At 66.8% G+C, this 111,097-nt stretch carries 116 protein-coding genes, 3 tRNA genes and 8 pseudogenes (2 of these 127 cut by a window edge); 88 read left to right on the top strand and 39 right to left on the bottom strand.

Annotation, left to right across the window (positions count from 1 at the left end):
• From AX767_RS03955 to AX767_RS03940, 4 genes are all read left to right on the top strand, one after another.
• Nucleotides 1-1,034: the 3' portion of an ABC transporter ATP-binding protein gene (locus tag AX767_RS03955; protein WP_068633333.1), read on the top strand. Its footprint begins 58 nt before the window's first position; 1,034 of the gene's 1,092 nt are visible here — the last part of the coding sequence; the start codon falls outside the window, past its left edge; the stop codon is at nt 1,032-1,034.
• Between the two features lie 41 nt (nt 1,035-1,075).
• Nucleotides 1,076-2,137, top strand: a complete 1,062-nt coding sequence (locus AX767_RS03950) for an aldo/keto reductase (RefSeq protein ID WP_068628817.1) — start codon at nt 1,076-1,078, stop codon at nt 2,135-2,137.
• A gap of 91 nt (nt 2,138-2,228) precedes the next feature.
• Nucleotides 2,229-2,864, top strand: coding sequence for a glycerol-3-phosphate 1-O-acyltransferase PlsY (plsY, locus tag AX767_RS03945; RefSeq protein WP_068628815.1), 636 nt, complete (start codon nt 2,229-2,231; stop codon nt 2,862-2,864).
• A gap of 5 nt (nt 2,865-2,869) precedes the next feature.
• Entirely contained in the window at nt 2,870-3,223 is a 354-nt protein-coding gene (locus AX767_RS03940; protein ID WP_068633331.1) for a RidA family protein, read from the top strand.
• A gap of 22 nt (nt 3,224-3,245) precedes the next feature.
• Here the strand turns inward: AX767_RS03940 and AX767_RS03935 are convergent, their stop codons facing one another.
• Nucleotides 3,246-3,890 (bottom strand): retropepsin-like aspartic protease family protein, encoded by a 645-nt coding sequence (locus AX767_RS03935; RefSeq protein WP_068628813.1) that lies wholly within the window; start codon nt 3,888-3,890, stop codon nt 3,246-3,248.
• Between the two features lie 5 nt (nt 3,891-3,895).
• Entirely contained in the window at nt 3,896-4,381 is a 486-nt protein-coding gene (locus AX767_RS03930) for a YajQ family cyclic di-GMP-binding protein (protein WP_068628811.1), read from the bottom strand.
• A gap of 43 nt (nt 4,382-4,424) precedes the next feature.
• On the opposite strand from AX767_RS03930, the pseudogene murB reads away from it, so the two are divergent.
• Together murB and AX767_RS03920 are read left to right on the top strand one after the other, a co-directional pair.
• Nucleotides 4,425-5,476, top strand: a pseudogene (gene murB, locus AX767_RS03925) (UDP-N-acetylmuramate dehydrogenase).
• Entirely contained in the window at nt 5,476-6,273 is a 798-nt protein-coding gene (locus AX767_RS03920; RefSeq protein WP_068628809.1) for a glycine-rich domain-containing protein, read from the top strand. Before murB ends, AX767_RS03920 begins: the two are co-directional and overlap by 1 nt.
• A 20-nt stretch (nt 6,274-6,293) precedes the next feature.
• Here AX767_RS03920 and ppnP read toward each other — a convergent pair whose 3' ends face one another.
• The 3 genes and pseudogenes from ppnP to AX767_RS21810 form a co-directional block, all read right to left on the bottom strand.
• Nucleotides 6,294-6,614: a pyrimidine/purine nucleoside phosphorylase gene (gene ppnP / locus AX767_RS03915; RefSeq protein WP_068628807.1), complete on the bottom strand. Its 321-nt coding sequence runs from the start codon at nt 6,612-6,614 to the stop codon at nt 6,294-6,296.
• A 75-nt stretch (nt 6,615-6,689) separates the two neighbouring features.
• Nucleotides 6,690-7,145 carry a hypothetical protein gene (locus AX767_RS03910; RefSeq protein WP_156480951.1) on the bottom strand — a complete coding sequence of 152 codons (456 nt, stop codon included), beginning with the start codon at nt 7,143-7,145 and terminating at the stop codon, nt 6,690-6,692.
• A gap of 149 nt (nt 7,146-7,294) precedes the next feature.
• Nucleotides 7,295-7,618, bottom strand: a pseudogene (locus AX767_RS21810) (ArsC family reductase); the annotation flags it as partial.
• A 47-nt stretch (nt 7,619-7,665) separates the two neighbouring features.
• Between AX767_RS21810 and folC the strand changes: the two are divergent.
• From folC to AX767_RS03815, 18 genes and pseudogenes are all read left to right on the top strand, one after another.
• Nucleotides 7,666-8,961 carry a bifunctional tetrahydrofolate synthase/dihydrofolate synthase gene (folC, locus tag AX767_RS03900; protein WP_237288545.1) on the top strand — a complete coding sequence of 432 codons (1,296 nt, stop codon included), beginning with the start codon at nt 7,666-7,668 and terminating at the stop codon, nt 8,959-8,961.
• Between the two features lie 63 nt (nt 8,962-9,024).
• A complete protein-coding gene (locus tag AX767_RS03895) occupies nt 9,025-9,888 on the top strand; it encodes an SPOR domain-containing protein (protein ID WP_068628804.1) in 864 nt (287 codons plus the stop codon).
• A gap of 15 nt (nt 9,889-9,903) precedes the next feature.
• Entirely contained in the window at nt 9,904-10,389 is a 486-nt protein-coding gene (locus AX767_RS03890) for a CvpA family protein (RefSeq protein WP_068628802.1), read from the top strand.
• Nucleotides 10,390-10,402: 13 nt separating this feature from the next.
• Nucleotides 10,403-11,911 carry an amidophosphoribosyltransferase gene (gene purF, locus AX767_RS03885; protein ID WP_068628800.1) on the top strand — a complete coding sequence of 503 codons (1,509 nt, stop codon included), beginning with the start codon at nt 10,403-10,405 and terminating at the stop codon, nt 11,909-11,911.
• Between the two features lies 1 nt (nt 11,912).
• A complete protein-coding gene (locus AX767_RS03880; protein ID WP_068628798.1) occupies nt 11,913-13,142 on the top strand; it encodes an O-succinylhomoserine sulfhydrylase in 1,230 nt (409 codons plus the stop codon).
• Nucleotides 13,143-13,154: 12 nt separating this feature from the next.
• Complete coding sequence (gltX, locus tag AX767_RS03875; RefSeq protein WP_068628796.1) at nt 13,155-14,543, top strand: glutamate--tRNA ligase; 1,389 nt, start codon at nt 13,155-13,157, stop codon at nt 14,541-14,543.
• A gap of 34 nt (nt 14,544-14,577) precedes the next feature.
• A tRNA-Ala gene (locus AX767_RS03870) sits at nt 14,578-14,653 on the top strand.
• A 51-nt stretch (nt 14,654-14,704) separates the two neighbouring features.
• Nucleotides 14,705-14,780 (top strand) — tRNA-Glu (locus AX767_RS03865).
• Nucleotides 14,781-14,850: 70 nt separating this feature from the next.
• Nucleotides 14,851-14,927, top strand: a tRNA-Asp gene (locus AX767_RS03860).
• A 1,012-nt stretch (nt 14,928-15,939) separates the two neighbouring features.
• A pseudogene (locus AX767_RS03855) lies at nt 15,940-17,323 on the top strand (NAD-dependent succinate-semialdehyde dehydrogenase).
• Between the two features lie 19 nt (nt 17,324-17,342).
• The gene (locus AX767_RS03850; protein ID WP_068628794.1) at nt 17,343-18,554 is read left to right on the top strand and encodes an NAD(P) transhydrogenase subunit alpha; all 1,212 of its coding nucleotides are present in this window, start codon (nt 17,343-17,345) and stop codon (nt 18,552-18,554) included.
• Between the two features lie 22 nt (nt 18,555-18,576).
• Nucleotides 18,577-18,939 carry an NAD(P) transhydrogenase subunit alpha gene (locus AX767_RS03845; protein WP_068628792.1) on the top strand — a complete coding sequence of 121 codons (363 nt, stop codon included), beginning with the start codon at nt 18,577-18,579 and terminating at the stop codon, nt 18,937-18,939.
• Nucleotide 18,940: 1 nt separating this feature from the next.
• Entirely contained in the window at nt 18,941-20,404 is a 1,464-nt protein-coding gene (locus AX767_RS03840) for an NAD(P)(+) transhydrogenase (Re/Si-specific) subunit beta (RefSeq protein WP_068628790.1), read from the top strand.
• Between the two features lie 25 nt (nt 20,405-20,429).
• Nucleotides 20,430-21,464 carry a zinc-dependent alcohol dehydrogenase gene (locus AX767_RS03835; protein ID WP_068628789.1) on the top strand — a complete coding sequence of 345 codons (1,035 nt, stop codon included), beginning with the start codon at nt 20,430-20,432 and terminating at the stop codon, nt 21,462-21,464.
• Between the two features lie 59 nt (nt 21,465-21,523).
• Nucleotides 21,524-21,757, top strand: coding sequence for an SHOCT domain-containing protein (locus AX767_RS03830; RefSeq protein WP_068628786.1), 234 nt, complete (start codon nt 21,524-21,526; stop codon nt 21,755-21,757).
• Nucleotides 21,758-21,767: 10 nt separating this feature from the next.
• A complete protein-coding gene (locus AX767_RS03825; RefSeq protein ID WP_068628784.1) occupies nt 21,768-22,661 on the top strand; it encodes an oxidoreductase in 894 nt (297 codons plus the stop codon).
• Nucleotides 22,662-22,681: 20 nt separating this feature from the next.
• Nucleotides 22,682-24,175, top strand: coding sequence for a bifunctional ADP-dependent NAD(P)H-hydrate dehydratase/NAD(P)H-hydrate epimerase (locus tag AX767_RS03820; protein WP_068628782.1), 1,494 nt, complete (start codon nt 22,682-22,684; stop codon nt 24,173-24,175).
• Nucleotides 24,176-24,212: 37 nt separating this feature from the next.
• Nucleotides 24,213-25,196 carry a zinc-dependent alcohol dehydrogenase family protein gene (locus AX767_RS03815; protein WP_068628780.1) on the top strand — a complete coding sequence of 328 codons (984 nt, stop codon included), beginning with the start codon at nt 24,213-24,215 and terminating at the stop codon, nt 25,194-25,196.
• Nucleotides 25,197-25,217: 21 nt separating this feature from the next.
• On the opposite strand, the gene AX767_RS03810 is transcribed toward AX767_RS03815, so the two are convergent.
• From AX767_RS03810 to AX767_RS03800, 3 genes are read right to left on the bottom strand one after another with little or no spacing between them, the layout of a single operon-like run.
• A complete protein-coding gene (locus tag AX767_RS03810) occupies nt 25,218-25,598 on the bottom strand; it encodes a hypothetical protein (RefSeq protein WP_068628778.1) in 381 nt (126 codons plus the stop codon).
• A complete protein-coding gene (locus tag AX767_RS03805; protein WP_068633327.1) occupies nt 25,595-25,984 on the bottom strand; it encodes a TraR/DksA family transcriptional regulator in 390 nt (129 codons plus the stop codon). The genes AX767_RS03810 and AX767_RS03805 overlap by 4 nt, the downstream gene beginning before the upstream one ends.
• Nucleotides 25,981-28,365 (bottom strand): phosphoketolase family protein, encoded by a 2,385-nt coding sequence (locus tag AX767_RS03800; protein ID WP_068628776.1) that lies wholly within the window; start codon nt 28,363-28,365, stop codon nt 25,981-25,983. The genes AX767_RS03805 and AX767_RS03800 overlap by 4 nt, the downstream gene beginning before the upstream one ends.
• A 123-nt stretch (nt 28,366-28,488) precedes the next feature.
• Here AX767_RS03800 and AX767_RS22235 point away from each other — a divergent pair.
• The 10 genes and pseudogenes from AX767_RS22235 to AX767_RS22135 form a co-directional block, all read left to right on the top strand.
• Nucleotides 28,489-29,214, top strand: a pseudogene (locus AX767_RS22235) (hypothetical protein); the annotation flags it as partial.
• Between the two features lie 91 nt (nt 29,215-29,305).
• On the top strand, nt 29,306-32,392 hold the full coding sequence (locus AX767_RS03795; RefSeq protein ID WP_068628773.1) for a GH36-type glycosyl hydrolase domain-containing protein: 3,087 nt from the start codon (nt 29,306-29,308) through the stop codon (nt 32,390-32,392).
• Nucleotides 32,377-33,417 carry a phosphogluconate dehydrogenase (NAD(+)-dependent, decarboxylating) gene (gene gnd, locus AX767_RS03790; protein ID WP_068628771.1) on the top strand — a complete coding sequence of 347 codons (1,041 nt, stop codon included), beginning with the start codon at nt 32,377-32,379 and terminating at the stop codon, nt 33,415-33,417. Before AX767_RS03795 ends, gnd begins: the two co-directional genes overlap by 16 nt.
• Nucleotides 33,414-34,832 (top strand): glucose-6-phosphate dehydrogenase, encoded by a 1,419-nt coding sequence (gene zwf / locus AX767_RS03785; protein WP_068628770.1) that lies wholly within the window; start codon nt 33,414-33,416, stop codon nt 34,830-34,832. The genes gnd and zwf overlap by 4 nt, the downstream gene beginning before the upstream one ends.
• 4 nt (nt 34,833-34,836) lie before the next feature.
• Nucleotides 34,837-36,660 (top strand): glycoside hydrolase family 15 protein, encoded by a 1,824-nt coding sequence (locus AX767_RS03780; protein WP_068628767.1) that lies wholly within the window; start codon nt 34,837-34,839, stop codon nt 36,658-36,660.
• Nucleotides 36,657-37,379, top strand: coding sequence for an ROK family protein (locus AX767_RS03775; protein WP_068628765.1), 723 nt, complete (start codon nt 36,657-36,659; stop codon nt 37,377-37,379). The genes AX767_RS03780 and AX767_RS03775 overlap by 4 nt, the downstream gene beginning before the upstream one ends.
• An 8-nt stretch (nt 37,380-37,387) precedes the next feature.
• Nucleotides 37,388-38,467, top strand: coding sequence for a transaldolase (tal, locus tag AX767_RS03770; protein ID WP_237288544.1), 1,080 nt, complete (start codon nt 37,388-37,390; stop codon nt 38,465-38,467).
• Nucleotides 38,434-40,095: a glucose-6-phosphate isomerase gene (gene pgi, locus AX767_RS03765; RefSeq protein ID WP_237288543.1), complete on the top strand. Its 1,662-nt coding sequence runs from the start codon at nt 38,434-38,436 to the stop codon at nt 40,093-40,095. Before tal ends, pgi begins: the two co-directional genes overlap by 34 nt.
• 13 nt (nt 40,096-40,108) lie before the next feature.
• On the top strand, nt 40,109-40,834 hold the full coding sequence (locus AX767_RS22140) for a hypothetical protein (RefSeq protein ID WP_068628762.1): 726 nt from the start codon (nt 40,109-40,111) through the stop codon (nt 40,832-40,834).
• Nucleotides 40,798-41,283 carry a hypothetical protein gene (locus AX767_RS22135; RefSeq protein WP_068628759.1) on the top strand — a complete coding sequence of 162 codons (486 nt, stop codon included), beginning with the start codon at nt 40,798-40,800 and terminating at the stop codon, nt 41,281-41,283. Before AX767_RS22140 ends, AX767_RS22135 begins: the two co-directional genes overlap by 37 nt.
• Here AX767_RS22135 and AX767_RS03750 read toward each other — a convergent pair.
• Entirely contained in the window at nt 41,276-42,418 is a 1,143-nt protein-coding gene (locus tag AX767_RS03750; protein ID WP_068628757.1) for an acetate/propionate family kinase, read from the bottom strand. The two genes, AX767_RS22135 and AX767_RS03750, sit on opposite strands and share 8 nt — an antisense overlap.
• Before the next feature lie 221 nt (nt 42,419-42,639).
• Here AX767_RS03750 and atpD point away from each other — a divergent pair, with 221 nt between their 5' ends.
• From atpD to AX767_RS03700, 10 genes are all read left to right on the top strand, one after another.
• Complete coding sequence (atpD, locus tag AX767_RS03745) at nt 42,640-44,079, top strand: F0F1 ATP synthase subunit beta (protein WP_443082766.1); 1,440 nt, start codon at nt 42,640-42,642, stop codon at nt 44,077-44,079.
• Nucleotides 44,069-44,458, top strand: a complete 390-nt coding sequence (locus AX767_RS03740; protein WP_068628754.1) for a F0F1 ATP synthase subunit epsilon — start codon at nt 44,069-44,071, stop codon at nt 44,456-44,458. Before atpD ends, AX767_RS03740 begins: the two co-directional genes overlap by 11 nt.
• The gene (locus AX767_RS03735) at nt 44,451-44,795 is read left to right on the top strand and encodes an AtpZ/AtpI family protein (RefSeq protein WP_068628752.1); all 345 of its coding nucleotides are present in this window, start codon (nt 44,451-44,453) and stop codon (nt 44,793-44,795) included. Before AX767_RS03740 ends, AX767_RS03735 begins: the two co-directional genes overlap by 8 nt.
• A complete protein-coding gene (locus AX767_RS03730; protein WP_068628750.1) occupies nt 44,782-45,129 on the top strand; it encodes an ATP synthase subunit I in 348 nt (115 codons plus the stop codon). Before AX767_RS03735 ends, AX767_RS03730 begins: the two co-directional genes overlap by 14 nt.
• On the top strand, nt 45,119-45,814 hold the full coding sequence (locus AX767_RS03725; RefSeq protein ID WP_068628749.1) for a F0F1 ATP synthase subunit A: 696 nt from the start codon (nt 45,119-45,121) through the stop codon (nt 45,812-45,814). Before AX767_RS03730 ends, AX767_RS03725 begins: the two co-directional genes overlap by 11 nt.
• Nucleotides 45,815-45,823: 9 nt before the next feature.
• Complete coding sequence (locus AX767_RS03720; protein ID WP_068628747.1) at nt 45,824-46,114, top strand: F0F1 ATP synthase subunit C; 291 nt, start codon at nt 45,824-45,826, stop codon at nt 46,112-46,114.
• 3 nt (nt 46,115-46,117) lie between these two features.
• Nucleotides 46,118-46,906: a F0F1 ATP synthase subunit delta gene (locus AX767_RS03715; protein ID WP_068628745.1), complete on the top strand. Its 789-nt coding sequence runs from the start codon at nt 46,118-46,120 to the stop codon at nt 46,904-46,906.
• Nucleotides 46,903-48,432: an alternate F1F0 ATPase, F1 subunit alpha gene (locus AX767_RS03710; protein ID WP_068628743.1), complete on the top strand. Its 1,530-nt coding sequence runs from the start codon at nt 46,903-46,905 to the stop codon at nt 48,430-48,432. Before AX767_RS03715 ends, AX767_RS03710 begins: the two co-directional genes overlap by 4 nt.
• Nucleotides 48,433-48,441: 9 nt before the next feature.
• Nucleotides 48,442-49,350, top strand: coding sequence for a F0F1 ATP synthase subunit gamma (locus tag AX767_RS03705; RefSeq protein ID WP_068628740.1), 909 nt, complete (start codon nt 48,442-48,444; stop codon nt 49,348-49,350).
• A 141-nt stretch (nt 49,351-49,491) separates the two neighbouring features.
• Nucleotides 49,492-50,307: a PRC-barrel domain-containing protein gene (locus AX767_RS03700; RefSeq protein WP_068628738.1), complete on the top strand. Its 816-nt coding sequence runs from the start codon at nt 49,492-49,494 to the stop codon at nt 50,305-50,307.
• Between the two features lie 8 nt (nt 50,308-50,315).
• Here AX767_RS03700 and AX767_RS03695 read toward each other — a convergent pair whose 3' ends face one another.
• Nucleotides 50,316-51,350, bottom strand: coding sequence for an NADP-dependent oxidoreductase (locus tag AX767_RS03695; protein ID WP_068628736.1), 1,035 nt, complete (start codon nt 51,348-51,350; stop codon nt 50,316-50,318).
• Nucleotides 51,351-51,405: 55 nt separating this feature from the next.
• A complete protein-coding gene (locus AX767_RS03690) occupies nt 51,406-51,666 on the bottom strand; it encodes a hypothetical protein (RefSeq protein ID WP_068628734.1) in 261 nt (86 codons plus the stop codon).
• Between the two features lie 262 nt (nt 51,667-51,928).
• Here AX767_RS03690 and AX767_RS03685 point away from each other — a divergent pair, with 262 nt between their 5' ends.
• On the top strand, nt 51,929-52,588 hold the full coding sequence (locus tag AX767_RS03685) for a hypothetical protein (protein ID WP_068628732.1): 660 nt from the start codon (nt 51,929-51,931) through the stop codon (nt 52,586-52,588).
• A gap of 24 nt (nt 52,589-52,612) precedes the next feature.
• Here AX767_RS03685 and AX767_RS03680 read toward each other — a convergent pair whose 3' ends face one another.
• From AX767_RS03680 to tpiA, 4 genes are read right to left on the bottom strand one after another with little or no spacing between them, the layout of a single operon-like run.
• On the bottom strand, nt 52,613-53,215 hold the full coding sequence (locus tag AX767_RS03680) for a histidine phosphatase family protein (RefSeq protein ID WP_068628730.1): 603 nt from the start codon (nt 53,213-53,215) through the stop codon (nt 52,613-52,615).
• Nucleotides 53,212-54,252, bottom strand: coding sequence for a class I fructose-bisphosphate aldolase (locus AX767_RS03675; protein ID WP_068628728.1), 1,041 nt, complete (start codon nt 54,250-54,252; stop codon nt 53,212-53,214). The genes AX767_RS03680 and AX767_RS03675 overlap by 4 nt, the downstream gene beginning before the upstream one ends.
• Nucleotides 54,249-54,713, bottom strand: a complete 465-nt coding sequence (locus AX767_RS03670) for an RpiB/LacA/LacB family sugar-phosphate isomerase (RefSeq protein WP_210392556.1) — start codon at nt 54,711-54,713, stop codon at nt 54,249-54,251. Before AX767_RS03670 ends, AX767_RS03675 begins: the two co-directional genes overlap by 4 nt.
• Nucleotides 54,710-55,456 (bottom strand): triose-phosphate isomerase, encoded by a 747-nt coding sequence (gene tpiA / locus AX767_RS03665; RefSeq protein WP_210392554.1) that lies wholly within the window; start codon nt 55,454-55,456, stop codon nt 54,710-54,712. Before tpiA ends, AX767_RS03670 begins: the two co-directional genes overlap by 4 nt.
• A 377-nt stretch (nt 55,457-55,833) precedes the next feature.
• Here tpiA and AX767_RS03660 point away from each other — a divergent pair, with 377 nt between their 5' ends.
• Nucleotides 55,834-57,126, top strand: coding sequence for a glucoamylase family protein (locus AX767_RS03660; protein WP_237288542.1), 1,293 nt, complete (start codon nt 55,834-55,836; stop codon nt 57,124-57,126).
• A 21-nt stretch (nt 57,127-57,147) separates the two neighbouring features.
• Nucleotides 57,148-58,653, top strand: a complete 1,506-nt coding sequence (locus AX767_RS03655; RefSeq protein WP_068628726.1) for a mercuric reductase — start codon at nt 57,148-57,150, stop codon at nt 58,651-58,653.
• A 150-nt stretch (nt 58,654-58,803) separates the two neighbouring features.
• On the opposite strand, the gene AX767_RS03650 is transcribed toward AX767_RS03655, so the two are convergent.
• Complete coding sequence (locus AX767_RS03650) at nt 58,804-59,343, bottom strand: 3'-5' exoribonuclease (protein WP_082755116.1); 540 nt, start codon at nt 59,341-59,343, stop codon at nt 58,804-58,806.
• Between the two features lie 254 nt (nt 59,344-59,597).
• On the opposite strand from AX767_RS03650, the gene dnaK reads away from it, so the two are divergent.
• Nucleotides 59,598-61,544, top strand: a complete 1,947-nt coding sequence (gene dnaK / locus AX767_RS03645; protein WP_068628722.1) for a molecular chaperone DnaK — start codon at nt 59,598-59,600, stop codon at nt 61,542-61,544.
• Between the two features lie 45 nt (nt 61,545-61,589).
• Here the strand turns inward: dnaK and AX767_RS03640 are convergent, their stop codons facing one another.
• Nucleotides 61,590-63,161, bottom strand: a complete 1,572-nt coding sequence (locus AX767_RS03640) for an oleate hydratase (RefSeq protein ID WP_068628720.1) — start codon at nt 63,159-63,161, stop codon at nt 61,590-61,592.
• A 190-nt stretch (nt 63,162-63,351) separates the two neighbouring features.
• On the opposite strand from AX767_RS03640, the gene AX767_RS03635 reads away from it, so the two are divergent.
• From AX767_RS03635 to AX767_RS03625, 3 genes are all read left to right on the top strand, one after another.
• The gene (locus AX767_RS03635) at nt 63,352-63,900 is read left to right on the top strand and encodes a Dps family protein (protein WP_068628718.1); all 549 of its coding nucleotides are present in this window, start codon (nt 63,352-63,354) and stop codon (nt 63,898-63,900) included.
• Nucleotides 63,901-64,154: 254 nt separating this feature from the next.
• On the top strand, nt 64,155-64,598 hold the full coding sequence (locus AX767_RS03630; RefSeq protein ID WP_068628716.1) for a hypothetical protein: 444 nt from the start codon (nt 64,155-64,157) through the stop codon (nt 64,596-64,598).
• Nucleotides 64,595-65,911 (top strand): PQQ-dependent sugar dehydrogenase, encoded by a 1,317-nt coding sequence (locus AX767_RS03625; protein ID WP_068628714.1) that lies wholly within the window; start codon nt 64,595-64,597, stop codon nt 65,909-65,911. Before AX767_RS03630 ends, AX767_RS03625 begins: the two co-directional genes overlap by 4 nt.
• A 7-nt stretch (nt 65,912-65,918) precedes the next feature.
• Here the strand turns inward: AX767_RS03625 and AX767_RS03620 are convergent, their stop codons facing one another.
• The 8 genes and pseudogenes from AX767_RS03620 to AX767_RS03585 form a co-directional block, all read right to left on the bottom strand.
• Nucleotides 65,919-67,040, bottom strand: coding sequence for an alkene reductase (locus AX767_RS03620; protein WP_068628712.1), 1,122 nt, complete (start codon nt 67,038-67,040; stop codon nt 65,919-65,921).
• An 84-nt stretch (nt 67,041-67,124) separates the two neighbouring features.
• The gene (locus AX767_RS22020; protein ID WP_068628710.1) at nt 67,125-67,334 is read right to left on the bottom strand and encodes a hypothetical protein; all 210 of its coding nucleotides are present in this window, start codon (nt 67,332-67,334) and stop codon (nt 67,125-67,127) included.
• On the bottom strand, nt 67,325-67,810 hold the full coding sequence (locus AX767_RS22015; RefSeq protein ID WP_068628709.1) for an ABC-type transport auxiliary lipoprotein family protein: 486 nt from the start codon (nt 67,808-67,810) through the stop codon (nt 67,325-67,327). Before AX767_RS22015 ends, AX767_RS22020 begins: the two co-directional genes overlap by 10 nt.
• Nucleotides 67,807-68,730: an MlaD family protein gene (locus AX767_RS03605; RefSeq protein WP_082754789.1), complete on the bottom strand. Its 924-nt coding sequence runs from the start codon at nt 68,728-68,730 to the stop codon at nt 67,807-67,809. Before AX767_RS03605 ends, AX767_RS22015 begins: the two co-directional genes overlap by 4 nt.
• Nucleotides 68,727-69,569: an ABC transporter ATP-binding protein gene (locus tag AX767_RS03600; protein WP_068628706.1), complete on the bottom strand. Its 843-nt coding sequence runs from the start codon at nt 69,567-69,569 to the stop codon at nt 68,727-68,729. The genes AX767_RS03605 and AX767_RS03600 overlap by 4 nt, the downstream gene beginning before the upstream one ends.
• Nucleotide 69,570: 1 nt before the next feature.
• Nucleotides 69,571-70,746: an ABC transporter permease gene (locus AX767_RS03595; RefSeq protein ID WP_237288541.1), complete on the bottom strand. Its 1,176-nt coding sequence runs from the start codon at nt 70,744-70,746 to the stop codon at nt 69,571-69,573.
• 1 nt (nt 70,747) lies between these two features.
• Nucleotides 70,748-71,035, bottom strand: coding sequence for a hypothetical protein (locus AX767_RS21800; protein WP_068628704.1), 288 nt, complete (start codon nt 71,033-71,035; stop codon nt 70,748-70,750).
• Nucleotides 71,036-71,157: 122 nt separating this feature from the next.
• Nucleotides 71,158-71,772 (bottom strand): annotated as a pseudogene (locus tag AX767_RS03585) (Clp protease N-terminal domain-containing protein); the annotation flags it as partial.
• Between the two features lie 219 nt (nt 71,773-71,991).
• On the opposite strand from AX767_RS03585, the gene AX767_RS03580 reads away from it, so the two are divergent.
• From AX767_RS03580 to AX767_RS21235, 4 genes are read left to right on the top strand one after another with little or no spacing between them, the layout of a single operon-like run.
• Complete coding sequence (locus AX767_RS03580; protein ID WP_068628701.1) at nt 71,992-72,369, top strand: hypothetical protein; 378 nt, start codon at nt 71,992-71,994, stop codon at nt 72,367-72,369.
• Entirely contained in the window at nt 72,366-73,019 is a 654-nt protein-coding gene (locus AX767_RS03575; protein WP_068628699.1) for a PRC-barrel domain-containing protein, read from the top strand. The genes AX767_RS03580 and AX767_RS03575 overlap by 4 nt, the downstream gene beginning before the upstream one ends.
• 46 nt (nt 73,020-73,065) lie before the next feature.
• The gene (locus AX767_RS03570; protein ID WP_068628697.1) at nt 73,066-73,434 is read left to right on the top strand and encodes a hypothetical protein; all 369 of its coding nucleotides are present in this window, start codon (nt 73,066-73,068) and stop codon (nt 73,432-73,434) included.
• 7 nt (nt 73,435-73,441) lie between these two features.
• Entirely contained in the window at nt 73,442-73,627 is a 186-nt protein-coding gene (locus AX767_RS21235) for a hypothetical protein (protein ID WP_156480948.1), read from the top strand.
• Nucleotides 73,628-73,966: 339 nt separating this feature from the next.
• Here AX767_RS21235 and AX767_RS22230 read toward each other — a convergent pair.
• Nucleotides 73,967-74,359 (bottom strand): annotated as a pseudogene (locus tag AX767_RS22230) (PRC-barrel domain-containing protein); the annotation flags it as partial.
• Between the two features lie 345 nt (nt 74,360-74,704).
• On the opposite strand from AX767_RS22230, the gene AX767_RS03560 reads away from it, so the two are divergent.
• Nucleotides 74,705-75,421, top strand: a complete 717-nt coding sequence (locus AX767_RS03560; protein WP_068628692.1) for a Crp/Fnr family transcriptional regulator — start codon at nt 74,705-74,707, stop codon at nt 75,419-75,421.
• 15 nt (nt 75,422-75,436) lie between these two features.
• Here AX767_RS03560 and AX767_RS03555 read toward each other — a convergent pair whose 3' ends face one another.
• The 5 genes from AX767_RS03555 to AX767_RS03535 form a co-directional block, all read right to left on the bottom strand.
• On the bottom strand, nt 75,437-76,072 hold the full coding sequence (locus AX767_RS03555; RefSeq protein ID WP_068628690.1) for a LuxR C-terminal-related transcriptional regulator: 636 nt from the start codon (nt 76,070-76,072) through the stop codon (nt 75,437-75,439).
• 115 nt (nt 76,073-76,187) lie between these two features.
• Nucleotides 76,188-76,895 (bottom strand): Crp/Fnr family transcriptional regulator, encoded by a 708-nt coding sequence (locus AX767_RS03550; protein WP_068628689.1) that lies wholly within the window; start codon nt 76,893-76,895, stop codon nt 76,188-76,190.
• A 1-nt stretch (nt 76,896) separates the two neighbouring features.
• Complete coding sequence (locus AX767_RS03545) at nt 76,897-77,739, bottom strand: response regulator (protein ID WP_068628687.1); 843 nt, start codon at nt 77,737-77,739, stop codon at nt 76,897-76,899.
• The gene (locus AX767_RS22225; protein WP_068628685.1) at nt 77,733-78,191 is read right to left on the bottom strand and encodes a response regulator; all 459 of its coding nucleotides are present in this window, start codon (nt 78,189-78,191) and stop codon (nt 77,733-77,735) included. Before AX767_RS22225 ends, AX767_RS03545 begins: the two co-directional genes overlap by 7 nt.
• The gene (locus AX767_RS03535; RefSeq protein WP_068628683.1) at nt 78,101-79,783 is read right to left on the bottom strand and encodes a PAS domain-containing sensor histidine kinase; all 1,683 of its coding nucleotides are present in this window, start codon (nt 79,781-79,783) and stop codon (nt 78,101-78,103) included. Before AX767_RS03535 ends, AX767_RS22225 begins: the two co-directional genes overlap by 91 nt.
• Before the next feature lie 181 nt (nt 79,784-79,964).
• Between AX767_RS03535 and AX767_RS21795 the strand changes: the two genes are divergently transcribed.
• The 12 genes and pseudogenes from AX767_RS21795 (at nt 79,965) to AX767_RS03490 (ending at nt 88,257) form a co-directional block, all read left to right on the top strand.
• The gene (locus tag AX767_RS21795) at nt 79,965-80,258 is read left to right on the top strand and encodes a hypothetical protein (RefSeq protein ID WP_237288540.1); all 294 of its coding nucleotides are present in this window, start codon (nt 79,965-79,967) and stop codon (nt 80,256-80,258) included.
• Nucleotides 80,225-80,770: a L,D-transpeptidase gene (locus AX767_RS03530; RefSeq protein ID WP_237288539.1), complete on the top strand. Its 546-nt coding sequence runs from the start codon at nt 80,225-80,227 to the stop codon at nt 80,768-80,770. Before AX767_RS21795 ends, AX767_RS03530 begins: the two co-directional genes overlap by 34 nt.
• A gap of 124 nt (nt 80,771-80,894) precedes the next feature.
• Nucleotides 80,895-81,536 (top strand): Crp/Fnr family transcriptional regulator, encoded by a 642-nt coding sequence (locus AX767_RS03525; RefSeq protein WP_335338837.1) that lies wholly within the window; start codon nt 80,895-80,897, stop codon nt 81,534-81,536.
• A 6-nt stretch (nt 81,537-81,542) separates the two neighbouring features.
• A complete protein-coding gene (locus AX767_RS03520; RefSeq protein WP_068628681.1) occupies nt 81,543-82,118 on the top strand; it encodes a cytochrome b in 576 nt (191 codons plus the stop codon).
• Nucleotides 82,115-82,822 carry a VIT1/CCC1 transporter family protein gene (locus tag AX767_RS03515; protein ID WP_068628679.1) on the top strand — a complete coding sequence of 236 codons (708 nt, stop codon included), beginning with the start codon at nt 82,115-82,117 and terminating at the stop codon, nt 82,820-82,822. The genes AX767_RS03520 and AX767_RS03515 overlap by 4 nt, the downstream gene beginning before the upstream one ends.
• 220 nt (nt 82,823-83,042) lie before the next feature.
• On the top strand, nt 83,043-84,263 hold the full coding sequence (locus AX767_RS03510) for an SAM-dependent methyltransferase (protein WP_237288538.1): 1,221 nt from the start codon (nt 83,043-83,045) through the stop codon (nt 84,261-84,263).
• 48 nt (nt 84,264-84,311) lie between these two features.
• Complete coding sequence (locus AX767_RS21790; protein WP_237288537.1) at nt 84,312-84,455, top strand: hypothetical protein; 144 nt, start codon at nt 84,312-84,314, stop codon at nt 84,453-84,455.
• Entirely contained in the window at nt 84,452-85,279 is an 828-nt protein-coding gene (locus AX767_RS03505; protein WP_068628677.1) for a universal stress protein, read from the top strand. Before AX767_RS21790 ends, AX767_RS03505 begins: the two co-directional genes overlap by 4 nt.
• Nucleotides 85,210-85,799 (top strand): annotated as a pseudogene (locus tag AX767_RS22220) (cation:proton antiporter domain-containing protein). Before AX767_RS03505 ends, AX767_RS22220 begins: the two are co-directional and overlap by 70 nt.
• The gene (locus AX767_RS03500; protein WP_335338844.1) at nt 85,772-86,929 is read left to right on the top strand and encodes a cation:proton antiporter; all 1,158 of its coding nucleotides are present in this window, start codon (nt 85,772-85,774) and stop codon (nt 86,927-86,929) included. Before AX767_RS22220 ends, AX767_RS03500 begins: the two are co-directional and overlap by 28 nt.
• Nucleotides 86,930-87,014: 85 nt before the next feature.
• Nucleotides 87,015-87,671, top strand: a complete 657-nt coding sequence (locus tag AX767_RS03495; RefSeq protein WP_068628675.1) for a BON domain-containing protein — start codon at nt 87,015-87,017, stop codon at nt 87,669-87,671.
• A gap of 10 nt (nt 87,672-87,681) precedes the next feature.
• Nucleotides 87,682-88,257, top strand: a complete 576-nt coding sequence (locus AX767_RS03490; protein ID WP_068628673.1) for a GNAT family N-acetyltransferase — start codon at nt 87,682-87,684, stop codon at nt 88,255-88,257.
• Between the two features lie 4 nt (nt 88,258-88,261).
• Here AX767_RS03490 and AX767_RS03485 read toward each other — a convergent pair whose 3' ends face one another.
• The gene (locus tag AX767_RS03485) at nt 88,262-89,170 is read right to left on the bottom strand and encodes an MBL fold metallo-hydrolase (protein ID WP_068628671.1); all 909 of its coding nucleotides are present in this window, start codon (nt 89,168-89,170) and stop codon (nt 88,262-88,264) included.
• 92 nt (nt 89,171-89,262) lie between these two features.
• Between AX767_RS03485 and AX767_RS03480 the strand changes: the two genes are divergently transcribed.
• Genes AX767_RS03480 through AX767_RS03465 form a run of 4 tightly spaced genes read left to right on the top strand, consistent with a single transcriptional unit; the run spans nt 89,263 to nt 91,126 of the window.
• Complete coding sequence (locus tag AX767_RS03480; protein ID WP_068628668.1) at nt 89,263-89,589, top strand: ArsR/SmtB family transcription factor; 327 nt, start codon at nt 89,263-89,265, stop codon at nt 89,587-89,589.
• Nucleotides 89,589-90,023: a YeeE/YedE family protein gene (locus AX767_RS03475; RefSeq protein ID WP_068628666.1), complete on the top strand. Its 435-nt coding sequence runs from the start codon at nt 89,589-89,591 to the stop codon at nt 90,021-90,023. The genes AX767_RS03480 and AX767_RS03475 overlap by 1 nt, the downstream gene beginning before the upstream one ends.
• An 8-nt stretch (nt 90,024-90,031) precedes the next feature.
• A complete protein-coding gene (locus tag AX767_RS03470) occupies nt 90,032-90,472 on the top strand; it encodes a YeeE/YedE family protein (protein WP_068628664.1) in 441 nt (146 codons plus the stop codon).
• 9 nt (nt 90,473-90,481) lie between these two features.
• A complete protein-coding gene (locus tag AX767_RS03465) occupies nt 90,482-91,126 on the top strand; it encodes a DUF599 domain-containing protein (RefSeq protein ID WP_068628662.1) in 645 nt (214 codons plus the stop codon).
• 27 nt (nt 91,127-91,153) lie between these two features.
• Here the strand turns inward: AX767_RS03465 and AX767_RS03460 are convergent, their stop codons facing one another.
• Nucleotides 91,154-92,686, bottom strand: a complete 1,533-nt coding sequence (locus tag AX767_RS03460) for a bifunctional aminoglycoside phosphotransferase/ATP-binding protein (protein ID WP_237288536.1) — start codon at nt 92,684-92,686, stop codon at nt 91,154-91,156.
• Nucleotides 92,687-92,784: 98 nt separating this feature from the next.
• Between AX767_RS03460 and AX767_RS21785 the strand changes: the two genes are divergently transcribed.
• From AX767_RS21785 to AX767_RS03415, 9 genes are all read left to right on the top strand, one after another.
• On the top strand, nt 92,785-93,261 hold the full coding sequence (locus tag AX767_RS21785; protein ID WP_068628658.1) for a hypothetical protein: 477 nt from the start codon (nt 92,785-92,787) through the stop codon (nt 93,259-93,261).
• Entirely contained in the window at nt 93,258-94,505 is a 1,248-nt protein-coding gene (locus AX767_RS21780) for an efflux RND transporter periplasmic adaptor subunit (protein WP_237288535.1), read from the top strand. The genes AX767_RS21785 and AX767_RS21780 overlap by 4 nt, the downstream gene beginning before the upstream one ends.
• A 5-nt stretch (nt 94,506-94,510) precedes the next feature.
• Nucleotides 94,511-95,776 (top strand): FtsX-like permease family protein, encoded by a 1,266-nt coding sequence (locus AX767_RS03445; RefSeq protein ID WP_068628655.1) that lies wholly within the window; start codon nt 94,511-94,513, stop codon nt 95,774-95,776.
• The gene (locus AX767_RS03440; RefSeq protein WP_068628653.1) at nt 95,769-96,449 is read left to right on the top strand and encodes an ABC transporter ATP-binding protein; all 681 of its coding nucleotides are present in this window, start codon (nt 95,769-95,771) and stop codon (nt 96,447-96,449) included. The genes AX767_RS03445 and AX767_RS03440 overlap by 8 nt, the downstream gene beginning before the upstream one ends.
• Nucleotides 96,450-96,542: 93 nt before the next feature.
• Complete coding sequence (locus tag AX767_RS03435) at nt 96,543-96,935, top strand: hypothetical protein (protein WP_237288534.1); 393 nt, start codon at nt 96,543-96,545, stop codon at nt 96,933-96,935.
• Nucleotides 96,925-99,792 (top strand): cation-translocating P-type ATPase, encoded by a 2,868-nt coding sequence (locus tag AX767_RS03430; protein ID WP_068628651.1) that lies wholly within the window; start codon nt 96,925-96,927, stop codon nt 99,790-99,792. Before AX767_RS03435 ends, AX767_RS03430 begins: the two co-directional genes overlap by 11 nt.
• 116 nt (nt 99,793-99,908) lie before the next feature.
• A complete protein-coding gene (locus AX767_RS03425; protein ID WP_068628649.1) occupies nt 99,909-100,103 on the top strand; it encodes a universal stress protein in 195 nt (64 codons plus the stop codon).
• Nucleotides 100,100-100,645 carry a BON domain-containing protein gene (locus tag AX767_RS03420; protein WP_068628647.1) on the top strand — a complete coding sequence of 182 codons (546 nt, stop codon included), beginning with the start codon at nt 100,100-100,102 and terminating at the stop codon, nt 100,643-100,645. The genes AX767_RS03425 and AX767_RS03420 overlap by 4 nt, the downstream gene beginning before the upstream one ends.
• A gap of 403 nt (nt 100,646-101,048) precedes the next feature.
• Nucleotides 101,049-101,819: a plasmid replication/partition related protein gene (locus AX767_RS03415; RefSeq protein ID WP_068628644.1), complete on the top strand. Its 771-nt coding sequence runs from the start codon at nt 101,049-101,051 to the stop codon at nt 101,817-101,819.
• 8 nt (nt 101,820-101,827) lie between these two features.
• Here AX767_RS03415 and AX767_RS03410 read toward each other — a convergent pair whose 3' ends face one another.
• From AX767_RS03410 to AX767_RS03395, 4 genes are read right to left on the bottom strand one after another with little or no spacing between them, the layout of a single operon-like run.
• Nucleotides 101,828-102,322, bottom strand: a complete 495-nt coding sequence (locus AX767_RS03410) for a dihydrofolate reductase (RefSeq protein ID WP_068633307.1) — start codon at nt 102,320-102,322, stop codon at nt 101,828-101,830.
• Between the two features lie 2 nt (nt 102,323-102,324).
• The gene (locus AX767_RS03405; protein WP_068628639.1) at nt 102,325-103,155 is read right to left on the bottom strand and encodes a thymidylate synthase; all 831 of its coding nucleotides are present in this window, start codon (nt 103,153-103,155) and stop codon (nt 102,325-102,327) included.
• On the bottom strand, nt 103,152-104,588 hold the full coding sequence (locus AX767_RS03400; RefSeq protein WP_068628637.1) for an FAD-binding oxidoreductase: 1,437 nt from the start codon (nt 104,586-104,588) through the stop codon (nt 103,152-103,154). The genes AX767_RS03405 and AX767_RS03400 overlap by 4 nt, the downstream gene beginning before the upstream one ends.
• On the bottom strand, nt 104,585-104,977 hold the full coding sequence (locus AX767_RS03395) for a DUF2069 domain-containing protein (protein ID WP_237288533.1): 393 nt from the start codon (nt 104,975-104,977) through the stop codon (nt 104,585-104,587). Before AX767_RS03395 ends, AX767_RS03400 begins: the two co-directional genes overlap by 4 nt.
• A gap of 64 nt (nt 104,978-105,041) precedes the next feature.
• Between AX767_RS03395 and AX767_RS03390 the strand changes: the two genes are divergently transcribed.
• The 6 genes from AX767_RS03390 to AX767_RS03365 all read left to right on the top strand — a co-directional run bounded on the left by AX767_RS03390 (nt 105,042) and on the right by AX767_RS03365 (nt 108,967).
• Nucleotides 105,042-106,223, top strand: coding sequence for a YihY family inner membrane protein (locus tag AX767_RS03390; RefSeq protein WP_156480946.1), 1,182 nt, complete (start codon nt 105,042-105,044; stop codon nt 106,221-106,223).
• A gap of 5 nt (nt 106,224-106,228) precedes the next feature.
• Nucleotides 106,229-106,603: a thioredoxin family protein gene (locus tag AX767_RS03385; protein WP_237288532.1), complete on the top strand. Its 375-nt coding sequence runs from the start codon at nt 106,229-106,231 to the stop codon at nt 106,601-106,603.
• A gap of 131 nt (nt 106,604-106,734) precedes the next feature.
• A complete protein-coding gene (locus tag AX767_RS03380) occupies nt 106,735-107,001 on the top strand; it encodes a PAAR domain-containing protein (RefSeq protein WP_068628635.1) in 267 nt (88 codons plus the stop codon).
• Between the two features lie 13 nt (nt 107,002-107,014).
• On the top strand, nt 107,015-108,127 hold the full coding sequence (locus tag AX767_RS03375) for a hypothetical protein (protein WP_068628633.1): 1,113 nt from the start codon (nt 107,015-107,017) through the stop codon (nt 108,125-108,127).
• On the top strand, nt 108,121-108,441 hold the full coding sequence (locus tag AX767_RS03370) for a hypothetical protein (RefSeq protein ID WP_068628631.1): 321 nt from the start codon (nt 108,121-108,123) through the stop codon (nt 108,439-108,441). Before AX767_RS03375 ends, AX767_RS03370 begins: the two co-directional genes overlap by 7 nt.
• Before the next feature lie 148 nt (nt 108,442-108,589).
• Nucleotides 108,590-108,967 (top strand): hypothetical protein, encoded by a 378-nt coding sequence (locus tag AX767_RS03365; protein WP_068628630.1) that lies wholly within the window; start codon nt 108,590-108,592, stop codon nt 108,965-108,967.
• 16 nt (nt 108,968-108,983) lie between these two features.
• On the opposite strand, the pseudogene AX767_RS03360 reads toward AX767_RS03365, so the two are convergent.
• Both AX767_RS03360 and AX767_RS03355 read right to left on the bottom strand, forming a co-directional pair.
• Nucleotides 108,984-110,257 (bottom strand): annotated as a pseudogene (locus tag AX767_RS03360) (c-type cytochrome).
• 8 nt (nt 110,258-110,265) lie between these two features.
• Complete coding sequence (locus AX767_RS03355; RefSeq protein WP_068628628.1) at nt 110,266-110,988, bottom strand: c-type cytochrome; 723 nt, start codon at nt 110,986-110,988, stop codon at nt 110,266-110,268.
• 29 nt (nt 110,989-111,017) lie between these two features.
• Here AX767_RS03355 and AX767_RS03350 point away from each other — a divergent pair, with 29 nt between their 5' ends.
• Nucleotides 111,018-111,097, top strand: the beginning of a protein-coding gene (locus AX767_RS03350) for a DUF1345 domain-containing protein (RefSeq protein WP_068628627.1). Its footprint extends 580 nt past the window's final position; 80 of the gene's 660 nt are visible here — the first part of the coding sequence; the start codon lies at nt 111,018-111,020; the stop codon falls past the right edge of the window.

Raw genomic sequence — 111,097 nt, 5'->3', positions numbered from 1 at the left:
TGCTGCGCGACATCAACCTGAAGATCGAACCGGGCGAGTTCTTCGCGTTGCTCGGGCCCTCGGGTTCTGGCAAGTCGACGCTGCTGCGCTTGATCGCGGGCTTCAACCAGCATCAGCGCGGTGAGCTGCTGGTCGACGGTCAGGACATCACGCACATCCCGCCGCACGCGCGCAACATCGGTATGGTGTTCCAGAGCTACGCGCTGTGGCCGCACATGTCGGTGTGGGACAACGTGGCATTTGGCTTGGTCGAGCGGCGCGAGACACGCGACGCGATCCAGCGCAAGGTGGGCGCCGCGCTCGAACTGGTGGGCCTGTCCGACTACGGCAAGCGCCGGCCCGGCCAGCTCTCGGGCGGCCAGCAGCAGCGCGTGGCACTGGCGCGCACCATCGTCATCGAACCCAAGCTGCTGCTGCTCGACGAGCCGCTGTCGAACCTCGACAAGAATCTGCGCGTGCAGATGCGCGACGAACTCAAGCACTTGCAGCGCACCTTGGGCCTCACCACCATCTTCGTCACGCACGATCAGGAGGAAGCCATGACCACGGCCGACCGCATGGCCGTGCTCGACAAGGGCGTGCTGCAGCAGGTTGGGCCGGCCACGGGGTTGTTCGACTTCCCGGTCAACCGGTTCGTCGCCGGATTCGTCGGCACGGCCAACTTGTTGGAAGGGCGTATCACCGGTCAGGAGGGCGGGATGCTGCAGTTCGAGGCGGACGGCGTCGGCGAATTGCGGGTGCCGCAGCAGGGGCTCGACGCCGACATTGTGGTGGGCCCGGCGGCGATGGCTTTTCGCCCGCACCAGGTTCACATCCGACCCGCCGGCACGCCGCAGGACGCCGCGCGTGTCTGGGTCGAGGGCGTGGTCGAAAGCACCGAATTCCTTGGTGAGGTGTCGCGCTACAAGCTGCGCGTGGGCCAGACTTTCATGGTGGCAGACGAGGTGCACTACGCTGGCGAGCCGGTGCTGGTGCCGGGCGCGAAGGTGCAGTTGGGCATCGATCCGGGTCAGGTGCGTTTCCTGCCCGACTGAGGCCGCAGCGCGAAACGGGGCAGGGCGGTAGGATTTCGCCCATGCAAAAAATCAAACTGGGTCAAAGCGACCTTCAAGTCACCCCGATCTGCCTCGGCACCATGACCTTCGGCGAGCAGGTCGACGAAGCCACGGCGCACCAGATCCTCGGCCTTTCGCTCGAGCGCGGCGTCGATTTCATCGACACCGCCGAGATGTACGCGGTGCCCGCGCGCAAGGAAACCTTCGGCGCGACCGAAACCATCATCGGCAACTGGTTCGCGAAGAACCCGGGCGCCCGCCAGAAGCTCACGCTGGCCACCAAGGTGGCCGGCCCGTCGCGCGGCATGCCCTGGGTGCGCGAGGGCGCCGGCATGACGCCTGCCGACATTGTCGCGTCGTGCGATGCGAGCCTGAAACGCCTGCAGACCGACGTGATCGATCTTTATCAGATCCACTGGCCCGAGCGCAACACGCCGGCCTTCGGCCAGCTCTACTACGACCCGAAGAACGAGCGCACGCAGACATCGATCCATGAGCAACTCGAAGCGTTCAGCGGGTTGGTGAAGGCCGGCAAGGTGCGCTACATCGGCCTGTCGAACGAAACGCCCTATGGCGTGCACGAGTTCGTGCGCCTGGCCGAGCAGCACAGCCTGCCGCGCATTGCCACAGTTCAGAACGTCTACTGCCTCGTGAGCCGCACACTGGAAAACGGGCTCGACGAAACCATGCATCGGCTGGACGTGTCGCTGCTCGCCTATTCGCCGCTGGCCTTCGGCTTGCTGACGGGCAAGTACGACCAGAGCGGCACCGACGGCCCGGACGCACCGAAGGGCGCGCGCATTTCCAGCTACGAGTCCGTGCGCAAGCAACGCTGGGGCCGCCCCGATGCATTGAAGGCCGCACGCCGGTACAACCAACTGGCGCGCGACAACGGCATGACGCCCACGCAGATGGCGCTGGCCTTTTGCTACACCAAGTGGCAGGTGGCGAGCACGATCATCGGGGTGACCTCGGTCGCGCAACTGGAAGAAGACATCGACGCGTACGGTACCGTGTTGTCACCCGAGGTGCTGGCCGAAATCGACACGATCCGCTGGGACATTCGCGACCCGGCGCTGTGAACTTGGCAGCGTAAGGCGGGGATGGCCGAGCGGAAGCCGGTGCAATCCGCACTGGCAGAATGAGCCACCCTTTTTCCGGTCGGAGCCCACGTTGAATTTTCATTGGACATCGCTTGTCGCGATCGTTGCGTCGTACCTGATCGGATCGTTGTCTTTCGCAGTCATCGTGAGCAAGGCGCTCGGCATGGCCGACCCGCGCAGCTACGGCAGCAAGAATCCCGGCGCGACCAATGTGCTGCGCTCTGGTCGCAAAGGCGCGGCCCTGGCGACGCTGCTGCTCGACGGGCTCAAGGGCTGGGTGCCGGTGTTTCTGATTCGCCATTACGGCGCTGCGTATGGCATGGGCGACGGCGTGGCGGCGGTGGCGGGCCTGGCGGCATTTCTCGGACACCTCTTTCCGGTGTTCTTCGGATTTCAAGGCGGCAAGGGCGTCGCGACGGCGGCCGGCGTGATCGTCGGCATCGCGCCGCTGCTGGGGCTGGCGACCGGCGTCACCTGGCTGATCATCGCGGTGTTCTTTCGCTACTCGTCGCTGGCGTCGCTGGTCGCTGCATTCTTTGCGCCAGCTTATTACGTCGTTGGCGGCAACATCGCCTGGCCGCTCGATTTCACTGTGCTGATTGCGTTGATCGTGATCAGCCTGCTGCTGGTATGGCGGCATCGCGAAAACATCCGCCGGCTCGTCGCCGGCACCGAGTCGAAGCTCGGCTCGAAGACAAAGGATTGAACACCATGGGCGACATCCAACGCTTTCACGTCGGCGCACGCTTGTCGGAAACGGCCGTGCACAACCGCACCGTCTACCTCGCTGGGCAGGTGCCGGACGACCTGACGAAGAACCTCAAGGGCCAGACCGAGGAAGTGCTCGCGATGGTCGACGGTTTGCTGGCCGAGGCCGGCAGCGACAAATCGTGCATCCTGATGGCGCAGATCTTCCTGGCCGACATTGGTGAGATCGGTGCCATGAACGAGGTGTGGGATGCCTGGATTCCTGCGGGCCACACGCCACCGCGCGCCACGGTGCAGGCCCGGATGGCGAAAGCCGACTACCTGATCGAGATCGTGGTCACCGCGGCACAACGTTGAACGCAGCGAACTGCGTGGGCGTTCAGAACCGCTTTTCAAGCACCATCTGATCGGCATCGCGCCGCATCGAGAAGCGGTTGATGAAGCTGTTGCCCAGAAGCACGAAGGGCATCGATTGTTCGGTGACGACGGCGTCGATGTCGTACACCTCGACGTCGCCGACGCGCACCGAACTCAGGCGCAGCCGGTAGCCGTTGGCAACGCCGTTCGCGGTGTTCATGCGGATCGGCTGGCCCTTGCTGTAGTCGAGCCCGATGCGTTGCGCGTCGGCGGCCGACAGCGCCACCGACGTGGCGCCGGTGTCGAGCATGAAGTTGACCGTGCGGCCGTTGATCGTGCCTTGCGTCATGAAGTGCCCGCGGCTGTCGGCCGGCAGCACGATGCGATTGCCGCCGCCACCGCTGCTCCCGCCGCCGCCAATGCTGGCCGGCGTGTCCATGCGCAGCACCAAGCGCTTGCCGGCCGCTTCGACCGTCGCCTGCTCCGACGCCAGCGCCAGCAGCTTGACGCCCTGAAAGGTCTCGCCGACCGCCACCGTCTTCGGCGCACCGCCGTTCACGATGAGGATCGCGCGGCTGCCGATGGTGCCGGTGAGCATCACCGAATCGGCGGCGTGGGACGACAACGCGGCGGCCGCCAGCAGCAGGGCGGCGACGACGGTTTTCATGCGGCTCAGTCGCGGAAGTTGTCGAAGGACAGCGGCATGTCGGGCACGTCTTTCTTGATGAGCGCCATGGCGGCCTGCAGGTCGTCGCGCTTGGCGCCGGTAACCCGCACCGAGTCGCCCTGGATCGCCGCGGTGACTTTCATCTTGCTGTCCTTCAGGATGCGCGTGATCTTCTTGGCTTGTTCGGATTCGATGCCGCTCTTGACCTTGATGACCTGCTTGACCTTGTCGCCGCCGATTTTCTGGACATCGCCCTTGTCGAGAAAGCGCACGTCCACGCTGCGCTTGGTGAGCTTCGCGCGAAGGATGTCCTCGACCTGCACGAGCTGAAATTCGGCGTCACCGATCATGGTGATTTCCTTGTCCTTGAGCTCGACGGCGGCGGCGGTGCCCTTGAAGTCGAAGCGCGTCGCGATTTCCTTGGCAGTGTTGTCGACCGCGTTTTTCACCTCGGGCATATTGGGTTCGCAGACGGTGTCGAAAGACGGCATGAAGTCTCCTGATGGGGCGCAAAGTGGATGCGACAATTCTCCCATGATCGTGGAGAACAACGTCCCGCTGCAGCCCTACAACAGCTTTGGCATCGTCGCGCGCGCGCAGCATCTGGTGCGCATTGCCTCGGAGGCGGACGTGGCGGCACTGCGCGACGACGCGACCTGGCGGGACGCGCCCAAATTCGTTCTCGGCGGTGGCAGCAACATCGTGCTCACCGGCGATGTGAAGCCGCTGGTGGTCAAGGTCGAGATCAAAGGATTGCGACTGGTCGAGGACACGCCAAAGGCGTGGATCGTCGAGGCGGGCGCCGGCGAGGTATGGCACGACGCGGTGCATTGGATGGTGTCCAACGGGTATCCCGGCCTCGAGAACCTGGCGCTGATCCCGGGCACCGTCGGCGGGTCACCCGTGCAGAACATCGGCGCCTATGGCGTGGAACTGCAAGACCGGTTCGAGTCGCTCGATGCGATCGATCTGGAAACCGGCCGCGCCTTCACTCTCGACTCGGCGCAGTGCGCCTTCGGCTACCGCGACTCGGTGTTCAAGCACACGCGCAGCGGCCCCAACGACTTCGGGCTGGCGGGCCGCGCGCTCATCACGCGTGTTCGCTTCCGGTTGCCGAAACCCTGGAAAGCAGTGGCCGGCTATTTCGATCTGGAACGCAAGATGGCCGAGACCGGCAACTTCACGCCGAGCGCGGCGGACGTGTTCGACTGGGTGTGCGCCATTCGTCGCGCCAAGCTGCCCGACTGGCGCGTGCTGGGCAATGCCGGCAGCTTCTTCAAGAACCCGACCGTCACGCCGGAGCAGTGCGCCGACATCATCGCGCGGAGCCCAAGATCGTGCATTACCCGATGGACGACGGCAGCATCAAGCTCGCGGCTGGCTGGCTGATCGATGCCTGCGGCTGGAAAGGCAAATCGGTCGGCAATGCCGGTGTGTACGAACGGCAGGCGCTGGTGCTGGTCAACCGAGGCGGCAACACCGATCCCGTCACCGGCGGAGAGGTCATGACCCTGGCGAAAGCGATCCAGACCAGCGTCTACGAGCGGTTCGGCATCCGGCTGGAGCCCGAGCCCGTGGTGGTCTGATGGACCTGCTGCAGCTCAACTTCCGGCGGCGCATTGCCGGACTGGTGTGGTCGCGGCGTTTGCTCTGGCTGGTCGGTATCGCTGCGTTCTTCGTTTTCAAGACGGGCTTCGCTTTTTTCCTGACGGTCGCGTTGTCGGTGTTGCTGGCGGGCGCGCTGAAGGCGCGCGAAACCAGCCTCCGCAGGCAATTCGTACGGGAGGCCGAATTCCCGCGTTTCCTGGTCGCGAAGATTCGCGCCGTGCACCCGGAGCTGGCCGAGCGCGACGCCGAATTGGTGCTGCGCGGCCTGCGCCAGTTCTTCATGGCGCATCTGCGCAGCGGTCGGAAGTTCGTCGCCATGCCCTCGAAAGTGGTCGACACGGCCTGGCATGAATTCATCCTGCACACGCAGGGCTACCAGCGCTGGTGTCACGCCGCATTCGGCGGGCTGCTGCACCACAGCCCGGCGGAAGTGCTCGGACGCGATGCGCGTCGCAACGACGGGCTTCGGCGCAGCTGGTACTGGGCGTGCAAGGAGGAAAGCATCGATCCGCGAAAGCCCACGCGCTTGCCGTTGCTGTTCGCGCTCGACGCGAAATTCGGCGTAGCGGGCGGTTTGACGTACGTTGCAGACTGCCATGCCACACGCCGGCACGACGGTTCGACCGCCCAGTGCGGTTCCGATTTCGGCAGTTCCGATGGCGGTTCGACGGGCGATGCAGGCGGTTTTGGCGGCAGCGAATCGTCTTCCGACGGCGGGGGCGGAGGTGGCGACTCGGGCTGCGGCGGCGGGTGTGGAGGCGGCGGCGGCGACTGAAGCGCCGCGCGCCAGGCCGATCAGCCGAAGTGGCAGATGTAGCTGTACGGCTGGCCAGACACCCGGATCTGGAAAGACGCATTGCCGGGCACGCTGAACTTTTCGCCAGCGCCCGACTTCTTCCATTCGGTGGTGTCGGCCAGAAGGTATTCGCAGGCGCCGCTCACGCCTTCCATGACCTCGGGTGCGCCGGTGCTGAAGGTCAGCGTGGCGGGGAGGATCACGCCGACCGATTTCTTCGTGCCGTCGGCGAGCGTGAAGTTGTGGCTCACGCACTTGCCGTCGAAATAAACGTTGGCCTTGGTGCTCACGGTCACGCCTGCAATGGTGTCGGTCGTCATCTCGCTCTCGTCTCCGGGGTCAAAGTTGTGACAGTTTTGATAGCGCATCGCGCCGCAGACGATTCTAGAGGGCGCTCAGCGCCAGCCGCGGTGGCCCCAACCGCCGCCACCCCATCCGCGCGAATAGCCGAGGTTGAGCGAGACGCCCACCGGCGGAAAGTAGTAAGGCTGTGCATAGGCGGGTTGCACGTACACCGGCGCGGGAACGTAGCCCGGCTGTACGTACACCGGCGCGGTCGTGTAGACCGGCGCCGGACGGTTGCCCGACACCACCACACCCGGCTCCGGCGTCACGTTTTCCCAGGCAGGCGCGTCGCCGCTGGGCGCAGAAGCCAGGGGTGACTGGTACACGGGGCTCGTGGTCACGCCGATCGCACTGACCTGCACCGGAATCGTGGCGCCCGGTGGCTGTCGGTGCGTGGTGTAACGACGACCGGCGTACTCGTAGGTCACGTTGTAGCCCCCGTCCGGGGCCTGGGCTGTCGAGACGACACGCGCCTCGTCCGGCAGCGATTGCTGAGCCTGCGCCACACCCGCGCTCAGGGGCTGCGGCCGCGAAAGCGAAAGAACAAGGGATCGACGGGTGAAATGGTCATGATGAACTCCTCGGAACGAATGAATTGGATGTGATCGGGCCAGTCAGGTTCCGTTGCATCAAGCGGAAAAAGTCGCCCATTGGCGGCGTCGAAACCTACGGTAGGCGCGCCGTGGCCCCAATCGACCACGGGCCGTTTGATCAGGCTGGGGTTGGCCAGCAGCACCTTGCGGGCAGAACCGGCATCGACGACCGCGTCGCGGGTCGCCTCGTCGAGGCGACGCCAGGTCGTGCCGCGCCGATTGACCAGCGCGTCCCAGCCGGGCGTCGCGAGCCATCGGTCGAGCGATGCTTCGGGCACACCCGCTTTCTTGAAATCGTGGAATCGGTAGGCGATGTCGCGGTCGGCGAGCCAGGTGCGCGCCCGCTTGACGGTGTCGCAATTCGGGATGCCGTAGACGGTGATCATGGGTCGCCATGATGCCTCCGGGGCGCGTCGGCGACAATTCCGCCTCCATGGAAACCCTCGCCGACTGGCTCGCGCACGCCGAGCAACTTCACGCCAAGAACATCGACATGGGACTGGACCGCGTGCGCACCGTGGCCGAGCGCATGGGCCTGCGCTTCGATTGCCCGGTGCTCACCGTGGCCGGCACCAACGGCAAGGGCTCGACCTGCGCCATGCTGGAATCGATCCTCACCCATGCCGGGTACCGCACGGCGGTCTACACCTCGCCGCATCTGGTGAATTTCGAGGAGCGCCTGCGCCTCGCCGGCGAGGCGGTTGACGCTGCCAAACTGATCGCGCACTTTGAAGCAGTGGAACTCGCCCGGGCCGAAATTAGCCTGACTTACTTTGAATTCACCACGCTGGCGCTGATGCGCTGCGCGGCGGCCGAGAAACCCGATGCGGTCATCCTGGAAGTCGGGCTCGGCGGGCGGCTCGATGCGGTCAACGTGATCAACGCCGACTGCGCAATCATCACCAGCATCGATCTCGACCACATGGACTTCCTGGGGCCGGACCGCGAAAGCATCGGTTTCGAGAAGGCGGGCATCCTGCGCACCGGCAAACCGGCGATCGTGAGCGACCCGGTGCCACCACAGAGCGTGCTCGACCACGCGCGGGCCATCGGCGCGGATCTCTGGCGCTTCGGGCACGATTTCAACGTGTCGGGGGACAAGCAGCAGTGGGGCTGGAGCGGTCGAGGCCGCCGCTACAGCGGCCTCGCGTATCCGGCGCTCCGGGGTGCCAACCAGTTGATCAATGCGGCCGGCGCGCTGGCGGCGCTGGAGGCGCTGCGACCGCTGTTGCCGATCAATGCGCAGGCGATTCGCACCGGTTTGTCGATGGTCGATTTGCCGGGGCGCTTCCAGATCGTGCCCGGGCAACCGGCGCTGGTGCTGGACGTGGCGCACAACGCGCATGCCGTGGCAGCGCTCGCCGAAAACCTCGACGCCATGGGTTTCTTTCCGACCACGCGTGCCGTCTTCGGTGTCATGGCGGACAAGGACCTGGCGCCGATCCTCGCGCGCATCGGGCCGTTGATCGATCGCTGGTATTTCACCGACCTGCCGACGCTGCGTGCGGCCAAAGCGGCGGACCTGATGCAGCGGTGGCAGGCGCAAAACCCGCGCGGCGATGTGGTCGCCAGCGTGCACGCCGCGCCTCTCGAGGCGCTTCAGGCCGCCATCGATGAATCGGACCCCGCTGATAGAATCGTCGTCTTCGGATCGTTCTTTACAGTGGGTGGCGTGCTGGTGCACGGAACCCCCCGTCTGCAAGCCAAACACCTGTTGCCGGGCGCCTGAACTGCCCGCTGTCACGGCGCTTTTCTCCGCTCACGCTGCACTCTCCATCAGGGATCGACTTTCATGGCGTTTTTCAAGTTCCGCAAAGGCGGTGCCCCGGGCAACGAGGGGCGCAACGCCAGCGTCGCAGCAGCGCCCGCTGAAAGCGTGGAAACGATGCGCCGTCGCGCACGCCATCGCTTGCTGGGTGCGGTCGTGCTGGTGCTCGTTGGCGTGATCGGCTTTCCGCTCCTGTTCGACACGCAGCCGCGCCCCATCGCGGTGGACATCCCGATCGAGATTCCGGATCGCAACAAGGCCAAGCCGATCGTGGTTCCGGCGGCGCCAACCCCCGCGCCCGTGGCTGCCGCCAATCCCGATGCGGGAAGCTCGCGCGTCGCCTCGGGTGCCACCGCGGGCAGCATGATCACCGAGGCGGCAGACGGCTCGGAGATCCCTGCCGCAAAGCCCGCGCCCGTCGTCAAGTCGGAAAACAAGCCGGAGCCGAAGCCCGAAACAAAGCCAAAGCCCGAACCGAAGTCCGAAGCGAAAGCGGAATCCAAGCCCGAGGCGAAGCCCAAGCCCGAGGTCAAACCGGAAGCCAAGCCGGAACCGAAGCCAGCGGCCAAGCCCGCCGACGACGGCGCGCGCGCCAAGGCCTTGCTGGATGGCAAGTTCGCAGACGCTTCTGCCGCTAAGCCCGCAGCGTCTGACGACGCCGGCCGCTTTGCCATTCAGGTTGGCGCATTCGCCGATGCCGCAAAGGCACGGGAAGTCCGGCAGAAACTCGAAAAGGCTGGCCTCAAGACTTACACGACGGTGGCGAAAACGGCCGATGGCGAGCGCACGCGTGTGCGTGTCGGTCCGTTCGCCAGTCGCGGCGATGCCGACAAGGCGGCCGCGAAGGTCAAGGGCCTGTCGCTGTCGGCCGCGGTGCTGCCGCTGTAGCGCCCGCGTGCCGCCGTGGCCTTGCTCGACTGGATCGGTATCGCGGTGCTCGTGCTCTCGATGCTGCTCGGCGTGGTGCGCGGGCTGGTTTTCGAGGTGATTTCGCTGATCGGCTGGATCGCTGCTTTCCTGTGCGCGCAATGGTTTGCCGGTGATGTGGCGGCCTGGATGCCGGTTGGTGAAGCCGGCGCGGTCTGGCGCTATCCGGTGGCCTTCGTGCTCGTGTTCGTCGCGGTGGCGTTCGGTGTGGGTCTGGTGGCAGCCCTCACGCGCAAGATGATCGCGGCGGTGGGCCTGCGACCGGTCGACCGGATACTCGGCGCCGCCTTCGGCCTGGCCCGCGGTGTGCTGGCATTGTTGGTCGCCGCGGTCGTGGTTCATTTGTTGGCAATGAGCGACGGGGCCTTGTGGAAGGAGTCGCGCGGCGCCATTGTTCTGGATGAGGCCTTGCAAGGCGTGAAACCTGCATTGCCTGAAAAGTTGGCCAGTTACCTTCCCTGAGAGGACCGTCCCCATGTGTGGAATCGTCGGCGTTGTCAGTACCGCGCCCGTCAATCAATTGCTCTACGACGCATTGCTGCTGCTGCAGCACCGCGGGCAGGACGCCGCCGGCATTTGCACGCTGATGGACCGCAAGTTCTTCATGCACAAAGCCAAAGGGATGGTGAAGGACGTTTTCCGCACGCGCAACATGCGCGCGTTGCCGGGCAGCGTCGGCCTGGGCCAGGTCCGCTATCCCACCGCGGGCAACGCCTACAGCGAGGAAGAAGCGCAGCCGTTCTACGTGAACGCGCCGTTTGGCATCGTGCTGGTGCACAACGGCAACCTGACCAATGCGCACGCGTTGCGCGCCGAGTTGTTCTCGACCGACCATCGCCACACCAACACCGAGAGCGATTCCGAGGTGTTGCTCAACGTTCTCGCGCACGAGCTCGAACGCTCGACGCGCGGCGTGCCGCTGCATTCGGCGGAAGTGTTCGCAGCGGTCAAGAACGTTCACAAGCGGCTGCGCGGGTCTTATGCGGTGGTCACGCTGATCGCCGGCCATGGCTTGCTCGCGTTCCGCGATCCGTTCGGCATTCGTCCGCTGGTCATGGGCCGCAGTGCCGACGGCACCGTCATGGTGGCCAGCGAGTCGGTGGCGCTCGAAGGTTCGGGCCACGTGTTTGAGCGCAACATCGCGCCGGGCGAAGCGGTGTTCATCGACCTGCAGGGCCAAGTGCATTCGATGCAGTGCGCGGAGTCGCCGTCGCTCAATCCCTGCATCTTCGAGTTCGTTTATCTCGCGCGGCCCGATTCGGTCATGGACGGCATTTCGGTCTATCAGGCAAGGCTCAATCTCGGCGAGACACTGGCCAAACGCGTGGTCTCGACCGTGCCGCCGAGCGACATCGACGTGATCATTCCGATCCCTGAATCGAGCCGTCCGAGCGCCACGCAACTGGCCCACCTGCTCGGCGTGCCGTACCGCGAAGGCTTCGTGAAGAACCGCTACGTCGGTCGGACTTTCATCATGCCGGGGCAGGGCGTTCGCAAGAAGTCGGTGCGCCAGAAGCTCAACGTGATCGCGAGCGAGTTCAAGGGCCGCAACGTGCTCCTGGTCGACGACTCGATCGTGCGCGGCACCACCAGTCGCGAGATCGTGCAGATGGCGCGCGATGCGGGCGCCCGCAAGGTGTACCTCGCGAGCGCCGCGCCGCCGGTGCGTTACCCCAACGTCTACGGCATCGACATGCCGACCAAGGACGAACTGGTGGCGCACGACCGCACGGTCGAACAGATCCGCGAACTGATCGGCTGCGACGCGCTGATCTACCAGGACGTCGATGCGATGAAGCGCGCGATCGGGTCGCTGAACCCCAAACTGGACGGCTTCGATGCCTCGTGCTTCGACGGCGTGTACGTGACGGGCGACATCGACACCGAGTCGATCAACCGCATGAACGGCAACCGGCCGCGCATCGAAGAGACCGAGGAAGACTCCTCGCGCCTCGCGCTGCCGAACATGAGCGAAAGCAACTGACGTGAGCCAAGAGAAATCCCTGCCGGCTGGCCTGCACCGCGACACGCTTGCGTTGCGAACCGGCCTGGCACGCAGCCAGCACGGCGAACATTCAGAAGCGCTGTACCTGACGAGCGGGTTTGTGCAGCCCGACGCCGAGACCGCGATGCGCCGCTTCGCCGGCACCGAGGAAGGCTTCACCTACTCGCGCACGTCGAACCCGACGGTCACCAGTTTCGAGCAGCGCCTCGCGGCGATGGAAGGCACGGAAGCCGCGATCGGCGCGTCCACCGGCATGAGCGCGATCCTCATGATGTGCATGGGCCTGCTGAAGATGGGCGACCACGTGATCTGCTCGCGCTCGGTGTTCGGCTCGACGCTCAACCTGTTCGCCAAGGAGTTCGCGAAGTTCGGTGTCGAGACGACCTTCGTCTCGCAGACCGATGTGGCCGAATGGGCCGCTGCGATCAAGCCGAACACCAAGCTCCTGTTTGCCGAGACGCCGACCAACCCGCTGACGGAGGTCTGCGACATCCGCGCGCTGGCCGATCTCGCGCATGGCGCCGGCGCGCTGCTCGCCGTCGACAACTGTTTTTGCTCGCCCGCGCTGCAGCGGCCCGCCGAACTCGGCGCCGACCTGATCATCCATTCGGGCACCAAGTATCTGGATGGCCAGGGACGCGTGATGGCCGGGGCCATCTGCGGGCCTTCGAAGCTGATCGTCGACGTGTTCGGCCCGGTCGTGCGGACCGCCGGCATGGCCTTGTCGCCGTTCAACGCATGGGTCGTGCTGAAGGGCATGGAGACGCTCGGCATCCGCATGCAGGCACAGAGCGCGGCCGCGTTGGTGATCGCGCAATGGCTCGAAACGCAGCCCGGCGTGGCGCGCGTTTATTACCCCGGTCTCGCCTCGCATCCGCAGCATGAACTGGCAATGCGCCAGCAGTCGGGGCAGGGCGGCGCGGTGCTGTCGTTCGACGTGATCGGTAACGATCCCGAAACCGCGCGCGCGAACGCTTTCCATGTGATCAACAGCACGCAGGTGGTCAGCATCGCGACCAACCTGGGCGACACCAAGACCATCATCACGCACCCCGGCACGACATCGCACGGACGCCTGACCGAAGCGCAGCGCCAGGCAGCCGGCATCGGGCAGGGCCTGATTCGCCTGGCTGTTGGCCTCGAGCACATCGAAGACATCCAGGCCGACCTCCTCCGAGGTCTCAGCGGCCTTGCCACCCTGAATACCTGATCGCACGTCTCCATGACCGGCAAAGTTCGCACCCGCATCGCACCGTCTCCCACCGGTTTCCTTCATCTCGGCACCGCGCGCACTGCGCTGTATTCGTGGGCTTACGCGCGGCATCACAAAGGTGAGTTCGTGCTGCGCATCGAAGACACCGATGTGGCGCGCTCGACGCAGGATTCGACCGACCAGATCCTCGCGTCGATGCGCTGGCTCGGCCTTGACTACGACGAGGGTCCGATCTACCAGATGAAGCGGCTCGCGCGCTATCAGGAAGTGATCGCGCAGATGCTCGCGGCCGGGACGGCCTACCACTGCTATTGCACACCCGAAGAACTCGAAGCCACCCGCGAAGCGCAGCGCGCCCGTGGCGAGAAAACGCTTTACGACCGGCGCTGGCGCCCGGTGCCCGGCAAAGTGTTGCCGCCAGTGCCGGAGGGCGTGCCGCCGGTGGTGCGCTTCTGCAATCCGCCCGAGGGCGATGTCACCTGGACCGATCTGGTCAAGGGCGAGATCACCATCAACAACCGCGAGATCGACGACCTGATCATCCTGCGGCCCGACGGTGTGCCGACGTACAACTTCGCGGTGGTGGTCGACGATTGGGACATGGCGATCACGCACGTATTCCGTGGCGACGAGCACATCAACAACACGCCCTGGCAGATCAATATTTTCCAGGCGCTCGGCGCGCCACTGCCGCAGTTCGGTCACGTGCCGGTGATCCTTGGCGACGACGGCCAGAAGCTCTCGAAGCGCCGCGGCGCCGTGAGTGTCACGGCTTACGAACAGGATGGTTACCTGCCCGAAGCGATGCTCAACTACCTTGCGCGTCTGGGTTGGAGCCACGGCGACGACGAGCTGTTCACGAGCGAACAAATGGTGAGCTGGTTCGACGGTTCGCATCTTTCGAAGAGCCCTGCGCAATGGGACGCGGCAAAGCTAGCATGGGTCAATGCGCAATACATCAAGGCCACGCCGGACGCCACGCTGGAGCCGCTGGTGGCCGCCCAACTGCGCAAGCGCGACATCGAGGCCGACGAGCGCTTGCCTGCGATCTGCGCGCTGTTCAAGGACCGCTGCGAGACCACGGTTGCACTGGCCGGATGGGCCGCTGCTTTCTATGCAGACGTCACGGTGACGGAGGCCGATCGTGCGCAGCACCTGACGGAGGCCGTGCGGCCTGCCGTTGCCGCGCTCGCCGACAAGCTCTCCGGCGTGCCGTGGGACAAGGCGTCCATCGCCGCCGCCATCAAGGAAGTGTTGGTTGCGCACGCTCTGAAAATGCCTGTTTTGGCGATGCCGGTTCGCGTGTTAATCATGGGAACCGCGCAGACGCCGTCGCTCGATTCGGTGCTCTCACTCTTTTCTCGCGAAACAGTGTTGAAGAGGTTGAAAGAAGTCTGATTTTTCGGGCTATAATTCGAGGCTCGACACCCAAGGGGGTATAGCTCAGCTGGGAGAGCGCTTGCATGGCATGCAAGAGGTCATCGGTTCGATCCCGTTTACCTCCACCATTTTGGCGTCGAGAAAATAAGCGTTGATCGCAACGCGGTTCCTCAGGTTTTGACCCTATCGTCTAGAGGCCTAGGACACCACCCTTTCACGGTGGCTACCGGGGTTCGAATCCCCGTAGGGTCGCCAGTTTTACGCAAGTGAAACCGGCAACAAGTCGTCAGCACTTGGCTCCGCAAGGAGTGAACGTTGTCTACCAGGAGTGGTAGTTCAGTTGGTTAGAATACCGGCCTGTCACGCCGGGGGTCGCGGGTTCGAGTCCCGTCCGCTCCGCCATCCAGTAAGGGTTTGCTGCTATGAAAATAGTAGCAAACCCTTTTTTATATTCCAAATTTGGAATACTCCCTCAATGAGGAAGTGCGGACGAGTTACCTCGCGGTGAGCTCCATTTCCCGCAGAAGTTTGTGCAGTGCAGCGGGTTCGCAAATGCTGGCGACGTAAGGGGAGCATGCGGCCGAGACGGTCATCCCGATCGACTGCTTGTAGAACGTCGGCATCTCGCCGGCTTGGCCGAACGCGTGCGTCGTCGGTCGTAGCCTGTCGCACCATGCGTTCGCTGGTGGGCAAAGTTCCGTCCGGCACATCCTCTGCTCCGTCTTCCAACGTGTCGCTCACGCCTTTGGGACGCAAGTCTTGGAGTGAGAATCGCTCGAACGTCACGCCGCGTCTCTCAGCCTCGACGGCGCAAGCGTCCGTCAACACCTTGAGCACCGACTTCCATCCGCCGATGGAGTAGCGCTCGCCACGAAGGGTTCCAACGACGAATGGACCCGTGAGCTCCCTGCCGCGATCCACTGTCAGAGCCAATTAATACCCAGGCGACCGGCGGCGCCAGAACCGCAAAGAGTGCAAACACCACTACGCCCAGCGCTAGAAACCGCACAAACCGCACAAACCGCACAAACCGCACAAGCAGGTAGAAGCCCACTGCACCCAACGGACGCCAGAGGCCAGAAGGCACCGCCGCTCGGTCCAGCCCGTGTAGCGCAGGTCGATGCCGTATTCCGGCACGCACTCAAAGTTGCTGGCGAGCTAAGGCCCGCTCAGGGCTTCGTCGGCGCCGACGCCGACGCCGAAATCGTCAGCAAAACCCCAGTCTCGCTGACAGCAGAGGCATCAGGACGCTGGCACGGAGAGGTTATGCCACTTCCGATGACCCGTTGTGCGCTGTGTGCCGCACCGCACAGACGTCGATCACTGCTGTGCCTAGCCTTCCCCTTCCCCTTCCGCACCTAGCCGACAGCCTCGGCGGGTCGTCGTCTCTCCCAACTGCGAAAGAAACCTCACCATGGCCTACCAAAGCATCGACCCGAACACTGGGAAACTTCTCCAGAGCTTCGAGCATCTCAGCGCGGCGCAACTCGAGCATGCGCTCGCTGCTGCGCAGGCATGCTTCCAGACCTGGAAAAAGACCAGCTACGCCGCGCGCGCAGCCATCGTCAAGAAGGCCGCTGCGCTGCTGCACGCGCATGCCGACGACTTCGCCCGGCTCGCGACGCTCGAGATGGGCAAGCGCATCGGCGAGGCGCGTGGCGAGGTCAAGTTCAGCGGCGACATCCTGGCGTACTACGCCAAGCACGGAGAAGAGTTTCTCGGCGCCGACCAAGTTGCATCCGAAGCACGGTCACGCGCACATGGAGAGCAGCCCCTTCGGCGTGATCTTCTGCGTCGAGCCGTGGAACTTTCCGTTCTATCAGCTCGCGCGCATTGCCGGCCCTCACCTAATGGCGGGCAACACGGTGGTCGTCAAGCACGCGGGCTGCGTGCCGCAGTGCGCGATCGCGTTCGAGAAGCTGTGGATCGATGCCGGTGCGCCGGTCGGGGCCTACACCAACCTCCTGGTGTCGCATGCGCAGTCCGACCAGGTCATCGACGACCCGCGCATCAAGGGCGTGGCCCTGACCGGCAGTGTGGCGGCCGGGCGCAGCATCGCGGCGCGTGCAGGCCAAAACCTGAAGAAGAGCTCAATGGAACTCGGCGGCAGCGACGCGTTCATCGTGCTGGAGGACGCCGACCTCGACAAGGTCATTCCCTGGGCCGTGTGGGGGCGGATGTACAACGCCGGACAGACCTGCTGTGCGGCCAAGCGCTTCATCGTGCTCGAGTCGATTGCCGACAAGTTCCTGGCTCGCTTCAAGACCGCGCTCGAAGCGCTCGTCCCCGGCGATCCGATGGACGAGAAGACCACCCACGGTCCCTTGTCCACGGAAGCAGCATTGGTCCAGCTCCTGGCGCAGGTCGCTGCTGCAGTCAAGGGCGGCGCCACGCTGGTCATGGGCGGCAAGCGCATCGACCGGCCGGGCGCATTCATGCAGGCGACGATCCTCGCGGACATCGCGCCGGGCAATCCGGCCTTCCGCGACGAGTTCTTCGGCCCGGTGGTGTCGTTCTATCGCGTGAAGGACGAGGAAGCCGCGATCGCGCTGGCCAACGATTCAGATTTCGGCCTGGGTGGCTCGGTGTGGACCGAGGACGAAGCCCGCGGCAAGCGCATCGCGAGCGCGGTGGACACCGGAATGATGTTCGTCAACAACATCGACTGGTCCGACGCCGAGTTGCCCTTCGGAGGCATCAAGGACTCGGGTTACGGGCGCGAGCTGGGCAACATGGGCATCCAGGAGTTCGTGAACAAGAAGCTTGTGCGCACGGGGCATTTCCCGGCACCGGTCTGAACAGCGGCGGAGCTTGACCATGTACGTCAACGTCGCGGTTCTGACCGAGACCCAGCCCCACGAGCGCCGCGTGGCGCTGGTGCCGGCGGTGGTTCCCAAGCTGCTGAAGCTCGGCGCCCGATTGCACATGCAGTCTGGCGCCGGTGCGGCCATTCATCTGGACGACGCCGCCTTCAAGGATGTCGCCTTCACCACTGACCGCGCCGCGCTCGTCAAGGACGCCGACGTGGTGCTGTGCGTGCAACCGCCGGCGCTCGAGGTGGTCGATGCGATGAAGGAGGGTTCCATCCTCGTCTGCTTCGTCTACGCCCACAACGAGCCAGCGCTCGTCAAGCGCCTGCTCGAACGCAAGATCACCTGCTTCGCGATGGAGCGCGTGCCGCGCATCAGCCGGGCGCAGGCGATGGATGCCTTGTCCAGCCAGTCCGCACTGGCCGGGTATTACGCGGTGGCATTGGGCATGTCGCACCTGGCGCGCGTGGTGCCGAAGATCACCTCGGCCGCCGGTTCGATCGGGCCGGCCCACGTGCTGGTCATGGGCCTCGGCGTGGCCGGCCTGGAGGCGGTCGCCACCGCGCACCGGCTGGGTGCCGTGGTCGAAGGCTACGACGTGCGCCCCGAGACGCAGGAGCAGGTGATGTCGCTGGGCGCGACCTTCGTCGACACCGGCGTCGATGCGACCGGTGACGGCGGCTACGCACGCGAACTCACTGCCGACGAGAGGGCGAAGGTCGCGGACGTTCTGACTCAGCACATCCAGTCCGCCGACGTGGTCATCACCACCGCAGCCATCCCAGGCAAGGCTTCACCCAAGCTCGTCAGCCGTGCGCAGGTCCGCGGCATGAAGGCCGGCGCGGTGATCGTCGACCTCTCGGCCGAGGGCGGCGGCAATTGCGAGGACACGCAGCCCGGCGTGACGGCCCAGGTCGGGCGCGTGTGCATCGTCGCGCCGCTCAACGTGCCGTCGCTGCTCGGCGAAGACGCGAGCGCGCTCTACGCGAAGAATCAATACAACCTGTTGGCGCTGTTCGTGAAGGACAACGTCGTCACCATCGACTGGTCGGACGAGATCCTGGCCAAGACGGTGCTGACGCACGCGGGCGAGAACAAGGGCGCCGAAACGGACAAGGCAGCCGACGCGGCAAAAGCGGAAAAAGCGGCGAAGTCGGCAGCGGCCAAGCCCGACGCCAAGCCCCCCAAGCCCTCCATTTCCCAGCACGCGCCGGCGTGACCCCTCAACCAGGACCCATCCCATGGACTTCCACATCACCATCGGCGGTTTCGTCGCGCTCTACATCTTCATGCTCGCGGCCTTCGCGGGCTGGGTGATCATCGGCCGCGTGCCGGCGATCCTGCACACGCCCCTGATGTCGGGTTCCAACTTCGTGCACGGCATCGTCGTCGTCGGCGGCATCTACACCTTGCTCAACGCCAGCACCGTGCAGCAACAGGTGATCGGCTTCTTCGCCGTGCTGCTCGGGGCGGGCAACGCCGCCGGCGGCTATGCGGTGACCGATCGCATGCTGGCGATGTTCAAGCCGAGCGCGCACAAGGCTGGCCACGCCAAGGCGGGCAAGTCCGCGAGCGTCAAGCGACTGCACGCGAAGAAGGGCTGACATGGAAACGACCCTGCTCGCCTCCTTGCCGTCGCTCGGCATCGGCGCGGCCGACCTCGCGGCGGCCCTGCTCTTCATGTACGGGCTGCACCGCATGTCGTCGCCCGCGACTGCGTCTTCGGGCATCTCGGTGGCCGGCATCGGCATGGCGGTCGCGGTGCTCGCGAGCTTCCTCTATGCCTTCGACGTGGACAGCGCGGCCCGCCCCGATCTGTGGATGAACCTGGGTCTTGCCGTCGTGGCACTCGCGCTCGGCGGTGGCGTGGCCTGGTGGGCGGGGCGCACCGTGGCGATGACCGCCATGCCGCAGATGGTCGCGATCTACAACGGCATGGGCGGCGGTGCGGCCGGAGCCATTGCCGCGGTCGAACTCTTCGGCGGCAAGACGCAGGGCATGACGGCGCTGATCGTGACGCTGATCGGCGCCCTGATCGGTGCGGTGTCGCTCTCCGGCTCGCTGATCGCCTGGGCCAAGCTCGACGGCGTGATCGAGAAGCCGTTGCGGTTCAAGGCGCAGCAGGTGGTCAACGGGGTGGTCTTGCTGGCGACGCTCGCGGTCGGCGCCTACCTCGTCGTGGCGAGTGTCGACAAGTCGGCGCTCGTGCTGGCCGTGCCGGCCTCGATCTACCTCTTCTTCGGCCTGGCGCTGGTGCTCGGCATCCTGATGACGCTGCCGATCGGCGGGGCCGACATGCCGGTCGTGATCTCGATCTTCAACGCCTTCACGGGTCTGGCCGTCGGTCTTGAAGGCTTCGTGCTGCAGAACCCGGCGCTGATGATCGCCGGCATGGTAGTTGGTGCGGCCGGCCTACTGCTGACCTTGCTGATGGCCAAGGCGATGAACCGCTCGGTGAGCAATGTGGTGTTCAGCAACTTCGGCGCAGCCTCCAAGCACAAGCAGGGCAAGATCAAGGGCGAGCTGAAGCCGATGCAGCCCGGCGATGCGGGCATCGCGATGCGCTATGCCAGCTCGGTGATCATCGTGCCGGGCTACGGCCTCGCCGCGGCGCAAGGGCAGGGCAAGCTGTTCGACTTCGTCAAGCTGTTGCAGGCCGGTGGCGTGAGCGTGAAGTTCGCGATCCATCCGGTGGCGGGCCGCATGCCGGGCCAGATGGACGTGCTGCTCGCGGAAGCCGGCGTGCCCTACGACATGATCTTCCAGCTCGAAGACATCAACGACGAGTTCAAGACCACCGACGTGGCGCTCGTCATCGGCGCCAACGACGTGGTCAACCCCGCCGCGCGCACCGACAAGGGGTCGCCGATCTTCGGCATGCCGATCCTCAACGCCGACCAGGCCAAGAAGGTGTTCGTCATCAAGCGCGGCGAAGGCAAGGGCTACGCCGGCATCGTCAACGCGCTCTTCTACGGCGACAACTGCCACATGGTTTATGGCGACGCGCAGGCCGTACTGGTCGAGATGATCGAAGCGGTGCGCGGGCTCGGCTTGAAAGCCGCGGCCTGAAAGATTTTCAACACAAGGACTCTCCATGACACCCAAGATGAAAGCCGCCCAGGTCGAACGATTCGGCCAGCCCCTGGTGATGAAAGAGCTCGAGGTGCCGACGCCCGGACCGGGCCAGATCCTCGTCAAGACCGAGGCCTGCGGCGTGTGCCACACCGATCTGCATGCGCGCGATGGCGACTGGCCCCTAAAGCCGCCGCTGCCTTTCACGCCTGGTCACGAGGGCATCGGCATCGTCGTGGCCCTCGGGACCGGCGTGACGGCGGTGAAGGAGGGCGATCGCGTCGGCGTGCCCTGGCTCTATTCCGCCTGCGGGCACTGCGAGTTCTGTTTGGCGGCACAGGAGCCGGTCTGCGCTGAGGCCCAGTTCGGTGGCTACACCCGAAACGGCGGCTTCGCCGAATTCATCATCGCCGACCCGAACTACGTGGCGCACATCCCGGCTGGGCTGTCGGCGGTCGACGCCGCACCGTTGATCTGCGCCGGTATCACCTCGTACAAGGGCATCAAGGAAACCCAGGCCCGACCGGGCCAGTGGGTCGTGATCTCGGGCATCGGCGGGCTCGGTCATCTCGGGGTTCAGTACGCCAAGGCGATGGGCCTGCACGTTTGCGCGGTCGATATCGACGACGGCAAGCTCGCACATGCGACGCGTCTGGGTGCGGATGCAGTGGTCAATGCCAAGAAGGGCGACCCTGTGGCCGCGGTCGTCAAGGCCACGAGCGGTGGCGCGCATGGCGTGCTGATCACTGCGCCCTCCCTGCCCGCCTTCGAGCAGGGCGTGCGCATGACGCGCAAGCACGGTACCTGCGTGCTGGTCGGCATTCCGCCGGGCGAATTCCCCACGCCGCTGTTCGACGTGGTGGCCAACTGCATCACCATTCGTGGCTCCTTCGTCGGCAACCGGCGAGACATGGCCGAGGCGCTGGCCTTCGCAGCTGCAGGCCAGGTCAAGGCCGACATCGAGTTGCAGCCGCTGTCGGCCATCAACGATGTCTTCGAGCGACTGTCCAGAGGCGAGGTGCCCTCGCGCGTGGTGCTCGATTTCTCGGCCCGGTGAGACCTCTGCGTCGACCAGGCTTTTCGGGGTAGATCCCTTTCACTGAAGGAGTTTGAAAAATGGCAGGCACATATTGGAACGACTGGTACTCGGGCTGGGGTTGGTTCCTCTGGTTCGGGATGATGATCCTCATCTTCTCGAGCGCCGGGAACTGGGGCTACACCTACCGCGTCCATCGCAACCACGGCAGGCCCCTCGGCAAGGAAGCGCAGGACATCCTGAGCGAGCGCTATGCGCGCGGCGAGATCACCCACGACGAATACAGCCGCATGAAGGCGGCCATCCTGGCGTGAGGGCCAACGAATGAATACCCAAGTTCACAACGCCATCGCGACGGAGCCACCCGTCTGGTTCATCACCGGTTGCTCCACAGGCTTCGGTCTCGAACTCGCAAGACAGGCCATCGACCATGGCTACCGGACGGTGGTGACCTCGCGCGATCCCGCCGCCCTGGAACGTTTCGGCGCAACCGACAACGTCCTGGTGCTCACGCTCGATGTGACCCGGCAGGACCAGGTCGTCGCAGCGGTCAAGGCGGCGCAGGACCGCTTTGGCGGCATCGACGTACTGGTCAACAACGCCGGCATCGGCTACTTCGCGGCCATCGAGGAAGGTGAAGAGGCCCAGGTGCGCAAGATGTTCGATGTCAACGTCTTCGGCCTGACCCGCATGATTCAGGCCGTGCTGCCCGACATGCGCAAGCGTCGGCGCGGCTGCATCGTCAACCTCTCTTCCTTGGCCGGCATCCGCGGCATGTCGGCACTGGGCCAGTATTGCGCCACCAAGTTCGCGGTCGAAGGCTTGTCGGAGGCTTTGCGGCAGGAGGTCGCTGAACTGGGTCTTCAGGTGATGGTGGTCGAACCCAGCGGGTTTCGCACCGACTGGGCCGGCCGCTCCGCCAACGAGAGCAAGCACCAGATCGACGACTACGTCGCCACGGCCGGCAAAGTGCGGCGCCAGATCCGCGCGTCCTCCGGCCAGCAACCGGGCGACCCGGTGCGTGCCGTCAAGGCGCTCATCGACGCGGTAGTCTCAGGCCATCCGCCGCACCATCTGCTGCTGGGCAACGACGCCTTCGACGGTGCGATGGCCAAGGTCGACGAATTGCGCGCCGAGTTCGCGGCGGGCGAGGCTGTGGCGCGCGCCGCCGACTTCCCCCAGCCGGCGCATGCGATGGCTGCAGGTGCTGGCGTTTGACACCCCCGGCAACCGATGCGATGAACTGCGACACGGCCCTCGTCACCGCCAAGCAGATGGCGCTGGCCGACCGTTTGACGGTAGCCAGTGGCATCGGTGAGATGGCGTTGATGGAAAACGCCGGTCGCCCCGTGGCCCAGGCCATTCAACAGCGCTGGACTCCGCGTCCGGTGCTGGTCCTGTGCGGCCCCGGCAGCAACGGCGGCGATGGCTTCGTGGTTGCTCGGCAACTGGCCGCGGCCGACTGGCCGGTGCGCGTCGCGCTGTTGGGTGCACGCGAGGACCTGCGCGGCGCAGCCGCCCACCATGCAGGGTTGTGGCGCGGGCCGGTCGAGGCGTTGACGCCCCGGGCCCTCGATGGCGCCGAGTTGGTCGTCGATGCCATCTTCGGTGCGGGCTTGAGCCGTGCGCTCGAAGGCATGGCGGCCAGTACGCTGGCCGAGGCGGCAGCAAGGAAGATGGCGCTCATTGCGGTAGACATCCCCAGCGGCTTGATGGGCGATACCGGCGCCAGCATGGGCGCGGTGCCCTGTGCGCTGACGGTGACCTGCTTTCGCAAGAAGCCCGGTCATCTGCTGCAACCGGGCCGCAGCCTGTGCGGCGAGGTGATCGTGGCCGACATCGGCACACCCGACGCGGTCTTCGAGCAACTCAAGTCCGACACTTTCGAGAACGATCCGAAGCTCTGGGCCAGCACACTGCCCGTGATGCAAGCCGATGGCAACAAGTACACCCGTGGGCATGCGTTGCTCTGGGGCGGTTGGCCCACCACGGGCGCAGCAAGAATGGCCGCGAGGGCGGCTGCCAGGATCGGCTCAGGCCTCACGACCGTTGCCGTGCCTGCCGTCGCGCTGCCGGTCTATGCGGCCGCGCTGACCAGCGTGATGGTGAGCGCCATCGCCCGGCCCGAAGATCTCGACCAGCTGCTGGCCGACAGCAGGTACACCGGATTGATGATCGGCCCCGGTGCCGGTGTGGGGCCGGCCACGCGATCGCGTGTGCTGGCGATGCTCGCGACGGGAAGGGCGGCCGTGCTCGATGCCGACGCCCTGTCGGTGTTCAAGGATGATCCGGCCACCTTGTTCAATGCCCTCCATGGCGCTTGCGTGCTGACCCCGCACGAGGGCGAATTCAAACGTCTCTTTGAAGGCGTGATCGACATGGTCGGCGACAAGCTGCGCCGCGCGCGCGCTGCCGCGCAAGCCAGCGGCGCCGTCGTGGTGCTCAAGGGCAGCGACACGGTGATCGCGGCCCCCGATGGCCGGGCCATCGTCAACGCCAATGCCCCGCCGACGCTGGCCACCGCGGGCGCGGGCGACGTGCTGGCCGGCATGGTGCTGGGCCTGCTCACCCAGGGCATGGCGCCGTTCCTCGCCGCGGCCGCGGCGGTGTGGCTGCACGGCGCGGCTGCGGCCAGCTTTGGGCCGGGGCTGATCGCGGAGGACCTGCCCGACCTGCTGCCTGCCGTGCTCCAGAACTTGCAGGCCAAGCGAAGCGGTCAAGCCTGCTTGTGAAGCCACTGATGACACTTGATCGAAAAGAAAAACGCTTATGCACGCCATGGTCCTCAACGCATTGCACGCGCCCCTGGTCTGGACCGAACTGCCCGACCCGCAGCCCGGTCCGGGCCAGATACGCGTTCAGGTTTCGGCTTGCGGCGTGTGCCGCACCGACCTGCATGTGGTGGATGGCGAGTTGCCGCACCCGCAAGTGCCGATCATTCCGGGCCACGAAATCGTGGGCCGCATCGATGTGGTCGGCGCGAGCGTCTCCGGCCTCGCGATCGGCCAGCGCGTAGGCATCCCGTGGCTGGGTCACGCCTGCGGCATTTGCCCCTACTGCAGGATGCAGCGCGAGAACCTGTGCGACCACCCTGTGTTCACCGGCTTCACGCGCAATGGCGGCTTCGCCACCGCGACGGTGGCCGATGCGCGCTTCGCCTTTCCGCTGGGTGAGGAGGGCAGCGATGCGTCGCTCGCGCCCTTGCTCTGCGCCGGCCTGATCGGCTGGCGATCGCTCACCATCGCGGGTGAGGGAAAGAGCCTGGGCCTCTACGGCTTCGGCGCGGCGGCTCACATCCTGGCCCAGGTCGCGCGCTGGCAGGGGCGTTCGGTGTACGCCTTCACCCGTCCGGGTGACGAGAAGACGCAGGCCTTCGCGCGCAGCCTGGGCGCCACCTGGGCCGGCGGGTCCGACGAGATGCCGCCGCAGGCGCTCGATGCCGCGATCATCTTCGCGACCGTGGGCGACCTCGTGCCGCTGGCGCTGAAGGCGGTGCGCAAGGGTGGCCGCGTCGTCTGCGCCGGCATCCACATGAGCGACATTCCGCACTTCCCGTACAGCCTGTTGTGGGGAGAACGGGCGCTGCTCTCGGTGGCCAACCTCACGCGGCAGGACGGTCTCGACTTCCTGAGCCAGGTGCCGAAGATGGGCATCGTGACGAAGACGACCTGCTACCCACTGCAGGAGGCCAACGACGCACTGGCCGACCTGCGCGCGGGCCGCTTCGACGGGGCGGCGGTTCTGGTGCCCTGACGGACCCGGGTGCGCCGAGATTCAGGTCGGCACGCGCGTGCCGACCATGCGGTCGTGCTTCACGAAGAAGATGCGCGCCAGCGCGACGAGTTGGTTGTCGGTCGGGTGGTCCACCACCTCGTAGCCGGCGATGCGGGGCATCGTCTGCGGCCGGTGCTTTTCCACATAACGCTGGAAGTCGGCGACGCTCGTGTGCCCGCCCACGACCAGCACTTCAGCGATGCCGTCGAACGCATCGCAGACGGCGCCGAAGAACTCGTGTTCGGTGCGCACGCCGCTGTGATGCTGGCGTGTGAACTTCAGCTGCTCGTGCACATGTTGCTCGACCCTCTCGTCGGGTGCGAACTGCAGCAGGTGGGCGGATTGATGGTCGACGAATGCGACCGCGTGGAAGAGACTCATGGCTTGGATTTCCGTTCGTGAAGGGTTTGACAGGGGATGCAGCGCAGGGCTTGGGGTTCGATCTGCAGGCGGCCGAACGCAATTGCGGCGTGGCAATCGATGCACAGGCCGTAGGCGGCACCATGAATACGTTCCAACGCTGCGCGGATCGCCGTGTACTCGCCGCTGTCGATGTCCGCCACGATGCCTTCGACCTCGTGGGTGCCTTCGCGCTGGCGTGCGTCGTCGGCGTCCTGCAGCAAGACACGCCGGGCCGCTTGGACCTGCGACTGCCCCTCCAGCTGCAAGGTGCTCAGGCGCTCGAAGGCCGTGCGCCGGGACTCGAGCAGCGTCGTAAGCTCTAGGCGCTGCGCGTGCGAAAGATGAGAGGGCGTGCTTGCGCTCATCGCTTGTCTCCCTGGGTCTCGGCGCCCCATGTCCATTCGAGGATCTCAGGCATGTCCTGTCCGTGCGCGTCGATGTAGAGCTTGTGCGCGACCAGCTTGTCGCGGCACATCTGCTTGAGATAGTCGGCCCGGCTGCCCGGGTGCGGCAGGCAGTCCAGCACCTTCTGCACGAGGTGGAAGCGATCCAGCTCGTTCTGCACGCGCATGTCGAACGCCGTCGTGATGGTTCCCTCTTCCTTGTAGCCGTGGACGTGCAGGTGGCGGTTGGTGCGGCGGTAGGTCAGGCGGTGCACCAGCGACGGGTAGCCGTGGAACCCGAAGATCACGGGCTTGTCGCGGGTGAAGAGCGAGTCGAAGTCGGCTTCGTCGAGTCCGTGCGGGTGCTCGCTGGCAGACTGCAGCTTCATCAGGTCGACGACGTTGACCACGCGGATCTTCAGTTCCGGCAGATGCTCGCGCAGGATGGACGTTGCCGCCAGGATTTCCAGCGTCGGCGTGTCGCCGCAACAGGCCATCACCACGTCGGGTTCTGCGCCCCGGTCGTTGCTGGCCCACGGCCAGATGCCGATGCCCTCGGTGCAGTGCACCACGGCGGCTTCCATCGTCAGCCACTGTGGCAGCGCGTGCTTGCCGGCCACCACCACGTTGACGTAGTTGCGGCTGCGCAGGCAATGGTCGAATACCGAGAGCAGGCAGTTGGCGTCGGGCGGCAGGTAGACGCGCACGATATCGGCCTTCTTGTTGATGACGTGGTCGAGAAAGCCCGGGTCCTGGTGCGTGAAGCCGTTGTGGTCCTGCTGCCAGACGTGCGAGGCGAGCAGGTAGTTCAGCGAAGCGATCGGTCGGCGCCACGGCAGTTCGCGCGTCACCTTGAGCCACTTGGCATGCTGGCTGAACATCGAGTCGACGATGCGGATGAAGGCCTCGTAGCTGTTGAACAGCCCATGCCGGCCGGTCAGCAGGTAGCCTTCGAGCCAGCCCTCGCACTGGTGCTCGCTCAGCATCGAGTCGACCACCTGGCCGGCCGGTGCCAGGAACTCGTCGTTCGGCACCGTCGTCGCATCCCACTGCCGCATCGTCACGTCGAAGACTGCGCCGAGCAGATTCGACAAGGTCTCGTCGGGGCCGAAGACCCGGAAGTTGCGCTGGTCCTGGTTCAGCCGCACCACGTCGGCGAGGAACTTGCCCAGCACCATCGTGTCCTGTCCTTGCAGCGCGCCGGGCGACGGGACGGTCACCGCATGGTCGCGGAAGTCGGGCATGTGCAGGTCGTGCAGCAGCAGGCCGCCGTTGGCATGCGGATTCATGCCCATGCGCCGGTTGCCTTCCGGTGCGAGTGCCGCCAGTTCGGGCAGCAGGCGCCCATTCGCATCGAACAGCTCTTCGGCCCGGTAGCTCTTCATCCACTGCTCGAGTTGGGCGACATGTTCGGGGTGTTCGGCATTCACCAACAGCGGGACCTGGTGCGAGCGGAAGGTGCCCTCGTTAGGCAGTCCGTCGACCATCTTCGGCCCGGTCCAGCCCTTGGGCGATCTCAGCACGATCATCGGCCAGCGTGGCCGGCTCGCGCTCTTGCGCTCCCGTGCATTGCGCTGCGCCTCGTAGATCAGCCTCACGGCTTCGTCCATGGCGCTGGCCATCAGTTGATGCATCGTCTCCGGGTCGTCGCCTTCGACGAACAGCGGCGTCCAGCCGCAGCCGCGAAAGAACTGCTCGAGTTCGTCGTGCTCGATGCGCGCCAGCAGCGTCGGGTTGCTGATCTTGTAGCCGTTGAGGTGCAGGATCGGCAGCACCGCGCCATCTGTCGCCGCATCGAGCATCTTGGTCGATTGCCATGCGGTGGCGAGCGGACCGGTCTCGGCTTCGCCGTCGCCGACCACGCAGGCCACGATGAGCCCGGGGTTGTCGAAGACGGCGCCGAAGGCGTGGCTGAGCGAGTAACCCAGCTCGCCGCCTTCATGGATCGACCCCGGTGTCGTCGGTGCCACGTGGCTGGAAATGCCCCCTGGAAACGAGAACTGCTTGAACAGCTTCTTGAGCCCCGCCTCGTCCTGCGTGACGTCGGGATAGACCTCGCTCCAGGAGCCCTCCAGGTACACGTTGCCGACGATGGCCGGCCCGCCATGCCCTGGGCCAGAGATGTAGAACATGTCCAGGTCGTGGGCCTTGATGACCCGGTTCAGGTGGACGTAGATGAAATTCTGGCCCGGCGTGGTGCCCCAGTGGCCGACCACCAGCGGCTTCACATGAGACAGCTTCAGCGGCTCCTTGAGCAACGGGTTGTCGTAGAGGTAGATCTGCCCGACCGACAGGTAGTTGGCGGCACGCCAGTAGGCGTCCATCTTGTGCAGCAGGTCCGGGCTGAGCGAAGCGTTCTTCATGGGCAAGGATTCCGGGAGGTAAGCACTCGGTTTTAGAAGGCACGGGCCCCGTCGTCTGTGCGTCAGCGAACAGACGTGTCAGGGAGCCCGATTCAGACTTGTTACCTTCGGCGGGTGCAGGCCATGTTCTTGCAGCCCGTCGCCGATCCAAGGAGTCGCATGACGTCGGTGCAGCTGTTGTCTAACGGGCGCTACCACGTCATGGTCACTGACGCCGGCGGTGGTTACAGCCACTGGAACGGCCTGGCGCTCACCCGGTGGCGGGAGGACTTGACACGCGACGCCAGCGGCGCCTTTTGCTATGTCCGGGACATCGACGATGGCCAGGTGTGGTCGACGACCCGACACCCTGCCGCAGCCCCGGCCGGCGTGTACGACGCGCACTTTTCTCCGGGAATCGCGACGCTCGGGGTTCAAGCGCATGGCATTGAAATGCAGACCGCGATCGCCGTGTCGGCCGACGACGACGTCGAGCTGGGGCGCCTGCGCATCACCAACCGTTCGCCGACCCGCCGAAGACTCTCATTGACGAGCTGTGCCGAGCTCGTGCTGGGATCGGCTGCTGCCGATGCGGCGCATCCGGCGTTCGAAAAGCTCTTCGTCGAGACGGAGGTGCTGCGCGAGTTCGCGGCGGTCGTGTGCAGGCGGCGCGCACCCTCGCCCGATGAGCAAACGCCCACGTGGTTTCATCAGCTCGTTGCCGAAAAGCCGACGTCGCAGCCGCTGTCCTTCGAGACGGACCGCGCGAAGTTCATGGGTCGAGGTCGTGGCCCGGCCGATCCGCAGGCCATGGACGACACGGCCACGTTGTCGGGCAGCGCCGGTCCCGTGCTCGACCCGGTGGCCGCCATCCGCTGCGCGGTGTCGCTGGCCCCGGGCGAGTCGACGTCGGTCGATTGGATCAGCGGCGTCGGCCACCCGCGAAGCCTGCCTGGACCTGATGCGCAAGTACCGGGACCGCACCGTGACCGACCGTGTGCATGGCGCCGCGACGGACGCCGCGCAGGCCGTGCTCGATCGACTGCATTCAAATGCCGACGATGCGCGGCTGTACGCCGAACTGGCAGGCGCGCTGCTGATGCCCGATGCTCAATTGCGGGCCGATCCCGCCGTGCTGACCAAAAACCGACAGGGTCAGTCAGGCCTTTGGCGTTACGCGATCTCGGGCGATCTGCCAATCGCGCTGCTGCTGGCCGCCGATCCACTCCGGCTCGATCTGATGCGTCAACTGCTACGCGCGCACGCATATTGGCGTCTGTCCGGCCTCGCCGTTGATCTGGTGGTGCTTGTCGACGACAGCGGCGATGCCGGGGCATCGTTGCAGCAGCAACTCATTGCGCTCGTCGATGTCGAGCGGCTCGGCAAGCCTGGCGGTGTCTTCGTCCGTGCGCTGGGGCAGGTGCCGATTGCCGATCGCGATCTGTTGCAGGCCGTGGCCCGTGTCGTGCTCGACGATCGCGATGGACTGCTGCCGCAGCAGCTCGCGCAACGTCGGCCGGTGGGCGACCGTGTCTCGCCACTGGACAACGTCGTGGCCGTGCCCGATCCCGAAGTCTGTGCCAAGCAGTCGCCACCGCTTGCACAGCGTGACCTGATCTTTCGCAACGGCATGGGCGGCTTCACGCCGGATGGGCGCGAGTACGTGGTCACGGTCACACCAAATCGCATGACGCCGATGCCCTGGGTCAACGTCCTGGCGAATCCGTCGTTCGGCACGCTGGTGTCCGAGAGCGGCAGTGCCGCGACTTGGAGCGAGAACGCGCAAGCCTTTCGGCTCACGCCCTGGTCGAACGACCCGGTGTCGGACCCCAACACCGAGGCGTTCTACCTGCGCGATGAAGACAGCGGGCGTTACGCCTCGGCCACCTTGTTGCCGTGCCCCGGCGTCACGCCCTACGTGACACGCCATGGCTTCGGCTACAGCGTCTTCGAGCATTGCGAAGACGAGCTCGAAACCGCACTGACGATGTTCGTGGCCATCGATGCGCCGATCAAGTTCTCCGTGTTGAAGGTGATCAATCGGTCAGAGCGGGTGCGGCACCTCAGCGTCACCGGCTACCTCGAATGGGTGCTTGGCGACGAGCGACGCAAGACGGCGATGCACGTGATCACGCGCGTCGACACCAGCGCCGGCACCGTGTTTGCCACCAACGCGTACACCACCGATTTCGTCGAGCGAACCGCCTTCTTCGATGTCGACGAGGCCGCTTCGGCCGGCACGAGTGTGTGTTGCGACCGCCGCGCCTTCATCGGGCACGACGGCAGCCTGCGCCATCCCGCAGCGATGGCGTCGCGACACCTCTGCGGCGCGGCCGGCGCGGCGCTCGATCCGTGCGCCGCGCTCCGCGTTCCGTTCACGCTGTCGGCGGGGGAGGCGCGCGAAATTGTGTTCCGCCTTGGTGCCGGCACCACGCCGCAGGCGGCGCAAGCGCTCGCGATGCGCTGGCGCGGGGCGAGCGCGGCGCACGAAGCCCTGGCCGCCGTGCATCGGCATTGGAGCGACACCCTCGGCGCAGTACAGGTCGAGACGCCCGAGCCGTCGCTCGACCTGCTGGTCAACGGATGGCTGCCGTACCAGACCCTGGCGTGCCGGCTGTGGGCGCGCAACGCGTTCTATCAGTCGAGCGGCGCCTTCGGCTTTCGCGATCAGCTGCAGGACGTGATGGCCCTGGTGCACGCGGCACCCGGGCTCGTGCGCGAACACCTGCTGCGCAGCGCGGGCCGTCAGTTCGCCGAAGGCGACGTGCAGCACTGGTGGCACCCGCCATCGGGCCGCGGCGTGCGCACGCGCTGTTCGGACGACTACCTGTGGCTGCCGCTCGCGACCTGTCGCTATGTGCTCGTCACCGGCGACACAGCGGTGCTCGATGCGAGCGTGCCTTTCCTGACGGGCAGGGCGCTCGCGGACGGCGAGGTCTCCTGCTACGACCTGCCCGGCGAGTCGCCCGAATCAGCCAGCCTGTATGGGCACTGCGTGCGCGCCATCACGCACGGCCTGCGCTTCGGCGCACACGGCCTGCCGTTGATCGGCGGCGGCGACTGGAACGATGGCATGAACCTTGTCGGCGTGCACGGCAAGGGCGAAAGCGTCTGGCTCGCCTTCTTCCTCGACACGGTGCTCGTGCAGTTCGGGCGACTGGCCGATCGACGTGGCGATTTGCCTTTCGCGCAACGTTGTGCCGCCGAATCGGTGCGGCTGCGCGCTGCGATCGAGCGGAGCGCCTGGGACGGTGGCTGGTATCGACGGGGCTGGTTCGACGACGGCTCGCTGCTGGGCAGTTCCGCAGACGCCGAATGCCGCATCGATGCGATCGCACAGAGCTGGGCGGTGCTGTCGGGCGCGGCAGATGCGGGGCGTGCGCGCGAGGCGATGGAAGCGCTCGACCGTTTTCTCGTGGACCGCGACGCGGCCCTCATTCGACTGCTCGCCCCGCCATTCGATCAGTCCGATCCGAGCCCCGGCTACATCCAGGGTTACCTGCCCGGCGTGCGCGAGAACGGCGGGCAGTACACGCATGCCGCCGTGTGGTCGGCGATGGCGTTCGCGGCGCTCGGCGATGCGCCGCGCGCATGGGAACTCGCCCGCATGCTCGATCCGGTCCGCCACGCCGACTCGCCCGATGCGCTCGCAACGTACCAGACCGAGCCTTTCGTCATGGCGTCGGACGTCTATGCGTTGCCTCCGCACGCGGGCCGTGGCGGCTGGACCTGGTACACCGGGTCGGCCGGATGGATGCTGCGCTTCGTGCTGGAGTCGCTGCTGGGCTTGCGGGTCGAGTCGGATGCGCTGCGGATCGTTCCCTGCGTGCCGGAACATTGGGGTTCGTTTCGATTGAACTATCGCTATCGCGAGACTGTCTATCGAATAGAGGTGCTGACCAAATCATCGGAGGGTGAAGGCCCTGCTTTGATGCTGGATGGCATGGCGCTACCCGGCTCGGTCATTCCCTTGAACGACGATCGCCGCGAGCACGCGGTGGTCATTCGCATCCACCACCCAGGAGGCATTGAATGCAGATCGGCATGATCGGACTCGGGCGCATGGGCGCCAACATGACAACCCGCTTGCTGCGGGGCAACCACGACTGCGTCATTCATGACGCACACCCTGAAGCGATGGCGCCTCTGGTGGCGTTGGGCGCACGCAGCACGGATTCTCTGAAGGCCCTGGTGGCGGCGCTGGCGCCACCGCGCGCCGTCTGGCTGATGGTGCCTGCGGCCGTGGTCGACAGTGTTCTCGCGTCGTTGACCCCGTTGCTTCAAAGCGGCGACGTCGTCATCGACGGCGGCAATTCCTATTACCACGACGACTTGCGCCGCGCGGCTTCGTTGCACGAATCGGGAATCCAGTATCTCGACGTGGGAACGAGCGGTGGCGTGGCCGGCCTCGAGCGCGGCTACTGCCTGATGATCGGTGGCGATGACGCTTCCGTGCAGCGCCTTGCGCCGGTGTTCGCGACGCTGGCGCCTGGCCCCGGCTTGTCGGCGCCGACACCGGGCCGGCGCGCCGACGCTGGCACCGCCGACCAGGGCTGGCTGCATTGCGGGCCGCACGGCGCGGGGCACTTCGTCAAGATGGTTCACAACGGCATCGAGTACGGCATCATGGCGGCGTATGCCGAAGGCCTGAACATCCTTCGCGGCGCCAATGTCGGGAAGCAAGCGCGCACCGAGGATGCGGAGACCACGCCTTTGCGGCACCGCGAGCGCTACCAGTACGACATGAACCTGCCGGAGATCGCCGAGGTCTGGCGGCGCGGCAGTGTCATTGGCTCGTGGTTGCTCGACCTGACCGCCGAGGCGCTGGCCGCAGATCCGACCCTCGCCCAATTCAAGGGCCGCGTGTCCGACTCGGGCGAAGGCCGCTGGACGATTCAGGCGGCCATCGATGAAGCCGTGCCGGTGCCGGTCCTGAGCGCGGCGCTCTATGGGCGCTTCAGTTCGCGCGACGAGGGCGACTTCGCCAACCGCGTCCAGTCGGCGATGCGGCACGAATTCGGTGGCCACGTTGAAAAGCCGCATCCCGATCCTGGTTCCAAGGGGTCGGCATGATTTCCGAGACCCAGGTCTCCCCCGCTGCGCAGAAGCTCGCGTCCTCTGACGCGCTGGTCGTGTTCGGCATCACCGGCGACCTGGCGAGCAAGCAGATCTTTCCGGCGCTCTATGCGATGTGCAAGCACGGGACGCTGAACGTACCGGTGATCGGCGTCGCCACGTCGGACTGGGGATCGGAGCAACTCCATGTCCGTGCCACGGAGAGCATCACGCGCGACCACGCCGACGTCGACCGCAAGGTGCTCGACCGGCTTCTGGGGCTCATGCACTACGTGCGCGGCGACTACCGTGATGCCGGTACGTTCGATGCGCTCAAGAAGGCCCTTGGCGGCGCGAAGCGCCCTGCGCATTACCTGGCCATTCCGCCCTCGCTGTTCCCGACCGTCATCGAGGGGCTGGCCCGGGCCGGCCTGGCCACCGACGCCCGCGTGATCGTCGAGAAGCCCTTCGGGCGCGACCTGGTGTCGGCGCGCGAGCTGCATCGCGTGGCGCTGGCGGCCTTTGCCGAGGATGCGATCTTCCGCATCGATCACTTCCTCGGCAAGGAGGCGATCATGAACCTCCTGTACTTCCGCTTTGCCAATTCGTTTCTCGAGCCGATCTGGAACCGCGACCACATCGCGAGCGTTCAGATCACGTTGGCCGAGACCTTCGGCGTCGAGGGGCGGGGCGCGTTCTACGAGAGCGCCGGTTGCCTGCGCGACGTGTTGCAGAACCACTTGTTCCAGATCGTGGCCCTGCTTGCGATGGAGCCGCCCGCAACCCGCGACTTCGAGGCCGTGCATCGGCACAAGGCCGATGTGTTCGCCGCGATGCGCGAGTTGCGTCCCGAAGACATGGTGCGCGGTCAGTACCTGGGGTATCGGGACGAGGCCCACGTCGCCAGCGATTCCGATGTCGAAACCTACTGCGCACTCCGACTGCATGTGGACTCGTGGCGCTGGGGCGGCGTGCCCTGGTACCTGCGCTCCGGCAAATACCTGCCGGCCAACGGGTGCGAGGTGGTGGTGCGGCTCAAGGCGCCACCGCAGAACCTGTTTGGCGACGCGGGCATCCGCGAGGACGCCAACTATCTGCGCTTCCACATCTCGCCGCGATCGACCATTGCGCTGGGCGTGCGTGTCAAGCGACCGGGCAAGGAATTTTCAGGCGAGCAGCGCGAGTTTTCGCTGCTGGAGGAAGCACCGGGCGAACAGACTGCCTACGAGCGGCTGTTGACCGATGCCATGAACGGCGACGGCGCATTGTTCGCCCACGAGGCCGCCATCGAGGCCGCATGGGCCGTCGTGGAACCCGTGCTGGACGATCACCCCCCGGCTGTCGTCTACGAGCGCGGGACGTGGGGCCCGCCGGCCGCGAACCACCTGATCGCGGCGGACGGCGGTTGGCACAACCCCGTCGCGGAGGTGTGAACGCATGCCTTTGCCCATTGAAGAATACGGCCTGATCGGAGACGGCCACACGGCCGCGCTGGTGGGTCTCGACGGATCGATCGACTGGCTGTGCCTGCCGCGGTTCGACTCGGGTGCGTGTTTTGCCGCGCTGCTGGGCAGCCCCGCGCACGGACGCTGGCTGATCGCGCCACATGGTGCGGTGAGCCGGACGCAGCGACGCTATCGGGACGGCACGCTCATCCTCGAGACCGACTTCGAGACCGAGACCGGTGCGGTGCGCGTGATCGACTGCATGCCGCTGTCGAACGAGCGCTGGGACGTGCTGCGCATCGTGGAGGGGTTGCGTGGCCACGTGCAGATGCACATGGAACTGATCATCCGCTTCGACTACGGCTCCATCGTGCCGTGGGTGCATCGCGCCGAAGGCACGCTGTTCGCGACCGCCGGACCGGCCACGCTCGAACTCCATACGCCGGTGCAAACGCATGGCGAGCACATGACCTCGCGGGCCGACTTCACGGTCGCTGTCGGCGAGCGCGTGCCCTTCGTGCTCAATTACCGGCCCTCCCACACGCCCGCGCAGGAGGCCATCGACGCCGACCAGACGCTCGCGCAGACGCAGACCCTCTGGCGCGAATGGTCGCAGCAATGCACCTATCAGGGTCGCTGGCGCGAGCCGGTGCTGCGCTCGTTGATGACCCTGAAGGCGCTCATCTACCAACCCACCGGGGGCATCGTGGCGGCGCCGACCACCTCGCTGCCGGAACAACCGGGCGGCGTGCGCAACTGGGACTACCGCTACTGCTGGCTGCGCGACGCGACTTTCACGCTCAACGCATTGCTGCTGGCGGGCTACACCGAGGAGGCGCTGGCCTGGCAGGAATGGCTGCTGCGCGCGGTCGCGGGCAGCCCGGCGGACATGCAGATCCTCTACAGCGTGACCGGCGAGCGTCGGCTCCAGGAGATCGAGCTCCCATGGCTGCCAGGCTACGGCGACGCCGCCCCGGTGCGCATCGGCAATGCGGCGGCGACGCAATTCCAGCTCGATGTCTACGGGGAAGTCATGGACACGCTGCATCTCGCGCGGGCCGCCGGGCAGACGCCGCAGCCGCACGCCTGGCGCATCCAATGCGCGCTGCTCGCGTTTCTCGACACACACTGGAGCGATCCCGACGAAGGCATCTGGGAGATCCGCGGGCCCCGGCAGCACTTCACGCACTCCAAGGTGATGGCCTGGGTCGCCTTCGACCGTGGCGTGAAGGCGGTCGAGCGGTACGGGCTGGAAGGGCCGGTCGAGGCCTGGCGACGCACGCGCGACGAGATCCATGCGCAAGTCTGCCAATCCGGATTCGATGCGAAGCGCAACAGCTTCGTGCAGCACTACGGCAGCACCGAACTCGATGCGAGCCTGCTGCTGATCCCGATGGTGGGCTTTCTGCCGCCGGACGACCCGCGCGTGCTCGGCACCATCGAGGCGATCGAGCGCGAGCTGGTGGTCGACGGCTTCGTGCTGCGCTACCTGACGGCCACCGGCATCGACAGCCTGCCGGCGGGCGAGGGCGTTTTCCTGCCGTGCAGCTTTTGGCTCGCCGACTGCCTGGCCGTGACCGGCCGGCACGCCGAGGCCGAGGCACTGTTCGAGCGGCTGCTGGCGTTGCGCAACGACGTCGGTCTGCTGTCCGAGGAGTTCGACCCCCGCACCGGGCACATGCAGGGCAATTTCCCGCAGGCGCTGAGCCACATGGCGCTGGTCAACACGGCACGACTGCTGTCGCTGGCGTCGGAGCAGGTGAAGGCATCGACCCCGAAGGGCGAACGCCCCGCCGCCGCGAGTACCGCGCCATGACATCGCCCGCCTTGAAGAAAGCGCCATCGAAGATCCTGGTGATCGATGTCGGCGGCTCGCACGTCAAGTGCCTGCTCAGCGGCGAGACCACGCGACGCAAGTTCGCATCCGGGCCCGACCTGACACCGCAAAAGATGGTCGAGGGCGTTCTGGCGATCGTCGCCGACTGGGCGTTCGATGCGGTCTCGATCGGCTACCCCGGCGTCGTGCAGCACGGCATCCCAGCGCTGGACCCTCACCACCTGGCCCCGGGCTGGATCGGCTTCGACTTCGAGAGCGCGTTCGGGCGGCCGGTGCGGATCGTCAATGACGCGGCCATGCAGGCGCTGGGCAGTTATCAGGGCGGAAAGATGCTCTTCCTGGGTTTGGGCACCGGGCTGGGCTCCGCGCTCATCGTCGACGGTCACATCGTGGCGATGGAACTCGGCCATCTGCGCCGCAGCAAGAAGCACGACTACGAGGATCTCCTGGGCAAAAAAGGTTTCAAGCGTCTGGGTAAAAAGAAGTGGCGACGAAAGGTCTGTGCCGTCGTGGAGGGCTTCAGTGCGGCCCTGTTGCCTGACGAAATCGTGGTTGGCGGCGGACAGGCCGAACGACTCAAGAAGCTGCCTTCGCGGACCCGGCGAACCGACAACGCGGCGGCCTTCGTCGGCGGCTTCCGGCTCTGGGATGAATCAACGCCCGACGCCTCCGGCGCCACCTACAAGGATCTCTCATGACACCGACATTGGCATTGCACACGCTGGGCCAGAGCCTCTGGCTGGACAACATCACGCGCGACCTGCTGCGCAGCGGCACGCTGGCACGCTATATCGCAGACCTGTCGGTGACCGGGTTGACCTCGAACCCGACGATCTTCGAGCATGCCATCGGGAGTGGTGAATCCTATGACGCCAGCATTCGCGTTCTCGATGCCGCCGGTCTTTCCGGCGAGGCGCTGTTCTTCGAGCTTGCGCTCGAAGACCTGACGCAGGCGGCCGATCTGTTCAGGCCCATCCACGATGCCACCGAAGGTGCGGATGGCTGGGTCTCGCTGGAAGTCTCGCCGCTGCTCGCCGACAACACCGCGCACACCATCGAGGCTGCGAACCGCCTGAGCAAGAAAGCCGCTCGTTCCAACCTGTTCATCAAGATTCCGGGTACGCCCGAGGGCGTTCGCGCGATCGAGGAGGTCATCTTCGATGGCGTCCCGGTCAATGTCACGCTGCTGTTCTCGCGCGAGCACTACCTGGCGGCGGCGGAGGCCTACATGCGAGGCATCGAGCGTCGCCTCGAGGCCGGGCTCGACCCCAAAGTGGCCTCGGTTGCCTCGATCTTCGTCAGCCGGTGGGACGTGGTGGCCAGCAAGGAGATGGCGTCGCCTTTCCACAACCGGCTGGGCATCGCCATTGCGACGCGCACCTACAAAGCTTACGGCGAGCTGCTCGCATCGGACCGCTGGAAGCGGCTTGCCGCAGCCGGCGCCCAGCCGCAGCGCCTGTTGTGGGCGAGCACCGGCACCAAGGATCCGGCCGCATCGGACACGCTCTACGTCGAGGCGTTGGCGGCGGCAGCAACGATCAACACGCTGCCCGAGAAGACGCTGCTTGCGTTCGCGGACCACGGCAAGGTCCTGCACGCGATGCCCATGGACGGCGGCTATGCCGAAGACGTGATCGCGGAGTTCCGGCGTGAAGGCCTGGACGACAACGCGCTGGCGGCCCGGTTGCAGCGCGAAGGGGTCGATTCCTTCGCCAATTCATGGCACGCCCTGCTGACCCGTATCCGTGAGAAATGCGCCACCCCGGCGGCGGGCGCTCCTGCATGAGCGGCGTCGGCACCAGCCGGGCCTGGCAGGCCCTGGTCACGCACCATGCGCACATGGGGAACGTGCACCTGCGGCAGTTGTTCGCCGACGACCCACAGCGCGGCAGCCGCTGGGCGGCCGAAGCGGCCGGCCTCTACCTCGACTACTCGAAGAACCGCATCGACGACGAGACCATCCGGCTGCTGCTCGACTTGGCCAGGCACTGCGGTTTGCGCGAGCGCATCGATGCGATGTTTCGCGGCGATGCGATCAACACGACCGAGCAGCGTCCGGCGCTGCACATTGCCCTGCGGGCGCCGCGCGGCGCACGCATCGAGGTCGATGGCGTCGACGTCATGCCCGAGGTGCATGCGGTTCTCGACCGCATGGCCGGGCTGGCCGAGGCGGTGCGCAGCGGCCGCTGGTTGGGGCACGGCGGAAAGCGCATTCGTCACATCGTCAACATCGGCATCGGGGGCTCCGACCTTGGGCCGGTGATGGCCCATGAGGCGTTGCGCCACTACAGCCAGCGCGACATCGACTGCCGCTTCGTCTCAAATGTCGACGGCACGGCGCTCGTTGAGGCCACACGCGACCTCGACGCGGGCGATACGCTGTTCATCGTCTGCTCCAAGACCTTCACGACGCGCGAGACACTGGCCAATGCCCACGCTGCGCGCGCGTGGTGCCTGGCGCAATTGCGCGACGAGCGCGCCGTGGCACGCCACTTCGTGGCCGTGTCGACCAACGCCGAGGGTGCATCGCAGTTCGGCATCGCGCCCGAGAACGTGTTCGGCTTCTGGGACTGGGTGGGTGGCCGTTACTCGATGGACTCCGCCATCGGGCTGTCGCTGATGATCGCGGTCGGACCGGCGCACTTCCGCGAGATGCTTGAAGGCTTCCACGCGATGGACGAGCACTTCCGCACCGCGCCGTTCGACCGGAATCTGCCGGTGCTGATGGGGTTGCTCGCGGTGTGGAACACCGACTTCCTGGAAGCGCCGACGCAGGCCGTGCTGCCCTACGACCAGTACCTGGCACGCTTCCCCGCCTATCTGCAGCAGCTCACGATGGAGAGCAACGGCAAGCACGTCACGCGCTCGGGCGCGCCGGTCGGCGTCGCCACCTCGCCCATCGTCTGGGGCGAGCCGGGCACCAACGGGCAACATTCGTTCTACCAGTTGCTGCACCAGGGCACGCGGCTCGTGCCCTGCGATTTCATCGGCTTTTGCCAGGGGCTGAACCCGCTCGGCGATCAGCACGACCTGCTGATGGCCAACCTCTTCGCCCAGTCCGAGGCGCTGGCTTTCGGCAAGACCGCCGCCGAAGTGCGGGCCGAAGGCATCGCCGAAGACCTGGTGGCGCACCGGGTGTTCGAGGGTAACCGCCCGAGCAACACGCTGCTGGCGCAGCGGCTGACGCCCAGCACGCTCGGCGCGCTGGTGGCGCTCTACGAGCACAGCGTATTCACGCAGGGCGTGATCTGGGACATCGACTCGTTCGACCAGTGGGGCGTCGAGCTCGGCAAGGTGATGGCGGAGAGAGCCGCCGACGAACTCACTGCGGTGGACACGCCGGACCTGGCACACGACAGCTCGACCAACACATTGATACGGCGCTATCGGCGCCTGCGGGAGGAACGACCATGAGCGCGGTCGCCGCATGAGCACGCGCATCAGTCCGATGGCCGGCAAGCCCGCACCGGCCTCTGTCCTGATCGACGTGGAAAAGCTCGTCGCAGCCTATGGGTCGGAGCGCCCCGATCCCACGGTCGCGGCGCAGCGCGTCTCATTCGGAACCTCAGGCCACCGGGGCTCGGCTTTCGATGTGTCGTTCAATGAATGGGATGTGCTGGCGATCACCCAGGCGATCTGTGACCACCGCCGGGCGAGCGGCATTTCAGGGCCGCTGTTCCTGGGCATCGACACCCACGCGCTGTCGGGCCCGGCGTGCGCGAGCGCGCTCGAAGTGCTTGCCGCCAATGGCGTGGACGTGGTGCTGGCCGCGGGCAACGCGTTCACGCCGACACCCGCCTTCTCCCATGCGATCGCCAAGCACAACCGATGCGGCGGTGGCACGCGCGCCGACGGTGTCGTCGTCACATCGTCGCACAACCCGCCGCGGGACGGCGGCTTCAAGTACAACCCACCGCACGGCGGACCTGCCGGGCAGGACGTGACCGACCCGAACCAGGCGGCGGCCAATGGTTGTCTCGAAAATGCCCTCCAAGGCGTGCACCGCATGCCCTACGCGCTGGCGCTGCGTGCCACGACGACGCATCACCACGACGACATGGGCAACTACGTGGAAGATCTCGCGCACGTCGGCACCGGCCGCAATGAGGTGACCGCGTGGCCATCGGCAAGGCAGCGGTCAGCACGCAGTTGATCGAGCGGGTCGCCAGGCAGCTCGGACGCGAGGTCTTCGAGGTGCCGGTCGGCTTCAAGTGGTTCTCGCAGGGCCTGGGGGATGGCAGCCTCGGCTTCGCGGGGGAGGAAAGCGCGGGCGCTGCATTCCTGCGTCGAGACGGTTCGACCTGGACCACCGACAAGGACGGCATCACCGCCGCGCTGCTCTCGGCCGAGATCACCGCCCAGGTCGAGGCCGACCCTGGCGCGCGCTACCTGCGCCTGGCCAAGGCACTTGGAACCCCGCATGCGGACCGCGTCGATGCGCCCGCGACTGCACCGCAGAAGCAGCGGCGGCCTTCGGACACCGAGGACATCTACAAGATCTACGTCGAGAGTTTCCGAGATGAGGCGCACCTGAAGCAGATATTGAAAGAGGCGCAAACCACGGTCGATTCGGCGCTGGCACCCGCGCAACGCGCTACGTGAGGCCCGGGCACAACGCCGCCGCGTGCAGCGCGATCTGCTCGTCTTCGAGCGACGGCAGCGCCTGCACCCGGCAGGGTGAGCCATCGTCCGCGCTGTCGACACCGATCGACGAGAGCCCCCGGCGGATCTCCGCGCGGACCGCGCCGTCGTTTTCGCCGATGCCGCCCGTGAAGACGATCAAATCAAGGCCGTTGAGCACGACGCTCATCGCTCCCAACTGCTTGCGCACGGATTGGCAGAACATTTCGATCGCCAGTCGGGCACCGGCATTGGTTGCGGCCGCTGCATGCAGGGTGCGCATGTCGCCGCTCAACCCCGAGATGCCGAGCAGCCCGCTGCGGTGGTCGACCAGATCTTCGAGCATCGCCGCGTCGAACTGCCGCTCGCGGGCCAGATAGACCAGGACGCCCGGATCGAGATCACCGCTGCGCGTCCCCATGATCACGCCGCCGCTCGGCGTGAGCCCCATGCTGGTGTCGACGGACACGCCATCGCGCACCGCGGTGATGCTCGCCCCATTGCCGAGGTGCGCGATGGCCAGCCGGGGCGGTACGCCATCGGCACGTTCGGCCGCCAACTGACGCACGATCGACTCGCAGGAGAGGCCGTGGAAGCCGTAGCGCTCGATTCCCAGTGCACGCATTTCGCGCGGCAGTGAGAGCATGCGTGCGACGTCGGGCATCGTCCGGTGGAAAGTGGTGTCGAAACACGCCACCTGCGGCAAGTTGGGGAATCGCGCCTGGGCGCCGCGAACCACCGCCAGGGCGGCCGGCGTGTGCAGCGGCGCGAATGCGACTGCGGCCTCCAGGTCGCGCAGCACGGCGTCATCGATGCGGCAGTGAGCCCGTTGTGCCGGGCCGCCGTGCACGATGCGGTGGCCGATGACCTGCGGCGATGGTGTCTGTGCACTTGCGAGCAAGGCGGCGATCCGCTCGATCGCTGCGTCGGCACTTGCCGGCGCGCTCGTCTCGTTCAACAGCGGGTTGCCCTGCGCATCGTGTGCGTGAAAGGCGCCGAGCGGTTGACCGAGGCCTTCCACCTCGCCGCTGACGAGGCGTGTCACTTGCGTTCCGTGCACGCGATAGAGGCCGAACTTCAGCGACGAGGAGCCGCTGTTGAATGCCAATGCGTGCATCTCGCGAGGAATGTCGGTAGGTGCTTGTGGGCGATTCGGTGCATCCATGCTTCATCTTCCTGACGCCCAGAAGACGTTGTGCGCGGCACGGTCGTGGTGACCCTTCCGCGGCTCCAGCGTAGGTGGGATAGGCGCGTTCGTCCGTGCGCTGCCGCACGCACGGCCGCTATGTTTGCCAACGCACAGACCAGCAGGGCGACCGCGTCTACGGTGGGTGCATGGTGGAAAAAATTCCTTCGAATATCGGCACCGTCACGGCAGTGCGTGGCAGCGTGGTCGATGTGCGGTTCGAAGGCATGCTGCCGATGATCCATTCGGTGTTGCACGCGGGCGATAACGACAGCATCGTCATCGAGGTGTTGACCCAACGCGACGAGCGCCATGTTCGCGGCATAGCGCTGACGACCACGGAGGGACTGGCCCGCGGCGCGCAGGTGCGCGACACCGGTGGGCCGTTGCGCGCGCCGGTCGGCAAGGCCATCGTCTCGCGCATGTTCGACGTGTTCGGTAACGTCATCGATCGGGGCGAGCCGCTGGCACAGAGCGAATGGCGCTCGGTGCACCGGGATCCACCCGCGCTGTCGCGCCGCTCGACCACCTCCGAAGTCTTCGAGACCGGCATCAAGGTCATCGACGTGCTCACGCCGCTCGAGCGTGGCGGCAAGGCGGGTCTCTTTGGCGGTGCCGGCGTGGGCAAGACGGTGCTGCTGACCGAGATGATCCACAACATGATCGACCACCAGGACGGCGTGAGCATCTTCTGCGGCATCGGCGAGCGCTGCCGCGAGGGCGCGGAGCTCTACGACGCGATGAAGGAGGCGGGCGTGCTGGCGAAGATGGTCATGATCTTCGCCCAGATGAACGAGCCGCCGGGTGCGCGCTTTCGCGTCGGAGACGCAGCGCTGACCATGGCCGAGTACTTTCGGGACGACGAGCGCCGCGACGTATTGCTGCTGGTCGACAACATCTTTCGCTACATCCAGGCGGGCATGGAGGTCTCGAGCCTGATGGGGCAGATGCCGTCGCGGCTCGGCTACCAGCCCACGATGGGCACCGAACTCGCGGGTTTCGAGGAGCGTATCGCCAACACCGACAGCGGCGCGATCACGTCGATCCAGGCGGTGTACGTGCCGGCCGACGACTTCACCGACCCGGCGGCGGTGCACACCTTCTCGCACCTGTCGGCCTCGATCGTGCTGTCGCGCGAGCGGGCCAGCGAGGGCCTGTATCCGTCGATCGACCCGCTGCAGTCGAGCTCCCGCATGGCCACGCCCGGCATCGTGGGCGCGCGCCACTACGCGCTCGCGCAGGAGATTCGGCAGACGCTCGCGCAGTACGCGAAGCTCAAGGACATCATCGCCATGCTGGGCCTCGAGCAGCTGTCACCGTCCGACCGCAAGGTGGTCGCGCGAGCGCGGAGGCTGGAGCGCTTCCTGACGCAGCCCTTCTTTACCACCGAGCAGTTCACCGGCCTCAAGGGCAAGCTGGTGGGCCTGGCGGACGCGCTCGACGGGTGCGAACGCATCCTCGCCGACGAGTTCAACGACCGGCCCGAGAGCGCCCTGTACATGATCGGCGCGATCTCGGAGGCGAAAGCCAAGGCAAACCCGCAATCTGCGAAGGCCGCCGATGCGCAACCGGAGACCGCGCATGCGACTTAAGGTGCTGCTGCCGTTCGAGGTGTTCGTCGACGACCGCGATGTGTCGCGCATCGTCGCGCAGACGCCGCAGGGCGCGTTCGGGCTGCTGTCGCACCGGCTGGACTGCGTGGCGGCGTTGGCACCCGGCATCCTGACCTATGAAAACGCGGCACACGAAGAGGTGTTCCTCGCGGTAGACCAAGGCGTGCTCGTGAAGACCGGCGCCGAGGTGCTCGTGTCGGTGCGCCGCGCCCTGCGTGGGACTGATCTCGCGCAGCTGCACGCAGCGGTGACGCAGCAGTTCGAACGGCAGGGCCAGCAGGACCAGGATTTGCGCTACGCGATGACGCGACTGGAGAGCGGGTTCCTGCGGCGCGTCGCGGGGTTCGAGCATGGCTGATCCCCGGAGCGAATCGGAGCGCCGCACCGCGCGGGCGCACACGCTGGCCGACGAGGTCGGCACCCAGGCTGCGCGCAAGCTGAAGGCGCGCCGCGATGGTGCGCCCGGTGTGTTCTTCGGCCTGGGGATGATGGGACTCGTCGGCTGGTCGGTGGCCGTGCCGACGCTGCTCGGCGCCGCGCTGGGCGTGTGGCTCGATCGCCATCACCCGGGCGCGCACCCGTGGACGCTGGCGTTGCTGGTCGGCGGGCTGGCGCTCGGTTGCCTGAATGCCTGGCATTGGGTGACGCGGGAAGACCGTGCCATGCACGAGGGCGAGGGCCATGACGATGCATGAACTGTTCGCCAGCCTGATCGCGGCGCCGCTCGCGGTGCTGCTTTCCGTCACGGGCGGTGCGGCCCTCGGCGTGATCTTCTACGGCGGTCTCTGGTGGACCGTGCGTCGCGCAGCGACTTTCCAGCGGCCGGGCGCCAGCATGCTCACCAGCATGCTGCTGCGCATGGGCGTCACGCTGGGCGGGTTCTATCTCGTGTCCGGTGGCGAGCTGCGGCGAATGCTGCTGTGCCTGCTCGGCTTCGTGCTGGCCCGCGTGGCGGTGACGTGGTTCACACGCCTGCCGCGGACCCCCGGCCGCATGCACACCGAAAGCGGAGTCCGCCATGCGCCTTAGTCCCGACGAATGGATCTTCTGGCAGCACGGCTTCGTCAAGCTGAACGCCACCATCGTCTTCACCTGGGCGTTGATGGGGGTGCTGGTGCTCGGCTCGGCGCTCGTCACGCGCAAGCTCAGCACCGGGCGCACCCAATCGCGGTGGCAGAGCCTGCTGGAGATCGTGCTGACGGCGATCCTGCAGCAGATCGAGGAGGTCGGTCTCGCGGAGCCCCGACGCTACCTGGGGTTCCTCGGCACGCTGTTCCTGTTCGTCGCCGCGTCCAGCCTGTGCACGGTCATCCCGGGCTTCGAATCGCCGACCGCGTCGCTGTCGACCACCGTGGCGCTCGCGGTGAGCGTGTTCATCGCCGTTCCCTTCTTCGGCATCGTCGTGCAGGGGCTTGGCGGCTACCTCAAGACCTACGTGCAGCCCACGCCGGTGATGCTGCCCTTCAACCTCATCAGCGAGGTGTCGCGCACCCTCGCACTGGCGGTGCGCCTCTTCGGAAACATGATGAGCGGCGCCATGATCGTCGGCATCCTGCTGAGCATCACGCCGTTCTTCTTTCCCGTCGTCATGACGATGCTGGGCCTGCTCACCGGCATGGTGCAGGCGTACATCTTCTCCATCCTCGCCGCCGTGTACATCGCGGCAGCGACCCGCACCCGCACACCGGTCCCCAAGCCCGCTGCGACCCACTGAAAGCATTCCATGGACAGTCTCACCTACATCGCCATTGCCTCGATCGTCATCGCGGGCATTACCACCGGCTTCGGGACCATGGCGCCGGCACTCGCCGAAGGCCGCGCTGTCGCGACCGCGCTGACCGCGCTCGCGCAGCAGCCCGACGCGTCGGCCACGATCACCCGCACGCTCTTCGTCGGCCTGGCGATGATCGAGTCGACCGCGATCTACTGCTTCGTGGTCTCGATGATCCTGATCTTCGCCAACCCGTTCTGGAACGCCGCGCTCGAACAGGCGGCCAAGGTTTTGGGGAAGTAGCCGGTGCTGATCGATTGGTTCACCGTCGGCGCGCAGGCGCTCAACTTCATCGTGCTGGTGTGGCTGATGAAGCGTTTTCTCTACAAGCCGGTGCTCGCCGCCATCGATGCGCGCGAGAAGCGCATCGCCTCCCAGCTCGCAGACGCCGATAAGAAGAAGGCCGCTGCGCAGAGCGAGCGCGCCGATCTGCAGCACAAGAACGACGCGTTCGACCAGGAGCGCGCCGCGCTGCTGGCCAAGGCGAACGCCGACGCGGATGCCGAGCGCCAGAAGCTGCTCGATGCCGCGCGCGCGGCCGCCGACGCACTCGCAGCGGCGCGCCGGGTGTCGATGGCCAGCGACGCCAGGACACTCGACCAGGCATTGCGCCAGCGCGCGCAGGACGAAGTGTTTGCTGTTGCCCGCCAGGCGCTGACCGACCTGGCCACGGTGGACCTGGAGTCCAGCGTCTGCGAGCTTTTCATCGCTCGCCTGCGCTCGCTCGAAAGTACTGCGCTGCAGGAGATGGCTGCTGCGTTGAAGTCGGCGAATGACGGCGCGATCGTGCGCACCGCGTTCGCGCTGCCTACGGCGCAGCGCACGGCCGTGCACAAGGCGGTCAACGAGACCTTCGGCGTCAAGCTCACCTTGCACTACGAGGTGGCACCGGCGTTGGTCGGCGGCATCGAACTGAGCGCCAACGGGCACAAGGTGGCGTGGAGCATCGCGGACTACCTCGCGTCGCTGGAGCGCGGCGTGCATGAACTGCTCAAGCCGGCCGCGGCGCCCAGCCCCGCGGGGAATGCCGCGTGAAGGCAGCACCCGGCAACCTGCAGGAAAGCTTCGACGCGGTGTTCTCGGCGCTCGACCAGGCGCGTACGGACTTCGTGCCCCGGCTCGTGGTGCGCGAGGTCGGCACGATCCTTTCGGTGTCCACCGGCGTTGCGCGCGTGGGTGGACTGCCCGGCGTGGGCTATGCGGAAATGATCCGATTTCCGGGCGGTGTGTCCGGCATTGCCTTCAATGTGGACGAGGCCGAGATCGGCGTGGTGCTGCTGGGCGACAACACGCAGCTGCGCAGCGGCGACGAGGCGCTGCGCGAAGGCCGCGTGATGGATGTCGCCGTCGGTGACGGCTGGCTCGGGCGGGTGATCGATCCGCTGGGCAAGCCGCTCGATGGCCTCGGTGCATTCAGCGGCGACGAGCGCGCACCCATCGAGCGTCCGGCGCCAGCGATCATGGACCGCGCGCCGGTCACCGTGCCGCTGCAGACCGGCCTCAAGGTGATCGACGCGCTGATCCCCATCGGTCGCGGCCAGCGAGAACTCATCCTCGGCGACCGCCAGACCGGCAAGACCGCGATTGCGATCGATGCGATCGTCAACCAGCGCGACAACGATGTGGTGTGCGTCTATTGCGCGATCGGCCAGCGTGCCTCCGCCGTGGCCAAGGTCGTGGCCGTGCTGCGAGACCATGGCGCGCTCGCGTACACGGTGGTGGTGGTGGCGGAGGGCAACGACCCGCCGGGCCTGTCGTACATCGCGCCGTACGCGGCCACCAGCATCGCCGAGCATTTCATGGAAGCGGGGCGGGACGTGCTGATCGTCTACGACGACCTCACGCAACATGCGCGCGCCTACCGCGAACTGTCGCTGTTGCTCGGGCGGCCGCCGGGGCGCGAGGCCTTTCCCGGCGACATCTTCTACATCCATTCGCGCTTGCTGGAGCGGGCCACGCACTTGAATCAGGCGCGCGGCGGTGGCTCGCTCACCGCGCTGCCCATCATCGAGACCGAAGCGCAGGACATCTCCGCGTACATCCCGACCAATCTCATCTCCATCACCGACGGGCAGATCTACCTGTCGCCCACGCTGTTCCAGCTCGGCGTGCTGCCTGCGGTGGACGTGGGCAAGTCGGTGTCGCGCGTGGGAGGCAAGGCGCAGCTGGCGGCGTTCCGTGCCGTGGCCGGCGACCTCAAGCTCGCCTATGCGCAGTTCGAGGAGTTGGAGACCTTCGCGCGCTTCGGCGCGCACCTGGACGACGACACGCAGCAGTCGATCACGCACGGCCAGCGCATCCGGGCCTGCCTGAAGCAGCCGGAGCTGTCGCCGTTGACCGTGCCGGCGCAGATCGCCACCGTGCTCGCATTGACTGCGGGACTGTTCGACCCGGTTCCGCTAGAGCGCATGGCCGAGGCGGAGCAGGCTGTACGCACCGCCGCTGCCCACGGCATCCCGGCCACCTTGGGTGAACGGCTGCGCAGCGCCAAGTCGCTGAGCGATGAAGACCGCGCCACCATCGTCGACCTGGCGCGCGCAGCGATCGCAGGTTTGGGCTGAGACCACGCGGTGAAGCAGGACAGCCCCGCCAGCCTGCGCCGCAAGATCGGCAGTGCGGGCGACCTGCAGTCGGTCGTCCGCGCGATGAAAGCGCAAGCGGCGGCCAGCGTTGGCCAGTACGAACGGTCGGTGGCCGCGCTGGGCGACTACGCGCGCAGCGTCGAACTCGGGCTGGGCGTGTGCTTCCGGCTGGAGGCGCTCCACGTGGTGCCGGCGCCACCGGGTCCGAAGGCGGCGGTCGGCGTCCGCGCCATCGTGTTTGGATCCGACCAGGGGCTCGTCGGCCGTTTCAACGATCTGGTGGTCGACCACGCGCGCGCCGCGCTGGCGCGAATGCCCGCGCCAGCCCAGGTCTGGGCCGTCGGGGAGCGCGTGCACGCGAGCCTGCTCGACACCGACATGCCGCTGCTCGGCGTCTTCGCGGTGCCGGATTCGGTCCAGGCGATCGCGGCGCTGGTCGACGAGATTCTCCTGACCGTTCTCGAAGAGTCTTTCGGGTCCGGGCGGCGCGAGACGGCGGCCGAGGTGCACCTCTTCTACAACCGGCCTGGCGCCGGCTCGACCTTCGCGCCGGTCGGCCAGCGGCTGCTGCCACTGGACGGTGACTGGCGTCGCCGACTGGCGCAGCAACCGTGGCCGACCGCCATGCTGGCCGAGACGCTGGGCGACCCGACGGCCACGCTGCGTGCCCTGATCCGCGAGTACCTGTTCGTCTCCCTGTTTCGCGCCTGTGCCGAGTCGCTCGCGAGCGAGAACGCGAGCCGGCTGGCGGCCATGGACCGCGCCGACCGCAACATCGACGAGATGCTGGGCACGCTGGGCGACGCCTTGCACCGGCTGCGCCAGGCGCAGATCGACGAAGAACTCTCGGACGTCATCTCGGGATTCAAGGCGCTGCGCGACCAGGTTGACACCTGATGCGGCGTCGTCGCTGACGCGCCGCGTGCGGTGGCGAACAGACGGCCGGGGCGGTTGCGATGACATTGGTTCCTTGAACTCCCCCCCGCGATGACGCATTCCGCCGATCGATTCGATTCGGCATTCTGAAAGGACACTCACATGTTGCGCAGCACCCATGAGCTCGAGAAATACGCGATCCAGGCCACCGATGGCGAGATCGGCGACGTCAAGGATTTCTTTTTCGACGACGACACCTGGGTCGTCCGCTACCTGGTGGTGGATGCGGGTTCCTGGCTCACGAGCCGCAAGGTCCTGATCTCGCCCGTCGCGATCCACAACCCCAACTGGGTGGGCCGGACGTTGCCGGTGTCCATCACCAAGGAGCAGGTGAAGAACAGTCCGGATGTCGACACCGAACAGCCCATCTCGCGGCAGAACGAAGAGCAGTACATGGGGTACTACGGCTACGGCAACTACTGGGGCGGCTTGGGCCTGTGGGGTGGCGGCCTCTATCCTTACGGCATGGTTCCCGGCTACATGGGCTACGGCATCGACCGCGCCGAGCGGGAACGCGAGATGGAAGCCTACCAGCGCACCGAACGGCAGCGCCACCGCAACGACGATCCGCACCTGCGCAGCTGCAAGGCGGTCACCGGCTATCACCTCGACGCGAACGACGGCGAGATCGGCCATGTCTCCGGCTTCCTCGTGGACGAGAAGACCTGGGCCATCCGCTACCTCATCGTCGACACGAGCAACTGGTGGATGGGCCACAAGGTGCTGGTGGCGCCGGAGTGGATCACCGGCGTGCACTGGTCGAACAAGACCGTGTCCATCGACCTGAGCCGCGATGCCGTGCAAGCCGCGCCCGTCTATGACCCGAGCGAGAGCTGGACGCTGCAGTCGGACCTCGACCTGCGCGGCCACTACGGACGTGCGGGCTATTGGTCGGATTCGCTCCTCGCTGCAGCCTGAGTCGGAGTTCAGCCCTCGGCCAGCTGCACGATCAGCTTGCCGAAGTTCCGGCCCTGCAGCAGGCCCATGAAGGCGTCGGGTGCGTTCTCCAAACCGAACACGATGTCCTCGCGGACCTTGACGCTCCCCTCACGCACCCACTCGCGCATCGCGCCTGAGAATTCGTTCCAGCGAGACCCGTAATCCGCCATCGTGATGAAGCCCTGCATGCGGATGCGCTTTTTCAGCAGCGTGGCCTCCAGCAGCCCCAGCCTGTCGGGGCCTGGCGGCAACGCCGTGGCGTTGTAGCCGGCGATCAGCCCGCACACGGGAATGCGGGACCGGGTGTTGAGCAGCGGGAGCACCGCGTCGAACACCGCGCCGCCCACGTTCTCGAAGTACACGTCGATGCCTGCCGGGCAGGCTGCCGCGAGCGCGTCCGGCATGCCGTCGGCAAGGTGATCGATGCAGTCGTCGAAACCCAGTTCGTTGACCACGTAGCGGCACTTCTCGTCCCCGCCAGCGATGCCCACGACACGGCAACCCTTGAGCCTGGCGATCTGCCCGACCACCGAGCCGACGGCGCCGCTGGCGGCCGCGACCACGACGGTTTCGCCCGCCACCGGCTGGCCGATGTCCAGCAGCCCCATGTAGGCGGTGAAGCCCGGCATGCCGAGCACCCCCAGCGCGCGCGACGGGTGGGGGTCCCCCGGGTACAGCGCGTTGAGCCCCTCGCCATCCGCCAGTGAATAGTCCTGCCAGCCGGCTGCCCCCACCACCAGTGCGCCAGGATTGAAACCTGCGTGTGCGGAATGCTCGACGCGCGAGACGGTGCCACCCACCATCACGTCGCCGAGGGCCATGGGCGCCGCGTACGACGCTTCGTCGCTCATGCGCCCGCGCATGTAGGGGTCCAGCGACAGGTACAGCGTGCGCAGCAGTACCTGGCCCGGACCGGGCTGCGGCACCGCGCCGTGCTCCATGCGGAAGTCCTGCGCGGTCGGCGCGCCGTTCGGTCGGGCGTTCAGGACGATGCGGCGATTGAGGTGGGTGGTTTGCGTCATGGGTTCAACTTTCGTATGGGAGCAAGGGAGAGAGACTCGAGCTTCGGGTGGTTCATCAGAACCACCAGTTCAGATGCCGGGTCCGCTCGTTGATCCAGAGCATGGCGGTCTGCTGGCCGCGCAGGATCGCTGCGGAAATCGTGGTGCAGCTCGTATCGATGACCGGCACCGTCGTGGCACCGAGTTCGGGCAGGCCGAATCGGTAGATCACCACGGGGCGGTAGGCGGCCCGTCCGACGAACTCGGCGGTGCAGACCATCGAGCAGCCGCGGTAGACGAACGCGAAGCGCTCAGAAGGGGGCAGGTGCGTCGTCACGGGCGAGGCCTCGCAAGCACGCTGTGGTCGATGCGCCTGCGGCAGCGTGCGCCATCGACTATTTCTGCAATGGGTTGCATGGCAATTCTTTCAGGCGGTCGGAAAGGGGTGGTGCGGTGACTGTGCGCGGTGCCTCCCGCGAGGTCTGTTCGTTGGCGCACACGTGACCGCGGCGCGCGCGCCGTGAAATCCTCTGTCTTCGCCGCTGGCATGGGTACGGCAGCGAACAGACGCGGCACGCGGGGCGCCTCAAAGTGAACCCATGAGTGACACCCTCGATTTCTCCTTCGATGACGGCCAATGGGTCGTCCGCGGCCTGGTGGTCGATGCGAGTGGCTGGCTCGAATGCCAGGCGATGCCGGTCTTCGCGAGCCCGATCCGCCCGAACGACGGACCTGGGGTTTCGACGCAGGACCAACCGGCCTGCGGCGAGGCTTCGCACTGGCGCAGCTGCAAGGTGCTGACGGGCTATCGCGTCCATGCGCTCGATGGCGATGCCGGGCTTGTCCAGGACCTGCTGGTCGACGAGGAGACTCGGGCCGTGCACGCCATCGTGATCGACACGCGCCACTGGTGGGCAGGGCACAGCGTTCTCATCGCACCTCAGTGGGTCACCGGCGTGCGGTCGCCGGATCGCAGCCTCTCTGTCGGCTTGACACGCCAGGCGATCCAGCGCTCGCTGCCTTATGAACTCAGTCGATGGCGGGTCGCCGCCACCCGCACGGGCGACGAGGGCGGCCCGCCGATCGAGGACGAGGTCCAGCAGGGCACGCGTCCTTCGGTCGAAGAGGCCGCGAACATCCTCATCCAAAAATCATGGCTGCAGGGCGAGTCGGTTCCCGCGGGGCAGGCCGGCGAGACCGACGTTCAACGGCTGCTCCGTTTCGGGTTCGAGGTCACGACGATCGCACCTGCGGATTGAAGCGTCTCCGGGGCAGGGCCCATCTCACCGAACATCGAGTGCGGGCATTTCGTTCCAAAGCTCGATCACCCGCCGATGCGGATGGGCGGGCTCGTGGCCCAGGATGCTGACCGAAGCCGGGTGCAAGGCGAAGTGGGCTCCGGCGATCAGCGGCAGACCGATCCATCGTGCGGCCAGCGCAGCGCCGAACTGGCCATGCGAGAACAGCGCGACGTTGCCTTCCCGCTTGCTCAGACGGCCGATGAGCCGGTCTGCGCGGATTGCCAGTTCGTCCGGTGTCTCGCCGTTCGGACACCCGTCGCGCCAGACGTTCCATCCGGGTCGCGCTTTGCGAATGTCGGCACTGCGCAAACCTTCGTCATCGCCGTAATTCCATTCCACGAGGTCCGGCTCGATGCGGCTCAGCGCTTCCAGACCTGCCAGCGCGCATGTCTGGCGGGCCCTCAGCGCGGGGCTCACCAGCACGTCCGAGAAGGCGATGTTGCGCAGCCGCGCTGCGAGCGCGCGCGCCTGCGCCTCGCCGTGCGCGGTCAGGCCCAGGTCGGTCAGACCCGTGTGTTGACCGGTGAGCGTCCACGCGGTCTCGCCATGCCGCACGAGGTACAGCTGCAGCAGCGTCGTGCTCATGCGGTCTCCATCGCGGGGCTGTACTGGCCCCGTACGGCGGCGCCGTTGCACGTTGCGCGATGCAGCAGCGCCTGCTGGGCCGCCACCCGGTTGGCGTCGTTGCCGGCCCAGGCCGCGAGCGCGGGCTCCTGGAGTGCCCGGCCGAACGAGAAGGTGAGAGGCCAGGGGCTGCGCACCAGCACGGTGCCGCGGCGGCGGTGCATGGCGTTCAGCCGTACCGTGGCCAGCGCGGCCGGCTGCCCCCCCGAGAGAAACGCAATGCCCGCCACGGCGGCGGGAACGGCACGCAGCAAGCAAGCCAGCGTGGCATCCGCGACGGCATCGATGTCGTCCTGCATGGGGCAGTCGGTGCCCGGCAGCACCATGTTCGGCTTGAGAAGCATCGCCTCGAGCACCACGCCCTGCTGGTCGAGCTGCTCGAAGACCTGGTGCAGCACGCGGTGCGTGGCTTCGCCGCACTCGGCCAGGGTGTGCGCGCCGTCCATCAGGACTTCCGGCTCGACGATCGGTACCAGCGAGGCTTCCTGGCACAGGGCTGTGTAACGCGCCAGTGCATGCGCGTTGGCCGCGATGCACGCCGGACCGGGCGTGCCGGTCTCGATGCTGAACACCGCGCGCCACTTGGCGAACCGCGCGCCCTTTTCAAAATAGGCCTTCAGCCGCGCGCGGAGGCCGTCCAGCCCCTCGGTGACACGCTCCCCGGGGTGGCCTGCAAGCGGCTTGGCGCCCAGGTCGACCTTGATGCCTGGGACGATGCCGGCGTCTTCGAGCACTTGCGTGAAAAGCACGTCGTCCCTGGTTCGCTGATGCAACGTCTCTTCGAAGAGGATCGCGCCACTGATCGTGCGGCCGAGCCCGGGCGTGCTCACCAGCAGCTCCCGGTAGGCACGCCGGGACGCTTCGGTCTGCGGGATGCCTGCGGTGCCGAAGCGCCGGTTGCAGGTGCCGGTGCTCTCGTCCATCGCCAGCAGGCCCTTGCCGTCGGCCATCAGCCGGTGTGCGGTGTCTGTGAGCAGGGGCCTGTCGATCGTGATCATGGTTCGGATCTCCTGTGTTCCAGTGCCCGGACCTTGTCCAGACGGCGTTGATGGCGCGGGGCGCCCGAGAAGCGCGCGTGGAGGAACACATGCACGAGGTCGAGCGCGTAGCGCGTGCCGATCACCGCGCCGCCCAGGCACGCAACGTTCATGTCGTCGTCCTCGACGCCCTGGTGTGCGGTGAAGACATCGTGAACCAGTCCGGCACGGACACCGTCGAACTTGTTCGCGGCGATGGCCACGCCCACGCCGCTGCCGCAAAGTGCGATGCCGCGCGTGATGTCGCGCCTGGCAACGGCGCTGGCCAGAGGAGCCACGAAGTCCGGGTAGTCGTCCGAGGGGTCGAGCTGAAAGGCGCCGAAGTCCTCGACCTGACAGCCCCATCCTCGCAGCGACCGCACGAGTTCCGCCTTGAGTGCGTAGCCGCCGTGGTCGGCCGCGATGCCCACGCGCAGATTCATGGCGCCGCCGCCCGCACGATGGCTTCGAATTCATCCGGCTTCAGGCTCGCCCCGCCGACCAGCACGCCGCCGACATCGGAGAGCGCAAGGATGCTGCGCGCATTGGCAGGCTTCACCGAGCCGCCATAGACGATACGCACGGCGTTCCCGGATGCGCCCAGCCGGGCGACCAGGCACTGCCTGATGTGCCCATGCATTTCGGTGATCTGAGCGGCAGTCGGCACCTGTCCGCTGCCGATCGCCCAAAGCGGCTCGTAGCCGATGGCGAAGGCTGAAGCGGCGATGCCCTTCGGCATGCTCAGGGCCAACTGCGCTGCACAGGCGGCCAGTGCGCCGCCGCCTGCACGCTCCGCCTGCGTTTCGCCGACGCAGATGATCGCGAGCAGACCAGCGGTCACTGCAGCGTTCGCCTTCGCAGCGACCCGCTCGCTGGTTTCGCCTTGATGTTGACGACGCTCGGAGTGTCCGACGATGACTGCCGATGCGCCCGAGTCCTTCAGCATCCGCGCACTGATCTCACCCGTCCAGGTGCCGGAAGTCTCGTGATGACAGTTCTGTGCGCCGATGGCGACGAGGGACCCTGCTATGCGCGCCGCGCGCTCGATCAAGGTGAACGGCGGACAGATCAGGACATCTGCCTGCGCGGGACGGCCAGTCATTGCCATGCCAAGCGCTTCGATGTCTGCCAGTTGCGCGGTCAGTCCATGCATCTTCCAGTTTCCGACGATGAGCGGCCGGGTCACGTCGGCCGGACCTGAATGGGGGCGTTTGGTTTCGTCAAGCTGTGCTCCTTTGGAAATGGAGAATGGGCTTTCCGGGCCGGCGCGTCTGTGCGTTGGAGAACAGACCGTGGCCGCAAGCGCGGCTGCGTGTGCGACAGCGAACAGACATTGCGGACGAACGCGTGGACAGTTAGCCTTTCTTTGACCTGGAGGCCACCTGCCATGTGCCCGTTTCGCACCACTGCCGACATGCCGGGCTTCGAGGCCAGGACGAGCCCTGAACCTGAGGCAGCGTGCGTGTCCATGTCGGAATTCAACGGATTGCCTGACACCGTGCCGCCATCGGCCCCTTGGTGGCAGCGCCTGCGCTGGAAGGTCTGGCCAACGATGGTTCCGCAGTGAACGCCCAGGGAACGTTGACTCGCGCCGACGAGCGGATGATCGACGACCTTCAACGCGGTGCCTTCGACTACTTCCTGCGCCACACGCATGCGCACAGCGGGCTGGTCGCAGACACCTCGCGACCCGGCGCGCCGGCCAGCATCGCTGTCGTTGGCTTCGCGCTGTCGGCCTATCCGGTAGCGGTCGAGCGAGGATGGATCGCCAGGGACCAGGCCGTCGATCGATGTCTCGACGCGTTGCGTTTCTTCGCCGGGAGCGACCAGTCCGGCGCGGCCGACGCGACGGGTTGGCGCGGCTTCTACTTTCATTTCCTGGACGGCGATACAGGCCGACGTGCATGGTCGTCGGAGCTGTCGTCCATCGACACCGCGCTGCTGGTGGTCGGCATGCTGACAGCGGCCGCTTATTTCGATGCCGCGACTCCCGACGAGAGCGAACTGCGCAGGCTCGCGAACCTTCTTTATGACCGAGTGAACTGGAACTGGTCCGAGCACGACGACGATGCCGTGGCGCTCGGCTGGAAGCCGGAGTGCGGCTTCCTCAACTACGGCTGGCAAGGCTACAACGAGGCCATCGTCCTGTATGCGCTCGGCCTGGGCTCAAACACGCACCGGCTGACAACGGCCAGCTTCGAAACATGGACCGAGACCTATCAGTGGGAGAACCTCTACGGCATCGACTTCCTCTACGCCGGGCCGCTGTTCATGCACCAGTTCTCGCATGCGTGGATCGATTTCCGTGGCATCCGGGACAGCTTCATGCGCGAGAAGGACTGCGACTACTTCGAGAACAGCCGGCGTGCCACCGAAGTGCAGCGGCAGTACGCGATCCGCAATCCGCGCGGCTTCGGCGGCTACGGGCAGGACGGCTGGGGCCTGACGGCCAGCGACGGTCCCAGCGTCGAGCCGAAGACGGTGGCGGGTCGCCGCCAGGCGTTCTACGGGTATGCGGCGCGCGGGGTTCCCTGGGGGCCGGACGATGGAACGCTCAACAGCGCCTGCGTGGCCGCCTCGCTGGTCTTCGCGCCCGAGATTGCGCTGCCTGCGCTGCGCCGTCTGGTCGTCGAAGCGGGCGCAACGGGTGGGAACGCGTTGTACGCGAGCGGCGTCAACGTCACCGCGGGCGGCGACACACCCTGGATCTCGGAAGGCGTGTTCGGCCTCGACCAGGGGCTGACGGTCCTCATGATCGAGAACTTCCGCACCGGCCTGCCTTGGCGTCTGACGCGCAGCATTCCTTGTCTGCGTGCCGGGCTGAGGCGAGCGGGTTTCACCGGCGGTTGGCTCTAGCCGCAGCGCATCCGATTCCTTATGTCCGCGTTCTCCCAAGCCGCCGAGCCTGCCGACGCGCGTCTGGCCAACACCCGGCCCGCCGGCTGGCGCAGCCCCAAGCCGCTGCCGCGCTACGACTTGCTGATCATCGGCGCGGGGCCGGCGGGATTGGCGGCTGCGCGCGCCGCCGCGGCCCTGGGAGCCCATGTGGCGCTGGTCGAGCGCCATGAGCTCGGTGGCAATTCGCTGAGCGACGGCTGTATTCCCTCCAAATCGTTGATCCGCACGGCGCGGTTGTTGGCGGACATGCGCAATGCGGAGAACTTCGGGGTGGCTTCACCGGCCGAGGTGGCGTTCGACTTCGCCGCCGCGATGCGCCGCATGCGGCGCGTCACGGCGCGCATCAGCCGCCGGGATTCGGCGATGAACCTGGCGCGCGCCGGCATCCATCTCTTCTTCGGCGTGGCCCGCTTCACCGGGCCGGATGCGGTCGAGGTCGACGGCGTGCCGCTGCATTTCAAGAAGGCACTCATCGCGACCGGATCACGCTCCCTGTTGCCCGACATTCCGGGCCTCGACGAAGCCGGCTACCTCACCAACGAGACGGTGTTCGACCTCGATGTCCTGCCGCCCAGCCTGATGGTGATCGGTGGCGGCCCGCTCGGCTGCGAGCTGGCCCAGGTGTTCGCGCGCTTCGGGTCGCGCACGCTGATCTCGCACAGCGAGCCGCTCTTCCTGCCGCAGGAGGAACGCGACGCGGCGCAGATGGTGTCCGACGCGCTGGCGCGCGACGGCGTGGAGATCCACCTCAACAGCACGGTCACGCGCGTGCGCATGGAAGACGGCCGCAAGGTGGTCGACCTGATGAACGACGGAAGCACGGCCACCACGCGCGTCGACACCCTCCTGACCGGCATCGGCCGCGTGCCCGCTGTGCAGGGTCTGGGCCTGGAATCCGCGGGCGTGGCCTATGACGCAGAGGGCGGCATTCATGTCGACGATTTCCTCCGCACCAGCAACCGCCGCATCTTCGCCGCGGGCGATGTGTGCCTGACGCACAAGTTCACCAACACTGCCGAGGCCTCGGCCCGCATCGTGGTCCGCAATGCCTTGCTGCTGGGGCACGAGCGCATGAGCGCGCTCACGGTCCCGTGGTGCACCTACACCGACCCCGAGGTCGCGCACGTTGGCCTGTACGTCAGGGAGGCGAGGCAACAGCGCATTCCGGTCAAGACCTTCACGATCCCGATGCACGACGTGGACCGCGCCATCGCCGATGGCGAGGAAGACGGCTTCGTGAAGATCCATGTGCGCGAGGGCACCGACACGATTCTGGGCGCGACCATCGTGGCCCGGCATGCCGGCGAGATGATCAACAGCATCTCGCTCGCGATGGTGACGGGCATCGGGCTGCAGGCACTGTCCAGGGTCATCCATGCCTATCCGACGCAGGGCGCAGCCATCCGGCAGGCGGCGGATGCGTATGCGCGGACGGCAATGACGCCCAGGCTGCTTGGGCGAGTGCGCCTATGGTGGCAACGCTGAACTGAAAAGGCCGGTCGCGCGGGCAGCGGCAACGGGGCTTGGCAGCGAGACGGTGCAGAAGTAATCTGACGCTTTCGTTCCTTGAAGGCGTCCGATCCGTCGTTTTTTTCGGGCAAAAGAACGGCGCATCGACCGAGATGCCGGGTGTTCTCAGGGGGGCAGTGCAGCGACGCATTCGGCAACGCGTCGGCGTTGTGCGTCGTGCACCGCTGCGTATCCCTCGCGCAACGCGCGGGCATCCGCCAGTGCGTGATGACGGCCGATGCCGTCGCGCTGCATCGATGCCGTCCACGACGTGTCCATGGCCTCATTGGAGGCGTGTTCACGCGAGAGAAATCCAACCCGGTGCGGCACGAGCACCTTGGACCATCGTCCCCAGCACATGGCTGAAAGCAGGGCCTTGCGCAGCAGGTCGAAATCCGCCTCGTAGTCGAACACGACGGCGATCGACGTCCGACGAAGACCCGAAAGCCATTTGTCCACGTGGCGGCCCAACTCGATGCTCGATCGAACCTGGAGCGGCATCAACCCCCATTGCGGCAGCACCGTGCGCTTGACAAAGGCGTTGACCGGTATTCGGTCGTCTGCGATTTCCACATAGAACTCCCTGCCGTCTTCCGGCACCAGGCCGATGGAGAGCAACTCGGGGCCATTGAGCGAACTGAATTCGGTGTCGATGAAGAGGTTCATCACATGTTCATGCGGCGTGATTTCACGGTGGTTTGACATTCGGGATGGACCGGTTGCCTGGCCCCGTGACGGCGATGCCGTGAGCTTGACGGCGCCCTCGCGCCTCGGTCTGTTCGTTGTCGTACGAAGGCGTTCAGTGCGCCCCTGTGACCCGAAGGCAGCGTGCGGTGGCCCACAGACGGCTGCCATGCATCCGCGCAGACTGATCGAAGTTCACGACCACCCATTCATCCCATTGAAGGAGCAATCACACCATGTCCAGAATCATCGGCATCGACCTCGGCACCACCAACTCATGCGTGTCGATCATGGAAGGCAACACTGCGCGCGTGATCGAGAACTCGGAAGGCGCGCGCACCACGCCCTCGATCGTCGCGTACCAGGAGGACGGTGAAGTGCTGGTCGGTGCCTCCGCCAAGCGCCAGGCGGTCACCAACGCCAAGAACACGATCTACGCAGTCAAGCGCCTGATCGGCCGCAAGTTCGAAGAGAAGGAAGTGCAGAAGGACATCGGCCTGATGCCTTACACGATCAGCAAAGCCGACAACGGCGACGCCTGGGTCGACGTGCGGGGCAAGAAGCTGGCACCCCAGCAGGTCAGCGCCGAGATCCTGCGCAAGATGAAGAAGACCGCCGAAGACTATCTCGGCGAGCCGGTGACCGAAGCCGTCATCACGGTGCCCGCGTACTTCAACGACGCGCAGCGCCAGGCCACCAAGGACGCCGGCCGCATCGCGGGCCTGGACGTCAAGCGCATCATCAACGAGCCCACCGCCGCTGCGCTGGCTTTCGGCCTGGACAAGCACGACAAGGGCGACCGCAAGATCGCCGTCTACGACCTGGGCGGCGGCACCTTCGACGTGTCGATCATCGAGATCTCGAGCGCCGATAGCGAGAAGCAGTTTGAAGTGCTCTCCACCAACGGCGACACCTTCCTGGGCGGCGAAGACTTCGACCAGCGCATCATCGACTTCCTCGTGACCGAGTTCAAGAGAGAGCAGGGTGTCGATCTGACCAAGGACGTGCTCGCCCTGCAGCGCCTGAAGGACGCGGCGGAAAAAGCCAAGATCGAATTGTCCGGCAGCGCATCGACAGACATCAACCTGCCTTACGTGACAGCCGACGCATCGGGGCCGAAGCACCTGAACATCAAGCTCACCCGCGCCAAGCTCGAAAGCCTGGTCGAAGAACTGATCGAGCGCACCATCGCGCCGTGCCGCGCAGCCATCAAGGATGCCGGCGTGAGCGTGTCGGACATCAACGACGTGATCCTGGTCGGCGGCATGACCCGCATGCCCAAGGTGCAGGAAAAGGTGAAGGAATTCTTCGGCAAGGAACCGCGCAAGGATGTGAACCCCGACGAGGCCGTGGCCGTCGGCGCCGCCATCCAGGGCCAGGTGCTCTCGGGCGACCGCAAGGATGTGCTGCTGCTCGACGTGACCCCGCTGTCGCTGGGCATCGAGACGATGGGCGGTGTGATGAGCAAGATGATCGCCAAGAACACCACGATCCCGACCAAGTTCGCGCAGACTTTCTCCACGGCTGACGACAACCAGCCTGCCGTGACCGTCAAGGTGTTCCAGGGCGAGCGCGAGATCGCCTCGGGCAACAAGGCGCTGGGGGAATTCAGCCTCGAGGGCATTCCGCCGGCGGCGCGCGGCACGCCGCAGATCGAGGTGAGCTTCGACATCGACGCCAACGGAATCCTGCACGTCGGCGCCAAAGACAAGGGCACGGGCAAGGAAAACAAGATCACCATCAAGGCCAACTCAGGCCTCTCGGAAGCCGAGATCCAGAAGATGGTGAAGGACGCGGAACTGAACGCAGTGGAGGACAGGAAAAAGGTCGAACTCGCCCAGGCGCGCAACGAGGCCGAGGCCACCATGCACAGCGCCAAGAAAATGCTTGCCGAGCAGGGCACTCACCTCGAAGGCGCCGAAAAGCAAGCCACGGAAGGCGCGATCAAAAAGCTGGAAGAAGCCCTGGAGGGAGAAGACAAGGCCGTGATCGAGGAAAAGACCCGGACACTGACGGCGGCGAGCCAGAAGCTCGGCGAGAAGATGCATGCGCAAGCGCAGGCCGAGCACGCTGCTTCCGGGGCTTCGACGGGCACCGGCCAGAGAAGCCCTGAAGCTGCGACGCATGCCACCGCCGATGACAGCGTGGTCGACGCCGAAGTGAAAGAGGTCAAAAGGGCCTGAATCCGGCGAGCGGCATCCGGGCTGAGCGAGTGATCGCGACGCGCGTCAACGCATCGCCTTGACCAGCGCGTCGAACTTCGCATGCAACGACGCATCGTGCGGCGTCACTGGCGGAATCGGTTTCGTGATGTGCAGCAACTCATACACCGCCATCTGCGCCGCACGCACCGAGAACTCGACGGTGAAGACGGTGTCCAGCGGAATCTCGACGAACTGGCCGATGAAGGCGAAGTTTTTCGTTCCTGGCGGCACCGGCAGCGGTCGGTCCCCGGGCGCGCGCGGCATGAACATGCTGGTGATGTAGGGCATGCGGCAGGGAATGCAGTGGGCCGTGTCCACGGTTTCCAGGTCGAAGCGCAGGTGGCCGCAGAGTTCCTGCAGCAGTTCCGCACCGGTGCAGTCCGCCATCGCCTTGGCGACGAAGTTGCCGATGCGGTCGGGGAACAGCCCGTACCCCCAGAAGATCTGCACGTCGGCCGGTTGATTGGCGAAATGCGGCTGATGCGCCAGCACGATGGACATCAGCCAGTTCGAGTCCTTGAAAGTGACCAATCCGCCGGTGCCGGCCTCGTTGCCGGAAAATCGCCGCATTCGATCGAAAAAGCCCGGGTCCTTCAGCGTGACCGTGAACGAGGCCCAGTCGGATTGGGCGACGCAGCTGTTGAAAACTGCGGGCTTGCCGAAGGCCGGCCGGCCCTCGGCCAGTTTCTCCCACAAGGTCCAGCTGCCGTTGTGCGCCTTCTTCAGCTTGGGCGGCGCCGCCGTCATCGAGCCCAGGCTGGAGGCATCGGTCATCGAGCCGTTCTGGACGAAGACGAGGTCGCCGTCTTCCAGCTGCAGAATTTCGGGCCGTCCCTTCAACGTGCAGTGCAGCGCAATGGCCTCGAACAGGCCGTCTTCGGTCTTGTGGTCGAGGTCGGTCACCGTGCAGTCAGTGACCAAACGCACGCCCTGCGCCTGAAGCCAGCGTTGCAGCGGAACGACCATCGAGTCGTACTGGTTGAACACCGTGCGCTTGACGCCAGCCAGTGTCTCGATGCGTGAGAACTCCAGCATGAAGCGGTGCAGGTAGCGACGCAACTCGACCGCGCTGTGCCAGGGCTGGAAGGCGAAGGTGGTGACCCACATGAACCAGAACGGCGTCTCGAAGAAGGCGGGCGACAGGTGGTCCGTGATGCAACTGTCGCCAAGCGAAGACTCCTCGGCATTCAACAGTTTGAGCAGCTCCGCCCGGTCGTGCATCGAGAAACCCATGGACGCCACCGGCACCTTGGCGCGGCGGCGGTCGACCAACCGCGCCATCGCGTGGGAGACATGTTTCTCGTTGAATTCGACAGTCTCTTCGAAGACGCTGCGACCCGGCTGCGTGAGCGAGGGGATGGACTTGAACAGGTCCCAGGTGCACTCGTAGTTGTCGGTGGTCAGCATGCGGCCGCCGCGCATCGAGTAGCCGCGATCGGCATCGCCCGCCGCGTCCAGGCTGCCGCCGAGCAGGCTGCCGGTCTCCAGGATCGAGATCTGGCTGCCGGGCATGCCGCCGTCGCGTATCAGGAAGGCGGCGCCGGCCAGCGAGCCGATGCCGCCGCCGACGAAATAGGCCTTGCGTCTTGAAGTCATGTTGAAAGCTTCCTCGTGAGTGTGTTTGCGGCACTCAACTTAAGCGCGGCGCGCCGGCCGGTCTGTGCGCTCGGCAACACAGGGCGCCGGCCGCTTCGCGGAGCTGAGTGCGGTACCACACAGACGCGGACTGCCGGATGCCCGAGGCTGTAGCAAGCCATCGATCCAACAACCGACTCAAGAAAATCACATGAAGAAACCAGAGGCCAAAAAAGTGCAGGAGCTCAGGAAACGGCAGGAGGCGCCGCTGGTCACGCCCACGGACCTCAAGGGCGACGCGCCCCGCGACATCGCCGCCGCCATGAATGGCATCCTTGCCGATGTGTTCGCGATCTACCTCAAGACCAAGAACTTCCATTGGCACATGAGCGGACCTCACTTCCGCGACTACCACCTGTTGCTCGACGACCAGGGAGACCAGCTCTTCGCGATGACCGACCCGATCGCCGAGCGCATCCGCAAGGTGGGCGGCACCACGCTGCGCTCGATCGGCCACATCGCCCGCACGCAGCGTGTGCTCGACAACGATGCCGATTACGTCGAGCCGCTGGACATGCTGGCGGAACTGCGCGAGGACAACAAGACGCTGGCAGCGAGCCTGCGCGAGGCGCACGGGGTTTGCGAGCAGCACCGCGACATCGCGACCACCAGCCTGATCGAAACCTGGATCGACGAGACCGAGCGGAGGACCTGGTTCCTGTTCGAGGCCAGCCGCAACGGCGGTACAACCGGGCATTGAATCCCGTCGGTCAAGCGTTTTGAAACGCCAGACTGGTGCTCCGATGTCGCAGCACGTCAATCCCATGCACGCGCAGATTTCACGCGAGCGCGCCGGCGGTGTCGTAATCAGCCAAACAGGCGCTGCGTCCTACGGCGAGAGCCCTGTCGCCCATGACAGACAACACCGTGCGCCGATTCAATCGTAAACACGCTTGCTAACCGCCATCGGCGCGCCCCGTTGCGCCTGATCTCTCGAACCTGAACGAAGCCTTCATGAAACCTCAAACCCAAACGCGGGGTTCCACCACCGCTGCGGTCGTCTTCGATCTGCTCAATCCGATTCCTTTCGGATTCTTTGTTGCCGCATTGATCTTCGACGTCATCTACGCGAGAAGCGCCGACCTCATGTGGGTCAAGTCGGCGGCCTGGCTCATCAGCATCGGCCTGTCCATCGCGGTGATTCCGCGCCTGATCAATCTGGCGTGGGTCTGGTTTCCCGGCGCGCGACACAGCACGGCCCGCAGCAAGGCGGCTTTCTTTCTTTACCTGGTGGCGGTGGTCACCGCCATCGTCAACGCGCTCGTGCACAGCCGCGACGCCTATGCGGCGATGCCTCAAGGCCTGTGGCTGTCGGTACTGACGGTCGGGCTTCTTGTCGTCGTCCACGTCCTCGTGACCCTGCAGCAAGTGAACGATGTCAACAAGGTGCCAGCATGAACCGCAAGCAATGGACTTTTCTCCTTCCCACCGTCCTTGTCGCGGCGCTCAGTGCGTGCGGTGAGCGCGCCTCGGTCGACCCACAGCAACAGATGGGCGGCGAGCCCGTGATGCCGGCCGCCAGGAACTTCCTGGTGCCGCCGATGCAGGTCCCGGACGGGGTCGGGTGGCAGGGCGATGGGCACCCCACTGTGGCGGCCGGCCTCAAGATCGAGAAGATCGCCGCTGCATTGATGCACCCGCGCCAGCTACTGACGCTTCCCAACGGTGACGTGCTGGTGGTCGAATCGAACGGGCCCGGCACCGAGCCCGTGACCACGCCCAAGCAACTGATCGCGGGCATCGTCAAGAACCAGTCCGGCAAGGGCGCAAAAGGCGGCAACCGGATCACGCTTCTGCGCAAGCCTGCCGGTGCCGGCCCGTGGGAGCAACACGTGTTCCTGGAACACCTGCACTCGCCGTTCGGTGTGCAGCTCATCGGCCAGACGCTGTACGTGGCGGACACCGACAAGATCATGAAGTACGCCTACACGGCGGGCACCACCCGCATCGCGGACCCCGGGGTCGAACTCGCCGACCTGCCGAGCACCCTCAATCACCACTGGACAAAAGCGCTGCTCGCCAGCCCAGACGGCAAGAAGCTCTATGTCGGTGTCGGTTCGAACAGCAACATCACGGAAAACGGCCTGGCGGTGGAATACCGGCGTGCCGCCATCCTGGAGGTCGACGTCGCGAGCGGCGCCAGCCGGGTCTTCGCATCGGGGCTTCGCAACCCGACGGGGCTGCAGTGGGAGCCGCAGAGCGGAAAGCTCTGGGCCATCGTCAACGAGCGCGACGAGATCGGCGCCGACCTCGTGCCCGATTACATGACTGCGGTGCAGGAGGGCGGCTTCTATGGCTGGCCGTACAGCTACTACGGGCAGCACGTCGATCAACGCGTGCAGCCGCAGCGGCCGGACCTGGTCCAGAAGGCGATCAAGCCCGACTACGCACTGGCATCGCACGTCGCGCCGCTGGGCCTGCTCTTCTACAGTGGCACCAACCTGCCGGCCATGTACCGCGGTGGCGCCTTCATCGGCGAACACGGCAGCTGGGACCGGTCGCCCCTCAGCGGCTACGAGGTCAGCTATGTGCGCTTCGTCGACGGCCGACCGACGGGCAAGAAGATGCCGGTCGTCACCGGGTTTGCGTCCGTGGACGAGAAGTCGCTGTTCGGGGCGCCTGTCGGGCTTGCGCAATCGGCCGACGGCGCATTGCTGATCGCCGACGACGTGGGCAACGCGGTCTGGTCGGTCACCGCGGCTGCGCCGTAACGCTGCACTAGACCGCAGCAGCGGCTGGCGTCGGCGACGCCAGCCTCTCTTCGGGCGCATCGGGGTAGTCGGTGTAGCCCTGCGCGCCCTTCGAATACCAGGTTGCCATGTTCCCCGGCGCCAGCGGGATGTGCTCGGCGAAGCGACGAGGCAGATCGGGGTTGGAGATGAACGCGCGTCCGAAGGCAATGGCATCGGCCTGACCTGCGTCCAGTGCCGCTTGCGCTTCTGAAAGTGTGTAGTCGGAGTTCAGGATCAGCGCGCCGCGGAACACCTTGCGAATTGCCGGGTGAACCGGCGGCGAGTTCGCCTTTCCGAAGGTGCCGTCGCGCAGCGGTTCGCGCAACGCGAGGTATGCCACATCGAGCCCATCCAGGGCCGCGGCCGCGGCGGGGAACAGGATCTCGGGATGGCTGTCGTTGACCCCTTGCACCTCGCCATTGGGTGACAAGCGCACGCCGGTGCGCTCGGCGCCTACGGTGTCCACGACGCGCTGGGTGATCTCGACCAGCAGGCGGATGCGGTTGGGCACGGAGCCGCCATAGGCATCGTCACGAAAGTTGCAGTTGTCGCGCAGGAACTGGTCGATCAGATACCCGTTGGCGGCATGGATCTGCACGCCGTCGAAGCCCGCAGCGATCGCGTTGCGGGACGCAAGCGCATAGTCGTCCAGCAGGCGCCGGATGTCGTCGGTGGTCATGGGCCGCGCCTGTGCATTGGGCTGCTTGCCAAGGTCGTCGGTGTAGGCGTCGCCCGGTGCGATCGTGGCCGATGACGAGACCGGCCGCGCGCCGCCGGTGAAGCTTGGGTGCACGAGTCGGCCCATGTGCCAGAGCTGCAGCGCGATGCGGCCGCCGGCCGCGTGCACCGCCGCCGTCACCGGCTTCCAGCCCTGGACCTGCGCATCGGTCCAGATGCCCGGCGCGCACGGAAAGCCGCTGCCCTCGCGGCTGATGCCCGTGGCTTCGCTGATGATCAGGCCCGCGCCGGCGCGCTGCGCGTAGTAGTCCGCCATGAGCGGCATCGGCACGTGGTCACGCGTGGCGCGACCGCGCGTCAGCGGTGCCATGAAGATGCGGTTGGCTGCCGTGAAGCCGCCGATGCGGATCGGATCGAACAATGAAGGCATGAGGGGTTCCTTGGAGTGAAGCGTCAGCTTGCGAGTGACGCCGCCTCGTGTCTGTACGCCGCCGAACGCCTGGCCGTCGATGGCTCAGGGTGCAGCGGCTCGCGAATGCAATGCGGCCGTGGTCGCGCAGTAGCGGCCCAACTGCGCCATCACGCGCTGCACTGCGAGATTGGCCGCGACCACACCGCCGTACGGGTCGTCGCTGGCAGCGGGCACGCTTTCGTCGAAGGTCTGCCACGCGATGACCTGGCGCGTGACGTTGTCCGACAGCGTGGCCCGCAGCGTCAGGCGCACGCGGCTGGGTGTGTCGCCGAAGTCCTGCTGCAGTCGCAGCACTTCGGTGTCGAGCCGCAGTTCAGCGGCGATACCGCTGGTCGATGCGCCGGCGGCGCGAAAGCGCCCGTGCGCTCGATCGCCGACACGATGAGGGGCGTGAGCATGCGCGCAGGCGTGTCCGCCCACTCGCTGTGGGCGAAGTGTTCGAGCTGGTGGGCGACCCGCACATAGACGATGTGCTGGCTGTCGAAGCCCGGTGCGGCACGCGTCGGGTTGACGAGCAGCGCCGGCGCTCTGACGGCAGCGGCCACCGCAGGCGGCTTCTCATGCGTCGCCTGGACCCCTTCCAGTAAATAAACCGCCGGGGGTGGCGCCCCTTTCGGAAGCAGCCCGGCGCAGCCCCCGAGCAGTGTCATGCCCACCGCGGCAGCCAGGCCGACGAGGGTCTTGCGCGCTGCAGCGAAGGTGGAAGGGTTCATGGTGTCGTTGGTCATGGGGTCGTTTCGCCGGGGCCGTTCGGCACCGGGCGGCGTCCGCGAATGAGGCCCGAGGGGTCGCGCGCGGTCTGTTCGCTCAGGCGCCGCAACGAATTCGACAGGTCGCTCAATTCGCCGACAAGGCGTTGGATCTCGGGCAGCGTGTCGGCGGCGAAGCGCTGTGCTTCGCCGCCGACGGCGTTCACCGTCTTCGAGGTGTTTGTGCCCGCGAGCGCGACTTCGTTGCCCATCTTCTCGACCGCGTCAGCGGCGCGCCCCATGCGCGCAACGATGGGGCCCAGCTGCGCCGTCACCCGCGCGCTGTGGTCCGCGGTCTTCGCCGCGTTCACGATGCCGGCGTCGATCTCGTCCTTGCGCGCTGCGATCGTGTGCGTCACGGTGGCGATGTCGGCCAGCGCGCTCGTCAGCGCGGCGCGATTCTCGGGGCTGAGCAGGGCGTCGATGTTGCTCGAGGTGCGGTCCAGCTTGGTCAGGACGGTGGTGAGCACGTTCTCCAGCCTGGCACTCAGTGAAGGCTTGGTGCGGATCACCGGATACGGTGCCTCGGGACTCGGCGGCAGCAGCGGCGCATCCCGGCTGCCGCCGCCGAGCTCGACGTAGGCGATACCGGTGAGCCCCTGTGTCTTGAGCACGGCCACGGTGTCGGTCTTGATCGGCGTCCCGCGCTCGATCGCGAAGCTCAGGTGCACGCGCTCGGGATTGTCGGCGTCCAGTTGGATGCCGCCGACCTTGCCGACCTCCACACCGTTGTACTTGACCGGCGCGTTGAGATTGAGCCCTGCGACCGACTCGTCCTCGATCGCGAGGTAGGTGTCGTACTTCTTCTGCAGCGTGCCGCCCGTGGCGATCCACAGCACGCCGGCGATCATCGCCGCGCCCAGCAGCAGCACGAAGGCGCCGACGACCGTGTAATTCACCTTGGTTTCGATGGGGTGCTCCTGTTCTGACCGGCCGGCGCTTTCGCGGCCAGGCGCTGTTCCTGTGCCTGTGCGGCGCGCCCGCGCGCGCCGTCGAAAAACTGGCGGATCGACGGTTCGTCCCGTTGGGACAGTTCTTTCATCGAGCCCACGCCCTGCACCTTGCCGTCGGCCAGCACCGCCACCCGGTCCGCGACCTGCCACAACAGGTCGAGGTCGTGCGTGATCATGAAAATCGTGAGCCCGAACAGGTCGCGCAACTTGAGCACCAGGTCGTCGACGCCCTCCGCGCTGACCGGATCAAGGCCGGAAGTCGGCTCGTCGAGAAAGAGCAGTTCCGGGTCGAGCGCCAGCGCGCGTGCCAGCGACGCGCGCTTGAGCATGCCGCCGCTGAGCTCCGACGGGTGCTGCGCGCCGACCTCGGCCGTGAGCCCGGCCATGGCCAGCTTGGCCATCGCGAGCTCGTCGATCAGGTCGCTGTCGAGCCGGGTGTGCTCGCGCAGCGGCAGACCGACGTTCTCCTGGATGGTCAAGGCATCGAACAGGCCGCCATGCTGGAACATCACGCCCCAGCGCTGGCGCAGAGCGGCGGCGTCGTCCTCGCCGATGCCGGTCAGCTCGTGGCCGAGCACGCGAATGGAGCCGGCGTCGGGCTTGTGCAGCAGGATGATCTCGCGCAGCAGCGTCGACTTGCCCGAACCGCTGCCGCCGATCAACGCGAAGATCTCCGAGCGGTTGACCGTGAAGGTCACGTCCGAGTGGACCACGTGGCTCCCGAAGTGCGTGACGACCTTGTCGATCTCGATGACGGCATCGGCTGGGGCCGCTGGGCTGGTCATGTCAAAGGTCCAATGCGCTGAACACGATCGAGAAGAGCGCATCCGCCACGATCACCAGGAAGATCGACTGCACGACGCTGCGTGTCGTTTGCCGCCCCACGCTGTCCGCGCCGCCCTTGGTGCGAAAGCCCTGGTAGCAACCGACGACCGCGATGATGGCGGCGAAGACCGGTGCCTTGCCGATGCCGGTGAGCGCGGTGGACGTGACGACCGCCTTGACGAAGCGGTCGAGGAAGTCGACGAAGCCGACGTCGAGCTGCTGCCGCGCCATGACCATGCCGCCGAAGACGCCCAGCACGTCGGCGAACACCGTGAGCAAGGGCAGCGCGATCATCAACGCGATCACCTTCGGCAGCACCAGCATTTCCTGTGGGTCGATGCCGAGCGTCTGCATCGCATCGATCTCCTCGGTGACCGCCATCGTGCCGATCTGCGCCGCATAGGCCGAGCCCGAACGGCCGGCCACGATGATCGCGGTGATCAGCGGCGCGAACTCGCGCAGCATCGAGATGCCCACCAGATCGGCCACGAAGATGTTGGCGCCGTACTGCCGCAACTGGCTCGAGCCCTGGTAGGCCACGACCACGCCGAGCAGGAAGGCCAGCAGGCCGACGATCGGCAACGCATCGAATCCGGCCGTGCGGATGTTGAAGAATACCGGCCGCCAGCGCCAGCGCGAGGGGTGCGCGATGCAGTGCGCAATCGAGACCGCGATCTCGCCGACGAAGCCCACCATGCCGTGCGCTTCGCGCAGCGCCGAGACGGCGCCTCGGCCGACCGACCCAAGCGCACCCGGCGCCGGCGGCGCCACGACGGCGGGTCGCGCCGTTTCCTCCGTGAACTGGCGCGTCACCAGGTCCATCAGGGCGACGAACCGTTGCGGCAAGCCGCAGAGGCTGGCGTCGCCGCCGGACTGGCGGGCCCGCTGCAGCAGCCGCTGGATGACCCAGGCGCCGGCGGTGTCGAGCGCGGCAACACCGCTCGCGTCGACGACGAGCGCCACGCCGCCCGTGGCCGGCAGTGCATCGAGACGGCGTTCGATGTCGCACATGTCAAGCGCGGTCCACCGGCCGGTCAGCACGAGCGACTGCGGCGAAGTCTGCGAGAACGCCGCAGGATGGGCCGCTGCGGCCTGGCCCGGAGCGGGCGTGTTCCGCGGCGCGACGGCGCTTGCCACGTCAGAGAAAGGGCGACGGTGCGCTCTGCCGGCGCGCGGTCCGCACGACGACGCCGCCGGGCAGGGCGCGTGTGTTGCGCTTTGCGGCCGCGCGTCCCTGGGGCGTGACGCGCATGACGATGGCATGGCCGACATAGCAGTGGCCGCCGCGCTCCGGCGTGGCCAGCGGGATGTCGGCTTCCACCAGCCCCCATCGGCACAGCAGTCGCAGCTTGTCGATGTCTGCCTGCTGGACGATCTCTTCAGGAAGCTGCGCCGTGCACAGTCGCTGGAGGAGTTGGTAAGCCATCAGGTGGCCTCCTCGGCCAGGGCGGGTCGCTGAGCGCGCGCAGACGCCGCTGGCTGCAAGTCTTCGTCTGCGGGGTGAGCGATCGTGAACTGGCCGGGCGACCTGATCGGATCGCAATCGACCCGGATCGTGTCCTTCGGCCCGAAGCTGACCGGGTCGAGCTTGCCCAGGCGCGCGCGCTCGGTCAGGTCCATGCAGTATTTCTCGAGCGATTCGCGCTGGCCTTCGGCATCGGCGCTGTTCACGCCCTGCCCGCCGCGCACCGCGTCGATGGCGGATTCGAGCGACTTGCGCGTCATGCCGTTGGCACGCGCGAGGTTGCCGACATCAGCTTTGGAGTCCGACAACGCCAGCAGGAAGAGCTCGCCGGCGATGAACTGGTCGTTGCGCTTGAGGGCTTCTTTTTCTGTGGCCTGCAGCAGCTTGGCGAGTTCGGGGCCGACCTGGACCTGGTCGTTGCCTTGCACTTGCGCCAGCCTCTTGATGGCGGCCTCGGCCGCCTGGGTCAGGCCTGCCACATTGATCAGGCCTGCCACATTGATCAGGCCTGCCACATTGATCAGGCCTGCCACATTGACGCCGGCGCGCCCGAGCAGCGCACGCGGGCCTTCGTCCTGGCGCAGCATCGCGGCCAGCAGGTGGGCCGGCTCGATGTAGGCGTTGTCGTTGCCCAGCGCGAGCGTTTGGGCGTCGCTGAGCGCTTCCTGGAACTTGGTGGTGAGTTTGTCTTGGCGCATGGGTTGACTTTCGGACCGCAGGAGGGGCTGACCAACGCCGACGTCGGTTGGGGCGTCGGGGTGCGGTAACAAGCCCACGACGTCACTGTTGCGTCGAAAGCGTGCTGCGTCTGTGCGGCAGCGCACGTCGCGTGCATGTCATTCAGCGTGCGCTAACGCACGGACCCGAGCGCCGGTGGCGCGCACGATCGACGCCATGCACAGTTCACAAGGATTTCCATGTCACTCTTTCAGGCCATCGTGTGGCTCGACCACCATCACGCAGAGATCCTGCAGTTCGATGCGAGCCAGGTGCTGGCGCAGCAGGTCAAGTCGCATATCCACTACACGCGCCACCACGACAGCAAGACGCACAGCGAGCACGCGTTTTTTTCCGAGATCTGTGAGGCGCTCGCCGGCGTCGACCTGCTGCTGGTAGCCGGCTCGGCTCCAGCGCAGGCCGACTTCCGCCGCTATGTTGACAAGTTCCAGCCGTTGGTGGCGGCGCGCGTCGTCCGTTGGCAAACGCTCGACCATCCGAGCGTGAGCGAGCTGATCGCGCTGGCGCGCCGCTATTTCATGGCACATTTGGAAGTCCCGGCAGGACATTTGGAATGAGCCGCGCGCTCCGCGGCAATGCCCTGATCGCAGCGCTGCTCGGCATCGCCTTGTGGGGGTCTGCATCGCCCGCCGCGCTCGCCCAGGTCGCAGGGTCCACTGTGTTGGGCATCACGACGGCCGAAAGCAGCCGTGCGGCGATTGGCTGGAGCGCCAGGGAAAGCATTCTTGGCAGGGACGTCTACAACGAAGCCGGCGAGAAGCTTGGCAAGGTCGAGGATCTGATCGTCGACCGCGTGCGCAACGTCTCGTTCCTGATCGTGGGCGTCGGCGGTGTCGCCGGCATGGGGCGTCATGCGGTCGCGATTCCAGCGGCGCAGATGCAGGTGGTCGGCAACAGGATGGTGCTGTCGGGCGTGACCCACCAGATGATGGCCGGCCTGCCGCCATTCATCTACGCACCGATCACGCGGTCCCACAGCTCGATCGTCGACAGGGCGGAGCGTGACATCGACAAGGCCCGGCAGGAGATCGCGCAGTTGCAGTCTCTGGCCCGCCCGAAGGCCGATCTCGAACAGGCGGTGGACGACGTTCAAGAAAAGATCGATGCGATGAATGCTGCCGAAGACGGCAGCTGGAAAGCAGCCGAGCGCGAGGTGCGGGTCGCTGACACCCGCTTGCGCAAGGTCATGAAGACTCCGTCGCGTTGACACACGCCAAGGTCGCCTCCGAACCCACAACCCTCAAAGATTCCGAATGAAAAAGATCATCTTTCCGCTTGCGCTCGTTCTGGCGCCATGGATCGCTCCCTCCGCGCTGGCGCAGGGTCAGGGAGAGGCGGATGCCGCCGGTGCCAAGTCACCTCCAGCGCAGGTGACCAGTCCGATGGAGCGACGTGATGCGAGGGCTGCGCGGCGACGCACGGGCGTCGGCGCTGCACGGGGAGCGCAACCCGGCGAGGGCGCGGGCGAGCCTGAGCGCGGTGCGCCTTCCCCGCCGCGGTTTTCGGCCGCCGAACGCAAGGCGGCGGCACTGCAGCGCAGCCAAGCCAACAGTGCCGCCAACAAGGCGGGCGGCTTCTCGCGCGGCGGCAATGGCGATGCGCCGGAAAAGCAGAAGCGCTGAGCACTGCATGGCATCCAAGATGTCCAATCCGCCCAAAAAGCGCCGCGTGAATCCGCAGAAGCTCGCGAGAAGGAAAGGCTACGCCGCACAGCGTCTGCGTGGTCGCCGTGCTGCGCAGATTGCAGTCGACCGGTGGGACAACGAGGGCGGCGCGGGACCGGGCGGACGACCTCAGGCTGCGGATGTTCCTTGATGCAATGTCCCCGCAGTCGACTGCGGGGTCATTGCTCTCCTGTGGGTGCAGCGATCAACCCGTCGCGGTGCCGACCGACTTCTTCAGCCGCGCCAGGGCGGCACTGACGTCGCCCTCGAATTCCTTCCAATGGCCCGCGCCGGCGCGGTTCATCTCGGCCAGCTTGTCTTCCGCTTCGCGCAACTCGACGCGCATCGCGGCGTTCTGCTGGTCGAGCTTTTGCTTCACGTCCCCTGCGGCGGCCGACGCCTTCTTGTCGAGCGTCGCCATGTCGCGCTTGGCCGAGGCGATGTCGCGGTGGGCATCGGCCACGAAGCGATCGCGCCCGGCGTTGCCGTTGGCGTAGTGGAAGGGCGCCAAGGCCTTGAGTGCGTCTTTGGTGGCGCCCGGCATGACGAGCTTGCCGTCCTGCTCACGCACCTGCGCGATCGGCACCGCTACGTCGTGTTGCGCGATGCCCAGAAAGCCGCCGGCGCCGATGATGACGTAAGAGACACTGCGCTCGGGGTCGACGATCAGATCCTGCACCTTGCCGATCTTGGCGCCCGCATCGTTGTAGATCGTCTTGCCTAAAACGCTCTTCTTGACGCTCCATCCGAGCGCGAGCCGTTCGGTCTCGGTGACGCTGACGCCGACCGTGGTCGTGGAGCCCGCGATTTGGGCCGTGGCGACTGTCGCCGTGGCCAGGACGCCCGCGATGGCGAGTGTGGCGAACAGAATGGTTTTCTTCATGATGGTCTTTCTTGGGTTGGAAGGTCTTCGCAACCTGTTTTAGCGACGAAGCATCAGCCGGTCTGTGCGTTAGCGAACGCCTTGCGACCACCGGCCTTGCGCGTGACTGCCTTTCCTCATGCAATTGCGCCCGCACTGTCCGTGCGGCAGCACACATAGCGATGCATGTTTTTTCACGCCTGAGCGGCAACCGCGTCAAACTGAACACAACGCCATTTTTTGATGGACTCCCGTTCGATGCGCCCCTATAAGTTCGAAAGCGAACTAAGCCAATGTTCCGTTGTAAATGAGGTTTCTCCATCGGTCGGCAGCAGTGGATCGACCGTCTGCCTAACCAAGGAATTCATGCCCAATTCGATCGACCCCAAGCAGAACCATCTACTCTCCTCGCTGCCCGCGGCAGAGTGGTCGCGCTGGCGCGACCAGCTCGAAATGGTTTCGTTACCGCTCGGCAAGGTCCTGCACGAGTCGGGGAGTGTGCAAAGCCACGTGTACTTTCCCACCACGTCGATCGTGTCACTGCTCTACATGATGGAGAACGGCGCCTCGGCTGAGATTGCGGTGGTCGGCAACGAGGGCGTGGTCGGCATCTCGCTCTTCATGGGGGGTGAGTCGACCACCAGTCGTGCCGTGGTGCAGAGCGCTGGCCGTGCATTCCGCCTCGCCGCAGAGGTGATGAAGGAGGAGTTCAAACGCGCCCCGGTCCTTCATCTGCTGCTGCGCTACACGCAAGCCCTGATCACGCAGATGGCGCAGACGGCTGTGTGCAATCGCCACCACTCGCTCGACCAGCAGCTGTGCCGCTGGCTGCTGCTCAGCCTGGACCGGCTGCAGGGCAACGAACTGGTCATGACCCAGGAACTGATCGCCAACATGCTCGGTGTGCGGCGCGAGGGGGTGACCGAGAGTGCGCTCAAGCTGCAGAAAGCCGGCTTGATCCAGTACGCCCGGGGGCACATCACGGTGCTCGATCGTCCCGGCATCGAGGAGCGCAGCTGCGAGTGCTATGCGGTGGTCAAGAAAGAGTACGACCGCTTGCTGCCGAACCGGACTGCCAAGTGAGCGCGAAGGCGCAGCTCAAGTGATGAGCCGGTTGTTGAACGCGTAGTAGGTCAGGTCGCTGTTGGTCGACAGGCTCAGTTTTTCCAGCAGACGCGTGCGGTAGGTGCTGACCGTCTTGACCGAGAGCGCCAGCCCGGTCGCAATGGCGCCCGTTGTTTCGCCCCTGGCGAGCTTGTAGAACACCTGGTATTCGCGGTCGGACAACTGGTCATGCGCGGGGCTGGCCTGGCGACGGCCCATCTGATTGGCCAGAAGTTGTCCCACAGCCGATGAAAAATATCGGCGCCCGAGCGCCAGGGTGCGAATGGCGTCGACGAGGTCGCGCGGGCCGCAGCTCTTCTCTAGGTAGCCGCATGCGCCCTGGCGCAGCGATTCGATGGCGTAGTGTGCGGCGGGATGGGTTGTGAACACCAGCAGGCGGACGTTCGGGGCGATTGCATGGATCGCCGCCACGGCATGGACAGCGGTTGGGCCTGCCGCTGGCAGTTCAAGCACGAGCACATCGAGCTCCCTTGTGTTCTTGACGAGCGCCTCGGCTTCGGCGCTCGAACGGGCCTCGCCCGCCATACGTAGGTCGACGTGCTCCGAAACAAGCTGACGGAAACCTGCGCGAACCACGGGGTGTGGGTCCAGGATGGCGATGTCGATCATGTGCGCTTTCGTGAAAGCCGACCGCGAAGACGGGGCTGGCCCTCACTGTCCGCGGATCCTGGCGCGCGGTCTGTGCGCTGTCGAACCCAGGCTCGAGGCCACGCGTGCGGGACTTTCAGGCGATCATGAGTCGGCCTATCTCCTTCTTGACCACGCCGTAGCATTCGCACGTGCGGTCTGCGAGACCGGCGCGGCTCAACACCGAAATGTGGCCGCGACGGTAGCGGATATGGCCCGCAGCCTGCAGCCTTCCAGCGGCTTCGGTGATGCCCTCGCGCCGCACGCCCAGCATGTGGCCGATCAGCTCCTGCGTCATCGTCAGCTCGCCCGAAGGGATGCGGTCGAGCGTCAGCAAGAGCCAGCGACACAGTTGCTGTTCGATGGAATGGAAGCGGTTGCATGCGGCCGTCTGCGTGGTCTGGGCGATCAACGCCTGTGTGTAGCGAAGCAACAGGGCCTGCAGGGCGCCTGCGCGGTTGAACTCGCGTTGAAGCACGTCGCTGCCGAGCCGGAAAGCCTGCCCGGCTGTCTGCACCGCCGCGAAGCCCGGGATGTTGCCTCCGCCCAAGAAGAGCGGAATGCCCACCACCCCTTCGTGACCGACGCCTGCGGTTTCCGACGAGGCACCTGAACTCGTCACGTAATGCAGCGAAACGATGGCCGTACCCGGAAAATAGGCGTGTCCGAGCGGCATCCCCGGCTCGTAGATTGACTCGCCCAGGCGCAGCGCCACGGGCTCCAGGTAGGCAGAGATGGCGGCAAAGTCCGCCGGAGGCAAGGCGGCCAGCAGAAGGTTCTGCCGCGGGTCGTGAAACGTGACCACGCTAGCCACTCACGATCGGGCTGCGGCCGTCTTCGGCGAACTCCACGCCGACGCCGCGATAGCCGACGAAGCGGCACGACGCGTTGAAGATGGGCTCTCCGCTCACGCGAAAGTGCTGGCGCACCCCATCGAGACCGACGCGCGAGAACACGAAGTCCAGAAACGGCTGCCGGTTGGCGATCAGTGCTCGCAACGCCGCCCTCTGCGCTTCGTCCCAGCCCGTGGAGGCCATGAACAGTGCCGCGCCGGGCGGCGTTTCCACCGCCACGCCGTGCATGTCCATGGTGGGCCCGGGCATGTCGAGCAGCCGCCCCTGGTCGTCCTCCTCCCAGTGCCAGTCGGAGGCCAGCTGGGTGAGCCGCCGGTAGCGCGCCTCGCTCTCCTGCAGTGCTGCCGTGCGCTCGCGCACGGTCTGTTCGAGCACCTCGTTGTAGCGCGCCAGTTCCTTGTAGAGGAGCCGCACCTCGAGCATGTTGTGGATGCGCGTCCGGACTTCGAGCAGGTCGAAAGGCTTGCTGATGAAATCCCTCGCCCCGGCCTGCAGTGCGCGCAGCTTGTGCGCGGGCTGTGCTGTGAGCACGATCACCGGCAGGTAGCCGTCGCTCGCCACGGTGCCGAGACGCTCCATGACCTCGAAGCCATCCATGCCCGGCATCTGGAGGTCCAGCAGGATCAGGTCGAATGGGCTGTCGTGGTGCAGAGGCTCTACGTCCCGCGGCGAGAGCGTGGCCACGACGTTCGTGTAGCCGGCCTCGGCCAGCACCCGCTCGAGCAGTTGCACGTTGGCAGGCTCGTCGTCGACGATCAGGATGCGTGCGTTGAGCACGTCCGGCGGGTTCAGCATGGGGTGTCTCCTTGGGTGACCGCTGTGTCGGTGCGTGTGCGCGCCGACGTCAGTGCCGAATCCAGCGTCTCCATGAATTCGTCGACCTTGATCGGTTTGGTGAGGTAGCGGAAGAAACCCGCTTCGAGTCCTTTTTCGATGTCGCGCGCCATCGCGTTCGCGCTGAGCGCGATCACCGGCATGCGGGCGGTGCGCGTGTCGCCGGCCAGCGCACGCAGCGCATCGAGGCCGCTCATGCCCGGCAGGTTGATGTCCATCAGGATCACCTGCGGCCGGTGGCGGCGTGCCATCTCGACGCCGCGTTCCCCGTCCTTCGCGCTCAAGAGCTGGATGTCGGGGCGGCGCGCGATCAGCTTCTCGATCAGCAGCAGGTTGGCCGGGTTGTCTTCGACGCAGAGCAGGGTCTGTCGCGGTGGCGCCGGGTCGGCGGGTGCGGACGGCGGCGGTCCCAATCGTGCGAACCCCGAATCGAGTTCCGGCGCGCTGGCCGCTGCAGTTCGATCCAGAAGGTGGTGCCCACGCCGACCGTGCTCGCCACGCCGATGGTGCCGCCCATCAGCTCGATCAGGCGCTTGCTCACCACCAGGCCAATGCCGGTGCCTTCCTCCGGGCCGGCTTCCTGGCCGAGCCGGTTGAAGGGCTCGAAGAGCTGGGCCAGCTTGTCTTGCGACAGTCCCTCGCCGGTGTCCTTGAACGTCACGCGCACGCGGCCTGCACCGGTGTCGTGGCAATCCACCATGACCGCGCCGCCGGGCCGGTTGTACTTGATCGCGTTCGACAGCAGGTTGACGAAGACCTGCTTGACCCGGGTTCGATCGGCCTTGACGAAATGCGGTGCATCGAACGCTGGAAACACCAGCGTGATGCTCCCCTTTCGGGCTTGCGGTTCGATCATGGCCTGGCAGTCGTTCAACACGTCCGCCAGCGCCATCGACTCGGGCGACAGCGAGAGCTTGCCGGACTCGATCAGCGACAGGTCGAGGATCTCGTTGATCAGCGCAAGGAGGTACCAGCCGGCCAGCAGCACCTGGTCAATGCTCTCTTTCTGCGACGGCGTCGGGGCGGGCGTGCCGGAATCCAGCAGTTGCGCGAAACCGAGGATCGCATTGAGCGGCGAGCGCAGCTCGTGGCTCATGCTCGACAGGAAGTCTGATTTCGCTTGATTGGCTTTCTCGGCTGCCTGCATCGCGGCAGCGAGATGCTCGTTGAGCGTCTGCCGGGCGGCTTCGGCCTCCTTGCGGTCGGTCACATCGGTGCGGATCGAGATGTAGTTCTTCGTTTTACCGGCATCGTCGAGAAAGGGCGCGATCACGCTGTCGACCCAGTAGAGCGAGCCATCCTTCGCGCGATTGCAGATCTCTCCGCGCCAGGGCCGGCCGGCGGTGATGCTGCGCCACATGTCGATCCAGAAGGCCTCTTTCTGGACACCCGAGTTGACGATCCCGTGCGTCTGGCCCAGCAGTTCGGCGCGGCTGTAGCCGGAGATGCGGCAGAAGCCGTCGTTGACCTCGATGATGCGCCCGGACCGGTCGGTGACCGACACGATCGAGTGCAGGTGGATGGTCTGCAGCAGGGCATCGTGCTCGCGCTTGGCCGCCTCGGCCTGCTTGCGCGCACTGTTGTCGGTGGCGATGAGCAGATAGCCGATGACCGCGTCGGCCGGGTCGCGCAGCGCCGTGACCGAGACCACGACGGGCAATCGACTGCCATCCTTGCGGATGCAGGTCAGTTCGTAGATGTCTTCAATGCCACGACAGGACTTGAACACCAACGCCTCGAAGCCGGGTGCGATCGGCGTCGCGAGCTCCTCACTCAGCGCGCGGGCTCGCGCGACGAGCTCGGCGGGGTCTGAGATGTCGGCCGGAGTGATGCGGTTGATCACCTCGGCCGCGGAGTAGCCGAGCATGCGCTGGGCGCCCACGTTGAAGATCTGGATCACACCGTCTGCATCGGTGGCGATCTTGGAAAACATCTCGCTGTTGAAAATCGCATCCTGCAGGGCTGCGGCCTGGCGCAGGACGTCGGACGGGAGTTTGGGTGGCATTGGAGTTCCTGACGTGCACGAGGGTGACAGGCTGACCGCGTCGCGTCCGTGCGCTGGGATACATAGAGCCGAAGCACCACAAGGAGCACGCTGTGTGCGCTGGGAGACAGTCGAGTACGGGCTGGCCTGAGAGGCTGGGGTCTCCTCCGCAAAATGTCTGGCGTCTTGCCGGGCTGCATCCGTGAAGCCGATCGTCCGACGTTCTCTTGTCCATCCCCTGCCGGGTCTGCTCGTCCTCGCTCTTTGGTGCGCCCTCAGCGAGCCGGCCGTCGCGCAGCCGTCCTCGCTGGCAACCGCCTTCCGCGAACAGGTTCTGCAGCAGCTTCAAGTGCCACCCGAAGAAGTGGCGCGCTACGCCGCGCTCGCACTGGAAGCTTTTCGGCAAGCTGGTGTGGTGTTGACGGTGTCGCAGTACGTGGCGGTGGTCGACCGCAGCCGCAGGTGCAAGCCATCCTGGTCTACTGGTTTCCGGTAGGCGAGACCGCATCGCTCATCGGCGCATCCCCCGTCTCGACGGGCCGGGTCGGCCAGTACGACCACTTCGAGACGCCGCTGGGCGTGTTCGACCATGCGACCGCCAATCCGGACTTCAGAGCCGAAGGCACGGTGAACGCCTTCGGCTTTCGTGGCTATGGCGCGAAGGGGATGCGCGTTTATGACCTGGGTTGGCAGCAGGCCACGCGCGGCTGGGGCAAGGGTGGCGAGAGCGCGATGCGCCTGCAGATGCACGCGACGGACCCGGTGCTTGCGGAGTCGAAGCTGGGCAGCGTGCAATCGAAAGGCTGCATCCGCATTCCCGCGACGCTCAACTGGCTGCTCGATCATTTCGGCGTGCTCGATGCCGACTACGCGGGCGCCACGAGCGACGGGAATCCGCGATGGGTGCTGCAGGACGATCGTCAGCCGGTCCCCGACGCCGGACGCTACCTGGTGGTGGTCGACAGCCTGCGCGAGGCGCGCGCCGTCTGGTCGCCTGCGCCACCGTGACGGCACTATGTGTGCTGGCAGACAGTCGGCGTTGCGAAATGGCCCCAAGGTAGGTTTCCCCAAGGAGACCCGCTTGCCCAATGACCAGAACCATTTGATCCACATGCTCCCACGCCAGGAGCGCGTGAGACTGCTTTCCATCTGCAAGCCGATCGAGCTCGTGCTCGGCGACGTGCTCTGCCGGCCAGGCGAAACACTTCGACATGTGCATTTCCCGGTGGACAGCTTCATTTCGCTCGTGACCAACACCGACGACCACCCGGGCCTGGAGGTCGGCATGATCGGGCGAGAAGGCATGCTGGGCGCACACCTGGCGCTCGGCGTGGCGCGCGCGCCGCTGCAGGCGCTGGTGCAGGGGGCCGGCACTGCGTGGCGGGCCGATGTGGCGGCCTTTCGGCGCGTGTGGCCGCAAAGCCCCTCGCTCCAGCGCGTGATGGGGCGGTATGTCTATGTCCTGATGACACAGCTCGCTTCGTCGGCCGCGTGCCTGCGCTACCACCTCATCGCGCCGCGTCTCGCGCGCTGGCTGCTCATGAGCCAGGATCGCGCGCACGCCGACGAATTCCGCGTGACCCAGGAGTTCCTCGCGTACATGCTGGGCGTGCGGCGCGTGGGCGTCACTGCCGCGGCCGGCGCATTGCAGAACGCCGGCCTGATCGGCTACACGCGCGGTCACATGGCGATCCTCGACCGCAGTGGGCTGGAGAAGGCCGCCTGCAGTTGCTATGGCGCCGACGCGGCGGTCTACGCCCAGCAACTGGGCTGAAAAATCATGCGCTGGAAGAACACAAGTGCGAAGTACGGCAGCGCCGTCATCGGCCTGCACTGGCTCACTTTGCTGCTCGTCGTCGCGGTGTACGGGTGCATGGAACTGCGCGGCTGGGTGCCCAAGGCCAGTGCCTGGCGCGGCACGCTGAAGTCGCTGCACTTCTCGCTCGGGCTCTCGGTCCTGGTGTTGGTGTGCGTTCGGCTCGCCGTGCGATGGGCCGCCGGTGCGTCGCCTCCGATTGCCCCGCCGCTGTCGGTCTGGCAACAGCGGCTGGCGCGCCTCGGGCACGTCGTGCTTTATGCGTTCCTGCTCGTGATGCCGGTCCTCGGCTGGTTCATCCTCAGTGCGAAAGGCACGCCGATCCTGTGGTTCGGCGCGAGCCTGCCGGCCCTGATGGCGCCCGACGATGCACTGGGCGAACAGGTCAAGTCGCTGCATGAAGGCCTCGCGACCGTGGGCTACTTTCTGGTGGGACTTCACGCGTTGGCCGCTTTGGCGCACCACTACCTGCGGCATGACAACACGCTGGTGCGCATGCTTGCCTATCGGAGGCGGCAGGGAGAAGGGGGCAAGTCATGACATCCGCACGCAGCCGCGCTCACATGGAGCGCCACCGTACCGACCGGATCGGCTGGTTGCGTGCCGCCGTTCTGGGCGCGAATGACGGCATCGTGTCGACGGCCAGTCTCGTCGCCGGTGTAGCAGCGGCACATGCGAGTCACGGAAGCATTCTCACGACCGCGATCGCGGGTCTGGTTGCAGGGGCGATGTCGATGGCCGCGGGAGAGTATGTGTCGGTTCACTCTCAGGCGGACACCGAGACCGCCGATCTGGAACGGGAGCGCGTCGAACTGCGGACCGATCCGGCGGCCGAGCACCGCGAACTGGCGGCCATCTATGTTCGTCGCGGCCTGGACGCCAGCTTGGCCAGGGAAGTGGCTCAGCAGTTGATGGCACACGACGCGCTTGGCGCCCACGCGCACGACGAACTCGGCATCTCGACGGTTCTCAGTGCACGGCCGGTTCAGGCGGCGCTGGCTTCCGCAGGCAGCTTTGCGGCAGGCGCATTGCTGCCGCTTCTGGTCGTCTTGCTGGCGCCCGGAGAATGGTTGCTGCCCTGGTTGTGTGCCAGCACGCTGGTATTTTTGGCCGGCCTTGGCGCGCTGGCCGCGCGTGCCGGCGGCGCCGGCATGTGGACCGGGGCCCTGCGCGTGACGTTCTGGGGCGCGTTGGCGTTGGGGATCACCTGGGGTGTCGGCTCGCTCTTCGGCGCCGCGGTCTGAGCGCGTAGCCGCAGTTTCAGTCGCGAGGGATCGGGTCGCCCCGCGCCCGGCATGTTCCTCCGCCACGATGGGCTCGGACCGGCAACGCTGCGTTTCCTTCGCATTCACTGTTCGCCAGCGCACAGACCCTGCGCCTGCGGGGTCCTAGCCTCAAGGCCATGAACACCCACACCACATCTCGGCCCGCCTCGAATGCCGTTGGCCGGGTCAGGACCTTCGCATGAAGCCTAAGACCGGCGAACTGCGCTCTGCGCTGGCAGGCGGGGAGGCGGACCTGGCCGCAGCGGCGTTCGGCCAGAGCCGGGCGCAGGCCGATGTGGTCCCCACGGTCCGCGAGGCGTCGCGTCTGCTGGCACGGCTGTTCGAGGGCTTTGCGGGCGGCGGGGCGATCCGGCTGTGGGACGGCACGCTGGTGCCGCTGGGCAACACGCGCAATGCCACGCCCGCGTACACGCTGGTTTTTCGCAACCCGCAGGTCATCGGCGCGATGGTGCTCGGGCGCGACCGGCTGCGCCTGCCCGAAGCCTTTTTCCGCGGCGACATCGACATCGAAGGCGACTTCTTCAAGGCGCTGGCGCTCAAGGACCATTTGCAGGCCATTCGCCTGTCGTGGCCCGAGCGGCTGCGCGTGCTGGCGCCGGCGATGCGGCTGGCCTGGGCCGGGCGGACTGCAGGCCCGCGTTCCGCCGTCGGCACGCCGTTGCACGCGGACCGCGTGACGGCGCATTCGAAGTCGGAGAACCGCGTGGCGGTGCAGTTCCACTACGACCTCTCCAACGCGTTCTATGCGCTGTGGCTCGGTCGCGCGATGGTCTATTCGTGCGCGTACTTCGCGTCGCCGGAGCAGGGGCTCGACGAGGCCCAGACGGCAAAGCTCGACCATATCTGCCGCAAGCTGCGGCTCAAGCCACAGGACCGCCTGCTCGACATCGGCTGCGGCTGGGGCGCCTTGCTGCTGCATGCCGCGAAGCACTACGGCGTCGAGGCGCACGGCGTGACGCTGAGCCGCAAGCAGCTCGCGGTGGCGCAGCAGCGGATCGCCGCCGCGGGTCTGGCGCATCGTGTGACGGTCGATCTGCGCGACTACCGCGACCTCGAAGGCGCGGCGCCCTACGACAAGATCGCCAGCGTCGGCATGTTCGAACACGTCGGCCTGCGCAACCTGCCGGGCTACTTCAACACCGTGCATCGTCTGCTCAAGCCGGGCGGCGTCTTCCTCAACCACGGCATCACCCACGACGTGGAAGGCTGGAAGAAGACGCTGTCGACCGAGTTCATCAACCGCTACATCTTTCCGGACGGACAGCTCGACACGGTGAGCAACGTGCAGCGCGTGATGGAGGCGAGCGGCTTCGAGATCGCCGACGTCGAGTCGCTGCGCAGCCACTACGCGCTGACGCTGCGTCACTGGGTGCGACGCCTCGAGGCGCACCACGCGTAGGCGCTGCAGTTCGTCAACGAGGCGACGTACCGCGTCTGGCGCCTGTACATGGCGGCCTGCGCGCTCGAGTTCGAATCCGGCGAGATCGGCGTGTACCAGTTGCTCGCCACGCGGCGCGACGGCGGCCTGAACCCGCTGCCGCTGACACGCGCGCATCTCTACGCCACCCGCGTCGACAAGGAGAATCCATGACCTACGCAACCCTCATGGTCCATCTTCAGCCCGGCCGCTCGAACGTGGCGGTGCTCGCATGGGCCCGCCGGCTCGCGAGTAGTTTCAATGCTGCCGTCGTCGGCATCGCAGCGACGCAACCCATGCCGATGGCCGTCGGCGACGGCCTGATGGCGGCCGACCTCTACGAACTGAGCCGCGACGAGATGACCGGCGAGGTCGGCCAGGCGGAAGCCGAGTTCCGGCGCGCACTGGCACCGACGGTGACGAACCTGGCCTGGCGGTCGGCGTCGCTGATGACCTCGTTGCCCGACTACATGGCGCGCGAGATGCGCTGTGCCGATCTGCTGCTGACCTGCGCCGACGCCAGCGACTACTTTGACAACATGCGCCGCGTCGACACCACCGACCTGATCATGCGCGCCGGCCGGCCGGTGCTGCTCGTGCCGGCGCTGGCCGAGACGCCGCGCATGGACCGCATGATGATCGGCTGGAAGGACACGCGCGAGACGCGCCGTGCCGTGGTCGACGCGCTGCCGCTGCTGCGCATGGCGGCGCACGTGACGCTCGCCGAAGTGCGCGGCGAAGCCACGCGCGCCGAGGGCGACAGCCGCCTGGCGGACGTCGCTGTCTGGCTGGCCCGGCACGGCGTCGATGCCGAGTGCGTGTCCTCGCCACCGGGGGGCGACGATGCGACCGTCCTGTTCGCCCTGGGCCAGGACCGGGGCATCGACATCACCGTCGCCGGCGCCTACGGCCACAGCCGCCTGCGCGAATGGGCGCTGGGCGGCGTCACGCGCGACCTGCTCGTGAGCGGCCAGCGCTGCTCGCTCGTCTCGCACTAGCGCGGCCGCACACGCCGTTGGACGCCACGCGACTCGTCCTGCTCATGCTGCTGGCGGTCGTCGGCAGCAGGCTGATCGCGCGCGTGGTCCCACTGCCCGTGCCGCTGATCCAGATCGCACTGGGTAGCGCGCTGTTCTATTCGGGCCTCACGTCCGTGCCGCTCGAGCCACAGGTGTTCTTCCTGCTTCTGCTGCCGCCGCTGCTGTTCCTCGATGGCTGGCGCATCCCCAAGGACGACCTGCGTCGCGAAGCGCCCACCATCGTCACGCTCGCCCTGGGACTGGTGGTCTTCACGGTGCTGGCATCGGGCTGCTGATCCACTGGGCCATCCCGGCGATGCCGCTGGCCGTCGCGTTCGCGCTGGCGGCGGTGATCTCGCCGACCGATCCGATCGCGGTGTCCGCCATTGCGGGGCAGACGCCGCTGCCGCTGCGCATGCGCCGCATCCTCGAAGGCGAAGCCCTGTTCAACGACGCGTCGGGCTCGTGTGCATGCGCTTTGCCGTGGTCGCCGCGCTGACCGGATCGTTCGCCCTGTCGCAGGCGCTGTTGAGTTTTCTATGGGTCGCATCGGGCGGGCTGGGTGTCGGCTTCACGGTGACCTGGCTGGTGACCAAGGTTCGCACGTCGTCGGCACCGGTCGGCGACGACGGTGGCGCGCAGATCCTGGCGAGCGTGCTGATCCCGTTCGGCGTCTACCTGCTGGCCGAGGCGATGGAGTGCTCGGGCATCCTCGCTGCCGTCGCCGCCGGCATCACGATGGGCCACAGCCCGCACGCGCACTGGCAGGCGATCACGCGCATCCGCCGCACCGCCGTGTGGTACACGCTGCAGCTGGTGGCGAACGGCAGCGTGTTCGTGCTGCTCGGGGAGCAGATTCCTTCCATCGTGGCGGGGGCCGGCGAGACGGTGCGGCTCACCGGGCACCAGAATCCGTGGTGGCTCGGCGTGTACGTGCTTGGCATCGTCGTGGCCCTCGCGGGCCTGCGCTTCGCGTGGGTCTGGACTTCGATGATGGTCACCTTCTTCGGCATGCAGTCGCTCACGCCCATCTCGCACGGCCAGCGCTGGCGCGTGGTGGCCGCCATGTCGCTCGCAGGGGTGCGCGGGGCGGTCACGCTCGCGGGCGTGATGACGCTGCCGCTGCTGCTGGGCGATGGCGCTCCGTTTCCGGCGCGCGACCTGGCGATCGCGCTGGCGGCGGGGGTCATCCTGATGTCGCTCGTCGCCGCGACGGTGCTGCTGCCGCGCGCGCTCCGGGGTGTGGCGTTGCCCGAGGCTTCGCACGTCGTCGAGGAGGACCGGGCCCGGGCGGGTGCGGCCGAAGCCGCCATCGTGGCGCTCGAACGCGCGCAGGCAGCTCGCCTGGCACTGGTGTCGGGCGATGCCGGCAGCGCCGCCGACCCGTACGCCGCAACGACCGCCCGTCTGATCGCCATGTACCGCCAGCGGATCGATCCCGACCCCGCCGAAGGCGCCACCGCTGCGCGCCGCCACGCGGCGGACGCCGTCGATCGTCAGTTGCGGCTGCTCGGGCTGCGCGCGGAGCGCGAACAGGTCCTGCAGCGCGGTCGCGACCGCCGGATCACGGAAGCGGCGCAGGGTCGGATGGTGCGCGAGATCGACCTGCAGGAAGCGCGCTACCTCTGATCGGAGTCCGACCGGTGCGTTACCGCACAGACCCGCGGGCCGTCCGCCGCGCAAGCTGATGTTTTTGCAACCAGGACGAAACGCTATGACCAAGACCGACAGCCAGATCCAGCACGACGTGCTCGCCGAACTCGCGTGGGAGCCCTCGGTCGATGCCGCGGCGATCGGCGTCGAGGTGCACGAGGGCATCGTGACGCTCGCCGGCCACGTGGAGAGCTTTAATGCCAAGTGGGAGGCCGAGCGCGCGGCCCAGCGCGTGAGCGGCGTCAAGGCGCTGGCCATCGAGATCGACGTCAAGCTGCCCGACAGCAACACGCGCACCGATGCCGACATCGCGCGCTCGGCCGAGAACGTGATCGAGTGGATGACCTACCTGCCCAAGGACGCGGTCAAGGTGCTCGTCGAGAACGGATGGATCACCCTGAGCGGCCAGGTCGACTGGGCGTTCCAGAAGGAGGGCGCAGAGTCGGGCGTGCGCTCGCTCATGGGCGTGACGGGCGTGAGCGACCAGATCGTGCTCAAGGCCAAGGTGGCGATGAGCGCCGTGAAGGACGACATCGAGACCGCGCTGCAGCGCCGCGCCCATGCGGCGGCGCGCGACATCACGGTGGCGATCGATGGGTCGGACGTGACGCTCGCGGGCACGGTGCACAGCTGGTCGGAGCGCTCACTGGCGCGCCGCACCGCCTGGAGCACGCCGGGCGTGCAGCGCGTGATCGACCACATGGTCGTGACCGATTGAGGCGCCCGCCATGACCGACGTTCAAACCGAAGGCTGGGTGCGCATCATCCGCGGCGGCGACCGGGTGCTCATTCGCCCGCTGCATTCGCAGGACGCCGAAATGGAGCGTCGCTTCATCGAAGCGTTGTCGCCGGTCGCACGACGTTTCCGCTTTCTCGAAACGATGAAGACGCCGAGCGAAGCGCTGCTCAAGCAGCTGACGGTGCTCGACCCCGCGACCGATGCGGCCTTCGTGGCGGTGACGGTGACCGGCTCGCGCGAAGCGCCGATTGGCGTGGGCCGCTTCAGCGCCGACCGGGGCGGCAAGGACTGCGAGTTCGCGGTCACCGTGGCCGACGCGTGGCAGCAGAAGGGCCTCGGCACGCTGCTGATGGAGCACCTGATCGCGACCGCCCGCCAGCGCGGCCTGCGCAACATGTACTCCAGCGACGCATGGGACAACGAACTGATGCGCCGGTTCGCCGCGCACATGGGCCTGCGCCACGAGCCCGACCCGGACGACGCCACCCAGGTGCGCTACAGCCTCGACTTGAAGCCGCTGCCGCCGGCCGTGAACACACTCGCAGGGCCAGGGGCGGCGCGCTGACTCTTCACTGCGGCGTGCGCGTGGGCGCAGGCACCGCGCCGTGAACCGGCAATGCATTCAGCGGAATGCGCAGGTAGGAGACCCCGTTCTCGTCGGTCGGCGGGAGGTGACCGGCGCGCACGTTGACCTGGATGGACGGCAGGATCAGCGTGGGCACATCGAGCGTGGCGTCGCGTGCCTGCCGCATCGCCACGAATTCGTCTTCGCCGATGCCGTCGTGTGCATGGACGTTGTGTGCGCGCTGCTCGGCGACGGTGCTTTCCCAGTGCGCCGCACGCGAGGCCGGCGGATAGTCGTGGCACACGTACATGCGGGTCTCGGGCGGCAGGGCGAGCAGCCGCCGCATCGAGCCGTACAGCTGATGGGCATCGCCGCCGGGGAAGTCGGCGCGTGCACTGCCGACGTCCGGCATGAAGAGGGTGTCGCCGACGAACACGGCGTCCTCGATGAGGTAGGCCATGTCGGCCGGTGTGTGGCCGGGCACCAGCAAGGCGCGGGCCTCGATGCTGCCGATCATGAAGGTCTCGCCGTCCTTGAACAGGTGATCGAACTGGCTGCCATCGGGCAGGAAGCTGCGCTCCAGGTTGTAGAGCTTCTTGAAGGTGGCCTGCACGACACGGATGTTCTCGCCGATGGCGATCTTGCCGCCGAGGCGCTCCTGCAGGTAGCGCGCGCCCGAGAGGTGATCCGCGTGGGCGTGGGTCTCGAGGATCCAGTCGACCTGCAGCGCGTGGCGCTCCACGCAGGCGATGACCTTGTCCGACGACGCGCTCGCGGTGTGGCCCGACTTGAAGTCGTAGTCGAGCACGGGGTCGATGACGGCGGCGCGCAGGGTCGCAGGGTCCCACACGAGGTAGGTGACGGTCCAGGTCCCGGGGTCGAAGAAGGCCTGGGTGATGGCGCGGTGGTTCATGGCGGGTTCTCGCTTTCGTGATTTTTAATCTATTGAAAAATAATATATCTATGAATATAATGAAGCAACTTCTTTAACACTTCGATCGACTCATGAAAGCAGCCTCGCCTCCGGCGCTCGACCCCGAAACACTTCGTCTTGCAGCCGACAAGGCGGTCGGCGCGCTCAAGCTGCTCGCCAACGTGGAACGCATGTTGTTGCTGTGCCAGCTTTCGCAAGGCGAGATGTGCGTGAGCGAACTCGAGGTGCAGCTCGGCATCCGGCAGCCGACCCTCTCCCAGCAACTGGGCGTGCTGCGCAACGAAGGCGTGGTCAACACCCGCCGCGAAGGCAAGAACATCTTCTACAGCGTGGTCGATCCCGACCTGCTCGAGATCCTCGCGGTGCTCTACCGTCTCTACTGTCCCAAGGAAAAATGATGACGATTGCATGGAATGCATTCACCCCCTGGTCGGCCCTGTCGGGCGGGGTGCTCATCGGCCTCGCTGCGGCGATGTTCGTGTTGCTCAACGGACGGATCGCCGGCATCAGCGGCGTCCTCGGCGGGCTGTTCAGACCGGTCGGCGGCGACGTGGCCTGGCGGGCGGCCTTCGTGATCGGCCTGGTCGGCGCGCCCGTGGTCTACGGCCTGTTCGCCGTGTTGCCGACCCCTCGGATCGATGCGCAGTTCGGCGCGCTGGTGGCCGCAGGGCTGCTGGTAGGCGTCGGCACCCGCTACGGCGCGGGCTGCACCAGCGGCCACGGTGTGTGCGGATTGGCGCGCCTGTCGCCGCGCTCCATGGTCGCCACGGTGACCTTCATGGCGGCCGGCTTCGTCACGGTGTTCGTGACGCGTCACCTGTTCGGTCTCTGAGGAATCCCATGACCACCGTTTTCGTCTCCCTGCTCTCGGGCCTTGTCTTCGGACTGGGCCTCATCCTCTCCGGCATGGCCAACCCGGCCAAGGTGCTGGGGTTCCTCGATCTCGCCGGCGCATGGGACCCGTCGCTCGCGTTCGTGATGGGCGGCGCGATCGCGGTCGCCGCGATCGCGTTCGCGGTGGCCAGGAAGCGCTCGGTGTCGCTGCTCGGCGCGGCCATGAAGCTGCCCACTGCGCGCGACATCGACCGCCGCCTGGTCCTCGGCAGCGTGTTGTTCGGCATCGGCTGGGGCGTGGCGGGCTTCTGCCCGGGCCCCGGGTTGGTCGCGCTCGGCATGGGGCAGGCCAAGGCGCTCGCGTTCGTGCTCGCGATGTTGGCGGGCATGGGCGTTTTCGAGCTGCTGGAGCGCCGCCGCCAGGCGTTGCAGCCGCGTGCCGCCTGAGGCCCGACGATGAACGTCGACACGGTCTGGCTGTCCACGCTGGTCACCTTCGTGCTGCTGTTCGGCTACGAGGCCGCAGTGGCCGTGGCGCAGCGACGCCGGCCGGACCGCATGGCGCGTACCGCGCATGCCGCATTGCGTGAGGACTGGTTCGCTGCGGTGTCGCTGCACGGGGGGTCCGAGCTGCTGTCGGTGCAGACCCTGCGCAACGCGCTGATGTCGGCCACCATGACGGCCTCGACCGCGGTGCTCGGCCTCATGGGCACGGTCACGCTCGCGGCGCCGTCGCTGCATGTGAGCCTGGGTGAAGCGGCCGCATTGCCACGCCTCACGCCCCGGCTCGTACTCGAGCTGCTGCTGCTCACCTTGCTGTTCGCGTCATTGGTCTGCTCGGCCATGGCGGTGCGCTACTACAACCATGCGGGCTTCATCAGCGGGATGCCGCTGGAATCGGAGGCGCGGCAACGCTGGGCCCCCGCCGGCGCGGCCTATGTGCGGCGCGCGGGGCTGCTCTACAGCTGGGGCCTTCGGCACCTGATCCTGGTGGCGCCCATCCTCGCGTCCCTGCTGCATCCGTTCGCCGGTCCCGTGGCGGCGGTGCTGATCGTGGCGGTGTTGTCCCGCTTCGATCGCGCCGCAGTCCACGAGGGATAGCCCACCGCGCGGCTGCACGTCGTGCGGTCAGGCGGCCTCGAGCCACTGCCGGGCCAGGCTCTCCGGTGCGGCCATCGCGGCGGCGTCCGCCACGATGGCGGCGGCGGCTTCCATCCCCTGCAGTGGCTCATCCACGCCCGCCAGCTTCTCGAGCACCGACAGATCGGCCTCCGAAGGGTCCGCGCCGGCGGCCATGCGCAACTGGATGCGTTGGCGAAGCAGCGGCAGCGCCGCCCGGCAATCGAAGATGGCAAAGGGTGCGCGTCGCGATGCGGCAAGGTCGGCGAACGCGGCCCTCTCCGAATGGCGCAGGAACGCCGCGTCGACGATCACCGGCCAGCCGCTCTGCAGGGCGGTGTCGGCCACCGCTTGCAGGCGCGCGTAGGTGCGGCGCGTGGTCGCCGGGTCGTAGATGCCTGCGGGCACATGGTCGCGGGACGAGGCCAGCGCGTCGAGCCCGAACAGGCGCTTGCGCTCGACGTCGGAACGCACGCAGACCGCACCGGCCGCCTCGAGCACGCCTTGCGAGACGAAGCTCTTGCCAGACCCCGGGAGGCCGTGGGTGATGGCGAGCCGCGGGTCGGTGCTGCGCGACAGCGCTTCGGCGAGCGCCGTGTACGCGGCCGCGTCGCAACCCTCGACGGCGTGCACGCCCTGCTGCGCGGCGAGCGTGGTCACCTGCGCGCGGACCAGCGCGCGGCACACCATGGCGAATCGCAGGCCGGGCAGGGCGTCGTAGTCGCCGCTCGCTGAAAAGTAGGCGTTGAGAAAGCGGAAGGCCAGCGCGCGGCGGTCGTGCGCGAGCAGGTCCATGGCGAGGAAGGCGATGTCGTCGACCACGTCGGTCCAGCGCAGTGCGGCGTCGAACTCGATCCCGTCGAACGCGATCGCGTCGCCGTCGAGTTGCAGCACGTTGCCCAGGTGCAGGTCGCCGTGGCATTCGCGCACACGGCCGTCGCGTTGCCGTGCGGTCCACCAGGGCGCGAGGGTCGCGAGTTGCGCCTCCAACCACGCGGCCAGCGTCGGCGTGGCGACCGTTTCGCGCAGGCCGTGCAGCACTTTCTCGTGCGCCGCGGGCGATCCGAATGCGCTGCCCGCGGGCGCCACTGCGGCATCGTGGTGGAAGGCGGCGAGGGTCTGCGCCAGCGCGTCGACGTGGTGCGGGGCCAGCGTGCCGGCCCGCAGCATCTCGCGCCACAAGGCGCCATCCGGAAACCGCTGCATGCAGACCGCGGCATCGACCGCTTCGCCCGGGCCGCCGAAAGTGGCGCCGTGGCCGTCGTCGCAGATCGGCACCACGTCGAGGTAGAGCGAAGGCGCCAGGCGGCGGTTGAGCCGCAGTTCCTCTTCGCAGAAGCGCTGGCGCGCGGCCAGCGTCGTGCAGTCGAGGAAGGGCAGGCGCAAGGGCTTCTTGAGCTTGTAGGCCGTCGACTGGCCGAGCAGCAGCCAGGAGATGTGGATTTCGATCAGCTTCGCCGGCGCGCCGTCGCGGACCGTGAGCGACGCCTGCAGGGTCGCGACGCGAGCAGCGGCCGCGGCCAGGAGGGAAGAGGTGTTCACCCGACACACCATACAGGCAGGGGTGGGTTCGGCAGCGCACAGACCCGCGGCCCGCAGGGCGCGAGCATGCGGCACCACGCCACAACGCCGAGGCCCCCATGAACGCCGTGCAATCAGCGCCTTCGACCCGCATCGCTTCGGCGCCGCCGCCCTGTTTCGAATCGACGCCCGCCGCACCGGGCACGCGGGCCTTCCTGCACCTGCTCAAGGCGTTCCGTGCCTCGGGCGGTACCGCACCGGGCGACGCGATGAGCGAAATGATGAAGGACCATCGGCGCGGCGACCTGGTCACGCTGGCTCGGCTGATCGTGTCGCGGCAGGTCTTCGGGTTCGGCTGGCGTGGAAGCCTGTGGCTCCCGATGTTCCAGTTCGATCCGGCGGACCTCTCTGTGGCTTTCGCGCCGCAGGCGGTGCGGCTCGAACTGCCCGACGCGCTGGACGGCTGGGCTGTGGCCTGCTGGTTCGCCGAGCCGCACGAAGTGCTGGGCGGGCACCTGCCGGTCGATCTGGTCGGCAGCGACCTGCGTGCCGTGCGCGATGCCGCGCGCGCCACCTGCGCCCGGCTGCGGACGTGAGCGACCAGCCGCCGGTCCCGCCCGCGCCATCGTGGTGGCGCCAGCATCGGTGGGCCATCGGCGCGGCGCTGCTCGTCCTCGCGGGATGCGCGGTGCTCGGCTGGCGCTGGTGGCAGGGGCCCGTCGTGCCCGTCGATGCGGTGGTGCGCCGCGACTTCGTGCAGACCGTGGTGGCCAGCGGGCGCGTCGAGGCGCCGCACCGGGTGGACATCGGCGCGCAGATCACCGGGACCGTGCAGCAGGTACCGGTGGAAGAGGGCGAGCGGGTGCATGCGGGCCAGTTGCTGATCAGCCTGGAGTCGGCCGAACTGGCCGCGGCCACCGCGCAGGCCGATGCGGCAGCGGCGCAGGCGCAGGCCCGGCTGCGGCGGCTGCGCGAGGTGCAGGCACCGGTCGGCGCGCAGTCGGTGCGCCAGGCACAGGCCGCGCTCGTCAACGCCAACACCTCGCTCGGACGCAGCCAGGCCCTGTTCGCGCAGGGCTTCGTCGGCCGCGCCGCCCTCGACGACGCACGCAAGGTGGCCGAGCTCGCGGACGCCGAAGTGCGATCGGCGCAGATGCAGCTCGACAGCCTGGGCCGCACCGGCAGCGACACGGCGCTCGCGGTTGCGGACGTGGCGTCGGCCGATGCCAATGCCCATGCGGCGCGGGCCCGTGCCGGCTACGCGGTGATCGTGGCGCCGCTGGCCGGCACGCTCATCGGCCGCAGCGTCGAGCCGGGCGACGTGGTGCAGCCCGGCAAGGTGCTGATGACGCTCTCGCCTGCGGGTCGCACCCAGCTGGTGGTGCAGATCGACGAGAAGAACCTGCGCCTGCTGGCGCTCGGCCAGCCGGCGCGGGTGTCGGCCGACGCGTACCCGCAGGAACGCTTCGACGCGGTGCTTTCCTATGTGAACCCGGGCGTCAACGCACAGACCGGCGCCGTCGAGGTCAAGCTCGACGTGCCGCAGCCGCCGCCGGTGCTCAAGCAGGACATGACGGTCTCGGTCGACATCGAAGTGGCGCGCCGCCCCGCCGCACTGGTCGTGCCGGCGACGTCGTTGCACGACGCGGACGGCGCGGCGCCCTGGGTGTTGCGCATCGAGGGGCGCCACGCGGTGCGGCGGGCGCTGCGCATCGGCCTGCGCAGCGGCGGCGTGGCCGAGGTGCTCGAAGGCCTCGCCGAAGGGGACCGCGTGGTGCCCGTGGCCGCCAGTGCAGCGGCCGGTGCGCGCGTGCGGGCCGCCGCGGTCGCCAACCCCTGAGTGCGATGTTCAACCCGCTGCTGCCCTTCGAATGGATCCTCGCGATTCGCTTCTTGCGCGAAGGCCGCTTGCAGACGGTGTTCATCATGGCGGGCGTGGCGATCGGCGTGGCCGTGATCGTGTTCATGTCCGCGCTCATGGCCGGGCTGCAAGGCAACTTCATCCGGCGGGTGCTGTCGGCGCAGGCGCACATCGAACTGCTGCCGCCCAAGGAGGTGTCGCGCCCGTTGCGCATGGGCGCGCATGCAGCGCCGGGTGAGGTGGAAGGCGCCATCGTCCAGCCGCCGCTGCAGCGGCTCAAGTCCATCGACCAGTGGCAGTCGGTGATGGCGCAGATCCGCACCATGCCCGAGCTGAAGGTGGTGGCCTCGGTGGCCGGCGGCTCCGCGCTGGTGGTGCGGGGCAACGCCAACCGCGCGGTGTCGGTGGCGGGCGTGGAGCCGGCGCAGTACTTCCGAATCGTCGACCTGGCCTCGAAGATCGTGCGCGGCCGTGCGCAGTTGACGACGAGCGACATCCTCATCGGCACCGAACTGGCGGACGACCTCGGCCTGCAGGTGGGCGACAAGCTGCGGCTGTCGACCGCGACCAGCGCCACCGGGTCGGACGCCACGGGCGCCGCGCTGACGCTCACCATCACCGGCATCTTCGATCTTGGCAACAAGGGCGCGAACGCACGCAACACCTTCGTCGCGCTGCGCACCGCGCAAAGCCTGCTCGGGCTGCCGGGTGGCGTCACCAGCCTGGAGGTGACGGTGGAGGACGTCTATGCCGCCGAGCGCATCGCGCAGCGGATCACCGCCTCCACGGGGGTCCAGGCCGACAGTTGGATCAAGACGAACGCGGAGTTCTTCAGCGCCGTGAACGCGCAGACGCTGGCCAACACGGCGATCCGCTTCTTCGTCGGCCTGTCGGTCGCGTTCGGCATCGCCAGCGTGATGGCCGTGGTGGTGGTGCAGAAGGCGCGCGAGATCGGCATCCTGCGCGCGATGGGCATCTCGCAGGCGCAGATCATGCGGATGTTCCTCCTGCAGGGCGGGCTGCTCGGGCTGGCGGGGTCGGTGGCGGGCTGCCTGCTGGGCGCCGGCATCCTCGTGCTGTGGCAACGCACCGCACTCAATGCAGACGGCACGCCGTTGTTCGCGCTGGCGCTGGAGCCGATGCTGTTCGTCTATGCGCTGCTGCTTGCCATGCTCACCGGCCTGGCCGCGGCCTTCGCGCCGGCACGCCGTGCTGCGCGCCTCGACCCCGTGGTGGCCATCCGTGGATGACGTGGTGCAGCTGCGCGGCGTGCGCAAGGCCTACAACCTCGGCACGCCGATCGAGACCGAGGTGCTGCACGGCATCGACCTGACAATCCGGCGCGGCCAGTTCTGCGCCATCGTCGGGCCATCGGGCTCGGGCAAGAGCACGCTGCTGAACATCGTCGGCCTGCTCGACCGGCCGACCGCGGGCACGGTGCGGGTGTGCGGCGAGGAAACCACCACGCTGGACGACCATGCCCTCACCCGACTGCGCGGGCATTCGATCGGCTTCGTGTTCCAGTACCACCACCTGATCACCGCGTTCACCGCGCTCGAGAACGTGATGATGCCGATGCTGGGCGCCGCAGAGTTCCCGAACGAGGCGATGCGCCAGCGTGCGCTGGCGCTGATCGCCAACGTGGGCCTCACGCGCTGGCAGGACAACCTGGCCGGCAACCTGAGCGGCGGCCAGCAGCAGCGCGTGGCAGTCGCGCGCGCCCTCGCGATGAACCCGGCGGTGCTGCTGGCCGACGAGCCCACCGGCAACCTCGACACCCAAAGTGCGGACGAGGTTTTCGCGCTGCTGCGCCGCTTCAATACCGAGCAGGGCACCACGGTTCTGTTCGTGACGCACAACCCCGCACTGGCCGCTCGCTGCGACAAGACCATCGAGGTGGTCGACGGTCGCCTGACGGGCTGACGCCGCACGTTCGCCAGCGCACAGACGGGCGGCGGATGCCGCGGCATGGTGAAGGGTACGGCGGCTTTCCGACCGTCGCTAAGGAGCCCACGCATGAACCCGCATTCCCGATTCCGCCGCACCGGTGCCCTGGCCATGGCCACGCTGCTGGGTGCTCTCGCCCCGGTGCTTGCAGTTCGCGCACAGACGCCGATGCAGACCCCGCTGCAGGCCCCGGCGCAGAGCCAGGGCCGGGGCGAGCTGCTCTATTCGACCCATTGCGTCACCTGTCATACGACCGAGATGCACTGGCGCGACAAGAAGGCCGCCACCGACTGGTCGTCCCTCATGTTCCAGGTGCGCCGCTGGCAGGATGCCTCGGGGCTGGGCTGGAACGAGAGCGACATCCAGGCCGTGTCGCGCTACCTGAACGAGCGCTTCTATCGCTATCCGCCGATGGTGGCGCCCGTGGCGCGCGCCCAACCTGTCGGGCCGGATGGCCGCTGACGGTGCAGAAGGGTCTGCCGGCGATCCCTCCGTGCAGTCGGCCGAGCGGGTGCTGCAGTCGCTCTCGGTCGATGCGGCGCGTGGGCTCTCTGCGCAGCAGGCCGCGCAGCGGCTGACCGAGCACGGGCGCAACGCGCTGCGCGCCGCGCCGCCCGTGCCCACGTGGCGACGGGTGCTGGCCCAGTTCCGCGATCCGCTGGTCTACCTGCTCGGGTTCGCCATCGCGGTGGCGCTCGGTGCCTGGGCGCTCGAGGGTTTCGTGGGCTGGCCGCTCGACGCACTGGTGATCGCGACGGTGCTGTTGCTCAACGCGGTGCTCGGCTTCGTGCAGCAGGCGAAGGCCGCGGATGCCGTGGCCGCGCTGGCCCGCATGACGGCAGTGACTTCGTCCGTCGTCCGCGACGGCCGGACTTTCCGGGTCCCCAGTGCCGAGCTGGTGCCCGGCGACATCCTGGTGCTAGCCGAGGGCGATGCCGTCGGCGCCGATGCGCGTCTGATCGAGGCATCTTCCCTTCGCGTACTCGAGGCTTCGCTCACGGGCGAGAGCGAGGCGGTACAGAAGGACCCTGCGACGCTGGCCGAACCCGGCGCGCTGGGCGACCGTCTCGACATGGTGTTCAAGGGCACCGCCGTCGCCCAGGGCGTCGGCCGTGCGGTCGTCACCGCCACCGGCATGCAGACCGAGATGGGCGCGATCGCCGGCATGCTGGACGCCACGGTCGAGGCGCCGACGCCGCTCGGCATCGAGGTGGCGCGCATCGGTCGCGTGCTGGGCATCGCGGTTTTGGTGATCGCCGCCGTGGTGGTGGCGACGATCCTGCTGGTGTCCGGCCACCCCACCGCGGCGGAGGTCGTCGCCGTGTTGCTGCTCGGCGTGTCGCTCGCGGTGGCGGCCGTGCCGGAGGGCTTGCCCGCCATCCTGTCGGTGGTGCTGGCCATGGGGGTGCAGCGCATGGCCAGGCACAAGGCCATCGTGAAGAAGCTGTCGTCGGTCGAAACGCTGGGCGCAGCGTCGATCATCTGCACCGACAAGACCGGCACGCTCACGCGCGCGGAGATGACCATCGAGCGGGTGGTGACGGCTTCGGGCACCACGCGCATCACGGGCGCCGGCTATGTGCCGGAGGGCCGTGTGGAGCTCGACGGCGCCGAGCTGCAGGCCGGGCCGTTGCGCGAAGAGCAGACCGTCGTGCTGGCGGGCGGCAGTCTGGCCGGCGATGCGCAGCTGCACCAGGGTGAAGGCGGCGCATGGACGATCCAGGGCGATCCGACCGAGGCCGCCTTCCTCGTCGCCGAACGCAAGATGGGGCTGACTGCGCAGCGCAAGAAGCGCTTCGAGCGCGTCGCCGAGATGCCTTTCACGTCCGAACGCAAGATGATGTCGACGATCGAGCGCGATCACACGCACGGCGACCAGCTCATGCTCGTGGCCAAGGGCGCGCCCGGCGTGCTGTTGTCGCGGTGCCAGCGTGTGCGCGTCGGTATGGACGTGAAGCCGCTGGACGCCACAATGCGTGCGCGCATCGTGGCCGATGTCGACGCGCTGTCCGATGCCGCGCTGCGCACGCTGGCCGTGGCCTATCGGCCACTGACCGCGCAGGAATCCGCTTCGATGACGCGAGGGGGCGATGCGCCCACGCCCCGCGAAGGGCTCGAGGTCCTTGAAGACGACCTCGTCTTCGTCGGCACGGTCGGCATCATCGACCCGCCGCGTGCCGAGGTGGCGGTGGCGATCCGTGAGGCGCAGCGCGCCGGCATCCGCGTGGTCATGATCACTGGCGACCATCCGCGCACCGCGACCCGCATCGCTGAAGACCTCGGCATCGTCGCGGAAGGCGCCGTCGCTCTGACGGGTCTGCAACTCGATGCACTCGACGAGGCGGGTTTCGCCGAGGCGGTGCGCAAGACCTCGGTTTTCGCTCGGGTGGCGCCGGCGCACAAGCTGCGCATCGTCGCCGCGCTGCAGGCCGCGGGCAACGTGGTCGCGATGACGGGCGACGGCGTCAACGACGCGCCGGCGCTCAAGGCGGCGGACATCGGCATCGCCATGGGCATGACCGGCACCGAAGTGACGCGCGAGGCCGCGCGGATGATCCTGGTGGACGACAACTTCGCGACCATCGTCGAGGCGGTGCGCGAAGGCCGCAGCATCTTCGACAACATCCGCAAAGCGCTGCGCTACCTGCTCTCGTCCAACATGGGGGAGGTGCTCACCGTGTTCCTGGGCGTCGTCGGGGCCGGCGTGCTGGGCCTGGCCGGCACGGGCGGTGGCGTGGTGCTGCCCCTGCTCGCCACGCAGATTCTCTGGATCAACCTCGTGACCGACACCGGCCCTGCCTTGGCGATGGGCATCGATCCGCCGACCGACGACGTGATGGCACGCAAGCCGCGTGCGCGCGGCGAACGGGTGATCGATGCGCGCATGGGGTCCGAAGTGCTCCAGGTCGGTCTGGTGATCGCGCTCGTGACGCTACTGACCATCGACATCCTTCTGCCGGGCGGAATGGTCGAGGGCCACCAGGACCTGACCACCGCGCGCACCGCAGGCTTCACCGTGCTGGTGCTGGCGCAGCTCTTCAATTGCTTCAACGCGCGCTCCGATCGCCGCAGCGCCTTCTCGCAGCTCTTCGTCAACCGCTGGCTCTGGGGCGCCGTCGCGCTCGCGGTCGTGCTGCAGGTGGCCGTGGTCCATCTTGGCTTTCTCAACCGGGCCTTCGGCACTGCGCCCCTGTCTGCGCAGCAATGGGCGCTGTGCGTCGTCATGGCCAGCGTGGTGGTCTGGTACGGCGAGCTGCGCAAGTGGGCCAGCCGCGCCTTTCATTCCCGAACCCCGATCCACTCCGAAAGAAGACCATGAAAATGCTCGTCGCCACTGACGGTTCGAAGCACGCGTTGCGGGCCGTCAATACGCTGCCGAACTGATCGGCCAAGGAGATCGTCGATTGCGCGAACACCGGAAAGTACGACCTCATCGTGCTGGGCGCCAAGGGACGCGGCGCCTTCGCCGACCTGCTCATGGGGTCGGTGGCGCAGCGCGTGCTCGCGACGGCACGGCAACCCGTGGTGCTGGTGAAACAGCGTGCCGGTGCGCTTGGTGTGGCAGCGCACAGACCCGGCCTGTCGCGCGCGCGATGCTCCGGCTTTGCAACACGAGGCGCAATGCAATGAAGAAAACAGATGCCCGACTCCGGCGCGATGTGCTGGCCGAACTGGCCTGGGAGCCCTCCGTCGACGCGACCTTCATCGAGATCGACGCCCGCGCGGGGGTGATCTCCTGGAGCGGCCGTGTAGCGACCTACACCGAGAAGTGGCGAGCGCGGCATGTCATCGAACGCGTCGCGGGGGTGGCCGCGCTGGTGGGTGAGCTCGCGGTCGAACTGGGCGAGGAGAGTGTGCGCGTGGATGCCGACATCGCCCGTTCCGCCCAGGACGTGATCGAGTGGATCACCTACCTGCCGGTCGGCTCTGTCTACGTCGAGGTCGAGAACGGCTGGGTCACGCTGGCAGGGCAGCTTGACTGGCCATTTCAGAAGCAGGGCGCCGAGCAATGCATCGCGTCGCTTGTGGGGGTAACCGGAATAAGCAACGAAATTCGGCTCGCCGTGGAAGCGAGCGTGATCATGATTAGCGCCCATCGAGACGCTCTGCCGGAGCGCCGCGTGCATACAACGCACGCCGGATTCGCGCCGAGATCAGAGGCACTGATGTGAGACGTTGTGAGAACGGCCTGCTGACTGCCAGAGCACCAGCTGCAGGGGAGCACTGCAAAAACCAGGCACTACCGGTCTGTAAATCAGAGCTCGGGCCTACGAGCAAATAGGCAATCGTCACCCCCATTGCGGAGGTTATAAAATCGACGTCCCTGATGCTGCCTTTTGGAATACTTCCGACGTCTTCCTGCGGACAATTGCAGAAATTTGCTACGTTTTGGAATACTCATCGGCCGCAAACCCGCATGGATGCTCACTGACCCCCGGCCTGTCACGCCGGGGGTCGCGGGTTCGAGTCCCGTCCGCTCCGCCAGTTAGCAAAAGGGCTAGCAGATCTTGATCTGCTAGCCCTTTTTGTCGTTTGGGCCACCGCTCCTTCCCCTTTTTTGCCTGCATTCGCTGCATGAACATCTCCGTCGACGAAGAACTCAAAACCTACATCGATCCGCTCACCGACGACGAGCATGCGGCACTGGAACGCAGCATCCTGGCCGAAGGCTGCCGCGACGCGCTGGTTCTGTGGGGCGATGTGTTGGTAGACGGGCACAACCGGTACGGCATCTGCCAGAAGCATGGGCTGCCGTTTCAGACGACGCAGAACACGCGGTTCCAGTCGACCGAGGACGTGCATCTCTGGATGATCGACCAGCATCTCGGGCGGCGCAGCGTTTCCGATTTTCAGCGCGGCGTCCTGGCGCTGCGCAAGAAGGACATCGTGGCGTTGCGGCGATCGCGCGCCGATGCGTCCACGTCCGGTGATGCCGACGCGACCGCCATGAGCAGCCGCGAAGCGATCGCCAGGGCGGCGCGGCTGAGCAGCAACCAGGTCGTGATGATCGAGAAGATCCAGAAGCAGGCTTCGCCCGAACTCGTCGCAGCGGTGAAGTCGGGCACGATTTCGATCAACGCCGCCGCAGCGGTTGCCACGCTGCCGGCGCATGAGCAAATTGCGGCAGCGGCCGCCGGCAAAGGCGAACTGAAGCAAGCCGCCAAGCGGGTGCGCGAAGCGAAGCGTCTCGCGCGCGAACAGACTGTTCCGGCCAGTGCGTCCGCGGCGCCGTCACCACACGGCGACGGTCCAGCATTGGAGATTGCCGACCTGCGGCGCCGGGTGGCGGAACTCACTGCTGAAAACGACATGCTGCGGCTGCAGCTTGCAGCGCTTTCCACCTGAGACCGCCCTCAGTCTGTCCGTTCGTAGGTCACAAAGCTGAACGGCAGGCCGTTGGTAGAGACATGGGACACACGCGCCGTCTCGCGCCACTGCGCGTCGAGCGTCGGTGCAAAGGCATCGCCGTCGAAGTCGCGTGCGATCTCGGTCACGATGGCGCGCTGCGCGAGCGGCGCGGCTTCCGCGTAGATCTGCGCGCCACCGATCACCCATGCCTCCGGCGCACGCGTGCGCTCGCACATCGAAAGCGCTTCGCGCAGGCCGGATGCGCGTTGCGCACCCTCTGCCACCAGGCTGGCCTGGCGCGTCACCACGATGTTGGTGCGTCCGGGCAGCGGCCGGAACTTCGGCGGAAGCGAGTCCCAGGTCTTGCGGCCCATGATGACCGGCGCGCCGGCGGTCTGGCGTTTGAAGTGCGCCATGTCTTCGGGCAGGTGCCAGGGCATGGCGCCGTCTTTGCCGATCACGCCATTGGCCGCGCGCGCATAGATCAGGTTGATGCGCATGGTCATACCGCCACCGGCGCCTTGATGGCCGGATGCGGGTCGTAGCCTTCAAACGCGAAGTCTTCGTACTGGTAGTCGAAGATCGAATCGGGCTTGCGCTGGATCACGAGCGTCGGGTACGCGCGGGGTTCGCGGCTCAGTTGCAGTGCGACCTGCTCGGCGTGATTGCTGTAGATGTGGCAGTCGCCACCGGTCCAGATGAAGTCGCCGACGTCCAGGTCGCACTGCTGCGCGACCATGTGCGTGAGCAGCGCATAGCTCGCGATGTTGAAAGGCACGCCGAGAAAAATGTCGGCGCTGCGCTGGTAGAGCTGGCAGCTGAGCTTGCCGCGCTGGCCTTCGGCTTGCGGCGGCGCCACGTAGAACTGGAAGAACGCGTGGCAGGGCATCAGCGCCATCTTTGAGAGCTCGGCCACGTTCCACGCGCTCACGATGATGCGGCGTGAATCCGGGTTGCTCTTGAGCGTCTTGATGACTTCGGCGATCTGGTCGATGTGGCCGCCGTCGGGCGTCGGCCAACTGCGCCATTGCACGCCGTAGACCGGACCGAGGTCGCCGTCCTCGCGCGCCCATTCGTCCCAGATCGTCACGCCGCGTTCGCGCAGCCAGTTGTTGTCGCTGGAGCCGGTGAGGAACCACAGGAGTTCCTGGATGATCGACTTGACGTGCACCTTCTTGGTCGTGACCAGCGGAAAACCTTCGTTCAGGTCGAAGCGCATCTGGTGGCCGAAGACGCTCTTGGTGCCGGTGCCGGTGCGGTCGCTCTTGACCACGCCGGTCGTGTCGACATGGCGCATGAAGTCTTCGTATTGCTTGCGGACGGGACGGGTCATGACGATGGGCCTTGTGACCGAAGCACGCGCCCCGGATTCAGGATGTTCTGCGGGTCGAGCCCGCGCTTGATGGCGCGCATCATGCCGAGCGCAACCGGCGACTTGTGCTTTTCGAGCTTGTCGACCTTGAGCCCGCCGATGCCATGCTCGGCCGAGAACGAGCCGCCGAATTCGGCCACGGCGTCGTACACCAGCGTGTTGACGCGCGCTTCTTCGTCGTCGAGAAAAGCCTTGGCATCGCCATCGACCGGCGCCTGCACGTTGTAGTGCAGGTTGCCGTCGCCCAGATGGCCGAAATTGACCAGCCGCACGCCGGGAATCTCGCGTTGCAGCAGCGCGTCGGTCGATGCGACGAAGGCCGGAATCCGCGACACCGCGATCGAGATGTCGTGCTTGATGTTCAGGCCCTCTTCGGCCTGCGCCAGCGGGATGTTCTCCCGGATGTGCCAGAGCTGGTGCGCCTGCGTGAGGTTTTCGGCGACCACAGCATCGGTCACGCAGCCGTCTTCGAAGGCAGTTTCGAGCAGCGCCTCGAAACGCGCGCGCGCGTGCTGTTCGGATTCGCTGTCGGAATTTTCGAGCAGCACGCACCACGGCGCTGCGTCGTCGTCGATGAAGGGCACGCGCAGTTGCGGCATGTGCTTGTCGACCAGGCTCAGTGCGAACTTGCCCATTACCTCGAATCCGGTCAGGCCCGAGCCGAGGTGCTTGTGCGCGAGGCCGAGCAGCGTGACGGCGTGTTCGAGCGACGGCACGGCGGCCCACGCGGTGAGTCGTGCGGCCGGCTGCGGGTACAGCTTCATGGTGGCCGCCGTGATGATGCCCAGCGTGCCTTCGCTGCCGACCATCAGGTCGCGCAGGTCGTAGCCGGTGTTGTCCTTGCGCAGGCCGCTGGTGCCGTCCCAGACCTCGCCTTGCGGCGTGACCACTTCGAGGCCGAGGCACAGGTCGCGCGTGTTGCCGTAGCGCACGACCTGCGTGCCGCCGGCGTTGGTCGCCAGATTGCCGCCGATGGTGCAACTGCCTTCCGCCGCCAGGCTGAGCGGAAACAGGAAGCCGGCTTTTTCAGCCGCTTCCTGCAGCGTTTGCAGGATGCAGCCGGCCTCGACCGTGACCGTCAGGTTGGCTGGATCGATGGCGCGAATCGCGTTCATGCGCTGCAGGCTGAGCAAGACTTGCGTGCCGCTATCGTCCGGTGTCGATCCAACGGCCAAGCCGGTGTTGCCGCCTTGCGGGACGATGGCCGTGCCGGCCGCAGCGCAGGCCTTCACGACGGCCGCCACCTGCGCGGTGTTGGCAGGCCGCACGATGGCGAGCGCCTTGCCGCGCTCGCGCTTGCGCCAGTCCTGTTCCCAGGCGGTGAGGTCGCCTTCGGTCAACACGTTCGGTGCGCCGACGATGGCGCGCAGTTCATCCAGCAGCAGGGCGGTCACGATGCAGGGGTCTCCAGAAGGCGCAGCGCCGCGGCGGCGCGCAGTCGCGAACGCACATGCCAGGCGCAGGCGGTGAACAGGGCCAGGCACAGCGCCACTTCGACGAGCCCAAGCACCTGGCCAATGCCGCGATCGCTCCAGGCACGCACCACGCCCTCGATGAAATAGAGCCACACCATCAGGCTGACCCAGCGGTAGGTGTACATCCGGTTTTTCAAGAGCCCCGCCAGCGGCACGACCAGCGGAAGCACCTTGAGCGCGAGCAGCGAGCCGCCCGGCCGCAACGGGGCCAGCCACAGTTCCCAGGCGAGCCCGAGCACGATCAGGCCGACGAGGCTGCCGACGGCGAGCCAGCGTGTGGCGGCAACAGTGGGGGAGGGTGTGGTCACAGAGGCAATCAGAGGGTGACAAAACACCCGATGGCATGATACCGGCCATGAATCGCCACCAGATTTGGGGGACCTTTCCCGCTTTCCGTGGCGCAACACCGCGACCGTGCTGGGCGAGCGTTTTCGGGAAGACCGGCTCGGGCTCACTGCCAGCAGCCTGACCTTCACGACGACCATCGCGATGGTGCCGTTCTTCACGGTGGCGCTCGCGCTTTTCACCGTGTTCCCGATGTTCTCGAAACTGCAGGGCCGGCTGCAGCGCTGGTTCATCGACAGCCTGATTCCCGACAACATCGCGCGCCAGGTGCTCGGCTACCTCAACCAGTTCGCGAGCAAGGCCAGCGGCCTCGGGATCGCAGGGTTGATGGTGCTGCTCGTCACGGCGATCGCGCTTTTTCTCACCATCGACAAGACGCTCAACAACGTGTGGCGCGTGCGCTCGCCGCGGCCCTTCGCGCAGCGGGTGCTGATCTACTGGGCGGCGATCACGCTCGGGCCGCTGATTCTTGCGGTGAGCCTGTCGACCACGTCGTATGTGTTCTCGGCGTCGCGCGGTCTGGTGGGCGATGGCGGTGCCGTGCTCAAGCTGCTCTTCGACACCTTCGAGTTCGCACTGCTGGCGCTCGGCATGGCGTCGCTCTATCACTACGTCCCCAACACGCAGGTCCGCTGGTCACACGCCTGGGCCGGCGGCCTGTTCGTGGCGGCGGCCATCGAAATCGCCAAGCGGGTGCTGGCCTACTACCTGAGCCTGGTGCCCACCTATTCGATGGTCTACGGTGCCTTCGCCATCGTGCCGATCCTGCTGATCTGGATTTACACCGCATGGGTCATCGTGCTGCTCGGCGCGGTGATCGCCGCCTACTTGCCGAGCTTGCTCAACGGCGTGGCGCGGCGCGGCGGCATGGCGGGCTGGCCGATGCAACTGGCGGTCGAGGCGCTCCAGTTGCTGGCCGACGCGCGGCACACGCCGCAGCGCGGGCTGGGCGCCAACACGCTGGTGGCGCACATGAAGGTCGATGCGCTGCAGCTCGCGCCGGTACTGGAGACGCTCGTCGCGCTCGACTGGATTGCGCTGCTGGCCGAAGAGCAGGCAGGCACCGATCCGCGCTACGTGCTGTTGGCCGACCCCGCGACCCCGATCGAACCGCTCTTGAAGGAACTGCTGATGCCGATCGCGCAACCGCTCGACAACCTGTGGACCCGCGGCCCGCTGCGATCGCTGTGCCTGCGGGACGTGCTGTGAACAGCGTGTCCGACGACCCACGGCAGTGGGTCGTGTGCCTGTGCGCCGAATGGTGCGGTGCCTGCCGAGAATACCGGCCGCTCTTCGAGCAGGTGGCACGTGCGAATCCCGACTTCCGCTTTGCCTGGGTCGACATCGAGGACCACGCGGACATTGCCGACGACTTCGAGGTCGAGACCTTCCCGACCCTCCTGGTGGCCGGTGCCGACGGCACCCGTTTCGTCGGACCCTTGCTGCCCCATGCCGAAACACTGTCGCGCTTGCTGTCGGCGCTGCAGCCGGCGCAGGTGGCCACGCCCGCGGTGAGCACGCTGCTCGCCGCCCTTCACCTTGCACCCGAGCGCTTCGAGGCTGGACAAGGCGGATCCCGCGCTCGGTGAGCGGGCGCTGAAGGCCTCCACCAGTCGGCCGACGGCCCGCTCGGCCGCCCAGCACGCGGCACCCTGCGAATCGCAGCTACCATCGGCGGGCTGCCGCGCTTCGCCGGCATGCGCCAAGGGAGTAGAAAAAAATGGAACGACCATTCATTGTGTTGGGCGACAAGACCGACCATGGCGGTGTCGTCATCACCGCGTCCGACAACACGTTCACCGACGAGCGTCGGGTTGCGTGCATCGGTGACCTGGTGTCTTGCCCGATCCCCGGGCATGGCGTCAATCCGATCGTCACCGCCAGTCCGTACGTCGAAATCGACGGCCGCCGCGTGGCGCGACACCACGATGTGACTGCATGCGGTTCGCTGCTCCTCGCAGGCCAGCCCGACTCGGCTTCCGAGTAGCGGTCACCGGCACATGATTCGCTTCCTCAAGCCGGCCCTGCGGGTGCTCGGCGTCTTCGCGGCAGTCTGGCTGCTGGTGTTCTTCTATTGGCAGTCCACGTCGCGCATGCCGGGCACCGGCGATGTGGTGCTGTGGCTGGGGCTTCTGCCTCTGGGCGTGCTGCTGGCCTGGTGGCTGCTGCGACGCGCGAACGCGGCGCCGGCGGCGGTGCTTCTTGCCGCGTCCGGCACCACCCGGGCTGCACCGAAACGCACCGACAAAGCCGACAAAGCCGACGTCGACGAAGCGCGGTTTCGGGTGTGCGTCCTGGCTTCGAGCTTGCGGGCGCCCGGCGGCGCTTCGGCGCAGGAATTGATCGCGGCCATCGCCGAAGGCAAGGGCGCCGCGCCCGACGCTCAACTCAAGACCGACGATGGCTTCCCGGTCTTCGCCAGTCGCATTGCCGGGCTGGACACCGATGCGCTGCGCGAGCAGCTGGCCGGGATGCCGCTGGCGCCGTCGGCCGACATCGATCTGCAGGCGTTGACGGACGATCGGCTGCGCGCATTCCAGATCATGGGCGACACGCTCATCGATTTGCTCGCGAAGGCCAACGAAACCGTCGACGGCATCGTCGTCGACGACCCCCTCGCAGCGCGACCGCGCGCCCTGCGCATTTCTCTGCTGTTGCCCGGTGGGTGGAGCGAGCCCGAACGTCTGCTCGCAATGCAGTGGGTGCAGCACCTGTGCGCCGTCGAGAGCCCCGCACTCGCCTGGACGGTCGATTCGTTCCGGAGCGAAGCCGGCGCGACCGGCTTCGTGCTGCTGGACCGCGTCATCGTGTCCGTCAACCGGGATGTGCGCCAGACATTGCACATCGTGCTCGCGGCCGAATCGGCTCTGTCGGACACGCGGGTCGCGCAGTGGGAAACGGCCGGCGTGCTGTACACCTCCATCCGGCGAACGGGGTTGATGCCCGGCGAGGCAGCAGCGGGCCTCTTGCTCACGGCCACGAAGGATGCGGGGCTGCAGCATGCAGAGGCACCGCAGCTCGGCCGGCCCATCGCGAGCCAGCGCGCGACCTCCGCCGATGCCGCACGGGCTGGAAATGCCGGGGTACTGGAGCGCTCACCGACCAATTGCTGACGGTCGCGAAGCTCGACACGCCTGCCGTGGAATGGCTGGTCAGCGACGCCGATCATCGCGTGTCGCGCGTGACCGAAGTCGCCGCCTTCGTGCAGGAGCGCCTGCCGCATGTGCCTTTCGACAGCAACCACCTGATGACCGGCATGACCTGCTCGCACATGGGCGCAGCAGGTGATTTGGTGAGCCTCGCGCTGGGATGCCAGCTCGCGAGGGACCACGGGCAGCGCGTGATCGTCGCCTTGTTGACAGATCCTTTCGCCCGCGCGGCCCTCCTGGTGGACAGGCCGTTGCCGCCGTCGAACGCCGCCGCCTGAGCCTGCGCATACCGGGCAAATTGCGCGGTCGACGCAACTACATCGACTGGCCAGATGAAATAAGACGGCGGGCCTCCTACCATCGCCCCTGGAACACACACAGAGGGCGAATGAGATGAAGCGGCACAGCTGGATAGGCGTACTTTTGTTGACGACGGCTTCCGGCGCGGTCGGCGTGGCGCAGGCGCAGTCGGTGGCTGCGCCCGTTGCGCCCCCCGGCGCGGAAGAGCAATGGGAGGCGGATTACCGCGTCATCGCGGCGCGTTGCGGCTCGCCGGCTTTCGAGAAATCGTTTTCCGCGCAATCGCGTAAGGCCGTCGCGGTCGGCCTGGTGTCGGCAAAGGCAGACACGGTCGCCGTCGAAAAGTCGATCGCCAACCTGCGCCGCAGCTCCTTGACGCTGGTGGCGACCTCGAGCGATTGCCCGGCCAGGCTCGCACAGCTCAAGGCGATTCAGCAATCCCGACAGGCCGCACTCGGCACGTCCACGCGCAGCGGCCAGTCCGTTCCGGCACGCGGCAAGTAGATTGATCGACCGGCGCTCAGCGCCGCATCATCTGGCGGGGCGACACCGGGTCGGCATCGTTGCCCCAAGACCCGCGAATGAAGGTGAGCACCGCGGCGATCTCCCCGTCGTCCAGCACATGGCCGAAGGCCGGCATGCCGTAGGGCCGCGGATTGCCTGCAGTGGCCGGCAGGAAGCCGCCATGTCGCACCATCTGGATCAGGTTCGTGGGCTGCGCCATGTTCACCGCGCGATTGCCCGCCAGCGGGGGATAGGCGTCCACCGCGCCCTGGCCCACGTCGCCGTGGCAGTAGGCGCAACGCTGGTCGAAGATCTTTTCGCCGCGCGCCATCACGCCGGGGTCGCGTCGGCTGGGCACCGATGCGGGCGGGGGCGGCGCATCGGCGGCCGGTAGTTGCTTCAGGTACGTCGCCATCGCCGCGAGGTCGGCATCGGTCAGGTGCTGCGTGCTCCCATAGACCACTTCGGCCATCGGTCCGATGACCGATCCGCCCGCCGAGGTGCCATTCTTGAGCAGCGCGACCACATCGGCCGTGGGCCAGTCCGCCACGCCGGCCTCGCGCGTGGACGTGAGCGATGGGGCATACCAGTTCTCGACCGGGATCAAGCCGCCCGACATGCCTCGCTTTTCTTCGGTCGCGCCCAGCACGTTGCGGGTACCGTGGCAGGCGATGCAATGCCCGAGACCGTCGACGAGGTAAGCGCCGCGATTCCATTCGGCCGGCTTGCCCGCGACCGCGACGAAGGTGCCGGGCGTGAACGACAGTGCACGCCACACCGCCAGCGCGACTTGCGTGTTGTACGGAAAGCGAAGGTGATGCGGCGTGTTGGGGGTGGCTGCCGCCGGCACGCTGCGCAGGTAGGCGTAGATGGCGTCCGAGTCTTCGCGCGTCACCTTCGTGAAGTTCGGATACGGAAACGCCGGGTACAGCAGTCGTCCGCCCTTGGAGCGACCCTCGTGCATCGCGCGCCAGAAGTGCGCGGCGCTCCAGCTCCCGATGCCGTGGGCATCGTCGGGCGTGAGGTTGCTCGTGTAGATGGTGCCGAAGGGCGTGTCGATGGCCAGCCCGCCCGCATAGGGCGCACCACCGCGCACCGTGTGGCAGCCCGCGCAGTTGCCGGCGAGCGCGAGGTAGCGCCCCGATCGACCTGCGCCGGCGTGGACTGAAACGCCACCGGCGCTGCAGGGGCCGGCTCGGCGCCAAGCAGGCTGAAGGCGATGAACACGCTGCCGACCAGCGCCGTCAGCACCATGATGCCGATCAGGACCCAGACGATGCGACGCCACATGCCGTGCCTCACTTTGCCATGGCGCTGCACGCCATCGGCGCCGGGCCGGGGAGAGCAGCGGCCGCCTTCGCATTGACAGGGACCGGCTGCAGGGCCAGCCAGCTCGCTACGGCGTTGACGTCGTCGGTCGTGAGCTTGCGGCCCACCTCCGTCATGCAGTCGGGGCCGAGCGCGTGCCGGCTGTCGGTCAGCCAGGAACCGAGCTGCGATGCGACATACAGGCGCGGCAGACCGACCAGCCCGGGGATCGCGGGCAGCACGCCGGTCAGCGCCGTGCCATGGCACGCGACGCAGGCTGGAATGCCCCGTGCCGCATCGCCCTGCAACGCCAGCGTCTTGCCGCGCGCGACCAGGGCCGGCGAGGCATCGCTCGTGGTCGCGACGGGCGGATAGGGGTAGTCGAGGTTCGCGAAGTAGTCGGCGATCTCGCGCAGGTAGTCGTCCGACAGGTGCTGGACCATGTACGCCATGTCTGAATTGAAGCGCCGACCATCGCGAAAGCTGACCAGCTGATTGAAGAGATAGCCTGCCGGCTTGCCCGCCAACCGCGGGAAGTAGCCGACGTTGGTGCTCGCGCCTTCGCGCCCATGACAGGCGATGCAGGCTGCCACGCGCTGCGCGATGGTGTCGGGCACGCGGCCCGGTGGCGTCGCCGCCGAGGCGCTCACCCCGCCCATGCCGGTGAACGCGATGCATGCAATGGATGCGAGGGTTCGCAAGGCCTGTCTCATCCGACCATTGTGAAGGCTACAGTCGCCGTATGCGACTAGACATATCGTCCACCCAGGGCCCGCAGCGCCTGCTCTACGGCGCCGGCGCCGGCGTCCTTGCGGGGGTTCT

The sequence above is a fragment of the Variovorax sp. PAMC 28711 genome (assembly GCF_001577265.1).
Lineage (GTDB): Bacteria > Pseudomonadota > Gammaproteobacteria > Burkholderiales > Burkholderiaceae_C > Variovorax.
The sequence above is the reverse complement of the archived record's forward strand: the minus strand, read 5'-3'. Positions and strand labels throughout refer to the sequence as shown.

Coding starts and splice junctions, on each gene's coding strand:
- AX767_RS03950 (WP_068628817.1), top strand. CDS start 1,076: ATGCAAAAAATCAAACTGGGTCAAAGCGACCTTCAAGTCACCCCGATC.
- AX767_RS03940 (WP_068633331.1), top strand. CDS start 2,870: ATGGGCGACATCCAACGCTTTCACGTCGGCGCACGCTTGTCGGAAACG.
- AX767_RS03935 (WP_068628813.1), bottom strand. CDS start 3,890: ATGAAAACCGTCGTCGCCGCCCTGCTGCTGGCGGCCGCCGCGTTGTCG.
- AX767_RS03930 (WP_068628811.1), bottom strand. CDS start 4,381: ATGCCGTCTTTCGACACCGTCTGCGAACCCAATATGCCCGAGGTGAAA.
- AX767_RS03920 (WP_068628809.1), top strand. CDS start 5,476: ATGGACCTGCTGCAGCTCAACTTCCGGCGGCGCATTGCCGGACTGGTG.
- ppnP (WP_068628807.1), bottom strand. CDS start 6,614: ATGACGACCGACACCATTGCAGGCGTGACCGTGAGCACCAAGGCCAAC.
- folC (WP_237288545.1), top strand. CDS start 7,666: ATGGAAACCCTCGCCGACTGGCTCGCGCACGCCGAGCAACTTCACGCC.
- AX767_RS03895 (WP_068628804.1), top strand. CDS start 9,025: ATGGCGTTTTTCAAGTTCCGCAAAGGCGGTGCCCCGGGCAACGAGGGG.
- purF (WP_068628800.1), top strand. CDS start 10,403: ATGTGTGGAATCGTCGGCGTTGTCAGTACCGCGCCCGTCAATCAATTG.
- gltX (WP_068628796.1), top strand. CDS start 13,155: ATGACCGGCAAAGTTCGCACCCGCATCGCACCGTCTCCCACCGGTTTC.
- AX767_RS03850 (WP_068628794.1), top strand. CDS start 17,343: ATGTACGTCAACGTCGCGGTTCTGACCGAGACCCAGCCCCACGAGCGC.
- AX767_RS03845 (WP_068628792.1), top strand. CDS start 18,577: ATGGACTTCCACATCACCATCGGCGGTTTCGTCGCGCTCTACATCTTC.
- AX767_RS03840 (WP_068628790.1), top strand. CDS start 18,941: ATGGAAACGACCCTGCTCGCCTCCTTGCCGTCGCTCGGCATCGGCGCG.
- AX767_RS03835 (WP_068628789.1), top strand. CDS start 20,430: ATGACACCCAAGATGAAAGCCGCCCAGGTCGAACGATTCGGCCAGCCC.
- AX767_RS03830 (WP_068628786.1), top strand. CDS start 21,524: ATGGCAGGCACATATTGGAACGACTGGTACTCGGGCTGGGGTTGGTTC.
- AX767_RS03825 (WP_068628784.1), top strand. CDS start 21,768: ATGAATACCCAAGTTCACAACGCCATCGCGACGGAGCCACCCGTCTGG.
- AX767_RS03820 (WP_068628782.1), top strand. CDS start 22,682: ATGAACTGCGACACGGCCCTCGTCACCGCCAAGCAGATGGCGCTGGCC.
- AX767_RS03815 (WP_068628780.1), top strand. CDS start 24,213: ATGCACGCCATGGTCCTCAACGCATTGCACGCGCCCCTGGTCTGGACC.
- AX767_RS03810 (WP_068628778.1), bottom strand. CDS start 25,598: ATGAGTCTCTTCCACGCGGTCGCATTCGTCGACCATCAATCCGCCCAC.
- AX767_RS03805 (WP_068633327.1), bottom strand. CDS start 25,984: ATGAGCGCAAGCACGCCCTCTCATCTTTCGCACGCGCAGCGCCTAGAG.
- AX767_RS03800 (WP_068628776.1), bottom strand. CDS start 28,365: ATGAAGAACGCTTCGCTCAGCCCGGACCTGCTGCACAAGATGGACGCC.
- AX767_RS03795 (WP_068628773.1), top strand. CDS start 29,306: ATGCGCAAGTACCGGGACCGCACCGTGACCGACCGTGTGCATGGCGCC.
- gnd (WP_068628771.1), top strand. CDS start 32,377: ATGCAGATCGGCATGATCGGACTCGGGCGCATGGGCGCCAACATGACA.
- zwf (WP_068628770.1), top strand. CDS start 33,414: ATGATTTCCGAGACCCAGGTCTCCCCCGCTGCGCAGAAGCTCGCGTCC.
- AX767_RS03780 (WP_068628767.1), top strand. CDS start 34,837: ATGCCTTTGCCCATTGAAGAATACGGCCTGATCGGAGACGGCCACACG.
- AX767_RS03775 (WP_068628765.1), top strand. CDS start 36,657: ATGACATCGCCCGCCTTGAAGAAAGCGCCATCGAAGATCCTGGTGATC.
- pgi (WP_237288543.1), top strand. CDS start 38,434: ATGCGCCACCCCGGCGGCGGGCGCTCCTGCATGAGCGGCGTCGGCACC.
- AX767_RS22140 (WP_068628762.1), top strand. CDS start 40,109: ATGAGCACGCGCATCAGTCCGATGGCCGGCAAGCCCGCACCGGCCTCT.
- AX767_RS03750 (WP_068628757.1), bottom strand. CDS start 42,418: ATGCACGCATTGGCATTCAACAGCGGCTCCTCGTCGCTGAAGTTCGGC.
- AX767_RS03740 (WP_068628754.1), top strand. CDS start 44,069: ATGCGACTTAAGGTGCTGCTGCCGTTCGAGGTGTTCGTCGACGACCGC.
- AX767_RS03735 (WP_068628752.1), top strand. CDS start 44,451: ATGGCTGATCCCCGGAGCGAATCGGAGCGCCGCACCGCGCGGGCGCAC.
- AX767_RS03730 (WP_068628750.1), top strand. CDS start 44,782: ATGACGATGCATGAACTGTTCGCCAGCCTGATCGCGGCGCCGCTCGCG.
- AX767_RS03725 (WP_068628749.1), top strand. CDS start 45,119: ATGCGCCTTAGTCCCGACGAATGGATCTTCTGGCAGCACGGCTTCGTC.
- AX767_RS03720 (WP_068628747.1), top strand. CDS start 45,824: ATGGACAGTCTCACCTACATCGCCATTGCCTCGATCGTCATCGCGGGC.
- AX767_RS03700 (WP_068628738.1), top strand. CDS start 49,492: ATGTTGCGCAGCACCCATGAGCTCGAGAAATACGCGATCCAGGCCACC.
- AX767_RS03695 (WP_068628736.1), bottom strand. CDS start 51,350: ATGACGCAAACCACCCACCTCAATCGCCGCATCGTCCTGAACGCCCGA.
- AX767_RS03685 (WP_068628732.1), top strand. CDS start 51,929: ATGAGTGACACCCTCGATTTCTCCTTCGATGACGGCCAATGGGTCGTC.
- AX767_RS03680 (WP_068628730.1), bottom strand. CDS start 53,215: ATGAGCACGACGCTGCTGCAGCTGTACCTCGTGCGGCATGGCGAGACC.
- AX767_RS03675 (WP_068628728.1), bottom strand. CDS start 54,252: ATGATCACGATCGACAGGCCCCTGCTCACAGACACCGCACACCGGCTG.
- AX767_RS03670 (WP_210392556.1), bottom strand. CDS start 54,713: ATGAATCTGCGCGTGGGCATCGCGGCCGACCACGGCGGCTACGCACTC.
- AX767_RS03655 (WP_068628726.1), top strand. CDS start 57,148: ATGTCCGCGTTCTCCCAAGCCGCCGAGCCTGCCGACGCGCGTCTGGCC.
- AX767_RS03650 (WP_082755116.1), bottom strand. CDS start 59,343: ATGAACCTCTTCATCGACACCGAATTCAGTTCGCTCAATGGCCCCGAG.
- dnaK (WP_068628722.1), top strand. CDS start 59,598: ATGTCCAGAATCATCGGCATCGACCTCGGCACCACCAACTCATGCGTG.
- AX767_RS03640 (WP_068628720.1), bottom strand. CDS start 63,161: ATGACTTCAAGACGCAAGGCCTATTTCGTCGGCGGCGGCATCGGCTCG.
- AX767_RS03635 (WP_068628718.1), top strand. CDS start 63,352: ATGAAGAAACCAGAGGCCAAAAAAGTGCAGGAGCTCAGGAAACGGCAG.
- AX767_RS03630 (WP_068628716.1), top strand. CDS start 64,155: ATGAAACCTCAAACCCAAACGCGGGGTTCCACCACCGCTGCGGTCGTC.
- AX767_RS03625 (WP_068628714.1), top strand. CDS start 64,595: ATGAACCGCAAGCAATGGACTTTTCTCCTTCCCACCGTCCTTGTCGCG.
- AX767_RS03620 (WP_068628712.1), bottom strand. CDS start 67,040: ATGCCTTCATTGTTCGATCCGATCCGCATCGGCGGCTTCACGGCAGCC.
- AX767_RS22015 (WP_068628709.1), bottom strand. CDS start 67,810: ATGACCAACGACACCATGAACCCTTCCACCTTCGCTGCAGCGCGCAAG.
- AX767_RS03600 (WP_068628706.1), bottom strand. CDS start 69,569: ATGACCAGCCCAGCGGCCCCAGCCGATGCCGTCATCGAGATCGACAAG.
- AX767_RS21800 (WP_068628704.1), bottom strand. CDS start 71,035: ATGGCTTACCAACTCCTCCAGCGACTGTGCACGGCGCAGCTTCCTGAA.
- AX767_RS03580 (WP_068628701.1), top strand. CDS start 71,992: ATGTCACTCTTTCAGGCCATCGTGTGGCTCGACCACCATCACGCAGAG.
- AX767_RS03575 (WP_068628699.1), top strand. CDS start 72,366: ATGAGCCGCGCGCTCCGCGGCAATGCCCTGATCGCAGCGCTGCTCGGC.
- AX767_RS03570 (WP_068628697.1), top strand. CDS start 73,066: ATGAAAAAGATCATCTTTCCGCTTGCGCTCGTTCTGGCGCCATGGATC.
- AX767_RS21235 (WP_156480948.1), top strand. CDS start 73,442: ATGGCATCCAAGATGTCCAATCCGCCCAAAAAGCGCCGCGTGAATCCG.
- AX767_RS03560 (WP_068628692.1), top strand. CDS start 74,705: ATGCCCAATTCGATCGACCCCAAGCAGAACCATCTACTCTCCTCGCTG.
- AX767_RS03555 (WP_068628690.1), bottom strand. CDS start 76,072: ATGATCGACATCGCCATCCTGGACCCACACCCCGTGGTTCGCGCAGGT.
- AX767_RS03545 (WP_068628687.1), bottom strand. CDS start 77,739: ATGCTGAACCCGCCGGACGTGCTCAACGCACGCATCCTGATCGTCGAC.
- AX767_RS03535 (WP_068628683.1), bottom strand. CDS start 79,783: ATGCCACCCAAACTCCCGTCCGACGTCCTGCGCCAGGCCGCAGCCCTG.
- AX767_RS03520 (WP_068628681.1), top strand. CDS start 81,543: ATGCGCTGGAAGAACACAAGTGCGAAGTACGGCAGCGCCGTCATCGGC.
- AX767_RS03515 (WP_068628679.1), top strand. CDS start 82,115: ATGACATCCGCACGCAGCCGCGCTCACATGGAGCGCCACCGTACCGAC.
- AX767_RS03510 (WP_237288538.1), top strand. CDS start 83,043: ATGAAGCCTAAGACCGGCGAACTGCGCTCTGCGCTGGCAGGCGGGGAG.
- AX767_RS21790 (WP_237288537.1), top strand. CDS start 84,312: ATGGCGGCCTGCGCGCTCGAGTTCGAATCCGGCGAGATCGGCGTGTAC.
- AX767_RS03505 (WP_068628677.1), top strand. CDS start 84,452: ATGACCTACGCAACCCTCATGGTCCATCTTCAGCCCGGCCGCTCGAAC.
- AX767_RS03500 (WP_335338844.1), top strand. CDS start 85,772: ATGCGCTTTGCCGTGGTCGCCGCGCTGACCGGATCGTTCGCCCTGTCG.
- AX767_RS03495 (WP_068628675.1), top strand. CDS start 87,015: ATGACCAAGACCGACAGCCAGATCCAGCACGACGTGCTCGCCGAACTC.
- AX767_RS03490 (WP_068628673.1), top strand. CDS start 87,682: ATGACCGACGTTCAAACCGAAGGCTGGGTGCGCATCATCCGCGGCGGC.
- AX767_RS03485 (WP_068628671.1), bottom strand. CDS start 89,170: ATGAACCACCGCGCCATCACCCAGGCCTTCTTCGACCCCGGGACCTGG.
- AX767_RS03480 (WP_068628668.1), top strand. CDS start 89,263: ATGAAAGCAGCCTCGCCTCCGGCGCTCGACCCCGAAACACTTCGTCTT.
- AX767_RS03475 (WP_068628666.1), top strand. CDS start 89,589: ATGACGATTGCATGGAATGCATTCACCCCCTGGTCGGCCCTGTCGGGC.
- AX767_RS03470 (WP_068628664.1), top strand. CDS start 90,032: ATGACCACCGTTTTCGTCTCCCTGCTCTCGGGCCTTGTCTTCGGACTG.
- AX767_RS03465 (WP_068628662.1), top strand. CDS start 90,482: ATGAACGTCGACACGGTCTGGCTGTCCACGCTGGTCACCTTCGTGCTG.
- AX767_RS21785 (WP_068628658.1), top strand. CDS start 92,785: ATGAACGCCGTGCAATCAGCGCCTTCGACCCGCATCGCTTCGGCGCCG.
- AX767_RS03445 (WP_068628655.1), top strand. CDS start 94,511: ATGTTCAACCCGCTGCTGCCCTTCGAATGGATCCTCGCGATTCGCTTC.
- AX767_RS03435 (WP_237288534.1), top strand. CDS start 96,543: ATGAACCCGCATTCCCGATTCCGCCGCACCGGTGCCCTGGCCATGGCC.
- AX767_RS03430 (WP_068628651.1), top strand. CDS start 96,925: ATGGCCGCTGACGGTGCAGAAGGGTCTGCCGGCGATCCCTCCGTGCAG.
- AX767_RS03420 (WP_068628647.1), top strand. CDS start 100,100: ATGAAGAAAACAGATGCCCGACTCCGGCGCGATGTGCTGGCCGAACTG.
- AX767_RS03415 (WP_068628644.1), top strand. CDS start 101,049: ATGAACATCTCCGTCGACGAAGAACTCAAAACCTACATCGATCCGCTC.
- AX767_RS03410 (WP_068633307.1), bottom strand. CDS start 102,322: ATGCGCATCAACCTGATCTATGCGCGCGCGGCCAATGGCGTGATCGGC.
- AX767_RS03405 (WP_068628639.1), bottom strand. CDS start 103,155: ATGACCCGTCCCGTCCGCAAGCAATACGAAGACTTCATGCGCCATGTC.
- AX767_RS03380 (WP_068628635.1), top strand. CDS start 106,735: ATGGAACGACCATTCATTGTGTTGGGCGACAAGACCGACCATGGCGGT.
- AX767_RS03375 (WP_068628633.1), top strand. CDS start 107,015: ATGATTCGCTTCCTCAAGCCGGCCCTGCGGGTGCTCGGCGTCTTCGCG.
- AX767_RS03355 (WP_068628628.1), bottom strand. CDS start 110,988: ATGAGACAGGCCTTGCGAACCCTCGCATCCATTGCATGCATCGCGTTC.